We start from the raw sequence: 111,993 nt of genomic DNA, 5'->3' as shown, positions 1-111,993 counted from the left end.
CGTTGATCGACAGCACCTTGTTGCGGTATTCCACGGTGTCGCCCGGCAGCCCGATCACCCGCTTGATGTAGTTCACCTTGGGATTAACCGGATAGTTGAACACCACCACATCGCCCCGTTCTACCTGATGCACCGGGATCAGTACTGTGTTGAGCACGGGAATACGAATGCCATAAGAGAACTTGTTGACGAGGATGAAGTCGCCCACCACTAGGCCGGGCCGCATCGAGCTGCTCGGGATCTGAAACGGCTCGGCCAGGAAGGAGCGGAGGATAAACACCACCAGGATGACCGGGAAGAAGCCGCGTGAGTAATCGACAAAATGGCCCACTTCGCGGCTGGAGGCAGCGCGCCTCTTCGCCAGCACCAGCCGGTCCAACAGCCAGACGGAACCCGTCACCAGCACCAGCACCAACATAACCGCCGTCAGGCTCATGTAGTTGCTGAGCACGCCAAAGGCACCGCCCACCAGCGCCAGGTAGCCCCACTGTACCGACTGTGGCCAGTCCTTGGCGCCGGGCGCCTTGCGGCCGCCGAACACGATCAACATCAGGCCGATGACGGCCACCACGGTAAATACCCAGAAATAGCTGCCGTCCACTTATTTGTCCCCGACTTGCAGGATGGCCAGGAAGGCGGCCTGCGGAATTTCGACGTTACCCACCTGCTTCATGCGCTTCTTGCCCGCCTTCTGCTTTTCCAGCAGCTTCTTCTTGCGGGTGATGTCGCCGCCGTAGCACTTGGCCAGCACGTTCTTGCGCAGCGCCTTGATGGTCTCGCGTGCGATGATGTGGCTACCGATGGCGGCCTGCACCGCAATGTCGAACATCTGCCGCGGGATCAGCTCACGCATCTTGGCGGCCAGTTCGCGGCCGCGGTACTGGGCACTCTGGCGGTGCACGATCAGGCTGAGCGCATCCACCTTCTCGCCGTTGACGAGGATGTCCAGCTTGACGAGGTCCGCAGCCTGGAACTCTTTGAACTCGTAGTCGAGCGAAGCGTAGCCACGGCTGGTGGACTTGAGCTTGTCGAAGAAGTCCATCACCACTTCGTTCATCGGCATGTCGTAGGTCAACATTACCTGCCGGCCCATGTACTGCATGTTGCGCTGCACACCACGCTTCTGGTTGCACAGCGTCATCACCGCACCCACGTAGTCCTGCGGCACGAGAATGTGCGCGGTGATGATCGGCTCACGGATTTCGTCGTACTTGCTCGGATCAGGCAGCTTGGAAGGGTTCTCCACCTCAACCACTTCGCCATCCTTCATCACCAGCTGATACACCACCGTCGGGGCAGTGGTGATGAGGTCCATGTCGAACTCGCGCTCCAGGCGCTCTTGAACGATCTCCAGGTGAAGCAGTCCGAGAAAACCGCAACGGAAGCCGAAACCCAGCGCCTGCGATACCTCCGGTTCGAAACGCAGCGAGGCATCGTTGAGCTGGAGCTTTTCCAGCGCATCGCGCAGCGCATCGTAGTCGTGGCTTTCCACCGGATAGAGACCGGCGAACACCTGCGACTTCACCTCCTTGAAGCCTGGCAGGGCCGCCGCCGCAGGATTAGCCGCCAGGGTGATGGTATCGCCCACCTTGGCCGACTTCAGCTCCTTGATGCCGGCGATCACGAAGCCCACCTCGCCTGCGCTGAGCGCGTCGCGCTGCACCGACTTAGGCGTGAACACACCCACTTGCTCGCACAGATGCTCGGCGCCGGTGGCCATGAAGCGGATCTTGTCCTTGGGACGCAGGCTGCCATCGACGATGCGCACCAGCATCACCACACCCACATAGTTGTCGAACCAGGAGTCGATGATCAGTGCCTTGAGCGGCCCATCGGGGTCACCTTTCGGGGCCGGGATCTTGCTGACCACGGTTTCCAGGATGTCCTCGATGCCGATGCCAGACTTGGCCGAAGCACGCACCGCGTCGACCGCCTCGATACCGATGATGTCCTCGATTTCTTGGCACACCCGTTCGGGCTCGGCCGCCGGCAGGTCGATCTTATTGAGCACCGGCACCACCTCGACCCCTAGGTCGATGGCGGTATAGCAGTTGGCGACGGTCTGGGCTTCCACCCCTTGAGAGGCATCCACTACCAGCAGTGCGCCCTCGCAGGCGGACAGCGAACGCGAGACTTCATAGGAGAAATCCACGTGTCCTGGGGTGTCGATCAGGTTGAGGTTGTAGAGCTGTCCGTCACGGGCTTTGTAGGTCAGCGCGGCCGTCTGGGCCTTGATGGTGATGCCCCGCTCCTTCTCGATATCCATCGAGTCGAGCACCTGTTCGGACATTTCGCGCAGCTCGAGGCCACCACAGTACTGGATGAATCGGTCGGCCAGCGTGGACTTGCCGTGGTCGATGTGGGCAATGATCGAGAAATTACGGATATTTTTCATTGGAATCCGGCAAAAGATAAGGGCACGCTCGCGTGCCCTCGAGAACTCACACTCGCGCGGATTTTAGCCGATTTCGCCAAGATGTGCAGCCAGCCGCCCGGTATCCAGATGCCAGTGGCAGATTTCGGTTTCACCGTCCATCAGCACTGGCACCAGTTCGTTAAAACGGGCCTCCAGCGCCGGGTCGGCGTCCACGTCCACCACGTCAAGGGCAAAACCGTAGCGGGCCTGCCAAGGTGCGAGCGCGGCGAGCATCGCATGACACAGGCTGCAATACTCGCGAAAATACAGGGTCAGCGTCATCTCAGTCCTTGGTCAACGGCAGGAACAGGGTGGCACCGCGGCGGCGCACCTGCAGCGCCAGCGTATCACCCTTCTTGGCGTTTTCTATTGCAGCGCGGAACTGGGCCACACCAGTGAGGGCCTCACCGCCGATGCCTACGATCACGTCTCCGTTGGTCAGGCCGGCCCGGGCAGCCGCCCCGCTGGCCTGGCGCACCAGAAGCCCGTACTTCACACCCAGCTGCGCCAGCTGCTGCGGGTTCAGCTCGTAGAGCACCAGCCCGATCTGGTTGAGCTTCTGAGCGCGTGGGTCTTCCTGCTGCTTGCCGCGATACTGGCGCTCGCTGAGGCGCGGATCCTCGTCCTTCAGTTCCACCGGTACCACCGAGATGCTGCGCTGGGCGCGGTTGCGCCAGATGTCCAGGGCCACCGCCTTGCCCGGTTGGCTGGTGCCGATCAGCCGCGGCAGGTCGGCCGAAGACTCCACCGGCTGTCCGTCCACACGCAGCAGGATGTCGCCTGCCTTGAGTCCGGCCTTGTCCGCTGGCCCACCAGGTTCCACCGCGTTAACCAGGGCGCCAGTGGCGCGCGGCAGCCCGAAGGAGGTGGCCAGTTCCTTGTTCAGCTCCTGGATGGCAACGCCAATCTTGCCGCGGCTGACCCGCCCGCGTGTCTTGAGCTGCTCGGCCACGTTCATCGCCACGTCGATCGGAATGGCGAAGGAGATACCCATGAATCCCCCCGACCGGCTATAGATCTGCGAATTGATGCCGACCACCTCACCCTTCAGGTTGAACAGGGGCCCGCCCGAGTTGCCAGGATTGACGGCAGCGTCGGTCTGGATGAACGGCACAAAGTTCTCGTCAGGCAGCTGACGATTCTTGGCCGACACGATGCCTGATGTGACGGTATTCTCGAAACCGAACGGCGAGCCGATCGCCAGCACCCACTCGCCCACCTTGAGGTCGTTGGCGTTACCCATGCGCACGGTAGGCAGGTTGCCGGCCTCAATCTTGAGCAGGGCCACATCGGTGCGGGCATCCGACCCGATCAGCTTGGCCGGATAATCACGCTTGTCGGTGAGCCGCACGGTGATCTCGTCGGCACGGGCCACCACGTGGGCATTGGTCAGCACGTAACCATCCTTGGAAACGATGAAGCCCGAACCGAGCGAGTTTTCCTGCCGTTCGCGCAGGCGTGGGGGCGAGAAGCGGCGGAAGAATTCGAAGAACGGATCGCCGGCAAACTCTTCAGGCAGGTCCGACACCGCCTCGCGGACGGTGGACTTGGTGCTGATGTTTACGACGGCACGGCCTTCGGCCTCGACGATGCGACTGAAGTCGGGTAGCTCGCGCGCCTGCGCAAGCCTGGGGGCCAGCGGGCCCGAGAGTACGGACGCGGCCAGCAGCGCCGCAGCGATCACTTTCTTGATTGGCATGTTTTCTCCATACGAACGGTGGAAGAAGGAATCCTGCGCTCGATGAAGGGGGCAAGCTCCGCACCCGCCTTCAGATGTTGCGCATGCCAGCGCACCCCCACGAGCGCCAGGAAGGCGCCACCGAGTGCGGCACTCACCGAAACGGCTTCCCCCCAGGGCAGGCCCAGGGCGGCGCCGGCCAGCAGCCCGACAAGTGGGGCCACGTAGAGGCAGGCAACGCTGTGCAGGAAACTGCCTTCGCGGGAGGCAACGATCACGCTGTCGCCGGGCTGCGTGCCGATGGGGTCGCGGACGATGTATTCGAGTGAACCCTGCGAGAACAGCCGGGCCAAGGAGACGGAGCGGCAACCGTGCACCGGATCGCACTGGCCGCAGGGGCTGTGCGGTCGCGGTGTTACCCGGGCCAGGCCAGGCTCCACCGCCACCACACGCGCTTCGGTTTCTATCATGGTCGGGAAATCTTCAGCGAACGCGCCACTGCACTCATGCCCTGCTCGGGCAGGTCACCTACCAGGGTGAACTGCATGTCGCCTTGGTGCCCGCTGGCCGTGCTGATGACACCATGCAGGCTGGAAACGCGAGGCGTGCGGGGGTCGCCCATCATCGGCTCGACAAATAGCGACAGCATCACCAAGCCATCACTGAAGATGAGCTGCCGCACCTGCTTGTCCGCCTGCCCGGGCAGGCTGCGCTTCATCGCCCGCACCAGCCGGAAGCCGGTGGGCAGACCGCTCACCTCGATGTCGGCCGCCGTGCTTTCCGGCACCTGCGTAGCCAGCGTGCGCATCGGGTAACTCAGACGATAGTGAGGCTTGAGCACCGCTCGGTTACGCGGCGCGCCGAATTCAACGTCGGTGAACATGTACTGCTCCACCACATCGCTTTTGGGCGACACCGTCATGATCTTGAGCGGCAGTTGGGTCGCATTCTCCAGGCACAGCCGCACTCCGTAGCGCAGAGTATCGCGCGGTTTGAGCTCGAACCACTGGCAGTCCTTCTGGGCAATGCGGTCACCGGTGAGGCGACGCACCGCGTAGGATTGGGCAATGCCGTCGATCTCGTCCGGCAGTAGCGCAGGAAAGAGCCGCATCGCACTCAACCGCGCCGCGGCCAGGGATTTGGTGTCGGGGGCATAGCCAACGACATCGCCCCCTGTGCGCACGATTTCCCGCGGCGGTCCGTCCAAGGACTCGCGCCGCTCGAGCACACCGTCCCCATCACCGGCCCGGTAGAGCCGGAAGGTTTCCAGAAGACCGCTCATCTGGTGAAGGTAGGTTCCGGACAGGGGCAACTGGCGGGCGCTGGCCACCGACTTCTTCAGCACCCCCCAGTCGTCATCGGCCGCACGGGCGGCCATGGCCGCCGCAAGCAGCATACAACCCGACAAGAAATACACGCGCTTCAACGGGTTACTCCGTTATCTGTAAGACACTGCCATCAGGCTCTGGTCCGCGGCCATTTCCTGGTGGGCCTGGACATACGGATCCACCGGGTCTGCCACAGCCCCGGTCTGCACCTGCACCGGCACGGCCTGGTTGGCTGCCACGAGGTTGGCCGAAGGCGTGGTGAACGATAACTGCTGCCAGGCCACCACTGCTGCCAGGCTGACGCTGGCCGCAATGGCCGCGGCCCCCACGGTGCGCGGACGCACCGGACGCAGCCAGCGCCGCGGTGCCAGCACAGTAGGCTCCTCGGCGAGGCGGGCCGCAACGCCCCGGCGCACGTCCACCTTGAGGTCGGCACTGGCACGCAGCGCGTCTCCGATCAGGTGATAGGTGTTCCAACTGTCGTTGAGCGATTCATCGGAGTGGAGCGCCGTAACGGCCTTTCGGGCTGAGGCGGGTTCGAGTTCGCCATCCATCAGCGCGGATACTGTTTCTTTCATGATTACCACCTCTTGTTTTTGGCCGTATCCAACAAGGGCCGCAGTTCGGCCGCAATCGCTTCACGCGCACGAAAGATCCGCGAGCGCACCGTGCCGATGGGGCAGTTCATGACCGAGGCGATCTCGTCGTAGGAGAGGCCCTCCATCTCCCGCAGGGTGATGGCGGTACGTAACTCTTCGGGCAAGGCCTCGACTGCCGCATTCACGGTGGCCACGATTTCCTTGTTCATCAACTCGGTTTCGGGCGTATTCAGGTCGGGCACCTGCGACGCAAGGTCGTAGTGCTCGCCATCCTCGTCCTCGACTTCGCTGTTGAGCACGGGCCTGCGCCCGCTCGAACTCAGGAAATTCTTGGCTGTATTGATGCCGATCCTGTAAAGCCAGGTATAAAACGCGCTCTCCCCTCGAAAGGAAGGTAGTGCGCGGTACGCCTTCACGAACGCTTCCTGCGTCACGTCCTCGATGTCGGCGCCGTCGCGGATGAAACGTGACAGCAGTCTGGCAAGCCTCCGCTGATACTTGCCAACCAGAAGATCAAATGCTTTCTTCTCACCTCGCTGGGCACGCTCCACCAACTGTTGATCGATATCACGATCACTCATGTCGTTGTAATGCTCCCTGAATCGCCCACGGCTTTGTCTTTGTGTGACTGTATTGTTGAAATCTTGTCGAATCGCTTCCGTGGACACGCACTAGACCGTTGCCCGGAAAATGAGTTCCCACTGTGGCCAAGCGTGAACATTAGCACGAGCGGCCCCGACCATGAATCCCCTGCATCCCGGGCAGCTGGTTTGCGCACAAACCAAGCACTTGCTAGAATGCCGAGTCATTACTCCACCCAATTGTTTTTCAGGAGCCCCAGATGAGCACTCCCGGCCAGCGTTTCCGTCAAGCCGTCGCCCAGGAACACCCCCTGCAGGTGGTGGGCGCCATCAATGCCTATGCCGCCCGGCTGGCCGAACACAGCGGCTTCAAGGCCCTGTACCTGTCTGGAGGCGGGGTAGCTGCGGCCTCGTGCGGCATTCCAGATCTGGGCATCACCACGCTGGAAGACGTGCTGATCGACGCGCGCCGCATCACCGATGTCACCGACCTGCCCCTGCTGGTGGACATCGACACGGGTTGGGGTGGCGCCTTCAACATTGCCCGTGCCATCCGTAGCCTGGAACGTGCAGGGGTGGCCGCGGTGCACATCGAGGATCAGGTTCAGCAGAAGCGCTGCGGCCACCGTCCCAACAAGGCCATTGTCAGCAAGGAAGAGATGGTGGACCGCATCAAGGCCGCCACGGACGCCCGCCGCGACGACAGCTTCGTCATCATGGCACGCACCGATGCGCTGGCAGTCGAAGGGTTGGACGCGGCCATCGACCGTGCGCGTGCCTGCGTCGAAGCGGGCGCGGACATGATTTTCCCCGAGGCGATGACCGACCTTTCGATGTACCGGCAGTTTGCCGAAGCGGTGGGCGTGCCGGTCCTGGCCAACATCACCGAATTCGGCGCCACGCCGCTTTACACTACCGAGGAGCTGGCGGCCCACGGGGTGGGCCTGGTGCTCTATCCGCTGTCGGCCTTCCGTGCGATGAGCAAGGCGGCGCTGGAAGTGTACGGCGCCATCCGGCGTGACGGCACCCAGCAGAATGTGGTGGAGCATATGCAGACACGCATGGATCTCTACGAGCACCTTGGTTATCACGCCTACGAGCAGAAGCTGGATGCCCTGTTCGCCGAAGGCAAGAACAAGTAAGCCCACCGGCCGTGGCCCAAGCGGCCCTTTGGGAACACAGCAGAAGGCTGGCGGCCTTGGCCGTCGCAACCTCATACAAGGAGAAGTGGCATGAGTGAAGTGGTTCTGAGCGGAAAGCCGAAGAAATCGGTGGCACTGTCCGGCGTGGCCGCAGGCAACACTGCCCTGTGCACGGTTGGCCGAAGCGGCAACGACCTCAACTACCGCGGTTACGACATCCTCGACATTGCCGAACAGTGCGAGTTCGAGGAGGTCGCCCACCTGCTGGTGCACGGCAAGCTGCCCAACCGGGCGGAACTGGCCGGCTACAAGCAGAAGCTCAAGTCGCTGCGTGGTCTGCCCGCTTCAGTGAAGGCCGTACTGGAGGCTCTGCCCGCCAACGCCCATCCGATGGACGTAATGCGCACGGGTGTTTCCGCACTGGGCTGCACCCTGCCAGAAAAGGACGACCACAGCCTTGCTGGCGCACGCGAAATTGCCGACCGCCTGATGGCCAGCCTGGGGTCCATGCTGCTTTACTGGTACCACTTCAGCCATAACGGTCGCCGCATCGAGGTGGAAACCGACGACGACTCCATCGGTGGCCATTTCCTGCAACTGCTGCATGGCAAAAAACCACCCGAGCTGTGGGTGCGGGCAATGCACACCTCGCTGATCCTGTACGCCGAGCACGAATTCAACGCCTCTACCTTTACCGGCCGTGTGATTGCCGGCACCGGTTCGGACATGTATTCCGCCATCACCGGTGCCATCGGTGCGCTGCGCGGCCCCAAACACGGCGGTGCCAACGAGGTCGCCTTCGATATCCAAAAGCGCTACGAGACCCCGGATGAGGCAGAAACCGACATCCGGGCCCGGGTGGAGCGCAAGGAAGTGGTGATCGGCTTTGGGCATCCGGTGTACACCGTTTCCGACCCGCGCAACAAGGTCATCAAGGAAGTGGCGCGCCGTCTGTCGGAGAATGCGGGTGACACCAAGATGTTCGACATCGCAGAGCGGCTGGAGACGGTGATGTGGGACCTGAAGAAGATGTTCCCCAACCTCGACTGGTTCAGCGCCGTCAGCTACCACATGATGGGCGTGCCCACCGCGATGTTCACGCCGCTGTTCGTGATCGCCCGCACGAGCGGCTGGAGCGCACACGTGATCGAACAGCGACAGGACGGCAAGATCATCCGGCCTTCGGCCAACTACACCGGCCCCGAAGACCAAGTGTTCGTGCCGCTGGACAAGCGCTGAGGCATAGCAGCAGCGGCCCTATCTGGTGCTGGGGTGGCCGCCCTCGGCCGGTGCCGGCACCAGACCGTCCCAGCAAGGGATAGGCAGGCGCCCTGCACACAAGGGACAAACGCTGATGGCGCAACGAAAGGGCAGCGCCTTTTGCTCCTTCTCACGGACGGGAACCCTGCCACGGGCACGACAGGGGAAGCAGAGCCTCCGGGCGCTCGCGGGGCACGGCATGGTCCGTCAGCCATCGCCGTCCATTGCCCACGTGCCAAGCCATGCCCACTGCCGCCCTACCGACTGGCACGGAGGATGGCAACACTGGCACCAAGCTTCTGAAGAACAGCCTGCCCTCCGGCAGGCAACGGTCGAGAACTCATCATGAATAGTCAATACCGCAAACCGCTTCCCGGCACTGGGCTCGATTACTTCGATGCCCGTGCCGCGGTGGAAGACCTCCAACCCGGGGCTTGGGACACGCTGCCCTACACCGCCCGGGTGCATGCCGAGAACCTGGTCCGGCGCTGCGACCCTGCCATCCTGAGCGAATGCCTGACCCAGATCGTCCAGCGCCGGCGTGATCGCGACTTCCCTTGGTACCCTGCACGCGTGGTCTGCCACGATATCCTTGGTCAGACGGCTCTGGTGGATCTTGCCGGTTTGCGGGATGCCATTGCCGAACGCGGGGGCGATCCGGCCAAGGTCAACCCGGTCGTACCGGTGCAGCTGATCGTGGACCACTCGCTGGCGGTGGAATGCGGCGGCTTCGATCCGCAGGCCTTTGAAAAGAACCGAGCCATCGAGGACCGGCGCAACGAGGATCGCTTCGACTTTATCAACTGGACCAAGAAAGCGTTCAAGAACGTCGACGTGATCCCGCCCGGCAACGGCATCATGCACCAGATCAACCTGGAACGGATGAGTCCGGTCATCCAGTCCGAGCAAGGCGTGGCCTACCCCGACACGTGCGTGGGTACCGACAGCCACACCCCCCATGTGGATGCGCTGGGCGTGATTGCGGTAGGCGTGGGCGGACTGGAAGCCGAAAACGTCATGCTGGGCCGGGCATCGTGGATGCGGCTGCCGGAGATCGTGGGCGTAGAACTGACCGGCCAGCCACAGCCGGGCATCACCGCCACCGATATCGTGCTGGCGCTGACCGAGTTCCTCCGCCGCGCCAAGGTGGTGGGCGCTTATCTCGAATTTCATGGCGAGGGGGCCAGCAAGCTCACGCTGGGCGATCGTGCCACCATCTCCAACATGGCACCGGAATACGGGGCCACTGCCGCATTGTTCGCCATCGACGGTCAGACACTGGACTACTTGCGTCTGACCGGGCGCACCGATGCGCAGGTAAAACTGGTAGAAACCTATGCCAAGACGGCCGGCCTATGGGCGGATGCCCTCCAGGGCGCTGAATACGAGCGCACACTGACGTTCGACCTGTCGCAGGTGGTGCGCAATCTGGCGGGCCCCTCCAAGCCGCACGCACGCGTTGCCACTACGGACCTCGCAGCCCAAGGAATTGCCGGCCCCTGGGAAGAGAAACCCGGGCAGATGCCGGACGGCGCGGTGATCATCGCGGCGATCACCAGCTGCACTAACACTTCCAACCCACGCAATGTGATCGCTGCCGGACTGCTGGCGCGCAACGCCAATCGCCTGGGACTGCTGCGCAAGCCCTGGGTGAAGACCTCGCTGGCGCCCGGATCCAAGGCGGTTAAGCTGTACTTGGAGGAGGCCGGCCTAATGGAAGAACTGGAGCAGTTGGGCTTCGGTGTGGTGGCTTACGCCTGTACCTCGTGCAACGGCATGTCGGGGGCACTGGACCCGGCGATCCAACAGGAAATCGTCGAGCGCGACCTCTATGCGGTGGCCGTGCTTTCGGGCAACCGCAACTTCGACGGTCGCATCCACCCCTATGCCAAGCAAGCCTTCCTGGCCTCCCCGCCTCTGGTGGTGGCCTACGCAATCGCGGGCACCATCCGCTTCGACATCGAGAAAGATGTGCTGGCGGTGGTGGACGGCCGCGAAATCCGCCTGAAGGACCTGTGGCCGTCCGACGAGGAGATCGACGCCACCATCCGCCGCAGTGTTAAACCGGAGCACTTCCGGCAGGTATACGAGCCGATGTTTGCGATCCATACGGAAAGCGGCCCGGCGGTAAGCCCACTGTACGACTGGCGGCCGCTGTCGACCTACATCCGCCGCCCCCCATACTGGGAAGGCGCGCTGGCCGGGGTGCGCACCCTGCAAGGCATGCGACCGCTGGCAGTGCTGGGTGACAACATCACCACCGATCACCTTTCGCCGTCCAATGCCATTCTGCCGGAATCGGCTGCAGGCGAATACCTGACGAAAATGGGTGTACCGGAAGAGGACTTCAACTCCTACGCCACCCACCGGGGCGACCACCTCACCGCCCAGCGCGCCACCTTTGCCAACCCTACGCTCAAGAATGAGATGGTGCGTGGGGAAGACGGCAGCCTGCGTCAGGGCTCGCTGGCCCGTGTGGAGCCAGACGGCAAGGTAATGCGCATGTGGGAGGCGATCGAGACCTACATGGAGCGCCGCCAGCCCCTGATCATCATCGCCGGGGCCGATTACGGGCAGGGCAGCTCGCGGGACTGGGCCGCCAAGGGCGTGCGGCTGGCCGGGGTGGAAGCCATCGTCGCGGAAGGCTTCGAGCGCATCCACCGCACCAACCTGATCGGTATGGGCGTGCTGCCGCTGGAGTTCAAGCCGGGCACCAACCGACTGACGCTGGAGATCGACGGTAGCGAAACCTTTGACGTGGTCGGCGAGCGCAAACCGCGCGCCGACCTGACCCTTGTTATCCATCGCAAGAGCGGCGCCGAGGTGACGGTGCCGGTTACCTGCCGTCTGGACACCGCCGAGGAAGTTTCCATCTACGAGGCCGGCGGTGTGCTGCAGCGCTTTGCCCAGGACTTTCTGGAAGGCGCGCCCACCGCCTGAACCCGGCCTTCGGCCAACCCCCATCGAGCCGGGTTGGCCGAAGCGCACTCGGGCAGGCGAGCCCTGCCAGCCCCATTGACGATCAAGGACTGATACCCATGACATCCCTACCCCAGATCCGCATACCGGCGACGTACATGCGTGGCGGCACCAGCAAGGGAGTGTTCTTCCGTCTGCAGGACCTGCCCGGATCTGCCCGGGTACCCGGGCCGGCGCGCGACGCCTTACTCCTGCGTGTGATCGGCAGCCCCGACCCCTATGGCAAGCAGATCGATGGGATGGGGGGCGCAACCTCCAGCACCAGCAAAACGGTGATCGTGGACCGCAGCCAGCGCCCCGAGCATGACGTGGACTACCTGTTCGGGCAGGTGGCCATCGACCGGCCCTTCGTGGACTGGAGCGGCAACTGCGGCAATCTGTCGGCCGCCGTCGGGGCGTTCGCGATTGCCAACGGCCTGGTGGATCCGGCCCGTGTTCCCGAGAACGGCACCGCCACCGTACGCATCTGGCAGGCGAACATCGGCAAGACCATCGTCGCCCACGTGCCGGTGACCGGCGGACAGGTGCAGGAGACGGGCGACTTCGAACTGGATGGCGTCACCTTTCCTGCGGCAGAGGTCCAGTTGGAGTTCCTGGATCCGGCCGACGAGGGCGATGGGGACAGCGGGGCGATGTTTCCCACCGGCAACCTGGTGGACGATCTGGACGTACCGGGCGTGGGCATGCTGCAGGCTACGCTGATCAATGCCGGCATTCCCACCATCTTCATCAATGCGGCCGATATCGGCTATACCGGCACCGAACTGCAGGACGCCATCAACAACGACACTCGCGCACTGGCCATGTTCGAGGCCATCCGGGCACACGGCGCGGTGCGCATGGGCCTGATCGCCGATCCGGGCGAGGCCGCCAGCCGGCAACACACCCCGAAGGTGGCGTTCGTCGCGCCGCCTGCCGATTACCATGCCTCCAGCGGCAAGCAGGTGCGCGCGGGCGAGATCGACCTTCTAGTGCGGGCCTTGTCCATGGGCAAGCTTCACCACGCGATGATGGGCACTGCCGCGGTCGCCATCGGCACCGCGGCCGCCATTCCGGGCACACTGGTCAACCAGGCCGCCGGTGGCGGCGAACGCCACACGGTACGCTTCGGCCATCCTTCGGGCACGCTGCGCGTAGGCGCCGAAGCCTGCTGCCACAACGGGCAGTGGACGGTGACCAAGGCCATCATGAGCCGCAGCGCACGCATCCTGATGGAAGGCTGGGTCCGCGTGCCGGCGGACGCTTTCTGAAGCCCTCTGCTGCCGCGCTCACCCGCTTCCCAGTCCTGGGCCCGCCGACCGGTGTCGCGGGCCGTTTTTTTGCGCTGGCTGGCGGAAATTTTCCGCCCTTTCCTTGAGCGCGCACTCTTTTTGCCGATACTTGAATAAGCACCCTGAAAGATCGACGCGGCCGCTGCCCTGGTGGGGACCGGCCCGCTGCTCAAGGAGAAATTCATGGCCATCACTCCGATTACTACGCCGGCCACGGCACCGGCCAACCGCACTCAGCCCAGTCGCGACGCGGAAGCCCCGCGCGCGAACGGTGGACGCCCGCCCAGAACGGACACGGTCACCTTGGGCCAGCAACCCGATGAAGCAGTAACCTATACCGATCCGCGCAAGGCGGCCGGCACCCAGCAGCAGCCGGACGTGGCCAGCCTGCTTGCCGAGTCCGACCGCAAGGCCCAGGAGATGATCGACCTGCTGCAGGGATTGATCCAAAAGCAGGGCCTCACCTGGTCCAAGGTGGTCAGCGGGGAGCAGCGGCTCTCTGCCGACGCCGAATCGATCGACGCCGCCCGTCAGGCAATTTCCGAGGATGGCGAGTTTGGTGTCAAGAAGACGGCCGAACGCATCCTGAGCTTTGCCCGGCTGGGCATCGGGGACGATCCGGCCAAGATCGCCACGATGCGCGAGGCAGTGGAGAAAGGGTTCAACGAGGCGAAGGAAATGCTGGGTGGCAACCTGCCGGAGATCAGCCAGAAGACACACGACGCCATCATGGCCGAATTCGACCGCTGGGAAAAAGAAGGCCTGCCTGCCCGGGCCTGAACCCGGTCTGCCAGCTCAGCCGGCGCTGCCCGCCTGCCAGTCGGCGTGAATGCGCTCTACGTCGGCCAGCCATCGTGCCTGCTCGGCAGCGGGCAGCCAGGCGGCCTCGAAACCGTTGCGCACCAGCCGGACGACCTCGTCCGCGCTCAGGTCGAGCGCTGCGCGGCAGGCGAGGAAGTTCTCCTGCAGATAACCGCCAAAATAGGCAGGATCATCCGAATTGACTGTGGCCAGTAGCCCAGCCTGCAGCATCTGCCGCAGCGGATGCATCGCCAACTGAGGACAGACCTTCAGCCGCACGTTCGAGAGCGGACACACCGTCAGCGGTACCCTCGCTTCGGCCAACCGCTGCACCAGCCCTAGGTCCTCCAGACTGCGCACGCCGTGGTCGATGCGCACCACCTGCAACAGGTCGAGCGCCTCCCACACATAGGCGGGTGGCCCCTCTTCGCCGGCATGGGCCACGCAAGGCAGGCCAAGACTGCGACAACGCGCGAACAGCCGCTGAAACTTGGAGGGCGGGTGACCACGCTCGCTGGAGTCCAAGCCAAAGCCATCGATGCCCGCCAGATGGGGCAGCGCCACCTCCAGGGTGGCCAAGCCATCCTCCTCGCTAAGGTGACGCAGAAAGCTCAGTATCAGGCGGCTGCTGATGCCCAGCCGGCTGCGCGCATCGTCGAGTGCCTGCCGGATGCCGCCGAACGCCACATCGAAAGGAATGCCACGCCCGGTATGTGTCTGGGGATCGAAGAAGATCTCGGTGTGGACGATCCCATCCGCCTGTGCCCGCTCAAGATAGGCCCAGGTCAGGTCGTAGAAGTCCTGCCGGGTGCGCAGCACGTCCGCACCGGCGTAATAGAGATCGAGAAAGGACTGGAGGTCGCTGAAGTCATACGCTGCCCGCAGGGCGTCCACATCGGCATATGGCAGGGCCACGCCATTGCGTTTGGCCAAGGCGAACATCAGTTCCGGCTCCAGCGTGCCCTCGATGTGCAGGTGAAGCTCGGTCTTGGGCAAGCGCCGGATCAGCGCGTCAACAGGGTGCAGGCTCATGGCTAGGCTCCAGCCAGATATGAAGGCGGGCGATGATACCGCGCCGGGCCTGGCGAGGGCCAGCCCTGTCCCGCAGTCTTTACAAACAGGCCTGCCTGCGGTAAGGATGCGCCCCTTTGACCGAAGGAGACCACCCCGATGCCCGTGCGTCCTGCCCGCCTTGCTGACCTGAATACCGTTCATGCCTTGGAGTGCGCCGTCTTCGGCGACCCAGTCTATCCCGCTTTCTTCTTCCGGCAGGCCCACGACCTGTGGCCTTCGCTGTTGCTGGTGGCCGAGGACGACACCACCGGCCGGGTGGTGGGCTACATTCTGGGGGCGCCAGGCGAGGAAGACGGTGCGGCGTGGATCCTCTCGCTGGCAGTGGAGGCCGGCCATCGCGGCCGGGGGTGGGCGCAGAGGCTGCTGTGCCGTCTGATGGAGGCGCTGGCCGCCCGGGGCCGCCGCCGCGCGCGGCTCACAGTGCACCCCGATAACGCCGCCCTCCGCCTTTATCAACGCCATGGTTTTCGCACCTTGGCCGAAGAGCCGCACTATTTCCATGAGAACGACCCGCGGCTGGTGCTGGAGCGTATCCTTCAGCCGGATGACTGAGTGTGTCAGGTCGCCAACGTGGTGCGCCAGGCCGCGAGCGCTGCGATCTCTGCGGGCCCGGTTCGGCAGCAGCCGCCGATAAGCCGGGCCCCGGCCTCCAGCCAGCCTTTGGCAGACGCGGCAAAGCCCGCCGCGTCCCGCGAACCGTGCCAGCATTTGGTGGCTGCATCGTAACCCTCCCCCGAATTGGGGTAGAGCAGCAAGGGCTTGTGGTCAGGCACGGCAGCTGCGGCAGCGAGCAGTGACTGTGCATGACGCGGCGCAGTGCAGTTGAAGCCGATTGCCAGCACCTGCGGGCATGGCGAAAGCTCGGCCACGCACGCGTCCAGTGCCGTGTCTTCACTGATGTGCCGATCATCGGTGCAGGAGAAGCTGATCCATGCCTGGGCGTCGGGAAACTCATTTTCCAGCAGCTGCACCAATGCCTGCGCCTCCAGAAGCGAAGGCAAAGTCTCGCAGGCTAGAAGATCCGGCCCGGCAGCCAGCAGCGCGGCCAGCCGCGGACGGTGAAAATCCATCAGAGTTTTCACGTCCAGACCGTAGTGCCCTCGGTACTCCGACCCGTCCGCCAGCATGGCCCCGTAGGGCCCGACCGAAGCGGCCACCAGCGGCCTCAGGCGACTTGCCCGATCAGCTTCGGCCAACCCTGACCAGTAGGCATCGCGTGCCTCGCGCGCCAGTTGCACCGAGCGCTGCATCAGGCCTGTCGCGGCGTCCGCGCCCAACCCGCGCCCGGCAAAGCCCTCATACGTCGCCTGATAACTGGCGGTTGTCACTACATCGGCCCCTGCCGCCAGATAGGCGGCATGCACCGTACGGATCTTTTCGGGTGCCTCCAGCAACACCTTGGCCGACCACAGCGGATCAGCCAGATCACATCCCATAGGCTCCAGTTCGGTGGCAAGCGCACCATCCAAGAGCACGAAGGGCAGCGTCCGCAGATGGGGGGTGAGTGCATGCTCCATGGCAATCCTTCCTTATCCTGTTTCCGTTAGCGTGCACAAACGCGACACCCTGCGCAAGCACGGCCCCATCCACAGCGAATGCACCTGCACTGTTCTCTGGACAGAAAACATGAAAAATGCTTGGAAGCCCGGTATTCCTTTGTCACAATAGCCCGCTCAATGCTGGGGGAATAAGGCCGTTTTCCCTCAAGGCTGACAACAACGAGGAGGCCGGCGGCGTGCCGGGCAACAGCGATGCGGAGATTTGGAGACTGGCCGGTCTGGGTGCGCCTGACCGGGGCCATCTGGTTCTGTCTGGTTCTGGCGTGGGGGGCCCTGATCGCCTGGGAGACGCAGGTCAGCCGCGAGATCGCCATCGATCAGGCGCGCGACCTTGCGCACAGCATGAACGAGATGACATTGGCGGGGCTCACCGGGATGATGATCACCGGCACTGTGGGACAGCGCGATGTCTTCCTCGACCAGATCCGCGAACTGACCGCCGTGCGCGACCTGCGCGTAATCCGGGGCGAGGCGGTCAGCAAGCTCTACGGCCCGGGGGCCGGAGAGAAAGCCAAGCCGCACGATGACATCGAGCGGGCCGTGCTGGCCACCGGCAAGGCCCATATCGAGATCGAGAACACCCCCCAGCTGGGCGAGCACCTGCGTGTGGTGTACCCCACCCTCGCCTCGCGCAACTACCTCGGCAAGAACTGCATCACCTGCCATCAGGTGCCCGAAAATACCCCGCTGGGTGCAGTGAGCATGCGCATCTCGCTGGAAAAGACCAATGCCGCCGTGACCGCCTTCCGGGACAAGAGCATCCTGTTTGCGCTGATCGTGTCGCTTCCATTGATGGCGGTGGTCTACCTTTTCGTGCGCCGCTTCGTCACCCGTCCGCTGCAGGCAATGTCCGACGGACTGGAGGAGCTGGCCAAAGGGGAAGGCGACCTGACGCGCCGGCTGGCGGTAGCGGGACGGGACGAGATCGGCGCCACGGCCGAACGCTTCAATCGCATGCTGGCGACGATTGCCGAACTGGTACGCCGCGTGGGCCAGTCCGCCACCGATGTCACCCGCTCGGCCCGCCGTCTGGCGGACGACGCGGCCCGGGTGGCCGATGGCTCCCAGCAGCAGAAGGCGCAGTCTGGTGCCGCCGCCGGGACGGTGGAGATCCTCGCTGGCCACATCGGCGAGATCGCAGGCAGTGCAGAGGAAGTCTGCCGGAGGGCTGAGGAAAGCCTGGCACGCGCGGAGGAAGGCCAGCGCAGCCTGGGCCACTTGCGCGACCACGTGGCGGAAGTGGAAAAGGCCGTGGAGATCATGGCCGAGGCCGAGAACGACTTCATGAAGTCCACCAGCGAGATCACGGCCATGACCCAGCAGGTGCGCGAGATCGCCGAACAGACCAACCTGCTTGCCCTCAACGCAGCCATTGAGGCGGCCCGCGCCGGTGAGAGCGGTCGGGGGTTCGCGGTCGTGGCCGACGAAGTGCGCAAGCTGGCTGAAAAATCGGCCGTTTCCGCAGCGCAGATCGACAGTGTGACGGCAGGGCTGGGCAACAAGTCCAATGCGGTGCGCGATGCGCTGGAAGCGAGCCTGGAATCGCTGCAGGCCAGCCGTGCCTCGGCAGACCGGGTGGCGGAGGTGCTGCACACGGCGACTTCGTCCGCCCACTCGGTACGCACGGGGCTGGAGCAGATCGTGCAGGTGACGGTGCACCAGCGCGAGGAAAGCGGCACCGTAACGCGCAACATCGAGGAGATCGCCCGTATGGCCGAGGACAACGATGCTGCGATCCGTCAGGTGGTGGAAGCGAGCGAGGCGCTGGAAACCTTGGCCGAAGACCTGCAACAGTCGGTGTCGCGCTTCAAGGTGTGAGCTGCGGCGCACGGACGCGACACGAAAAGCAGACGGGGCTGAATCAGCCCCCTTTCTGCTTCAGGCGGACGATCAGTGTCCGGTATCGGTGGGCAGGACGGTTGTCTGGCGCAGCGCCCGCATGAAACGCGCATGCGCCAGCGATACCTTAGCCTGGGGCATGTCCATCTGGCGTGCCGCATAGTGGCTGGGCATACCGTCGATCTCCATCAGCCACACGGCTTCCCGGGCATGGGTCTCCAGGCCGATGCGATCGGCCACCTGGTTGAAGTAGGCCAGTTTCATGGTGCTCCTCCTTGTCTTTGGGCCGCCTCGGGGATGACGCAGATCAAACCCGGGCTGTTTTTCCAGCATAGACAAAAAAAGCCCTCCTGCACGGCCTAGACGTTAGCCGGCGTTGGTCAGCCACGTTGCCATCGAAAGACCGGCAGCCCGTCCGGTCGCCAGGCAGGCCGTCAGCAGGTAGCCGCCAGTTGGGGCCTCCCAGTCGAGCATTTCTCCTGCCACGAACACGCCAGGCCGGCTCTTGAGCATGAGGCCGGGGGTCAGGCTTTCGAAGGCCACGCCGCCTGCGGTGCTGATGGCCTCGTCGATCGGCCGCGGCGCATGCACTCTTACCGGCAAAGCCTTGATGCCCGCAGCCAGCAACGCGGGATCGTTGAAGACCTCGCGCGGCAGGCATTCGCGCAGCAGGCCGGCCCGTACACCCTTGAGCCCGAGCCGGCTCTGCAGGTGGCTGGCCATCGAACGCGAACCCCGTGGCCGAGCCACCTCCTGCAGCACCCAGTCCGCCTCCCGGGCGGGCAGCAGATCCAGTTCGAAATGCGCTTGGCCCTCACGGGCAATGGCCTCGCGCAGCGGAGCGGAAAAGGCATAGATCAGTCCGCCTTCCAATCCAGTGGCCGTCACCACGCACTCTCCGAGCCGACTGAGCACCTGGCCATCCGGCAAGCGCATGCAAAGACGCACCGACTTGAGTGGCTGCCCGGCGAACCGTTCGGCAAAATGCGCCGTCCAGCCGGCGTCAAAACCACAGTTGGCGGGCGCAAGCGGCACGACTTCTGCCCCGGCTCCCGCAAGCACGGGCACCCATGCGCCATCGGACCCGAGCTTCTTCCAGCTGGCGCCACCAAGGGCCAGCAGGCAGGCGCGCACCGGCACCGTCCGCAGCCCGTCCGGCGTGGAAAACTGCAGGGCACCGTCCGCGTCCCAGCCCAGCCAGCGATGCCGCACATGAAAGCGCACGCCATGCTCCCGCAGGCGCTGCAGCCAGGCACGCAGGAGCGGTGCAGCCTTCATCTCGCGCGGAAACACCTTTCCCGAACTGCCCACGAAGGTCTCGATGCCCAGCCCATGCACCCAGTCACGCAAGGCCAAGGCGTCGAAACGGTCCAGGTAGGGGCGCAGGACCGCGCTGCGACTGCCATAGCGGGCGACGAACTGCGGCCAGGCTTCGGAGTGGGTGATGTTCATGCCGCCCACACCGGCGAGCAGGAACTTGCGGCCGACCGAGGGCATGGCATCGTAGAGATCGACGACATGGCCCGCTTCGGCCAGCATCTCGGCGGCCATCAGGCCGGCAGGGCCACCACCGACGACGGCAACGGCAGGAGGGGAAAGGTGCGACATGGGTGCTTCCCGAAGAGAGGCCCGGTTGGGCAGGAACGGCGCCCCCCATGCGGGCGGGCGCTGCGGATTGTTGCAGAAACCGTCGCGAAACCCAACCTTCCCTCCGGACTGGCTGCGCCGGAACGGCAACGTTGGCCGAAGCAGCCGCTGGCTGTTACACTCACGCCCCCGTCACCAACATTGCGGCAAGTCCTTGTGAAAGCTGAAAGTTTTTCCCGCCTCCCCCTGCCTGCGGCACTGCTCGCCAACCTTGATGGCCTGGGCTACCACACGATGACCCCGATCCAAGCGGCCAGCCTGCCTGCGGTGCTGGAAGGCCGGGACCTGATCGCCCAGGCCAAGACCGGCAGCGGCAAGACCGCAGCCTTCGGGCTGGGGCTGCTGACAGCGCTGAATCCGCGCTGGTTCGCGGTACAAGGCCTGGTGCTATGCCCCACGCGCGAACTGGCTGAACAGGTGGCGCAGGAAATCCGCCGCCTGGCGCGCACCATCGACAACATCAAGGTGGTGACCCTGACCGGCGGCACACCGATGGGGCCGCAAATCGGCTCCTTGGAGCACGGCGCCCACATCGTGGTGGGCACGCCAGGCCGCCTGCAGGACCACCTCTCCCGTGGCACGCTGGATCTTTCAGGGGTACGCACCCTGGTGCTGGACGAGGCCGACCGGATGGTGGACATGGGTTTCGTGGAGGAGATCGTGGGTATTGTGCGCGCCTGTCCGCGTAAGCGGCAGACGCTGCTGTTCTCAGCGACCTATCCGGACAACATCCGTAAGCTGGCCGCGCAGTTCCTGCACAATCCGCTGGAAGTACGGGTGGAGGCGCTGCACGATGGCGGCAAGATCGAGCAGCGCTTCTTCCGCATCCGGGATGAGATCCGCTTCGATACCGTGGCGCGCATCCTGCAGCATCTTCGGCCAACCTCCACGCTGGTGTTCTGCAACACCAAGGCCCGCTGCCGCGATCTGGCGGCGGCACTTTCGGAGCGCGGTTTCTCGGCCCTGGCGCTTTACGGCGACCTGGAGCAGCGCGACCGTGACCAAATCCTGGTGCGCTTCACCCAGCGCAGCGTGAACGTGCTGGTGGCCACTGACGTGGCCGCCCGCGGGCTGGACATCAAGGACCTGGACCTCGTCATCAACGCCGATGTTACGCACGACCCGGAGGTACACATCCACCGCATCGGGCGCACCGGACGCGGCAGTGAGCAGGGCCGGGCCTACACGCTGGTAAGCGAAGGCGACCAGCGCCGGGCGCTGGCGGTGGAAGGCTATCAGGGCAGCCCGCTGGTATGGGCCCCGCTGGAAAGCCTGACGCCGGCAGCGGGCGGTCCCCTCGTGCCGCCGATGGTGACGCTGGAGATTGCCGGCGGCAAGCGCGACAAACTGCGCCCAGGCGACCTGGTGGGCGCACTGACCGGTGAGGCGGGCATCCTCGGCGACAAGGTAGGCAAGATCGCGGTGTTTGAGTCCGCCACCTTCGTGGCGCTGGACCGCAGCATCGCCCGGCAGGCTTTCGAACGGCTTTCGGCCGGTCGCATCAAGGGCAAGAGTTTCAAGATGCGTTTCGTAGGCGAAGAGTAAGCCGGCGATGGAAAGGCTGCTGCCCCTGCTGGCCGAGATTCGGGCGTGCACGCACTGCGCGTCCGTGCTGCCCTTGGGCCCACGCCCGGTGTTGCAGGCGGCCCCCGGGGCGCGTGTGCTGCTGGTGGGGCAGGCACCTGGCACCAAGGTGCATGCCAGCGGCCGCCCGTTCGACGATGCCTCGGGCGAGCGCCTGCGGCGCTGGCTGGGCGTGGATCACGACACCTTCTACCAGCCCGACTGCTTCGCCATCGTGCCCATGGGGTTCTGCTATCCCGGCAAGCGCGGCAGCGGCGATGCTCCGCCCCGTCCGGAATGCGCAGCCTTGTGGCGCACACGCCTGCTGTCTGCACTGCCCGGCATCCGGCTGACGGTACTGATCGGCCAGTATGCCCAGACCTGGCATCTAGGGTCGGCACGCGGTGCCACTCTTACCGATACGGTGCGCAACTGGCGCCGCTACCTACCGGGTACCTTCGTACTGCCGCACCCCAGCCCACGCAACATCCGCTGGTTTTCGGCCAACCCTTGGTTCGAGTCCGAGGTGGTCCCGGCGCTGCAGGCGGCCGTGGCCGATGCCCTCTCCGGACGGCATGTGCGGCAGCCATGAAAAAGGCCAGCCCACAGGCTGGCCCGGCGCCGATGCCCAAGGCAACGGTCAGACAGACAGATAGGACGACTGTTTGAGGCCGCGGCAGAACTCGGCAAAGAAGTGGTTGCGCTCGTCGGCCGTCAGGCTGGCCGCACGCGCCTTCTCCTCGTAGCGGTTGAGGATCTCATCCGGCTGCAGGTGCACGTAGCGCAGCATGTCCTCGATGGTGTCGTGTTCTTCCACCCCCGCGAACTCCAGCTTGCCGCCGTCGCGCACATAAACGTTGGCCGAATCGGTATCGCCGAATAGGTTGTGCATGTCGCCCAGGATTTCTTGGTACGCGCCCACCAGGAACACCGCGATCAGATATTCCTCGCCCGGCGCCACCTCGTGCACCGACATGGTCGACTCGATGCTCTGCTGGTCCACGTAATGCTTGACCTTCCCGTCCGAGTCGCAGGTGAGATCCTGCAGCACCGCGCGACGGGTGGGCTGCTCGGCCAGTCGGTGTACCGGCATGATCGGTAGCACCTGGTCGATGGCCCAGGTATCCGGCAGGCTCTGGAACACCGAGAAGTTGCAGAAATACTTGTCCGCCAGCTTGTCCGTCAGGTCGTCAAAGACCTGTCGCTGCGAGCGCTGGCTGGTGGTGGCCTGCAACTGGCCATGAAGCCGTCGGCACAGGGCGAAGTACAGCTGTTCGCCTACGGCCTTTTCCTGCAGCGTCAGCCGGCCTTCTGCGTACAGGTCGGCGATATCCGTCATGTGGTGGCTGGCGCGGTAGTAGGTTTCCGTCACCATTTCCGCATCCGTCAGCTGCATCAGCTCGAACAGTTTCTGCACCGGGCGGGCCAGTGCGTTGACGTCCTCCACTTCGGGCAGCGTGTCCGGCAGGCGCTCGGTGTCGGTGACGTTCATCACCAGCACTGCATGGTGTGCGGTCATCGCCCGACCCGACTCGGACATGATGCGCGGATGCGGAATGCCGGCCTCGTCGCAGAATTCGGCCAGCATGCCCACGATCACGCTGGCGTACTCGTCCATGTCGTAGTTGATCGAGCTGGCGTTGCGCGAGTGCGTGCCGTCATAGTCCACGCCCAGGCCGCCCCCCACATCCACATGGTCGATCGGCAGCCCCAGCGCACGCAGCTCGCCGAAGTAGCGGATGGCTTCGCGGAAGCCCACGCGATAGTCGGCGATGTTGGCGATCTGCGAGCCCATGTGGAAATGCAGCAGCCGCACGCACTCTGCCATGCCGGCCGCCTCCAGCTTTTCCTTCACCAGGATGAGCTGTGCGGCCGACAGGCCGAACTTGCCTTTTTCGCCCCCGGTGTCGGCCCACTTGCTGGAAGCCAGCGAGGACAGACGCACCCGCACCCCCACCGTGGGCTGTACGCCGAGTCGGCGGGCCTCCTCGATCACGATGTCCACTTCGGACACTTTTTCGATAACGATGAACACGCTGTGGCCCAGCTTCTGGCCGATCAACGCCAGACGGATGAAGTCGCGGTCCTTATAGCCGTTGCACACGATGGTGCCACCACGCGGCGCCAGCGCCAGCACAGCCATCAGCTCCGGCTTGGAACCGGCTTCGAGTCCGATGGATACATCCGGCGTGGCGATGATGCTTTTAACCACTGCCTCCTGCTGGTTGACCTTGATCGGATACAGCGCGGTGTACCGGTTGCCATAGCCGGTCTGGGCGATCGCATTGTCGAAGGCGCTGCACAGGCGGGTGACACGGTCCTGCAGGATGTCGGGGAAGCGAATCAGGAGCGGCAGATCCAGCCCCTTGTCGGCCAGCTGCCCCACCAGTTCGTAAAGGTCGATCTCGTGCGCTTGGCGCGTATTGGGGCGTACCGTAACGCAGCCGTTCTCGCCCACGTCGAAGTAGCCGGCTCCCCAGTGCCGGATGCCATAAAGGCTCCGGCTGTCAGCCACATTCCAGGCCATGTGTGGTGTCCTTCCCTGTTGGATGATGCAAAAGCGTGCTCCTTAGTGCGCGGCTTTCGGGCTGGGCAGCTTTTATGTGGGCCAGGGATGTCGGAGCGGAACCCTCGTCTGCCATGTGGCAAAAACGAGCGCGGATTTTAGCAACATCGCACGTGAACACAAGCAAAATTTTCCCGCGTCCAATTTAATGAACACCCTGAGGAATCAGGGGCTTAGCGCTGGACGGAAGTGGTTGTCGCAAGACAGAAAAACCGGACCGACCACCCCTTCACATCCTCCTGGCCGTCAAGGATATTGAACAGCCCGCCTACCCCCCGCCGCACCATCCGGCATTCCCGAAAAGCTGTACGAATGCGTCGCATGGCAACAAGCTTCTGATTAATAAAAGAAAACGGTCTGTGGTATACTGTTCGGGTCTTCGTAACCCGAGCAATGCCTATGTTTACCCTGCGTCAGTATCCGACCCGCCGTGTTCATGATGTCCACCCTGCAAATGCCGTGCTCACCCCGGCCACGCCCTACCCTTCCAGCCGTGTCAGCGTCTATGCCATGCTGGTCGGCGCCTTCGATTCCAGCCGGGAAGTTGCCCGCGCCAGCCGGCGCCCCGCTCCACCCGATTCCCATTCATTCTGACCGACGCGCTGCTGAACGGCCCGCTCGCCCCTGATGCGACCTGCGCCCTGTCGGCAAGAAAAAAGCCGGCCCCGATGGCCGGCTTTGTCGTGTCCGGACGCCCGGGCGTTACAGATAGTCCCGCAGGCGGTAATAGGCCATGCCGGCCACCAGCGCAGGCGTGCGGAACAACCGACCACCCGGGAAGTTGCGATGCCGGATGCGCCCGAACAGATCAAAGCGCTCTGCCGAGCCGGCGATGGCTTCGGCCACCAGCCGTCCGGCGATGTTGCTGACATTCACCCCGTGTCCTGAAAACCCCTGTACGTAGTACACGTTGGCCGAAAGGCGGCCGAAATCCGGTGCCCGGTTGACAGTGATGTCACAGTAGCCGCCCCAGGCGTACTCCACCCTCACGTCTTCCAGTTGCGGGAAAACACGCAGCATGTCCTGTCGCATGGCATCGGCCAGGTTGGCAGGTTCGCGGCCCGAATAGCTGACTTTGCCACCGAATAGCAGGCGGTGATCCGCCGAGAGTCGGTAATAGTCGAGTACGAAGTTGGTGTCGCACACTGCCATGTTATTGGCGATCAGCGCACGGGCACGTGCCTCGCCCAGGGGCTCGGTGGCGATGACATAGGTGCCGGCAGGCATGATGCGCCGGTCCAGCTCGGGCACCAGCGCGCCGATGTAGGCATTGCATGCCAGCACCAGATGGCTGCAGCGTACGGCGCCGCGCTCGGTGTGGGCCACGGGCATCGTGCCGTGCTCGATCCGCACTACCGGCGTGTTCTCGTGGATGCGCACGCCAGCGGCCTCGGCCGCCCGCGCCAGGCCCAACGTGTAGTTGAGTGGATGCAGGTGACCCGAGAACCGGTCGTACACGCCGCCCACGTAGCGACCGCTGGCCAGGCGCTCGGCGAGCAGCGGCTGCTCCCAGACCTCCAGATGGGGGTAGTCGAACTCCGCTGCGGCACTGTCGACCCAGGCACGCAACGCTTCCATCTGCCGTGGCTTGACCGCCACGCTGGCAAAGCCCCGCGTCCAGTCGCAGGCAATGCCGTAACGGCGCACGCGACTGTCGATCAGCTCTACCGCTTCCACCGACATCTGCCACATTGTCCGGGCCGCCTCCTCCCCCACCAGACGGCGCAGGCTGTCGGTCTCGCAGGCGTAGCCGGCAATCACTTGCCCGCCGTTGCGGCCGGAGGCGCCAAACCCGACACGCGCCGCCTCCAGCACCACCACCGAGTAGCCACGCTCGGCCAGCTCCAGCGCGGCAGAAAGGCCCGCAAGCCCGCCGCCTACCACACACACGTCGGCCTGGCAGGTTTCGGACAATTCGGGTGAAGGCGGTCGGGGATGGGCCGTGGCAGCGTAATACGAGGGGGCGTGATCCTGGCGGGCAATGGCTAGCATGGTGGTCTTCCGTGTCAGAGGGTGAAATCAGGGAAAGGGATTGGTCTTCAAGATGCACATCCAATGAAAGGGCCGGCTTCCCGAGGGAAGCCGGCGGTCAAGGCGGGCCGTACAAGGGGCCCGCCGGGTTCAGGCACTGGCGGAGGAAACCGCCGAACTAGGGGGGCCGGCCTGCGCGTTCTCGTTCTCGCGCATGGCGGCGGCGATCGCCTTCTCGCGGTTGCGCTGGGCGTTGAGCATCAGGTAGTTGGCGGCTACCACCATGATGCCCACGATCAATACGGTGATCGTGGCCAAGGCATTGATCTCGGGATTCAGGCCCAAGCGTACCTTGGAGAAGATCACCTGCGGCAGCGTGGTGGAGCCGGGGCCGGATAGGAAGGCGGTGGTCACCAGGTCATCCAGCGACAGCGTGATCGACAGCAGGAAGCCCGAAGCGATCGCCTGCGAGATCAGCGGCAGGGTGATGACGAAGAAGATCTTGAGTGGGCGAGCGCCCAAGTCCATCGCCGCATCCTCCAGCGTCTTGTCAATCTCGATCAACCGCGAACGCACCACCACTGCCACGTAGGCCATGCACAGGGTGGTGTGCCCAACCCAGATGGTAAAGAAGCCGCGTTCGGAAGGTTGGCCGAAGAGCTGCTGCATCGAGATGAACAGCAACAGCATCGACAGCCCGGTAATCACCTCCGGCATCACCATTGGCGCGGTCATCATCCCGGCAAACAGCGTACTGCCACGGAAGCGCTTGAAGCGTGCCAGCACGAAACCGGCCACCGTCCCCAGCACCACGGCCGCGGTGGCACTGGCCAGTGCGATGCGGATCGACAGTCCCACCGCCGACAGGATCTGCTCGTTGTGGAATAGCGAGACATACCAGCGGGTGGAGAAGCCACCCCATACTGTCACCAGCTTCGAGGCATTGAACGAGTAGACGATCAGGCTGACGATGGGCAGGTACAGGAACAGAAACCCTGCCACCAGCACACCCTTGAGTACGGGCGAAAGCTTGTTGCCGTTATACATTCTTGCCCTCCAGCTCGCGCGTTTCGTACCGGTGGAAGAGCCCGATCGGAACGATCAGCAGCAGCACCATCACCGTGGCCACGGCCGCAGCCATCGGCCAGTTGTTGTTGTCGAAAAATTCGTTCCACAGCACCTTGCCGATCATCAGTGTGTCCGGTCCGCCCACCAGTTCGGGAATCACAAACTCGCCCACCGCAGGGATGAACACCATCATCGAGCCGGCGATGATGCCGTTCTTGGACAGCGGCAGCGTGATGGCGAAGAAGGCCTTCAGCGGCCGGGCACCCAGATCGTTGGCCGCTTCCAGCAGACGGATGTCCATCTTCACCAGATGGGCATAGAGCGGCAGGATCATGAAGGGCAGATAGGCGTACACCATGACCAGATAGAGCGAGAAGGTGTTGTGGAACATCTCCAGCGGCTCGCTGATCAGCCCGACGGACATCAGCAGATGGTTGATGATGCCATTGGGCTTGAGGAGCCCCATCCACGCATACACGCGCAGCAGGAAGGAGGTCCAGAAGGGCAGCATCACCAGCATCAGCAACACATTGCGCCGGGCCGGATCGGTGCGGGCGATCGCATAGGCGATCGGATAGCCGATCAGCAGGCACATCACCGTGGTGAAGAAGGCTACTCTCAGCGACGACAGGTAGGTGTCGGCATACAGTTCGTCACCGAAGATGAACTGGAAGTTGGCCAGGTTGAGCGTGACGTGCAGCAACCCACCGTCCTCGTAGTTCAGCAGGCTGGTGAACGGCGGGATGGCGATATCCTGCTCGGCAAAGCTGATCTTGAGCACGATGAGGAAGGGCACTGCGAAGAAGACCAGCAGCCAGAAGTACGGCACTGCGATTACCGTGGCCCGGCCGGGGCGCAGCCACTTGCGGGCAAAACGCTTGAAGTTCATCGCCGTCTCCTCAGCGTGTCATGACCACCGGCAGGTCGGGCCGCCAGCTGACGTATACCGTCTCGTCCCAGGTGGGCGCTTCCTCACCGGCCTCGTACCAGCGCGAGGACGGCACCATGGACTTGATCACTTTGCCCGAGGGCAAACGCACGTGATAGACGGAGTAGCTGCCAAGATAGGCGATCTCCACCACCGTGCCGCGGGCGCTGTTCACACCGGGTGTGGCCGGCGGCTTGCGGTCCAGCCGCACGTCTTCGGGGCGGATGCTGGTCCATACCTGCATACCCTTGGGGCCGGTGATACCGTGGTCGATCCAGATGCGGCCTTCCAGCTCTGGCACATCGATCTCGACGTGGTCGGGCTCGTCCACCGACACCATGCCGGTGAGCAGGTTGGTCTCGCCGATGAATTCCGCGGTGAAGCGGCAGTTGGGATAGTCGTAGATTTCCCCCGGCGTGCCCACCTGTAGCAGCTGGCCTTCGCTCATGATGCCGATGCGCGTGGCCATGGTCATGGCCTCTTCCTGGTCGTGCGTGACCATGATGCAGGTCACTCCCACCTTTTCCAGGGTGTTCACCAGTTCAAGCTGGGTCTGCTGGCGCAGCTTCTTGTCCAGCGCACCGAGCGGTTCGTCCAGAAGCAGCAGCTTGGGGCGCTTGGCAAGGCTGCGTGCCAAGGCGACGCGCTGTTGCTGGCCACCCGAAAGCTGGTAGGGCTTGCGGTGCGCATACTTGCGCATCTGCACCAGATCCAGCATTTCCGCCACACGGCTTTCGATCTCGCCCTTGGGCAACTTGTCCTGCTTAAGGCCGAAGGCGATGTTCTGCTCCACCGACATGTGCGGGAACAGCGCATAGCTCTGGAACATCATGTTGATTGGCCGGTCGTAGGGGGCCAAGTGAGTGATGTCCTGGCCGTCCAGCACGATGCGGCCGGACGTGGGGCGCTCCATACCCGCCAGCATGCGCAGCAGCGTGGACTTGCCACAGCCAGAGCTGCCAAGAAGGGCAAAGATCTCATGCTGGCGAATGTCCAGGTCGACGTGGTCCACGGCCACGTTGTCGCCGAACTTCTTGAAGATGCCGGAAATCTGCAGATACGGCGTATTGTGTGCCTGCACACCGGTCTGAACCGGTGCGGCGGCAGCCACGGCTTCCATCATGGTGCTACTCCCTCCACACGCCGGCCGCTTGGCCGGCTTTGACAGGAAAAGGGCCCCTACGGGCAGGCTTTAACGAGACAGGCGCCCACGCAAAAAACCCGCGTGGCTAGGCAGGCGGGCAGCTGGGACTGTCGTGTACGAAACGGGGAGGAAAGCCGCAGCCATGCGGCCGGACGCATGGTCATACCCCTCGTGCCGGCGCGGGTGGCGCGCCTTGCGGGGCTGGCTTGCGGACAGCAGGGCTTGATGCATGTGGGCTCCTCAATATTCTCCTTGGCGGCCAGGCCGCCCCCCTTCGGCCAACGTGGGCCGTTTTTTCTTGTTGCGGGGTGTGGGACAAGGACCGGCTCTACGGCCAGTCTCACTGTTTCCTGCGTGCTCGTGCACGTCTGTGAAACCAGCTTATCCCACGTTTAATAAAATTGACAAGCCCGTGAATCGCCGTCTCGCGCATCCGGTATACATTACTCATTGAAAACAGGGCTTCGCTGCGCCGCAGCAGATACACAAAAGCCGGCCAGGCTTGAAACCTGCCGGCTTTTGTGGTGCGTGGCTTGTTTAATACATCGAACGAATCGGTCACGCCCCCCTGTCTGGCGGGCATAGCCCACGCCGCTCGACGAACAGGCTGCTGCCTGGCTGTTTCTTGGCCATCTTCTTGGCCTCCGCCAAGGCGGACGCCACCTCGTGGTGCGAGAGGAACTGCCCGGCACGCGCACGCACCACCCCGATGGACACCGTGGTCAGTGGAAAGAAGGTGACCTCACCGGTACGGCCGACCACCTCGTAGCCACCCAGTGACAGATGCCCTGGCTCGAAAAATACCCGCACCCGGCTGTCGAAAGCCTGCAACACCTGTTCGAGGCGCAGCTGCCAATCCGGGCTTTGCATGAGCAGGATGAAATCATCGCCACCTACATGGCCCACGAAGTCGCGCTCCCCGTCGGCCTGCTCCACCAGCAATTGTCCCAGCAGCCGGATCAGGTCGTCGCCCGCCGAATATCCGTACAGGTCGTTGAAGGGCTTGAAATGGTCCAGATCGGCGTAGGCGATCACGAACGGCACCGAGGCATCCAGCAGCCGGTCGATGGTCTCGTTGATCGGCACGTTGCCCGGCAGGCCGGTCAGCGGGTTGGCATATCGGGCCGCCGAGATCTGCTGCTCGGTGATCTTGCGCATCAGTTCGAAGCCGGTGCCCATACCCAGATAGCGTCCGTGCTCGGTGATGATGAAGCCGTCGATCAGATACCGGCGTTCGGCGGCCACCACCAAGTGGGAAAGTTCGTGTAGCGACAGGTCTGCATTCACGATCAGCGGCTGCTTGTCCATCATGTGCCGGCAGGGCTTCTTGCCGTAAAGCTCACGGTTGAAAGGTTTGGCGAAGCTCTCCAGGATGTGATGGCGCCGCAGCAGACCCACCGGCGTGCCGTCGCCCTCCACCACTGGAATGGCAAAGCGGTCGGGGTCGGCTGCGAACAGACGGTAGGCCGTTTCATTGGAAGTGGTCGGCGCCACGCACTCCACGTCCAGCAGGAGATCGCGTGCACGGGTCTGGACCTGCAGGCCCAGCCGGCCCCGGCCGCCCGGCCACTCCGTCCCCTCGGGCGCATTGGTCAGCTCCATGGGCGGTGTAGCGCTGGGGCGGGCCAGCAGGTAACCCTGCCCGTAGCGCACTCCCAGGCGTTGCAGCATGCGCAGCTCGGCGGCGGTTTCGATGCCCTCTGCCACCAGAAAGGCACCGGACTGGCGGGCGATGTCCACCATGGAGCGGACGAACTGCTCCTTCAGTGGATCATGATGCAAGTTCTGCACGAAGTGCTTGTCCAGCTTGACGAAATCCGGGCGCAGCTCCGACCACAGCCGCAGGTTCGAGAAGCCCTCGCCCAGGTCGTCCAGTGCGATGCGGAACCCGCTGCGGCGGTAATGTGCCGTCGCCTCGCGCAGCGCGGGATAGCTGGCGTTGGGGTGGGTTTCCGTCAGTTCGATGATGATGCGCTCGGACGCCAGGCCGATGCGGTCGAGGAAAGCCAGTGTCTCGCCACCGCGATGGCGCGGCTCCATCAGGCACATCGGATTGATGTTCATGAACAGCCAGCCCGGCAGCCCCAGTTCGGCGAAGCGTTCTGCGGTGATCTGCCGGCAGGCCTGATCCAGCTGTACCGTCAGGCCGCACTGCGCTGCCCGCTCGAAGAGGTTCACCGGCGAGTGCAACGGGGTATTCGAAGGACCCCGGATCAGCCCCTCGAAGCCGATCACCCGGCCGGTCTCCAGATCGGCAATCGGCTGGAAAACCGGCTGAAGCCGCCGGCTGGCGATGATTTCCTCCAGTTCGGAACACCGGGGCGCAAGCGCTCCGTCCAAGGGCAGGCAGACCTCTGTCAGGCTGAACATCGATGCGTGAACCGCTGCAAAATGGGAGAACGCACTGTAGCGCGCAGGTGTGACAAAAAGGTGACACTGCTGCCCCCACAGGCCATCTTTCCCAAGGAAGCTGTCAGCGGTCCTGTCACGCTCTAGAATGAAGGAAAGTCCACCGGAAACAGACATGCCTCATGCCATGCTGGCGGCCCACCGCCTCTACTACGAAGAGACCGGGCGTAAAGACGGCCCGGTGCTGGTGCTGCTCAATGGTCTGACGATGAGCACGGCCGCCTGGAGCCTGATGCTGCCCGCGCTGGAGGCCCGCTACCGGCTGATTCGCCTGGATTTCGTCGGCCAAGGACAGTCGGATAAACCTGAGGCGCCGTTCTACCCACTGGATCGCCAAGCCGCCGACCTCGCCGCCCTGCTGGACTGGCGCGGGATCGGCCGCTGCCACATGGCCGGCCTTTCCTATGGCGGGCTGGTGGCCCAGCATTTCGCCCGCGACTTCGGCCAACGTTTGAAGCGCCTTCTGCTGGCCGCTACCTTTGCCCGGTCCGGCGCAGTGAACGCCGCGCTGGGCACGGCTTGGCAGGCGGTGCAGACAGCCGGGGGCGCGGCACTGCGCCAGCAGGTCAGCCTGCCATGGTTCTTCTCCGACACCTTTCTTACAGAGCAGGCCGTTCGCCTGCCGGAACTGGCCCGTGTGGCTGCAGAGGTGGACTGGCCGGCCTGCCTGCGTCTGATGGAAGGCGCCGGTCGACACGATGCCCGGTCCTGGCTGGGCCAGGTGCGCTGTCCGGTCAGGGTGGTGGTGGGCAGCGCCGACCGGCTGACACCGCCCTACGAGGCGGAAGCACTGGTCACCGCCCTGCCCGATGCGCACCTCGAAATTGTGCCGGGTGCAGGGCATGCCCTGCATCTGGAAGCCCCGGCGGCCCTTGCCCGGGCGATTATCGAACACTGTACCGACTGAACGGCCGCAACCCGCCCACAAAGGAGAAACAATGAACGAAGCGGTGACCCTTTCGATCGATGCCAGAGGGGTGGCAGTCATCGCCCTCAACCGGCCCGAACTGCACAATGCCCTCGACGACCACGCCGTGGCCCTGCTCTGCCGCCACCTGACCCGTCTGGCCGAAGACCGTTCGGTGCGGGTGGTGGTGCTCACCGGCAATGGCATTAGTTTCTCCACGGGTCATGACATCGACTGGATGCGGCGCATGGCCACCAGCACGCCCGAAGCCCTGCAGACGGATGCGCGTCAGGTGGCACAGATGCTGGCGCTGCTCGATACCCTGCCACAACCGACCATTGCACGGGTGCACGGGTCGGCCTTCGGCATGGGAGCGGGCCTTGTCGCGTGCTGCGACGTGGCCATTGGGGTGTCGGATGCCCTCTTCGGATTCTCCGACGTAAAGCTGGGGGTGATTCCGGCGATGGTCGCCCCCTACATCATCCGCGCCATCGGAGAACGGGCGACCCGGCGTTATTTCATTACTGCCGAACGCTTCAATGCGGGCAAGGCCAAGCGCCTTGGCCTGCTGCACCAGGTAGTGGAAAACGACGAGATCGACTATGCGGTAGACCATATGGTGTCCCACCTGCTCATCAACGGACCGCATGCGATGACCGCAGCCAAGCATCTGGTGGCCACTATCGGATCGGCCGGCCTCTCGCCCGGGGTGACCGATCTGACGGTGGACACCATCGTGCGCCTCCGGGGGAGCGACGAGGGACGTGAAGGCATCCTTGCCTTCCTGGAAAAACGCAAACCAGGCTGGGTGGACTAGCCGGCACGGTTGGCCGAAGGCCGGCCGCCTCTTACCGATTCACGCCACAAACGTACGCAAGCCCGGCAGCGCTCTTGGCGCACGCCGGACTTGCTCTAGAATCGGAAGCTTGAGTCCAACCTTGCGGGGCAGCCATGTCGACCACCCACCCTTACGGCGATCTTCTTGCCTTCACCCTCACCTCGCCCGAGGCCATCCCTCCCAGCCTGACGCTGGAAGCCGGTATTGAAGCCACAGGGGTCGCACCCGGGGTCGCTATCCTACGGCCCACCCGTCCGCACCAAGAGGCCTTCATCCTGCTGTCGGCGGGCATCCACGGCAATGAAACCGCACCGGTGGAAGTGCTCAACCGCATCGTGGCCGACCTGTGCGACGGACGGCTGCCGCTGGACGTCACGGTGATGGTGATGTTCGGCAACCCGGCCGCGCTGGTCGCTGGCAGGCGCTATTTGGACTACGACATGAACCGCCTGTTCATGGGACGCCACGCGGGCCAGCTGCAGGCCGTAGAGGCCCGGCGGGCTGCGCAACTGGAAGAGATGGCCCGCGCGTTCTTCACCCAGGCCGACGCGGGCGCACGACGCTGGCACTACGACCTGCACACTGCCATTCGTGGTTCGGTCTTCGAGCAGTTCGGCATCTACCCCTTCCCGGACGGACGTCCGCACGACCGAAGCGAGCTGGCGTGGTTGGCCGAAGCCGGCATCGGCACGGTGCTGCTCCACAGCCAGCCCTCCGCCACGTTCAGCTATTTCACCAGTCACCACTTCGGTGCCCATGCCTTCACGCTGGAGCTGGGCAAGGCCCGCCCCTTCGGGCAGAACGACCTGCCTCGCTTTGCCGGCATCGACCGTGCGCTGCGTCGGCGCCTGGCCGGACTGGGCAGCACAGCCGGCATCCAGCCGCAGCTATACCGCGCCAAGTACGACCTCATCAAGGAAACCGAGGCCTTCACCCTGTACCTTGCGGACGACGTGGAGAACTTTACCCCTCTGCCTGACGGTTACCTGATCGCGGAAGACGTAGGCATGCGCTATGTCGCCCACGGAGGGCAGGAGCGCATCCTCTTTCCCAACCCCAAGGTTGCCTGCGGGCTGCGCGCCGGCATCGTGGTGGAGCCTGCCACGCTCTGACCCCCGGGCATGCCATGAAAAACGGCGTGCCCTTTGGCACGCCGTCTTGCTGGAACAGCCATGATCAGATGTAGTTGAACAGCGACAGCTGCGTCACCTGCTGATACGTTTTCTGCGAGGCGGTCAGCGCTTGCACCGTGATCTGGAAATCGCTAATGGCCGCGGGAATATCCAGATCTTCGAGGTTGCCGATGGAGGTGGCATACTGCACCTTGAGGTCCTCCCCCACCGATTGCAGCGCCTCCGCTTCGGCCATGCGCGAGCCCATGCGTGACTCCACCGTCAACAGCTGCTGCAAGCCGGCATCGAAGCCATCGAGCACGGCCGCCAGGCTGTCCGCATACGACGGATACTTCTTTTCATTTAAGGGGTTGTCGGCCGGATCGGGCACTGCGGGCTTCTTGTCATCGTAGACGCCGATACCCGATAGGATCTCGTCGAAGCGGCGGATCGTCTGTAGCAGCTCGTTGCCGGGCGACATCAGATTAGGGTTCGGCTGCTCCGGCGGGGTGGGCAACGGGCTGGGCAACGCCGCCGCACTGCTGCCGCCAAAGATCACCGCGCCTGGCTCGGTCACCGACATCTCCCGGGACACCGAAACCTGAATATCCTGCTGGCCATAGTTACCCTTGTACTCGATCGAGATCGTGCTGCCGATTTTCAGCTCGAAGGGTAGCGACTGGGTCTGCGTACCACCGAAGAGATAGTCGCCATTGGCGTCGGTCGAGTTGGCGATGCCGACGAGCTCGCGCACCCGCTCGCGGAACTCGTTCTGCAGCGCCTTCTTGTCGGTGTCCTTCAGCGACCCGTTGCCGGCATTCACCGCCAGCGTCTTCATCGCCTGGATCACTTCCGAGCCTTGGTGGAGCAGCGACTCGGACATCGACAGCTTGCTGACCACCGTCTGCGCATTCTCGATCATCTGAGCATTGCGCGACTGCGACTGCATCAGATTGATGATCTGCGACGAGGCCACCGGGTCGTCCGAAGGCCGGTTGACACGCTTGAGGGTGGAGAGCTGCTCCTGCAGCCGCGTCAGGAGGCCCTGTTGCGAGCCCAGGCTGTAGGTGCCAGCAATGTACTGGGTGTTGGAAGAAACACGCATGGTAGTCGTCCCCTATTACCTGCCCAGTTGAAGCAGGTCGGAAAAGATGCTCTGGGCGATCTGGATGACCTTGCTGGAGGCCTGGTAAGCCTGCTGGTAGCGCAGCAAGTTGGCGGCTTCCTCGTCCAGGTTCACCCCGCTGAACGATTCCCGCGCTAGCGTCACCTCCTTCAGCATGGCGGCCTGGGTATCGGCCGAGGTCTTGACCGAGTTGGCTGTAACCCCGATGTAGCTCACCAGCTGGCCGTAAAAGCTCTGGAAGTTGGCACTGGGCGAGGCGTTGTCGGCCGGCACATAATCGTTGCCACCGCTGGGTGTGCCCGCCATGGTATTGGTGCTCTGCAGCTTCACCATCGCCAGCATGTTGGCATTGTCCGACAGCGCCGCGTCCGGACTTGTCTTGCCGGTGCCCCGCACGTCGATGGTGAAGGTCTGGGCATTGGCTGGGGTGCCTTCCAGCTTGAACTCCAACACCAAGGGCGGCGTGGCGCCGGAGGTGACGCGGTAACCACCGGCCATGTCCTTGCTGGGGGTGACGGTGAACCCTGCCGGGCCGGTGAACGTCTGGTTGGCGGCATCGTAGGTAAGCTGGATCGGACCTGCAAAAGGCGCCACTGTCTCGGGCCGGGCGTTGGCCACCTGCCAGACCGAGGAAAAGTAGGCCTTGCTCTGGGTGGGGTCGTCCGGCTGCGACTTGAGCGAGCTGCCGACGGCGATCTTCTCGGGCGCGCTGATGCGCACCGCGAACTCGCTGGCGGCCTGCCGCAGCTGTTTGAGCTGGCGCTCGGGCGATGCATTGTCCAGGTCTACCATCATGCCGCTGGTGGTCAGGCCACCATCCAGATAGACATTCAGGTCTTTGAAGAACTCGTTGCCACCCTGAAGGTTGTCCCCGTCACGGCCCAAGGCATGCTGCCGGTTGACGGTATCGGCAATCGAGATGGCCAGACGGCCCAGATCGGCCTGTGCACGGTTGAGGCTGTCGGCACGGAAGCTCAGCACCGCACCCAGCTGACCGCCGGTGATCAGGTTATTGGGAATCTGGATGATCGAGTCTTGGAAGCTGTAGGCGACGTCCATCTGCTCCGGGTCGTCCGCATTGGGTACAGCCTGCAGCTTGTTGTAGTTGGTGGAGGCCACCAGCGCCTGGCCGTTGCCGATGAACACGTTGTAGGTGCCGTCGGACTGCTGCACCACGCTGGCGTCCACCAGCTTGTTCAGGTCCAGCACCAGCTGGTCCCGCTTGTCCAGCAGGTCGTTCGGCACGCGGATGCTATCGGCGTTCAGGGCCTGGATCTGCTTGTTGAGGTCGGCAATCTGTGCGGCGTTGGCATTGATGTTCTCGACCGTGGAGACCACCTGACCGTTGGCCTGCTGGCGTAGCTCCTCGAAGCGGCTGTTGAGGCTCTGGATACGCCCGGCAAGGCTCTGGGACAGGTTAAGCACCGACTGGCGAGCCGGCAGCGAGGTCGGGTTGGCCGAAAGGGTCTGCAGTCCACGGAAGAACTCCTGCAGCGAGGGGGCCAGGCCGGTGTTCTGATTGGCCACGACGTTGTCGACCTGACTCACCAGCGCCTCTTGAGTGCTGTAATAGCTGTTCTGGGAGGTAGCCACGGACATCTGCCGCTCCAGAAAGCGGTCGTACACCCGCGACACACTGGTGGTATCTACGCCGCGTCCCACGAAGCCGAAGCCTTCCTGAAAGGGAAAGCGCGAGGCCTGGGTATTCTGCTGGCGATGATAGCCCGGTGTGTTGACGTTGCTGATGTTGTGGCTGGTGGTTTCGAGCGAGGCGCGTGCCGCGTTCAGACCGCTCAGACCGATGCCGAAAATGCCCGTGCCCATCTGACTCTCCTTGATTCTTTCTTAATCGGCTCGAATGCCCGGAACTTGAGGGCTTAGACCTGGATGGTGGTCTGCGCCACGCGCGATGCGACGGCGGCCAGCTTCCGGGCATAGCGCGGGTCGGTGGCATAGCCGCCGGTCTGCAGGGCAGAGGCAAAGCCTTTGTAGTTGTCACCCTGGTTGAGGGCAGCACGGTAGCGGGGATTGTCGCCGAGCAGTCGGGCGTAGTCTTCCAAGGCTTCACTGTAGGAAGCGTAGGCACGGAAGGTTTCCACACGTTTCTGGGGGGTACCATTCACGTATTCGGTGGTCATTACCTTGACGGTATCGCCCTGCCAGTTGGCCCCTGCCTTGATGCCGAAGAGATTGTGGCTCTCGGTGCCATCCGCAGCCTTGATGGTGCGACGGCCCCAGCCGGTTTCCAGCGCGGCATGGGCCACGATGGCTTCCGCGGCCACACCCAGCTTCTCTGCCGCGGCCTGGGCATGGGGCAACAGGCTGGCGGCGAACTCGCGTGGCGACGAAGGCAGGCGTGCCGCAGCTTCGGCCCCCTGACGCACCACTGCACCCACGGCCTCGGCCGGTTGGGCGACCCCATACTTCTGAAGGGCCTGCTGCAGGCGTGACGACGCACGCGGGGGCTCCAGCTTCAGAGCGGCGTCTTCGACGTTGGCCGGCTTGTCGGTCTTGTCGACGAAGCGCGTCAGCTGCCGGGTCAGCACATCACCCAGACCGATGCCACGCTGGCTCATCGCCTGTACCAGTTGCTGGTCGTACAGGCTCTTGTAGGTATCCATACCGTTGGAGTCCTGCTCGCCGTCCAGCGAGGTGGTACGCATCGCCTGCATCAGGGAGTTCATGAACAGCCCCTCGAACTGGGAGGCCACCGCCTTGACCGCGCTCTTGGGATCACGGGTGGCCTGGAGGCGCAGGTCGGACATGGCGGTCGGATCGGCGGCCAGCCGGTTGCCGAGAATCTGGGAGCTGTAGCGGGTGTAGGCGTTGTTGATCGACATGATGACCTCCTCGGCGCGCGGTAAAGCAAGAAGCAGGCCAGAAAAAAGGTTGGCCGAAGCCCTGCGCTTCGGCCAACCCGGTGCTGTCACGGCAGCGAGGTTCAGATGATCTGCAAGTCTGCCTTGAGTGCGCCGGCGGCCTTGATCGCCTGCAGGATAGAGACGAGATCCACCGGCGTGGCACCCACCGCGTTAAGTGCGTTGACCACCTGCGCCAGGTTGGCGCTGCGCGGCAACTGCACCACCCGGCTGCGGTCGGCCTTGATGTTGACGTCGGGCGCACCGCCCTGCCCGTTGTTGCCCACACTGACGGAGAGGTTGCCATGCGCCACGGCCACCGGCTCCACCGTGACCGACTGGTTCATCACCACCGAACCAGTGCGGGCATTGACAATGACCACGGGGGAAACATCTGCCGGCTTCACGGCAATATTTTCCAGCCGTGACAGGAAACGCACGCGCTGGTTGCTGTCGAAGGGCGCTCGTACCTCGATGAGGCGGCCGTCCACGGCGCGCGCGGTGTCCGCACCCAGCGTCCGGTTGATCGCCTCGACCACCCGGTTGGCGGTGGTGAAGTCCGCGGTCAGTAGCTCCAGCTGAATGAATTCGCCACTTCCAAGCGCTGTGGGCACCTCGCGTTCGATGGTGGCGCCGCCCGGAATGCGGCCCACGCTCAGGTGGTTGACTTGTGCCGACGTTCCGCCCGACTGGGCTCCCGCACCGCCGACGACCACATTGCCTTGTGCCATGGCATAAATCTGGCCGTCTGCGCCCTTCAGCGGCGCCATCAGCAGCGTGCCACCGCGCAGGCTCTTGGCATCACCGATTGAGGAAACGGTGACGTCCATCGGCTGCCCACGCCGGGCAAAGGGCGGCAGCGACGCGGTCAGCGTGACCGCGGCCACATTCTTGGGGTCGATCTTGGTACCAGGGGGAACCTGCACCCCCAGTTGGTTGAGCATGCTGGACATCGACTGGCCGGTGAAGGGGGACGAGGTAGCCTTGTCGCCACTACCGTCCAGGCCCACTACCAGACCGTATCCGATCAGTTGGTTGGGGCGCACGCCACCGACGGTGGCCAGTTCCTTGATAGGCTGGTCCGCCCAGACTGGCAAGGCTAGGGCCAGCAACATCAGCCCGGTATGCAACAGTTTCATCGCTTGACTCCCGTCAGAAGGGCAGTACCGAGAGGAAGAACTTGGACAGCCAGCCGGGTTCGACGAAGCGGCGCTTGTTGCCTTCACTCTGCTGCTCGATGCGCGCATCGGCCAGCTTGGTGGAGGACACCACATTGCCCGGACGGATGTCCACCGGATTGACCACGCCGGACAGGCGGATGATTTCGGTATCGCTGTTCATGCGCAGCTGCTTCTCGCCGCTGACGAGCAGGTTGCCATTGCCCAGCACCTCGATCACAGTGACGGTGATCGAGCTGTTGAAGGTGGTGGCGCCCGAACTGCTGCCGCTGCCCTCCACCGTATTCTTGCCCTGAGCCCCGAAGGTGGCGCCAGCGAGCTTGCCTTCCACGAAGTTGGAGAAGAAGGGCAGGTTCAGGTTGGCGTTGACCGAACTGCTGAGATTGGTGGTGCGCTCGCCCTTGGCGTTTTGGGAGGTGGAGGTATTGGTGCGCTCCTCAACCTGCACCGTCAGTAGGTCGCCCACCTGTGCCGGCCGGCGGTCCTCGAACAGGGGCCGGTAGCTGCCCGCCTGGAAGATGGAGCCGTTGGCCGGCAGGCTGGACGCAGCCGGCTGGGGCCGCGCGGTCATCGGCTGGTGTACGAGCGGAGGCTGGCTCACGGTACAGGCCGTAAGCAGCAGGCAGGCAAGGCTGCCCAGAAGGACTTTGATCATGACATTACGCCGGCCCCATGGCCGGCCTGGGAGAAGGTTGGCCGAAGCGTATCAGAGCTGCGCCACCCGCTGGAGCATTTCGTCGGCGGTGCGGATCGCGCGCGAGTTCATCTCGAACGAGCGCTGTGCCTGGATCATCTTGACCAGTTCTTCGGTCACGTTGACGTTGGAGCCTTCCAGATAGCCTTGCATGATCGAGCCACGCCCGTCGGTACCGGGGTCGCCGTCCTGCGGCGCGCCTGAAGCGGCGGTTTCCAGATACAGGTTCTCGCCGATGCTTTCCAGCCCCTGCGGGTTGACGAAGGTGGTCATCTGGATGGTACCGGCCGTCTGGGCCGCCGGGTTGCCCGGCAGGAAGAACTGCACCACTCCGCCGCTGGAAATGTTGACGCGGGTAGCAGTGGCCGGAACATTGATTGGCGGATCCAGCAGGTAGCCCTGAGCATTCACCACGTCGCCATTGTCGTTACGGCGAAACTCGCCGTTGCGGGTATAGCCGATCGTGCCATCGGGCCGGGCGACACGGAAGAATCCGTCCCCATTGATGGCCAGGTCGAACGACTGTTCGGTGCGCTCGGGGTTGCCCTGCGAGTGGATGCGGGTGGTCGCCACTGCAGCGGCGCCGGTGCCAACCTGCAGGCCGGTCGGCAAGGTGTTGCCGTTGGTCAGTTGCGAGCCAGGCTGACGCAAGGTCTGGTACATCAGGTCCTCGAACACCGCATGGCCGCGCTTGAAGCCCTTGGTGTTGACGTTGGCGAGGTTGTTGGAGGTGACGTCCAGCTGGAACTGGCTTGCGTCCATGCCGGTTTTGGCAATGTAGAGGGCGCGCATCATGATGGTAATCCTCGATCGGTTTCTTCAGCCCGGCCTTAGCCGTTCATGGAGAGAATCTGCGTCGCGCGCTGCTCGTTCTGGTCAGCGGTCTGCATCAGTTTCATGTTCAGGTCGAACTGCCGCCCGTGCGCGATCATTTGCACCAGACTGTCCACCGCGTTCACGTTGCTGGCCTCCAAGGCCCCGCCCACCAAGCGTACGTTCGGGTCGGCCGGGGCGGCGCCTCCGGCACTCAGGCGGAACAACCCGTCCTCGCCCTTGTACACCTCGCGCGCGCCCGGATTGACCAGTTTGATCTGGCCGGCAATCTGCGGCACACGGTCCTGCCCGGTCTGCGGGGTGGCAATGACGGTGCCGTCCTGGCCGATCTCGATGGCGCTATTGGCAGGCACGGTGATGGGCCCGCCGTCCCCGAGAATGGGCAGCCCGCTACGGGTGCGCATCAGGCCGTTGGCATCCACGACGAAGCCCCCATCACGGGTGTACGCCTCCTGCCCCCCCGGCGCCTGAACGGCAAAGAAGCCGGCGCTGGCCAGCGCAAAGTCGGTGGGGTTGCCGGTCTGCTGCAGACTGCCTTGCGACAGGTCGTGCCCGACGGTGTTGTCCACCACATAGGTTCGGGTGGGTGTGCCTTCGCCCACCACTGGCAAAGCACGAAAGGCGACCTGGTCGGCCTTGTAGCCATTGGTGTTGACGTTGGCGAGGTTGTGCGCCGTCGTCGCCTGTTGCCAGGCCACGTGCTTGGCGCCGGTCATCGCCAGGAAAAGCATGCGGTCCATGTCGCGGCCTCAGCAGTCGTTAACGCAGGTTGATCAGGGTCTGCAGAATCTGATCCTGCGTCTTGATGGTCTGGGCGTTCGCCTGATAGAAGCGCTGCGCCGTAATCATGTTCACCAGTTCGGTGGTGAGGTCGATGTTGGAATCCTCTACCGCGGCGGACTGGATCACGCCCACGGCCCCGGCCCCCGGTGTGTTCACCTGGGCGTCACCCGCTTCGGGCGTGGAGGTCCAGATATTGTCCCCCTGCGGGGCCAGCCCCTGCGGGTTGCGGAAGTTGGTCAGCACGATCTGGCCGACATCCTTCACCTGCCCGTTGGAGAACTTGGCCTGCACCTTGCCTTCCTTGGTGGTGACCAGCCCGGTCAGCACGCCATCGGTGTAGCCGTCGGTAACCAGGTTGTTCACCGCAAAGGCGCTGGCGAACTGGGTGGTGCCATTGACATCCACGGTCAGGGTGTTATCGGGATAGCCATCCAGGTCGGCGTCCGGGCCGATCGCGGCACCGTTTGGGAGGGTGCCGACGTTGATGGCAATGGGCGCCACCGGACCGGCCAGCCGGCCATTGGCGTCGAAGGTCAGCGTGGTGGGCGTGGCCGCCGCCATGGTGTTGCTGTCGAAACGGGTATAGACCTGCCACTCGCCAGGATTGGTGGTCTTGACGTAGTACATCGTCACCAGATGCGAAGTACCCAGGCTGTCGTACACCGTCACCGAAGTGGAGTGGTTGTACGACTTGGGATCCGGCGCGGTGGCAACCGCCCCCGGAAAGGCCACTGTGGGCACGGTGGCGGTGGCGGTGACGTTGGTGGCCAGCTTGATGGCGGTGGTTGCCTTGGCGCCGATGCTGCCGGCATCCACCTGAAGCGGCTTGATCACCCCCGGCGCATCCGGCGTATAGCCGGTGAGCTGATAGCCGTTGTTGACGATAAAGCCCTGATTGTCGAGCTTGAACTGGCCGTTACGGGTGTAGACCAGTTCGTTGGTGCCAGGACGCTGCACGGTGAAAAAACCGTTGCCGAACACTGCCATGTCCAGCGGGTTGCCGGTGTTGGTGATGTTGCCCTGAGTGAACTGCTGTGCCACGGCAGATGTCTTGGTACCGATCCCCGCCTGTGCCGATGAGACACCGTACAGGCTGGCGGCGTAAAGGTCGGCAAACTCGGCGCGCGAACCCTTGAAGCCCACGGTGTTGGCGTTGGCAACGTTGTTGCCGACCACGTCAAGCTGCTTGGAGGCAGCGGCCAGACCACTCAAACCTTGTTGGAAACCCATTGTTCGTATCCTTTAACCGTGAGTCTGTCAGGCCACTTCCGCCACCTGGCCCAGCGCCAGGCGCGAGCCGTCGGCCAGGTTGAGGTAGGTGGCGCCACCGTTGAAGCTCAGACCATTCACCTTCTGGTAATTCATTGCTGCCACGTCGGTCAGCTTGCTGCCGTTACTGGAGGCTTCCACGCGGAAGGTGTACTTGCCATCCGCAAGCTGCTTGTTGTCGAGACTGGTGCCATCCCAGTTGAAGTAGGTGGTACCGGACGCGGCGTTATTGATCACGAAGTTGTCCACCTCGGCGCCTTCGGCATTGAACACGCTGATCTTCACCTGGTCGGCGCTGCTGCCCAGATAGACCGCGCCCTTGGCCTGTCCGTTCTCCAGCTTCAGGCCGCTGCCTTCGGTCAGCACTTGGCGGCCGATCAGGCTGGCCGAAGCCAGCGACATGGCCGCCTGCTGCGACTGCGTGAGCATCTCCATGGCGCTGTTGAGCTTTTCCAGCCCCGAGACCGTACTGATCTGGGCCATCTGCGCCGTCATCTGCGAGTTGTCCATCGGGTTGAGTGGATCCTGCGCCTGCAGCTGCGTGGTCAGGAGCTTGAGAAAGCGGTTCTGGATCGCCTCGGACGAATTGCCGGTGGTGGTGCCGGAAGTGCCGCTACCGCTGGTGCCGTTGATACGGTTGAGGGTGGTGCTGTCGATCGTTGCCATGGTTTACCTCGTGCTTACTGGCCCAGCTGCAGCGTGCGTTGCAGCAGCATCTTGGCGGTGTTCATCATTTCCACGTTGGTCTGGTAGGAGCGCGCCGAGGAAATCATGTCGGCCATTTCTTCCACAGGATTGACGTTGGGCATGTTCACGTAGCCGCGCTCGTCGGCCAGTGGGTGACCAGGGTCGTACTTGAGCTTGGGCGGCGACGTATCCTCGACGATAGACGTCACCCGCACGCCGGCCACCTGGGGCTGGGCGGTACTGACCGGGATGGCGGTAAACACCACGTGGCGGCCGCGATAGGGCTGCGCATTGGAACTGGTGGCGCTCTCGGCGTTGGCGATGTTCGAAGCCACCACGTTCAGCCGCATCGACTGGGCGGTAAGCGCCGAACCGGCAATCGTGAAGACACTGTTGAGCGACATGGTTTACTGGCCTCCGCGGATGGCGTCGTTCAGGCTGCTGATACGCCGGTTGAGAAACGTCAGCGTGGTCTGGTACTGCAGGGCATTCTCGGTAAAGGCGGCCCGTTCCACGTCCATGTCCACCGTGTTGCCGTCGAGGCTGGGCTGCACCTGCGAGCGGTACATCAGCTGCGCCCCAAGCCGGTGGCTGTCGCCCTCGCTCATCGCGATGTGGCGCGGGTCGGTGGTGTCGAGCCCCAGCTTGCGGCTGGCCTCGTCGGCGGACTTGAGGGCTTGCTTGAAGTCGAAGTCCATCGCCTTGTAGTAAGGCGTGTCGGCGTTGGCGACGTTGCTGGCGATCACCTCGGCCCGGTAGGCGCGCAGGTTGAGCGCACGCTGCTGGAAATCGAACTGTTTTGCAATCTTGTCAAGCATGGACGGCCTCCTGTGGCGCCCTATAAAGCACGAACCATGCCAGCTTGATTCTGCCCGGCACGCGGCGTACGAGCAGGATTTGCGCAGCTCTCACGGAACTTGACGGCAAAAGCTGCCGCTCGCGGCGGCAAACAAAAACGCCACCGGCAAGGTGGCGTGGCGGTACAGGGTTGGCCGAAGCCTAGTCGTCCTCACGCAGGGTATAGTCGTGGGTGATGATGGCAGTCTTGGCCAGCATGATCGAGGCGGAGCAGTACTTCTCCGCCGACAGGTGGATGGCCCGCTCGACCGCCTCAGCCTTCAGGCCACGCCCGATCACCACGAAATGAAAATGGATGCGGGTAAAAACCTTGGGGTCGGTGTCGGCGCGCTCCGCCTCAATCTCCACCCAGCAGTCGCGGACGTCCTGGCGCGCCTTGCGCAGGATGGTGATTACGTCGTAGCTGGTGCAACCTGCCGTGCCGAGCAGCACCAGCTCCATCGGCCGCGGCCCCAGGTTGCGACCCCCGCCCTCCGGTGCGCCATCCATCACCACCGCATGTCCGCTCCCCGTTTCACCCAGAAAGCACACGCCGTCCACCCATTTCAGCCTTGCCTGCATCGCGTTCTCCTGTAGATTGACCGGTCCGAGCCTAACACCTGCGATTTGGGCGATCAAAGATTCGCCGGTAAAATGAAAAGACTGACCTGTTATAAATGCGACCGATGCTAGTACTGGGGATTGAAACGTCTTGTGACGAAACGGGGGTGGCGCTGTATGACACCGAAGCGGGCCTTCTGGCCCATCAGCTGCACACCCAGATGGCCATGCACGCCCGATACGGCGGCGTGGTGCCGGAACTGGCCAGCCGCGACCATATCCGGCGGGCGATCCCGCTGATGGAGGCCTGCCTGGCCGAAGCGGGCCGCACGTTGAAAGATCTAGACGCCGTGGCCTATACCCGTGGCCCGGGTCTTGGCGGTGCGCTGCTGGTGGGCGCCAGCGTGGCCAATGCCTTGGCCTTTGGGCTTGGTATCCCGGTGGTGGGCGTGCATCACCTCGAGGGCCATCTGCTCTCGCCGCTGCTGGCTGACCCGAAACCGGACTTTCCCTTCGTGGCCTTGCTGGTGTCGGGCGGGCATACCCAACTGATGGCAGTGCACGGCATCGGCCAGTACGAGATCTTGGGCGAGACCCTGGATGACGCGGCGGGAGAAGCCTTTGACAAGACCGCCAAGCTGCTGGGCCTGCCCTATCCGGGCGGGCCGATGCTGTCGCGTCTGGCGGAGGAAGGCGACCCTCAGCGCTTTACCCTGCCCAGGCCGATGTTGCATGCGGACAGCCTGGACATGAGCTTTTCCGGGCTGAAGACAGCGGTGCTGACCCTGGTCACCCAGACCCAGGCCACCTTGGGCGAAATCGACGAGACCACCCGCAAGGACATCTGCCGCGCCTTTCAGGAAGCCATCGTCGAGGTGTTGGTCACCAAGAGCCTCAAGGCGCTGCGCCAGACCGGCATGAAGCGGCTGGTGGTGGCAGGGGGGGTCGGTGCCAACAAGCAATTACGCGCAGGGCTGGACACCGCCGCTGCGCGCCGGGGGCTGGAAGTGTTCTATCCGCCGCTGTCGCTGTGCACGGACAACGGCGCCATGATCGCCTACGCCGGAGCCATGCGCCTGTCGCAACGCAGCCCGGCCGGCAGCTTCGGCGTGGCTCCCCGCTGGGACCTCACCACCCTGCCCCGCCCCTGAAGCGCTAGTCCCTTCCCGAACCCAGGCGGGCCTGGCCCGCCGCTGCCGCATCCTTACATGATCCAACTCAAGAACCTCTCACTGCGCCGCGGCCTCAAGGAACTGATCGTTTCGGCCAACCTTGTCCTCAATCCCGGCTACAAGGTCGGGGTGGTCGGTGCCAACGGTGCCGGCAAGTCCAGCCTGTTCGCCCTGCTGATGGGGCGTCTCTCCGCCGATGCCGGCGACGTGCTGTTGCCGCCCAACTGGACGATTGCCCACGTTGCACAGGAAACCCCTGCCCTCGACCGCAGCGCGCTTGACTACGTGCTCGACGGCGATGCCGAGCTGCGGCACCTCGAAACCCAGCTCCGTGAGGCGGAGGCCGCCAACGATGGCGCCGCCATCGGGCTCGTCCATGGCGAGCTGGCCCGCATTGACGCCTACTCCGCCCCGGCGCGCGCGGCTACACTGCTTACCGGGCTGGGCTTCTCGCCCGACAGCCACCAGCGGCCGGTGCGCGCCTTCTCCGGCGGCTGGCGCATGCGCCTGAACCTGGCCCAGGCGCTGATGTGCCGCTCCGATCTGCTCTTGCTGGACGAGCCCACCAACCACCTGGACCTGGAGACAGTGCTGTGGCTGGAAGACTGGCTCAAGGCTTATGCCGGCACCCTCCTGATCATTTCACACGACCGCGATTTTCTGGACAGCATCACCAGCCATATCGTGGAAGTGGCACAGCAGTCGCTGACGCTCTACACCGGCAATTACAGCCAGTTCGAGGTACAGCGTGCCGAGCGGCTGGCCCGGCAGCAGGGCGATTACGAAAAGCAGCAGCGGCAGATCGCTCATCTGGAATCCTTCATCACCCGTTTCAAGGCCAAGGCCACCAAGGCCAAGCAGGCGCAAAGCCGGGTAAAGGCGCTGGAACGACTGGAGCGTATCGCCCCTGCGCACGTCAACTCGCCGTTCGATTTCCAGTTTTCCGCGCCCGACAGCCTGCCCAACCCGCTACTGCGGTTGGAAGGGGTGGCCATCGGCTATGCAGAGCACCCCATTCTGGAAGACATCAGCCTATCGGTAGAGGCCGGCAGCCGCATTGGGCTTCTGGGGGTGAACGGTGCCGGCAAATCGACGCTGGTGAAGCTGCTGGCGGCCGAACTCGCTCCGCTGCGAGGCGAGCTGGTAGCCTCGCCCATGCTGCGCATCGGCTACTTCGCGCAGCACACACTGGAGACCCTGCGGCCGGCCGATTCACCGCTCCTGCATCTACAGCGGCTGGCCCCGGATACCCGCGAGCAGACACTGCGCACCTTCCTTGGCGGCTTCAACTTCCGGGGAGATGCGGCCACCGACCCGGTGGGCCCGATGTCGGGCGGGGAGAAAGCCCGGCTGGCCCTCGCCTTGATCGTGTGGCAACGCCCCAACCTGCTGCTCTTGGACGAACCCACCAACCACCTCGACCTGGAGATGCGCCATGCACTGACGCTGGCCCTGCAGGACTTTCCGGGCGCGCTGGTGGTGGTCTCGCACGACCGCGCACTGCTGGAAGCCACCACGGACAGCTTCTGGCTGGTCAGCGGCGGCCGGGTCACCCCTTTCGATGGCGATCTGGAAAGCTACCGGACGTGGCGCCTGGAGCGGTTGGCCGAAGCTTCCCGTCCTTCCTCCGAAGATTCCTCCGGCCTGAGCCGCAAAGAACAGAAACGCCAGGAGGCCGAAGCACGGCAACGACTGTCGCAACAGCGCAAGCCATTGCAGGCTCGTCTGAGTCGGCTGGAAAAGGAGCTGGAAAGCCTGTCAGAAGAAAAAGCCGGGCTCGACAGTTACCTTGCGTCCGAAGCCGCCTATCAGGAAAAGGACCGCACCCTGCTGGCAGAGAAGGTGCGGCGTCAGGGTGAGGTGGCGCGGCGTCTGGAAGAGGTGGAGGAAGCCTGGCTGGAGGTGCACGAAGCCCTCGAAGCGCTTGACACACAGGCGGGCTGATGCCGGGTCGCCCCTTCGTGCGCGGGGCTATCCACAGCGGCTGGGGATAAGCTTGTGGATAAGGAAGGGACAAATCAAAAAACCGTTGTGGCGTGAGCTACTTGGTTGAAATGTCCAAAAAAGAGGCAAAAAAGCCCAGTGCCGACGGTGGTGGCTACAGCGGAAAAAACCGGCCTTGTCAACCATCTTACTGCGCCCTAAGTGCTTGTACCAATGGAACAATAAACTTGACCACCGTCAAGAGCGCCTCGGGAAAAACGCACTTTTCAGTGCATTTGCATAAGGGGCGGCGAGCCGGTTGAAGCGCTGCCGGGCCGGGCAGGCCCACGGATGGCGCCTGCCTCCGCAGCGAGCGTGACCAGGAAACAGTCCACTCCCTCGCGCGCACGCCAAGCGGGCAGCTCGGCCGCCACCTGCAGACGCGCCAGGCGCAAGGCCCCCAGTCCTTCAGCGCCTTGGGCCACCATACGCCGGTAGCGCAGGCTGGCTTCTTCAGCACGCACATCGGGCAGGATCACCACGGCGGGCGGGCAAGCGGCCAGCACCGCCCAGTTCAGCCTGCCCTGAGCGAGATCCAGAAGTCCGTAGCTGACACCAGCCCCATGCAGTCGTGCAAGATCCTCAGCTAGGGCGGGACGTTCGGCCAGCGCCCCTTCCGGCAGCGCCAGGATCAGCTGCACGCCCCCTTCAGCCAGGCGTTCGGCCGCACGCCCCAGAAAATCCTGCGCCGTCGGGCAAGGCCAGGCGGCCGCCCCCGGATCAAGCACGATCATCGGCTCGTCAGTAAGCGCATCGAACAGGCGCAGCAGGCGACCACGTAGCGCACTGTCCCCGAAATCCCACGGCTCGCCCTCTGCCGCGCGCACCATCACGCCGCGCACACCCTCGCCATTGGCGGCCACCATGGCCTTCACCCGCCAGTTGGCCGGGCAGCCTTCCACTACAGTCTGCAGGCGGTGGCTTTCCTCCTCATTGATGGCGGCCGGGGCATTGTGGTGGGGATTGTGAAAGTGCAGACCATTGCGCCCCTGCTTTTTCACCGCATACATCGCCTGATCGGCTGCCTCCATCAGCGCCGCAGCCGTCTGGCCGTCCGCCGGATAGAAGGCAGCGCCCATGCTGGCCGAAAGCCGCACCCGGGCGCTCACCAACTGGTAGGGCGCTGCCAGCGCCCGCAAGAGGTGCTCGCCCACGCTAACGACCTGTTCGCGCTCGCTCGCACCTTCCACCAGCACCACGAATTCGTCACCGGCAAGCCGCATCACCGCGTCCCCATCACGCAGGTTGTGCGCCAGCCGCCATGCGACCAGGCGCAACAGTTCGTCGCCCGCATCATGGCCATGGGTGTCATTGACCGCCTTGAAACCGTCCAGATCGACAAAGATCAGCGCAAAGCGCCGCACCTGTCGGTCGGCACAGCGTTCGGCCAACGCTTCCTCCAGCGCCCGGCGGTTGCCCAGCCCGGTCAGCGGATCGCGCAGCACCAGCTCGTGCAGTTGCCGGGTGCGTGCTTCAAGCGAGGTCTGCTCGTGCTGATGCCGACGATCGAGACGCGAGAGCACGATGGCCGTGAAGAGCACCAGCGCGGTATTGGTGGCGATGGTTAACGCAAGCCAAGTGGCAGGCAGCCCGGTGTGCGGCCCCCCTGCCAAGGGGGCAGGCAGATGGGTATAGCTCAGGCCGATGAAATGGATGGAGACGACGGAAGCCGTCATGAGGAGTGCAGCAATCGGCCTGTGCCAACGCATCAGGGGCGGTCGGTGAAAGGCAAGGGGAAAAGCCACGGCTGCGCACAGGGCGCCCAGTGCCCAGGCCAGCACCTGCCCACCCCACAGAAAGACCGGCGCTCCGGCCAGCGGACGGGTCGTCATCCCGATCAGGTGCATCACTGTCGTGCCGGTGCCCACCAGTACACCGGCGGCGGCCCAGCTGGGCCAACTGCGGATGCGGCTGGCCAGCCACAAGGCCCCCGAGGCGGCAACGATCACCACCGCCAACGAGCCGAGAGTGGGCGCAATGGCATAACCGGCATCGGGCTTCCAACGCATCGCCAGCATTCCCAGGAAATGGACCGACCACAATCCCATGCCGAGCACCGCCGCACTGCCCACAAGCCAGTAACGGGCGTGACGTGGCTGGGCGGTATGGACGCGCGAACCGAGATCGAAGGCAGACCAGGAGGAAAGGATGGCTACGGCCAGCGAAGCGAGCACCAGCCAGTAATTGTAATGAGCATGCATGCACAACCGCCGCAAGAACCGGATTGTGCTGTCTTGCAAGGCGCGTGCCCGGAGGCCTTTGGCGTTGGGGGTGTCCCAAAAAGCACAGCCCGCCGGCAGGTGTGCGAGCGGGCTGTGCGGCTTCGGCCAACCTTGCCTGATGACTCGGCAAGGACATCGGCAAGGCTTACATGGTGTCCAGCACCTCGATGCCCAGCAGGCCCAGACCGGTACGCAGGGTCTTGGCGGTCAAGGCAGCCAGCTGCAGTCGGCTGGCCCGTACCGCGCCCTCACTCTTGAGGATCGGGCACGCCTCATAGAAGCGCGAGAACAACGTGGCCAAGTGGTAAAGGTACTGGCTCAGATAGTGCGGGTAGCAACCGTCAGACACAGCCAGCAGAGTATCCTCGAACTGTGCCAGCGCCACCGCCAGCTGCTTCTCAGCCGGCTCGGTGATCACCACCGGCGCAGCGGCATCGTAGCCTTCCGCCTTGCGGAACACGCTCTGCACCCGAGTATAGGCGTACTGCAGGTACGGGGCGGTGTTGCCTTCGAAGGCAAGCATCGTATCCCAGTTGAAGATGTAGTCGCTCATGCGGTTCTTGGAGAGGTCGGCGTACTTCACGGCGCCAATCCCCACCACGCGCGCGATGTGCTTTTTCTCTTCCTCGCCCAGCTCTGGGTTCTTCTCGCTCACGAGTTGGTAGGCGCGCTCCTCGGCCTCTTCCAAAAGCTCGATCAGCTTCACCGTACCACCAGAACGGGTCTTGAACGGCTTGCCGTCGTCGCCCATCATCACGCCGAAGCCCACGTGCTCCAGCGACATGCCCGCGGGAGCAAAGCCCGCCTTGCGGCAGATGGTGAACATCTGCGCAAAATGCTGGCTCTGGCGTGCGTCGACCACGTAGATCACGCGGTCCAGATGCAGCACCTTGTGCCGATAGCGTACCGCGCCGAGGTCGGTGGTGGTGTACAGGTAGCCACCATCCTTTTTCTGGATGATAACGCCCATCGGCTTGTCTTCCTGAGTGCGGAACTCCTCCAGGAACACCACCTGCGCCCCGTCGTCCTCGGTCAGCAGGCCCGCCTCGCGCAGCTCTTTCACGATCACCGGCAGATCATCGTTATAGGCCGACTCGCCGCGCACATGCTCGCGCTTCAGGCCGACGTTGAGCTTGCGGTACACGGCCTCGCAATGCTTGAGCGAGACATCGACGAACTGTTCCCACAGCTTGAGCACCTCCGGGTCACCGCCCTGCAGACGCACCACATAGTTGCGTGCGGTGTCGGCAAAGGCTTCATCCTCGTCGAAGCGGACCTTGGCATTGCGATAGAAGGTCTCCAGATCGTTGAGGGCCAGGTCCTCGTCGCCGGCATGTCGGGTTTCAACGAGGTAGGCCACCAGCATGCCGAACTGGGTACCCCAGTCGCCCACGTGGTTGGCACGCACCACATCGTGCCCCAGAAACTCCAACACGCGGGCCATGGCATCGCCGATGATGGTGGAGCGCAGGTGCCCCACGTGCATTTCCTTGGCCAGGTTGGGCGAAGAGTACTCGACCATCACCTTCTGACGCTGCACCGGTGCAATGGCCAGGCGCTCGTCCGCCAGCGCGCGGCTGCTGCGCTCGGCGAGGTAGGCCGGGGAGAGATGAATATTGATGAAGCCGGGGCCGGCGATTTCCACCTTGTCGGCGATCCCTTCCAGATCCAGCGCTGCCACGACCTTCTGGGCCAGTTCGCGCGGGTTGGTCTTGAGCGCCTTGGCGGCGGCCATCACGCCGTTGGCCTGGTAATCGCCGAACTCGGGCTTGGAGGCGGGCTGCACGATGGGCTGGGCATCAGGCGCCCCGGCGGCGGCCAATGCCGCCTGTACCCGCTGGTTGATCAGTTGAAGAATCGTCATAGGAACCCCGGAAATGGTACGCGGAAGCGAAACGCATGCGCTTCGCTTCCGAAAATGTCGATGGCTTCGATTGTACGCCCGGGCCGGCAGCAGGGGCAATGCGCGCCAGCCGGGCTTTGAGACGCTATGGGCAGAATCAGGGCAGCGGACGGGTTTCGCCAATGGCCATCAGTGAAAAGTCGGCCACGCTGACTCCGTGCACGTGCCGGGCGGCCGCTAGGTCGGCCATCGGCTGCTCGATCGGCTCGTCGGTGAGAAGAAAGGTGCCCCAGTGCACCCCGATGGCACGGCGTGCGCCCACCTCGCGGAAGATGCGCACGGCCTCGTCGGGATTGACGTGCTGTGCCTTCATGAACCAGCGCGGCGCATACGCCCCCACCGGGATCAGTGCCATATCCACCACACCGATGCGCCGGCCGATGTCGGCAAACAGGCCGGCTGCATAGCCGGTGTCACCGGAGTACCACAGGCTGTGCCGGCTACCGCGTATTGCAAAGCCTGCCCAGAGGGTACGGTTGGTATCACCCCACAGGCTGCGCTTGCTCCAGTGCTGCGCCGGGGTGGCCGTCACCGACAGACCGGCCAGGCTGGTGCGCTCCCACCAATCAATCTCCTGCACGCGCTCGGCCGGCACGCCGGCCTCCACCAGCCAAGCCCGCAAGCCCAGCGGCACCACGAAGGCTGGCGCCCCGCCTGGCTGGCGGACGAGCGCCTTGATGGTGGCGCGGTCCAGATGGTCGTAATGGTTGTGCGAGATCAGCACGCCATCGATGTGGGGCAATTCGGCCGTGGCAAGCGGCAGGGGCACCTGTCGCTCCGGCCCGGCCCAAGAAACGGGCGAGGCCCGCGTTGAGAACACCGGGTCGATGAGGAGTTGGCGGTCATCCAGCCGCAGCAGCATGCTGGCGTGCCCAATCCAGGTGAGCGCATCAGGACCGTGCGGCGCATGGATGGCGGCCAAGTCGGCGCTAACGCGGGGGATGCGTTCGGGATGATGGACGGGAACCGGCCCAGTGTGGCGCTGCCACTGCCAGCGCAGGAAAGCGAAGCGTTCGGGATGCCCGGTGTCGTAGAGATTGCGGTAGCCTTCGGGGCCGTGGTGCGGCCGGCCGGGCAACGGCTGGTAGGGGGCGCCGCAGCCAGCCAGGACAAGCGCTGCGAGTATCGGCGTCAGCCGCCGGTGCGTCGGGGAGGGCATGCACGCTCCTTGCGCGACACGCTTCGGCCAACCGTGCAGGTTGGCCGAAGAAGAAAAAAGAAGAACGCAGGGCTCACTCGTCCGCCAGCAGGCGGGCGATCAGTGCCTTCTGCATGCCCGCCATATCAGGGATCCTCACCTTGACGCCGTTGCCGGGCGCCACGCTGACCGGTACGTCGTCGCGCGTCATCGTCTCCAGCTTGACGATGCGGTTGCCGGAAGGATGGATCACTTCGATGCGGTCGCCCACGGCAAAGCGGTTCTTCACATCGATCAGCGCCCAGCCGTCGGCGCCCACTTCCAGCACTTCGCCCACGTACTGGCTGCGGCGTGCCTGCGAATGCCCGGTCAGGTAGTTCTGATACTCCTGCGTCTGGTGCCGCTCCAGAAAGCCCGGGGTGTAACCACGGTTGGCCAGCCCCTCCAGGTCGGCCAGGAGCCCGTAGTCAAAGGGCCGGCCGGCCACGGCATCGTCGATGGCGCGACGGTAGGTCTGGGCGGTACGCGCCACGTAGTACAGGCTCTTGGTACGGCCTTCGATCTTGAGCGAGTCCACGCCGATCTTCACCAGCTTCTCCACCTGCTCCACGGCCCGCAGGTCCTTGGAGTTCATGATGTAGGTGCCGTGCTCGTCCTCCATGATCGGCATCAGCTCGCCTGGCCGGCTGCCTTCCTCGATCAGATAGGTCTTGTCCGCCAGCGGGTGGCGCGTGGCCCCGCCACAGGCGGCAAAGTTCTGGTTGGCCTCTTCCAGCGCCTGGCCGAAGTCGAACTTGATCACCTGCACGTCACCGGCATCGTCGCCTTGGGTGTCGTGTACCTTGTAGTCCCAGCGGCAGGCATTGGTACAGGTACCCTGGTTGGGGTCGCGGTGGTTGAAGTAGCCCGAAAGCAGGCAACGGCCCGAATAGGCAATGCACAGCGCCCCGTGCACAAACACCTCCAGCTCCATGTCCGGGCATTCCTGGCGGATCTCCGCGATCTCATCCAGGCTCAGCTCACGCGAGAGGATGATGCGCGACACGCCGATCTTCTGCCAGAACTTCACCCCCATGTAGTTGGTGGTGTTGGCCTGTACCGAAAGATGGATGGGCACCTCGGGCCACTTCTCGCGCACCATCATGATCAGGCCGGGGTCGGCCATGATCAGCGCATCCGGCTTCATCGCGATCACCGGCTCCATATCCGCCAAGTAGGTCTTCAGCTTGGCGTTGTGCGGAAGAATGTTGCTGGCCACAAAGAAGAGCTTGCCGCGGGCATGCGCCTCCTCAATGCCCTGGCGCAGCTCCTCCAGCTTGAAATCGTTGTTGCGTGCGCGCAGCGAGTAGCGCGGCTGGCCGGCATACACAGCATCGGCGCCGAAGTCGTAGGCAGCGCGCATCTTTTCGAGGCTGCCGGCGGGCAGGAGAAGTTCGGGTGCTTTCATCGTTGTTCCGTTGGGAGGGGCCGGGCGGGCCGGCGACCCCTCAGTGCAGAAGACAGCCAGTGGGCAGCGGCATCAGGTCGGGTTCCACGAAGCCGCGCCGGGCATCGTCCGCCTCCAGCCGGCTCTCGCTGTAATGGCGACGCACCACCGCACGGGCATCGGCCATTACGTCGGGGTTGGCCGAAAGGAAGGCAGGCCAGTCTTCGGCCAACCCCGGCTCGGCGTCGATGCGGTTGTAGAGGATGGCCAGCAGGGCCATCGTCAGCGTGTGGTGATACTTCTGGGCCTCGCCCTGTGCCATCGCAAAACGCGACAGGGCATGGGCACAGCGAGCAGCGGCTTCGCGGGCCGGATAGCGGCGGCGGTAGGCCCACGCCGCCATCAGGTGGGCAGCGTGGTCGAAGTCGGAGGCAGGCAGTGCCAGCGTTTCCAGCTGACGGACGAATGCCTGAGGATCCATGTTCGCAGTCTCCGGGTACGGCAAAACGAAAAGGCTCCGTCGCAACGGAGCCGGTCAGTTCAATGGTGCGGCGCGATTATCCGCGCGCCTGCCGGGAGCGTCAAGCTGCCCCAACGGCAGGAATGCGACATTAAGCTGCTGTTTTTCAATGCCCTTTCCGGCTCATGGTCTTTTCATCAATGCCGCCAGCGCCAGAAACTGGCCGAACACCCCGGCCACCATCGCCAGCACGCCTGCCACCGCTGGCAGCGGGCGTGCCTCGCCCAGCGAGAAAGCGGCGGACCCAGCCAGAAAGAGCAGTGTGGCCACGATCAGTGTGGTGCGGGCAGCCTTGCGATTGCGGCGCAACCGGTTGAACAGCAGGAACACGTCTGGCTCTCCTCATTCGATGGACGGGGCCGCCGATTATAACCGCCGCCGGCCTCCCGGGAGTTCATGCATAATGGCTGCATGTCCAATGAGGAGAGCGCCATGCTGTTCACATCCAGCCTGCTGGGCGAAGTCGAAGTCGACGAATCCACCATCCTGACCTTCGAGCGCGGCATCCCTGCCTTCGAGGCCTGCACCCGCTTCAAGCTGTTCCACGATGCCGAAAGCCCGTCGCCGCGGGTGCACTGGATGCAGTCACTCGACCACCCGGACGTGCTGTTCAGCGTGGTTTCCCCTTCCGAGCTGGGGCTGCGCTACGAGATCGAGCTGACCGAAGACGAAAGCGCGCTGCTGCGCCTTGAAGACCCTGCCGATCTGGCGGTGTTGCTGATGGTGTACAAGGGCGATGCCCCCGCCAACGACGGTCATCCGCTGCTGGCGCCGCTGCAGGCCAATGTGCGCAATCCGCTGTTGGTCAACCTCAAGACCCGGCACGGCGTGCAGGTCACCGGGTTGGCCTGCGACATCGTATTCCACAACCGCCCCGCCTGACCGAGGGTAGCCAACGAAAAACCGGACGCAAGCGTCCGGTTTTTTCATGGGTCCGCAGCCTTCAGGCACCGTGAGCTGCGGCAGCACGTGCGCGGATCACCTCCAGCGTGTCGCGCACGCACAGCCGGCCGTGGACGTAGACCGGGCGCAGCGCCTCTTGCCAGCCCTCGGTCTGGAGCGCTGCAGCCTCCTCCAGCCGCACGGTCTGCCATGCACCGCCCTTGTGCAGCGTGGTCAGCCGTCCCTTGCGCGAAGCCTTGCCCGGATCGGTCACCGGACTCTTGTAGATGTCGTGCCAGCGCTCTTGGCGGCGAACGGCCGAGCATTTCATCGCAAAGCCCGCGGTATCACGGTTAAGCTGCTGCAGCAGACCCCCGCCCATGCCGAAGGCAATATTGTCGGCCGAAAAGCCATCCGCCTTCAGCCGGGCAAGGATGGCCTCGATGGAAGCCGGGCTGATGCCGTCGCCCTGGATCAGCCGCACAGTGTTGAGTACATGGTAACCCCGGCGGTTGACGGTGGTGCCGAAATGATCCGCCAGCACCCTGCACGCATGACCGACCACCTCGACCGGGTCGCCCGAATCCGGGCGGATCACCAGCGTGGCGCCGCTGGCCTTCACCGCCTCGCGCAGTGGACCACCCCAGAGCGCCAGCGCATGCCATAGGTCGTAGCTGTCCGAAACGCAGGCAAAGATACCCCCGGGTTGGCCGAAGCGTTGCAGCATATGCCGGTAAGCGGCCTCCTCGTTTTCACGCCCCCAGGCCGTCATGGTGGAGTGTTCGGCGGCGGGAATGGAGAATCCGGCCATCGGGGTGTCGTAGTAGTAGCGGGCGGCCAGCAGGGCTTCCACCGTATCCGTGCCCTGGAAGTTCACCAGATGTCCCAGGCCGCCGAGCGCGGCCGACTCGCCGGAGGATACGCCGCGCGCGCCGAAGTCATGCAGCTTGAACGGCAGGCCACTGGCATCGTCGGCAGTCTCGGCCAGATAACGGGCGATCAGCCCGCGAAGATGCCACGAACGGGTGGCCACGGTGACCGGATACCACAGTCGCAGCAGCCAGGTCTCGATGTAGGTCACCAGCCAGTAGAGGTCCGGGTCGGTACACTCCACCGTAACCAGGGCATTGCGCACCGGCACCACGCTGCCCTCGGGCACGGCGCGGATCGTCAGCGGCAGATGACCGGCATGTTCGCGCACGACCTTGCGCCAGCCCGCTTCGTTGAAGGGCTCGCCATGCGCTGTCAGCAGTGCGCCCGCCTCGTCGATCATGGCATTTGTGATCGGGGTGGAAAGGTACTCCCCCAGTAGCGCCTGCAGGCCAAAGAATACCGTGCGGTCGTGCTCCCCACTTCCCCCGCGCGCCTCCACATAGGCGAACAGCCCGTCGGCGTCAGGCGGGTACTGCAGGTAATGCGAAGCCTTGTAGGAATCGATGACGAGGAGCGGATTGCGTAACGACAGCAGGGACATGGCGCTTTTCCTGAAGGCAGCCTGAGATACGCCCGAGCGGGCCCGAACGGCGATGCTACCCCGCCGCGTCCGCTTTGCCCATGCCCTGCCCTTTTCAGGCAGAACAGGACAGGGCTTTCGTCACGGGCGTTTCTCTGCGCCAACGAGGGCGATCATTCGCACAGCCGGTGCCCGATCAGGAGGGCGTGGCTGTCATTTCCCTGGCAGCCACGCCAGTCAGCAGCGGCGGCAGGCCGTGTCGGGCGCGTGCGCGGGCACAGTCGGCGGTCCCGGCCTGCAGGGCCCGGCAGGGCGACGGACGCAAGGGGTAGATGCTGCAGCGGGCGCCCTGCCCCACCTCGCCCTGCAACGCTACACAGCGCGGTGCCGGCGCCCAGGTCCCCCGCATGCAACGCAGGTGGGGATGGAAGCTTTCTGTCAGGGTGTGCGGGACGGTGCCGCCACCATCGTCGGCCTCGGCCCAGTAGAAGGAAACGCGGAAGGCGGCACAGCAGGCGCCGCAGACGAGGCAGGACGATGCATCGGCCTGCCCGGAAACAAACGGAAGATCATGCATGGCTGGTCGGACAGTGTGGACACCGCCGGCACGCCTTTGCCGCCGGCGATAGCGGATTTTCCCGTACGTCCTAGAGCGCTTTCAAGAGGTAGCCCGACAGGATTTCCTTATCCGCGCTCAAGGCCGCCTGCCCGCCACGCGGGCACACTCGCGCCCTCTGACTGCTTTCACCGCTTCTGGAGCCTGCCTAATGGAACTGCCCGTACTCAATACTCCGGCCATCCATCTCTTTGACGCCCGTGGCATTGCCAAGCGGGTGCGCCATGCCGCCATCTTCGGCGCACTGGAGGCGCTGTACGATGGCGAAACGCTACGTTTTGTCAACGACCATGACCCGCTGCCGCTATTGGCGCAGATCCGCGACCGTTACGGCCCGCAGGTCAGTTACGCCTACCAGCGCCGCGACGATCAGGAGATCGTGATCGACTTCACCATCACGCTGCCGGCCGAAGCGGGCGAGCCCGCCCCGGCTGCTGCTCCAGCCACCGGCGGTTGTGGCGGCAACGGCGGTGGCTGCGGCTGCGCTGGGCACTGAGCCTTACCACTTGCAAGGTTGGCCGAAGGCTTCGGCCAACCCTCCCGCCTGTCCCGGCGCTATCGCCGTTGGTCCAGCAACTCTTGTAGGGTATCGGCACGCTCGTGCGTGGTGCGGTACAGGCACTGCGCCACCTCCACCCGACCGAGGGTGCCCCCATCCGGATCGAGGTAGAAGCCGCAGCTGGCATCGCGCCAGCCGATCCACTGCCGTTGCACCGCGCGCAGCGCATGCTGCCGCTTGGCAGGCAGCACAGCCATCAGTTGACGATAAGCCGCATTCAGCCGCGCGTTCTGTCGGGCGTTGGCTTCGCCATAGCATTCCACCATGCCTTGGGTGGTGGTGCCGCGCCCTCCCAAGCACGCTTCCAGCAGCGTATCGTTGACCGGGCTGGCCGCCATGGTCGTGCCTGCCGCCAGCGCCAGCAGCCCTGCCAGGCCTCCCATCTTCCTTGCGTGCATTGCCTTCTCCTCTCCGGGGCGTGCGCCCTGCATGAACTGTTTGCCCAGCCTTCCGCTCGAACCCGCACCTGCCCACTGGAAGACCCGACCATGCTGCCCTTGCTCGTGCCTGCGGCGCTTGTTGCCGCCACCGTCGCCCTGCCTGCCCGGGCCGCCGTCCTGCAAACCCGGCTGTACCGTGTCGAAAGCACTGTAGTGGCCGAAGGCCTCGATCACCCCTGGTCGCTCGCTTTCCTGCCCGACGGCAGCATGCTGGTGACGGAGCGTGCCGGCCGCCTGCGCCGCCTGGATGCCCAGGGCAGGCTGGACCCAGCGCCCATCCGTGGTGTGCCCACGGTCGTGGCCGAAGGCCAGGGCGGACTTTTCGACGTCGTTCTCCATCCCGATTTTGCGCGCAACCGCTTGTTGTACCTTAGCTATGCCGGGGGCAAACGCGGTGCCAGCAGCACCGAAGTGGTCCGTGCGCGGCTGGAAGGCCAAGCTCTGGTAGACAGCCGAGTGATCTTCCGCCAGCAGCCGCGCAGCGCCACCACCCACCACTATGGCGGTCGCCTGGCTTTCGGGCTTGATGGCCGCCTCTATCTGGGCTTGGGCGACCGGGGCCATGATGCGCGCGCCCAGACTCGGGCTGACCATGCGGGCTCGGTGATCCGCCTCAATGCCGACGGCACCCTTCCCCCGGACAATCCTTGGGCAGGCCAGGCCGGCTGGAAGGCAGAAAAATACACCTTGGGCCACCGCAACATTCAGGGGCTGGCCGTCCACCCGGTCAGTGGAGCGCTGTGGGCCCATGAACACGGTCCGCAAGGCGGAGACGAGATCAACCTGATCCGGCCCGGCCGCAACTACGGCTGGCCGGTGATCACTTACGGCCGCACCTATGGAGCGGGCCTGCCGATTGGCGAGGGCACCGCCAAGGCTGGCATGGAGCAGCCCGCACTCAAGTGGGTGCCTTCCATCGCGCCTTCGGGGCTCACGTTCTACCAAGGCACACGCTTTCCCCGCTGGCAAGGCCAAATGCTGGTGGGCGCACTCAAGGATGCCATGGTGGTGCGAGTACGCCTGGAAAACGGCCGGGCTGTAGAGGAGGAACGCCTGTTTCAAGGAGCCTTCGGACGCATCCGTGACGTGCGCACCGGCCCGGACGGTAGCGTCTATCTTTTGACCGACGAGGCTGCCGGACGGCTGATCCGGCTGCAGCCCGCCGGCGCCCCGGGCCATTGAGACAACCTGCCAAGCCCTCCGCAGCCTCAAACAAAAAGGCGCACCCCGCAGGGTGCGCCAGGCGGGTGCCAGGTGATCAGCCCTGCGACAGCAGCCCACCGGCTGTGGCCCCGCCGTTACGCGGCCCGTCCGGAGTCAGCACCACCTTGCGGCAGCTCTCCATCTTGTCGTTGAAGATCTTGTAGCCGCGTGCGGCTTCGGACAGCGGAAGGTGGTGCGAAATGATCACCTCCGGCTCCAGCCGCCCGGCAGCAATATGCTCGAGCAACTCCGGCATGAAATGCTGTACATGGGTCTGCCCCATCTTGAAGGTCAGCCCCTTCTCGAAGGCGTCCCCGAACAGAAAACCGTGGATGAAGCCGGCGTAGACACCCGGTACGCTCACCGTCCCGCCGCGACGGGTGGCAGCGATCGCCTGGCGCAGCGCCTTGCCGCTCGAGCCCTCCAGCTTGATATTGGCCAGCACGGTTTCCACCAGGCTGCCCTTGGCTTCGAAACCAATGGCGTCGATGGACGCATCCACCCCACGGTAATCGGTGGCTTCGATGATGACTTCGGCCGGATCATCCACCTGGTCGAAGTTGATCGGAATCACACCGTAGGTCTGGGCGGCAAAATCCAGCCGGTAGGGATGATGGTCAATCATGAAAATGCGTTCGGCGCCCAGCATGCGGGCGCAGGCAGCAGCCATATAGCCCACCGGGCCAGCACCGAAGATCGCCACGGTGGACCCATGCGTCACGCCGGCGTTGACCACTGCCTGGTAGCCCGTGGGCAGGATGTCGGAGAGGAAGAGCACCTTGTCGTCCGACAGAATATCCGGCACCACCAGCGGACCCACGTTGGCCTTGGGCACACGCACGTACTCCGCCTGGCCACCGTCGTAGCCGCCATAAAAATGGGTGTAGCCGAACATGCCCGCCCCGGAGCGGATCGACTTCTTGTTCATGATCGTGCCGCGCGCTGGGTTGGTGTTCTCGCAGGCGGAGAACAGCTCTTTCTCGCAGAAGAAGCAGTGCCCGCACGAGATAGTGAACGGCACCACCACACGGTCGCCCTTCTTCACGCGCGTCACCGCCGGGCCGACGTCTTCCACGATGCCCATGAACTCGTGACCGAGAATGTCGCCGGCCTCGAGGCCGGGAATCTTGCCCCGGTACATGTGCAGGTCGGACCCGCAGATGGCGGTGGCGGTCACGCGCAGAATGATGTCGTCTGCCTCTTCGAGGATGGGATCGGGGACATTCTCGACCCGAACGTCTAGCGTGCCTTGATAGGTGAGGGCTTTCACTGGCGGCTCCTTTGTAGGTGGACAGGCCGCCCGGCTGGCGACCCTTGCGGCAACACAACCGCAATTTTTATGCCGCACAGCCCTCCCGTCATGGGCACAAGATACTGAATTTTATGAAAAAACCCGTTGCCCTAGTGAGGATGGAGAATAAATCCTCGTTGCATGAAATTCCCTGAGTGAATCAGCGCAGGCATCTTAAGGGACGCTTGCGGCTGGGGCTGCAAGAAGCGTCGGGCACTTTTTTGCCTAGCCGGTGTCTGTAAGCAAAATCTGCCGGTTTTCGTGGAACCCGTAACATTTGCTAACAGTTTCCGTAACACGGCCGGGATGCTTTTACCTAGACTGGCAATACTGCCACCCAACAAAAAGGTCTTTTCATGAAACGGACAGCTTACTCTCTGATTGCCGCCCTGCTCTTGGGCAGCGGGTCGGCCTGGGCTGCCAACCCCGTCACCGAGTCGGCCATTGGCGGCGCCATTGGCGGAGCTGCCGGCGCTGTGGTCGGCCACCAGATCGGCGGCCGTGACGGCGCCATCATTGGCGGAGCACTGGGCGGTGCTGCCGGCGTGGCAGTGGCCACCAGCAACGAACGCCCGGCGGTGCGCAACGAGGCGCCCTCGGCCTACCGCTACGGCCGCTATTACGAGCCGGGCAGCCACAAGCGCGGCAAGGGCCACTACAAGCACTGGAAGCGTGACCATCCGGTCTTCGGCTACAACCCGGGACATGCCCGTCACCGCGACTGAGCCACTTCATCATGATCATGAGAAACGGGGCCTTTTCCAGGCCCCGTTTCTCATAAGTCGCCGGTTTCGGCCAACCCTTCTGCCACGCTCGGATCAGGCCAGGCGATGCGCAGCACCGGCAGTTGGCAGGGTCCCGGCAATTCGGCCATCAGGCGTCCGGTCTCCTGCCCGCCCCAGCGTAGATAGCACTGGCGCGCCTGATGATTGGTCTCGATCACGTACAGGAAGAGCGGCCGTCCGGGCGCCAGCAGCCGGGTGCGTCGCGCCGCCCGCGCCATCAAGGCGCGTCCCAGGCCTAGCCCCTGCCATGCGGGGAGCACATGCAGGTTGTCGAGGTAGATCCCGTTTTCTGGTTCAGCATCGGGAATCAGGCACATGAAGCCTGCCGGAGCCCCATCCACCTCGGCCAGCAGCACTTCGCAGGCGGGGCTGGCATCGGCAGCCAACCGGGCCTGCCAGTGCGCCAGACGCTCGGCATGGACGGTTCTGTCGAGATAGGCATCCGGCAGCAGCCCACGATACGCGCTGCGCCAGCTTTCGGCGTGCAGGGCCGCGATGGTAGCCGCCTCGCCCGCATGGGCGGTGCGAAAGATGCAGGTGCTCATGGTGCCTCCTGGTTGAATGACAAATGGCGATCGCCCTCTACCATGCCGCGTCCGTGGCGGAAAGAAAAGCCGGACTGCGAAGCGAGGCCCGGTTTTGCTATGCTGAGCCACCTGCCCGCCAGAGGCTGACATCACGAGGAGACGATCATGCAGCGCCGCTTTGCCAGTTTCAGCGAGTTCTACCCTTTCTACCTGTCCGAACATGCACATCCGGTCAGCCGGCGGCTGCACTTTGCCGGCAGTACGCTGGTGCTCGCCGCACTGAGCTATGTCTTGCTGACGGGCCAGTGGTCGGCGCTCGCCCTCTTGCCGGTATTCGGCTACGGTTTTGCCTGGGTGGGGCACTTCGTCTTCGAGAAGAACCGGCCCGCAACCTTCCGTCACCCCTTCTACAGCCTGCTGGGGGACTGGGTGATGTATCGCGACATGCTGACCGGTCGGGTGCCTTTCTGAAGGCCCTGTCGGGCAATAGCTCGAAACAATTGAAAAACAAAGAATAATTTGTTAATATCGGCGTATTGCCGTTGCGATGCGCCGCCAGTCCCGGTGGCGCGCTACGTGCTCCCCTTCCTTCAGGAGCACTTTTCCCTCCACGGTTAGCGCCATTTCGAGAGCCTTCCGCCCGGAAGCCGGCTTGCGCCCGCTTCTTGCCCCGTTTGCAAGACCCTCGTGTTGGCTTACACGGCCGGCCTGCCCTTCCGGGTACGTCGGCGTATCGCGTTTACATCAGAAAGGCAGAAAAATGTCCAAATCCGACATGGTTGAACTGGAAGGTGTCGTGACCGAAATGCTTCCCGAGTCGCGTTATCGCGTGAAGCTGGACAACGGCATCGAAATCCTGGCGTATGGTTCGGGCAAGATCCGCATGCACCGCATCCGCGTGCTGCTGGGCGACCGCGTCACCGTGGAAATGTCCCCGTACGACCTGACCAAAGGGCGGATCAATTACCGCCACCCTACCCCCCACGTGGGCGGCCCGCGGCCGAACCCGCGTCGTTGAGGTGTGCAGGGGGACCCCTGCGCGCCTGCCTTTAGGAGGCACATTCATGCAAGTCAAGTTTCTCATGCCCGGTGACCGTATTGTGGACCACCGGATCGACGGCCAGCCCGTTCCCCTGTTTGTCGAAGCGATCCAAGCTGCCGGCCGCCGCTTTCTGGTGACGTTCCGCTCGTCGCATGGCCTGGACAGCGCCATCTATCCGGCCGAAGCCTACATCGCCGCGGTGCGTTGAGCCCGCACAGCGGGGCTTCAGCCAAACACCGCATCGTCAATCGTCACCCGGAAGAACGCGCCCGCCCCCAGGGTGCCGTCCGCTTCCAGCCACCCCACTTCCAGTCGTGACGGCAACCGGATGCCGCCAAAGCGCTCCCAGGCCGTAACCCGGCCTCCGAAGGGATGCCAGCCGAAGGCGCCTCCTTCCGGATTGCCCCATCGCATCATGCTCACCTCGCGCAAGCGCGCTTCCTCATCCAGCACCAGACGCAGCGGCACGATGTCCGCGCCCGCCGGGAGCCTGACCAGAAGCGCTCCCTCCTCCGTTTGCGCCCATTGCACGGCTGGATCTGCCAGCCGCGAGGGCAGCCAGACTGCCTCCGCCGCAGCGCGTCCCGCTGCCGAGCGCGCCACGTCCGGGCCGTCTGCCCGCGCCAGTGGCAACATCCCCAGGAGCCGCCAGTCCAACGCTCCAACCCCATCACTGAAGCTGTCATAGCCCAATACCGGAAAGCCGTAGTAATGGGTACGCGCATGCCAGAACAGTGCGCCTGACATCGTGAGCACCTCTTCGCCCACGAACGGGCACCAGCGCCCCAGGCGAATCTGCCCGTGCATTGCCAGCCGGACTGCGGAAGGCAGCGGCCGGTCCATCCCCAGGCTCGTACACAGGTAGCGTCGGGCAAGCTCCGGCAGTCGGGCTATCCGGCTTTGCAACACCTCTTCGGCCAACGTCGGGCCGGCAGTCGGTCGCGCCTGCCACAAGGCGTCGGCGCGGGCAGCAAGCTGGGCACGGGTCAGCATGGCGTGTCTTTTCCAAAAAGGTCGGGTTTCTGGCAGGACCATGCAGGCCCGAAGCCGTCAGTGCGCACGATGCGGGCCGAGCGCGGCGCCGCAGTGCTTGCAGAAACGCGCATCGGCCGTGTGCCCCCCCTTCAGGCAGCGCGGACAGGCGCGGGCTTGGCCCACCGGCTCCAGCAGTGGTTCGGGCCCGTCTTCCCGGGTGCGGGTGCGGCTGATCTCGGCGGTGACGATGCCGGTGGGCACCGCAATGATGGCGTAGCCGGTGATCATCGCAAGGCTGGCGAGCGCTTGCCCAACCGCTGTCTTGGGCGTGATATCGCCAAAACCGACGGTAGTGAGCGTCACGATCGCCCAGTAGATGCTCACAGGAATGCTGGTATAACCGTTCTCGGGGCCTTCGACCACGTACATCAGCGTACCCAGGATCACGACCAGAGACAGCACCGCCACCAGGAACACGGTGATCTTGCGTCGGCTGGCTACCAGGGCGCGCTTGAGCGCATCGGCCTCGCCCATGTAGCGGGTGAGCTTGAGAATGCGGAACAGCCGAAGTAGCCGCAGGATACGGATGTCCACCAGCACGCGCCCGGCAGGGAATACCAGCCCCAGATAGAGCGGAATGACAGCCAGCAGATCAATGATGCCGAAGAAACTGGTGGCGTAACGCAGCGGCCGGTTCACGCACAGCAGGCGCAGCACGTACTCCACAGTGAAGAGCACCGTCACGACCCAGTCGAACACGTTGAGGCTGGCACCGTAGCGGGCACGGATGCTCTCCACGCTCTCCAGCATCACCGCCGCCACCGAAGTGAGGATGACTACCAGCAGGATCAGGTCGAACACCTTGCCCGCCAGGGTGTCGGATTCGAAGATGATTTCGTAGAGTGTGCGCCGCCAGCCGTACTGGGGCTTCATTGAGGCAGAGGTCATGCAGGGCTCCGGAACGGGAATGTTCCGGAGCTTACCGCAAGGCAGGCCGGCTGTTGAGCCGGCCGGAGTCAGGCGTCGCGTCGCCCGAGATGGGGATGGTAATCGGCCAGTTCGATCGCGTGGAGCGGCACCAGACGGGTACCGTGCCGGTACTTGTAGCCCAGCCACAGAAGCAGAAAGAGCGGAATGCCGATGTAGGTAGCCACCACGGCGTTCCAGTCCACCTTGGCACTGGTGAAGGCAGCATAGTTCTGCCCCAGCATGATCACCATGCACAGCGCGAAGGCGAGCAACGGCCCCAACGGGAACCAGCGTGCCCGGTAGTGCAGGTCATCGAGGGTGTAGCCTTGGTGCAGATAGGCGCGACGGAAGCGGTAATGGCAGATGGCAATGCCCAGCCAGGCGATGAACCCGGTCATGCCCGAGGAGTTGAGCAGCCACAGGTACACCGCATTGTTGTCGGCAAGCGAGGTCAGAAAGCACAGGCCGGCAATCACGGTGGTGGCGTAGAGCGCGTTGCGGGGCACACCGTTGGCCGAAAGCCGCGCAAAGACCGAGGGAGCCATGCCGTTCCGGGCCAGCGTGTACAGCATGCGAGTGGAGGCATACATGCCCGAGTTGCCCGCCGAGAGGATCGCCGACAGGATCACTGCGTTCATCAGGCTGGCGGCAAAGGCCAGCCCGGCCCGCTTGAACACCAGCGTGAACGGGCTGGCGCCGACATCCTCCATACCGTTCTTGAGCAGCGAGGGATCGTTGTACGGCAGGATGAGGCCGATCACCAGGATGGACAGCGCGTAGAACATCAGGATGCGCCAGAAGATCTGGCGCACCGCCCGCGGAATGGTCTCGCCAGGGTTGCTGGACTCGCCGGCGGCCACGCCGATCAGTTCGGTGCCCTGAAAGGAAAAGCCCACGATCATGGCCACGCCGATGAAGGCCGGCAGTCCTCCGACGAACGGTGCCTCACCAGTATGGAACACACCCAACCCGGGATGAAAATCGTGCGCGGCAGGCTCGCTCATGATGCCGAAGATCATCAGCACGCCGGTGACGATGAAGGCGATGATAGTAATCACCTTGAGGATGGAGCACCAGTACTCCGCCTCGCCGAAGCCTTTGACCTGGTGCGCGGCAAGCCTCGGCCTTCAGGCCGGGGAAGGATAGCGCGGACGCCGTAGGCGTCCTTTGGGCGGTCAGTGTGGCGTCTGCTGCTGTTCGATGTACTGGCGGATGATCTCGATGGGTGCACCGCCGCAACTGCCAGCGAAGTAGGACGGCGACCACAGGGCACCGCCCCACAGCTTCTTGCGGATGCTCGGGTAGTTCTTTTTGCGGATCATGCGGCTGGACACGCCCTTCAGGCTGTTCACCAGCGCCGAGACGGCGACCTTGGGCGGGTAGTTCACCAGCAGGTGGACGTGATCGTCCTCACCGTCGAACTCCACCAGTTCCGCCTCGAAGTCGGCGCAGACGCTGGAGAAGATGTTACGCAGGTCGTCGAGGATTTCCTTGGTAAACACTTCGCGCCGGTATTTGGTCACGAAGACCAAATGCACGTGCATCAGAAAGACGCAGTGCCGACCGCGCCGAATATCGTTGTCGTTGCTCATAGGCCAAGCGTATCATTTCGCCCATGCAACGTCTGCAAGCCTTCAAATACGAACTGATGCCGAGCGGCGAACAGCAGCGCCAGATGCGCCGCTTTGCCGGGTCGTGCCGCTTCGTCTTCAACAGGGCGCTGGCGTTGCAGAAGGAACGCTACGAGCGCGGTGAGAAGAAGCTCGGTTACGCCGGCCTGTGCAAGCTGCTCACCGAGTGGCGCAATGGGCCTGAAACGCCGTGGCTGGCCGATGCGCCTGTGCATCCGCTGCAACAAACGCTCAAGGATCTGGAGCGCGCTTACGCCAACTTCTTCGCCAAGCGGGCCGACTTCCCGCGCTTCAAGAAGAAGGGTCAACACGACAGCTTCCGCTATCCCGACCCGAAACAGATCAAGCTCGATCAGGGCAACAGCCGTATCTTCCTGCCAAAGCTCGGCTGGCTGCGTTACCGCAATAGTCGCGAGGTGCTGGGCACAGTCAGAAATGTCACCGTGAGCCAGTCTTGCGGCAGGTGGTTCGTAAGCATCCAGACCGAGCGCGAAGTTGAGCAGCCCGTGCCGCAGGCCACCACAGCAGTGGGCATCGACATGGGCGTGATCCGCTTCGCCACGCTCTCGGACGGCACGTTCTACGTACCGCTCAACAGCTTCAAGCGGCACGAAGACCGCTTGCGCCGTGCGCAGCAGGCGATGAGCCGCAAAACGAAGTTCAGCAACAACTGGAAGAAGGCGAAAGCCCGCGTCCAGAAGATTCACGCCCGTATCGGCAACGCCCGCCGCGACTTCCTGCACAAGGCCACGACCACGATCAGCCAAAACCACGCGATGGTGTGCATCGAGGACTTGCAGGTGCGAAACATGTCCAGGTCGGCGGCAGGCACCACCGAGCAGCCGGGAAAGCACGTTCGGGCCAAGTCCGGCCTGAACAAAGCCATCCTCGACCAAGGCTGGTTCGAGTTCCGCCGACAACTGGACTACAAGCTGGCATGGGCCGGCGGACATCTCATCGTCGTGCCGCCGCAGAACACGTCGCGGACGTGCCCGGCCTGCGGCCATGTGTCGGCGGACAACCGCCAGACGCAGGCCCGGTTTCTGTGCGTCGAATGCGGCTTCGAGGAAAACGCCGATCTGGTCGGCGCGATCAACATTCTCAGGGCGGGACACGCCCGTTGCGCCTGTGAAGTGAGCGGTGCAGTAATGCCGCCAGCAGCAGGAACCCACCGAAGCGACTCATTCCGGCTCGATGCCGGGGTGAGCGCCGTAGGAATCCCCCGACTTTAGGCGGGGGAGGATGTCAACGAAAAATAGTTAAGCGCCAGGATCAGCAACAGGAAAGCGGCACTCCACACCACGCCAGGCACCGCCGGATACCAGTAGTGCATCACGATGGCGGCGGCGGCCAGCTCTACGGCGATGGTGATAGCCCAGTTGTACCAGTAGTTCCAGCCCAGCGCGAAACCGAACGCAGGGTCCACGAAACGGGAACCGTAGACCTGGAAGGAGCCGGAAACCGGCATGTAGGCCGCCATTTCGCCCAAGCTGGTCATCAGAAAGTAGACCATCAGCCCCACCAGGCCATAGGCGAGCAGAGCGCTGCCGGGGCCAGCGGTGGCAACAGTGGCGCCCGAGGCGAGAAACAGGCCAGTGCCGATCGAGCCGCCGATGGCGATCATCGACAGATGCCGCGCTTTGAGCGACCGCCTCAGCCGGGGGGCGTCCGCATCATGTTCAAGATGTTCCATAGTGAGTCCCTGGTTTGATCAATCGGTAGGCGCGCTGCGCGGGCCTCTTGCGAGCCCTGAAGGCGTGCGCAGTCGCGCGAAACCGAAAAGAATGGCAGCACAAACGCCAGAGGGGTAGCCCGGGACATCCCTATATGTCGCTATTTGAACATTAACAGTTCATTTATGTAAAAACGCCCCGGTTTGCCGGAGCGCGTGCAACACAGGAGGGCCGGTACGTCAATAGTCCACCCGGCCCCGCCCGGCCTTGACGGCGCTGCGGCTTGCCTTGTCTTCCAGCCGGCGGCGGCGCGCGGCCCGGCTGGGCTGTGTGGGCTTGCGCAGCTTGGGCACGTGCGCAGCCGCGTCCACCAGCGCCTGCAGGCGGGCCAGTGCATCGGCCCGGTTCTGCTCCTGGGTGCGGTACTGCTGCGCCTTGATGACGACCACGCCCTCACGGGTGATGCGCTGGTCGCCCAAGGCAAGGAGACGGGCCTTCACCTCCGCCGGCAGCGACGAGGCCGCAACGTCAAAGCGCAGGTGAATGGCAGAAGAAACCTTGTTGACGTTCTGCCCACCTGCGCCTTGAGCCCGGATAGCGGACAGTTCCACTTCGTCCTCACGGATGCTGAGCGATACACGGTGCATGACGGCTCCTGTTGTAGTTGTTGTTGCGGTGCCGGTTCTCCGGCAAGCCCAGTGCCGGCCGCACGCGGCCCAGACACATGGGGTAGAATGCGGCCTCTTTCAATTTACGGCGTTCAGCCCCACCATGAAGGAAACTGCGGCCGCCCACCTTGACCGGGCCGCCGCCCGCCCAGTCCCGGCTCAGCCGGGGACTACGATTCCGGCACGGCCCATCTGCCGGCCGCCCGCCCCCGGTCCTGCCGGGTGGCAACGACCTACAGGAACCTTCCATGACCATTACCGTGAACGGCGTCGAGATCACCGACGCGATGATCCAGGCCGAAGAAGCCAACTTCGCCGACGCCCCGAATCCGCGTGAAGCGGCCATCCAGCAGCTGGTGCTGCACCGCCTGCTGCTGCAAAAGGCCGCCGAGGAAGGGATCGACACCAGCAATGAAGGCGAAGCCATCGGCGCCCTGCTGGACCGCTCGCTGGAGTTCACGCCGGTGGATGAAGCCACCTGCCTGGCGTTCTACGAGCAGTACCCGGAACAGTTCTCCCAAGGCGAGAACGCCGTGGCCAGCCACATCCTATTCCCGCTGGGCGCAGGCGACGAATTGTCGGGCATGCTGGCCAAGGCCAAGGCCGAAGGCGTGCTGGCCGAAGTACAGGCCAACCCGGAACGTTTTGCGGATCTGGCGCGCGAGCACTCCACCTGCCCGTCCGGCCGCAACGGTGGCGACCTGGGCCAGTTCGGTCGCGGCCAGATGGTACCGGAGTTCGAACAGGCCGTGTTTTCCACCGAGCCTGGCCAGATCGCGCCGCAACTGGTTCAAACCCAGTTTGGCTACCACATCATTCAGGTGAAGGAGCGTCAGCAAGGCGGCAAGGTAGCCTTCGAGGACATCAAGGACCGTCTGGCCCAGTACCTCAACGACATGGCTGGCCGTCAGGCGATGCACCGCTACCTGAGCGAACTGGTGGCCAATGCCAAAATCGAAGGCTACACCATGCCGATGGCCTGAGCCTTGCTGCATCCATGACAAAGCCGGGCTGATGCCCGGCTTTTTTCATGCCATCCGTAGGTTTCGGCCAACCTTGTGCGGGCTGGCCGCTGCGATCACAGCGTGAACTGGCGCACCACACCGCCCAACGCCGTCGCTTTTTCTTCCAGGCTGGCCACGCCCTGCAGCGACTCCTCGGCAGCGATGCGGTTGCTGTCGGCGGTGCGGCTGACCGACTCCACATTACCGGCCAAGTGCTGGGAAGCGCTGGCCTGCTCGCGCACCGCATCCGAGATGTCGCTCATCCGCTGCACGATGCCCTCGATCTGGGTGATGAAGCCGCGCAGGGTGTCCTGCGCCTCGGCCGCGCGCGACACGCTACCGTCCACATGCTCCACTGCCTCGCGCATGCTGCTGGTGGCATGGGCCGAATCGGCCTGAATGGAGTTGACCATGCCGCCGATCTCCACCGTGGCGTTGGCAGTGCGCTCGGACAGCTTGCGCACTTCGTCCGCCACCACGGCAAAACCACGCCCCTGCTCGCCGGCCCGGGCCGCCTCGATGGCAGCATTCAGCGCCAGCAGGTTGGTCTGATCGGCAATGTCCTTGATAACGGCCACGATCTTGTTGATGGCATTGGCGCGGCTGTCCAGCTCGTCGAGCTTGCCGGCCAGCTCGGTCACTTCCTTCTGCACGTCGTGCATGCCGCCCACGGCCTGTTCGATCAGCTCCACCGTGGCCTGGGTGCGATCCTCGAACGACGACATCAGCTGGCTGGCATCGTTGGACACATCCGATACATGCGCGATGCTGACCGCCATCTCTTCCACGGCGGCAGCGCTTTCGCGCACGTCCTCGGCCTGGGCACGTGAACGTTCGACCACCCCGCCTACCAGGGTGTTCAGATGCTGCGATACTTGCTCCACCGAAGTGGATTCGCGCTGCACCTCCAGCAGACGCTCGCGCAGGGCACCCATGAAGGTATTGAACGACGCCGCGATGCGGCCCACTTCATCGTCGGTGGTGACCGGCAGCGTGCGCGTCAGGTTCCAGTCTCCCCCTGCCAGACGCTGCAGCGCGCCGTTGAGGTCGTTGACCGGGCGTACGATGCGGGCGGCCACGAAAGCAGCAACCAGTTGCGACACCACCAGGAGCAGCACGCCAAAACCCAGCGTCTGCCACAGTACCCGCTGACGCGCGGCATCCACCTGCTCCAGCGAGATGTCAACGCCAATCACGTACACCTGCCCGGTGACGGACTGAAAGGGCACGAACACCGAGCGGAACAGGCCATACTCTCCTTTGTACTCCTCGAAGTGCACCGTACGGTCGCGCAGCGCGGCCGCAAGACCGCTGGGCACTTCCTTGTACTCGGTGAGATACCAGTTCTCGTAATGGCCGGACTTCACCTCCTCCGGGCTGGCCGAGGAGGCGGTGTAGAGCACCTTGCCGTCGCGTGCGATGGTGGAGTACACATACGCCAGGCCGGAATCGTGAACGAAAGCGGTCAGGCGACGGGTGGTGGACAGCTTGTTCGGATCATCCGCCGCCAGCCGGTCATGGAACCCCTCCCCCACCATCCGCTGCGTGGCATGTGCGGCGGTCAGCAGCTTCTGGTCTACACCCTTCATTTCCGACTCCACCACCAGCCGGTACGCCTCGAAGGCGTAGAACGCCACGATCAGCAGACTGACCAGAACGAATGCCGCCGACAGTTTGGCGCGCAGCCCCTATCCTTTTTGTGTTGCCATGTGCTCTTTCCAAGGAAGCGCCCCGCACCCGGTTCTCTCCCGAGAAGCGGGTCCCGTGTCGGGGCGGCAATGCGGTGTGATTATGATAAGGAGAGTGATTATACGCGGCGTTATCACTACGCAAATTGCACATTTACGTCATGTTCTGACGTAAAAACTCAGTCATTTTTAAAATCCTCTCTCAAATCAGCCCGTTCCGCTTACAAGCTGGCAGAAGATTTCAAAGTGCTTAAAAGTGCATCCGTACCGCCCGTAGCGACTGCCCCCAGCAAGCGCCCACGGCAGAGAAACTAAGGCACTGGGTTGAGTGGGTGCAGGAATAAGGCTCAGCCGGAGCAGAATTTTCTCCAGCCCCTACAACGGCTTTTTGCGGGGCATTTCCAGAGAAAAAGGAAACGGCACCCCAAAGGTGCCGTTGGGTCCTTGCGGTTTTGGCTCAGTCCGCTGCTGGAATCTCCAGCCCGCGCGCCACCGCCGGACGGGCGACAAAGGCGCCCAGGACCCGCCGCACTTCGGCAAAGTCATCGAAGCCCACCAGATCTCCAGCCTCGTAGAAGCCCACCAGGTTGCGCACCCAGGGCAGGATGGCGATGTCGGCGATGGTGTAGTCGCGTCCCATGATCCAGTCGCGTCCTTTCAAGCGGCCTTCCAGTACCGACAGCAGACGGCGGGATTCGGCCACGTAGCGGTCGCGCGGGCGTTTGTCCTCGTACGCCTTGCCGGCAAACTTGTGGAAGAAGCCCAGTTGGCCGAACATCGGGCCCACCCCACCCATCTGGAACATTAGCCACTGCAGCGTTTCGTAGCGCGCGGCCGGCTCCTCCGGCAGGAAGCGGCCCGTCTTGTCCGCCAGGTACAGCAGGATGGCACCGGATTCGAACAGCGCCAGCGGGCGGCCACCTGGGCCGTCCGGATCAAGAATGGCGGGGATCTTGTTGTTGGGATTGAGCGAGAGAAACTCCGGGGTCAGCTGGTCGCCGGTATCGAAGCTGACCCGATGGGCCTCATAGGGCAGCCCGGTTTCTTCCAGCATGATGGATACTTTCACCCCGTTGGGAGTGGGCAGCGAGTACAGCTGCAGCCGGTCCGGATGCCGGGCGGGCCACTTGCGGGTGATGGGGAAGGCGGACAAGTCGGTCATCATGGGCTCCGTGCGTGTGGGCAACCCGCGCATTGTGCCGCGAAGCCCTGTCAGAGGGCCATGTGTCGCAGCGCTCCTTACGAACTGCGTCATCCGCCGGCGATTGGCCGGCTTCGGCCAACCTTGCTCAGATCAGCCAGGCCAGCAGTTCCAGCCCCACCCAGTTGGCGGCGATCAATCCCAGGGCGCACAGCAGCACCGTTTCGCCCGCGCGCCGGCGCACGGCGGAGACCATCAGCCAGCCATACGCCAGCGAAGCAGCCATGCATACCGCCATCTCACCCCATGCGCCGGCCGCATATCCGCCCGGCAAACGCCCCAGCCACTCCACCAGCCCCACTGTCAGCAGGTTGAGGGCAGCAAGAAACCCCAGCAGACGGGAGGAAGACGGTATCTTCATGGAAACGATCCTGCAGTCAAAGGTCACAGGGTACGCCGTCGGATCGCGGTGGGCCACCGGTTCTGTCTGGGGGGCGCTGAATGAGGGCTTTAGGAAGAAAGCGCTCCTTTGCAGGAAGAGATTCTTGGGCCAGCCTGGAAACAGCCGCCAGTTAAGAGGGCTGGAGAGAAGATACGCAGCGCTTGGCCCTTGCCGAGCAGCGCCCGACGCCGCCAGGTCTGTCAGGCTGTGTGACGGGCGCTACCGGAACGCACGTGCGTCAATGTCACGCCCTCTCCTACCCCCAAGGCTGGGCCCCGCTCCACTCCCTGCCTGTCTGTCTGGGCCCGGCATTGAACACAACCCACCTCCTCGCCTCTTGTCCCATGCGTCTGCCTTACGAAAAGGGTAGGCACATCCAGTCTCCTGCACCAGCCAGGGGCTTACGCTGTCATACCGGTACACGCAGAAGCCTAGAAATGACGAAGTGCTAATCCTTTGAGCAGCCCTTACAATACGACAGCTTTTAAAGGCAGGAGCCACCTCGGTGGCGCAATGAATTCTCGAAAGGTCAGGCATGAAGAAATACATCGTTTTGGCGGCAATCTTGGCAGGCTTGAGCGCATCGGCCTCTGCCGGCTGCACCTTCCAGTGGTACCACTATGGCGAGCCCGCGGTATTCAACCTCATCAAGAATGAGATTGGTGAGAAGGTGACGGACCTCTACTGTGCCAAATACAACAAGACCAGCGAGATCGTGATCATTACCAATGAATACTCCGACACCGAACGCACCTTGGTTCACGTGATTGCGGGGCTGCGCAAGCGCGGCAGCAACGCCATACCGCAAAGCCGGCGAACGGCCTACCAATTTGAAAATGGCAATTTTGTCCTCGGCAAGGGCTACCAGATGTCTGCCAAGCTGGCCCTGGACATGGTGATGGACGTGATGTCTTCGCTTGATAAGTTTGCACCTTAACGACCGAACCTTTACGAGGCGGCCCTGCCTTCCAATCCAGAGAGGCAGGCAGCGCTTGTCCGTGAGGGGCAAGGTCGGCTGCAATGCGTTCATGCCCAAGGCTGACCGATGGGTGGATGCCTTGCGACACCTCGGCCTGGCACACTCGGCCACTTCTGCCACTTCCAAATAAAAACCCCGCCTTGCGGCGGGGTTTTTCCTTTCCAGGCTCAGCCCAACTTCGCCAGCTGCACCCTGATCTTGTCCAGCTTGTCGTTCAGTTCGGCCAGCTGCGCCTTATCGCGCTCCACCAGATGCGCCGGTGCCTTGTCGATGTAGCCCGGCTTCTCAAGCTTGGCAGTGAGCTTGGCAAGCTCCGCCTCCGCTTTGCCCTGCTCCTTGGTCAAACGGGCGGTTTCGGCAGCCTTGTCCACCTCCACCTTCAGCATCAGGCGCGCATCACCGCTGATGGCTACCGGCGCGTCGTCGGCCGGCAGTGTGGCCACCAACGTACCTTCGGACACGCGCGCCAGCAGCTTGAGGTAAGGCACGAAGTCGGCCACGGAGTCATCGCTGGTCTCGATGAACAGCGGGGCCTTCACTGCAGGGCCGATGCCCATTTCGCCGCGCAGGTTGCGCACAGCGTTGACCATGTCCTTGAATGCGGCCATGCGTGCATTGGCGGCCTCGTCGATCTTCTCCGGGGCGGCCACCGGCCAAGCGGCAAGCATCAGGCTCTCGGTACGCTTGGCATTGGCCAGCGGAGCCACGGTCTGCCACAGTTCTTCGGTGATGAAGGGCATCAGCGGGTGGGTAAGGCGCAGGGCCACCTCCAGCACGCGCACCAGCGTGCGGCGGGTGGCGCGTTGCTGGGCTTCGCTGCCGTTTTGCAGCTGAACCTTGGCCAGCTCCACATACCAGTCGCAGTACTCGTTCCAGATGAACTCGTACACCACCTGGGCCGCGATGTCGAAACGGTAGGTGTCCAGTGCGTGAGTAACGTCGGCCTCGGCCTTCTGCAGCAGGCCGATAATCCACTTGTCTACGAAGCTGTATTCCAGCGGCAGGGTTTCGTCCTGGCCGCAGTCCTTGCCTTCCACGTTCATCATCACGAAACGGGTGGCATTCCACAGCTTGTTGCAGAAGTTGCGGTAGCCCTCGGCGCGCTTGAAGTCGAAGTTGACCGAACGGCCCAGGCTGGCGTAGCTGGCCATGGTGAAGCGCAGGGCGTCGGTGCCGTAAGCGGGAATACCCTCGGGGAAAAGCTTCTCGGTGGCCTTGGCGATGGCGGGCGCCTTTTCGGGACGGCGCAGGCCAGTAGTACGCTTTTCCACCAGCTTCTGCAGGTCGATGCCGTCGATCAGGTCCACCGGATCGATGACGTTACCTTCAGACTTGGACATCTTCTTGCCTTCGTGATCGCGTACGATGCCGTGGATGTACACGTCGCGGAAGGGCACCTTGCCGGTGAAGTGGGTGGTCATCATGATCATGCGCGCCACCCAGAAGAAGATGATCTCGTAGCCGGTGACCAGTACGCTGGAGGGCACAAAGGCCTCCAGCTCGGCGGTCTTGGCCGGCCAGCCCAAGGTGGAGAACGGCACTAGCGCGGAGCTGAACCAAGTATCCAGCACATCGTCGTCGCGGCGCAGCGTCTTGCCCGGCGCACGCGCCTGGGCTTCCTCCAGGCTTCGGCCAACGTAGACGTTGCCGTCCTCGTCGTACCACGCCGGAATCTGGTGGCCCCACCATAACTGCCGGCTAATGCACCAGTCCTGGATGTTGTTCATCCACTGGTTGTAGGTGTTAACCCAGTTTTCAGGGATGAAGCGCACTTGGCCGGACTCTACCGCGTCAATGGCTTTCTGCGCGATAGTTTTGCCGGTGGCGTCACCCTCGCCCACCTTGCTCATGGCCACGAACCACTGGTCGGTCAGGAGCGGCTCGATCACCGAGCCGGTGCGGTCGCCGCGCGGCACCATCAGCTTGTGCGGCTTTGTTTCCAGAAGCAGGCCCTGCGCTTCCAGGTCCTTTAGCATCACCTTGCGTGCCTCGGCGGTGGACAGGCCAGCGTAGGCTGCCGGCAGATCGATTGCGCCCTGCGCGGTGCCATCAAAGCTGAACACTTGTGCCCGCGGCAGAATGGTGGCTTCCAGGCTCATCACGTTGATGAGCTGGGTGTTGTGACGCTTGCCGACCTGGTAGTCGTTGAAGTCGTGGGCCGGGGTGATCTTGACGAAGCCCGTACCGAATGCCTTGTCCACGTACTCGTCGGCAATGACCGGGATGGTGCGTCCGGTCAGCGGCAACTCCAGCTGCTTGCCCACCAGATGGGTGTAGCGCTCGTCGTCGGGGTTGACCGCCACCGCCACGTCGCCCAGCAGGGTTTCCGGTCGGGTGGTGGCCACGGTGACGAACTCGTCGCTGCCTACCACCGGATACTTGATGTGCCACATGAAGCCGTCCTCCTCCTCGGAAACGACCTCGAGGTCGGAGACGGCGGTGCCCAGTTTCGGGTCCCAGTTCACCAAGCGCTTGCCGCGGTAGATCAGGCCCTGCTCATAGAGACGTACGAACACCTCGGTCACGATGCCGGCGCGGGTGTCGTCCATGGTGAAGTACTCGCGCTCCCAGTCCACCGAGCAACCCACGCGACGCATCTGGCTGGTGATGGTGCCGCCGGACTTCTCCTTCCACTCCCACACCTTGCCGATGAAGGCGTCACGCCCCAGGTCGTGCCGGCTGGTGCCCTGCTCGGCCAACTGGCGCTCCACCACGATCTGCGTGGCAATGCCGGCATGGTCAGTGCCTGGCACCCACAGGGTATTCTCGCCCTTCATGCGGTGGTAGCGGGTCAGGCCGTCCATGATCGTCTGGTTGAAGGCGTGCCCCATGTGCAGGGTGCCGGTGACGTTGGGCGGCGGCAACTGGATGCAGAAGGCGGCGCGGGTGGCGTCCATGTTCGGCTTGAAGTAGCCGGCCTGTTCCCAGTGGTCGTACCAGCGGCGTTCGATGTCGCCCGGTTCAAAGCTCTTGGCAAGTTCCATGATGCGTTTTTTGAATGTTCTGGCAGAAAAATGATGCGATTATAGCGCATCGGCCCGCCTTCGCCGCCGCCGTCCTTGCTAACGTTTGGCAGCGCGCGCGTCACGCGTTAAGCTGGCGCCTTTGCTCTAACAAACCGGCCTGCATGCCAGCGCCGCGCCCCTGGATACCGGAACGCACCCATGCCCGTCAGAAAACGTGCCCTCGTCATCGAAGACAGTGCCTCACTGCTGCGCCCCCTGTGCCGCATGGTGGAAGAACAGGGCTTCGAGGCCATCCCCGCCATGTCGCTGGCCGAAGTGCGGCAGGCGCTCGAGGATTATCCGGTGTTTTCGGTGGCAGTGGCCGACTACTGCCTGCCGGATGCAACCCACGGGGAAACGCTGCCGGTACTGTTCGCGCGGCAGATCCCCACCATCGTGCTGACAGCGCTGAACGACCGCCAGACGCGCGAGGACATCCTCAAGATGCCGGTGGTGGACTACATCCCCAAGGACAGCCCCGCCTCGCTGGACTACCTGGCCCGGCTGCTCAAGCGGGTGGACCGCAACCCGGAAATCAAAGTGCTGGTGGTGGACGATTCGCACGCGGCGCAGCAGCTGCTGTGCGACTATCTGGAGCGGCACCTTTACACCACCGTGACCGCCAGCAGCGCCGAGGAGGCCCTGCAGATTCTGCGCCGCGACGGCGACATCCGGCTGGTGCTGGCGGATTACGGCATGCCGGGCATGGACGGCATGCAGTTGACCAGCGCCATCCGGCGCCTCACCGGCCACAACCGGCTGGCGATCGTCGGCATTTCGGTGCAGGAAGACCCGACCATGACCGCGCGCTTCCTCAAAGCGGGGGCGGATGACTACCTGCAAAAACCCTTCAGCTTCGAGGAATTCATCTGCCGCATCACGCGCAACGTAGAGTTCATCGAAAACCTGATGACGCTGGAGCATATCGCCCATGCCGACCCACTGACGGGGCTCTCCAACCGTCGTCACTTCTTCGAGGAAGTGCAGCACATGCGTGGTGCGCTGGGTATCGGCATCCTCGACATCGACCATTTCAAGGTGATCAACGACACCTTCGGCCACGATGTGGGCGACGGTGTCATCTGCCATGTAGCCGACACCTTGCGGCGCTACTTCCCGCATGCGCTGGTAGCGCGCTTCGGGGGCGAGGAGTTCGTGGTGGTGATGCGCCGCGACACCGCGCATCCGCTGGCGCAGCGGCTGGAGGAGCTGCGACAGGACATCGCCGGGCAGACGCTGTTCCATGACAAGGGCGACCTGCGTTACACCGTCAGCGTGGGCATGGCTGCCGGCGTGGACAAGGATGTGCGCGAACTGCTGAAGCTGGCGGACGAGCGGCTCTACAAGGCCAAGCAGACAGGGCGCAACCGCGTCTGCGCCGCCTAGCCCGCCACTGCGCTCACCTCTTCGGCCAACCCTGACAAGGTTGGCCGAAGCGCTTTTAGGAACCGGGCGCCACGCAGCCTGATGACGGGGAACAGCCCGGCCCTGGCTGTCAGGCGGCTGGAGCCGCCAGCGTCCCCAGCCGTTTCACCTGGCTCGCGGCCACGAGGCAGCTGAGCCCGCCCAGCACCAAGACCCAACGGGTGTCCAGCAGCGACAGCACTCCGCCCAGCAGCGATACCACCACGCTTGCGGCACAGAACGCCGTAGAGAGCACGCCCATCACCCCGCCCTGCCCCAATGAGGCAAAACGCTCCGAACACCAAGCGGGCAGAACCGCGTTGTAAAGCGCGATCGGCAGCCCCATCAGCACAATCACTGCCTCGCCCGCCATGCCAGGCAGCAGCGCCAGCGCCAGCGCCAGCATGCCCACTCCCAGAAAAACCGCATGCAGCTGCGCGCCCCGAAGCGGCGGCTGCAGGCGCAAGCGACCGGCCCCCATACTGGCCAGTGTCATCAGCGTGCACATCAGCGCGGTGAGCGTTGCGATGCCCAGGCTGCTACGTCCGGAGAACTCCACCAGCCAGAGCGGATAGAAGTCGTAGAAGGCGTTCAGCCCCAGCGTGAACACCGCCTGCACCACGAACACTTGTCGCAGTGTGGGATGCAGGGCCACCAGCCGGAAACTGTGATGTGTCGCCACCGCCGGCCACAGCGTGCCGGCCACGGCATGCGGCCGGGCAGTTTCGGGCATGAAATACCATACCAGCAGCGCGCAGGCGAGCATGGCCCCGGCCGTCAGCCAGAAGGGCACGGCGGCGCCAAAGCCGAGCGTGAATCCACCCACCATGGGCCCGACCAGCCATCCCAGGGAGAAAGCGGCATTCAGCAGCGCAAAATGGCGCACCCTGTCGGTCGGGGCGGACTGGTCGGCCAGGATGGCGCGCGCCACGGCGGCATTGCTCTCGGTGAGCCCGGTCAAAAAGCGCGCCAGCACGAAGAGCGGATACAGCCGTGCCTCCAGCGCCAGCGCTGTCACGCCATAGCCTGCACAGGTGAACAGCAGCGTCGCCAGCATCACCCGGCGCCGGCCGTAGCGGTCGGACAAGGCACCGGTGAAACTGGTGCCGACCAGGATGCCCAGCGGGTTGACCGCCAGCGCCACCCCAAGCAGCAGTTTGGGCGGCAGGCCCATGAACTGTGTAAAGCCGTCGGGTGCGCCGGCCACGAACAGGGGCGCGAGAATGGGATACGGCAGGGCAATGCCCACTGTACTCAGCAGCGCGACGGCACACACCAGGAACAACGTCATGCGGGGATGTGGAGCAGCCGGTATACCCTGTGGACGCGAAGACGGGTCCATCCGGCTCAGGCCGCCCGCTGCAGCACGGCATCCAGCCAGCGCGTGGGCAGAAGGCGCTTGAGCCACCAGAACACCCGGGTGGGGAGCGTGACCCGGTAGCGTGCCGCCGGGCGCGGCGCCTCCAGTGCGCGCACCACCGCCTGCAATACTGCCTCGGGCGGCAGGGTAAAGGGCGCGGCCTCGCCCTCCTTCTGCAGCCGCTCCAACTGCCGGCGGTAGGCCTCCCGGTGCACGCTGTGCTCCACTGGCACGGCGGCCAGGAACTTCACCAGGGCATTGGGGCGGAAGCGGCTAAGAATCGGACCGGGCTCCACCAGCGACACCCAGATGCCGCTGCCCGCCAGCTCGAGCCGCAAAGTATCGCACAGCCCCTCCATGGCGTACTTGCTCGCGTTGTAGGCACCGCGGTACTTCATCGCGGCAAACCCCAATACCGAGCTGTTGAATATCACCCGGCCCCGTCCTTGGCGCCGCATGACCGGCAGTACCGCCGCCGTCAGCTCCCACGCACCGAAGAGGTTGGTCTCGAACTGGGCGCGCAGCGCATCGCGGGGCAAGTCTTCTGCCGCGCCGGGTTGGCCGAAGCCCGCGTTGTTGAAAAGCGCATCCAGCGTTCCGCCCGTGCGCTCCAGCACCCTGTCCAACGCCATGCGGATCGAGGTGCTGTCGTCCACATCCAGCTGCAGCGCCTCCAGCCCTTCGGCCTCCAGGCGTGCCACATCCTCAGGCTTGCGGCAGCTGGCGAACACGCGCCAGCCCCGCGCCTTCAACCCGTGCGCTACGCAATGGCCGATGCCGCTGGAACAACCCGTGATGAGAATGGTTTTTTCTTTCATACTATTGGGAACCCTTGAAACGGGCTGGCAGTCGTAGCCCGGTTGTCTAAAATGCCCGGCAACGCTTACCCGGTTATCATGAATGCAGGCTGCATCCCGACAGCAGCCCAACCTTACATCTACTCAGGAGTCTCATCACGATGCAGCCGGATGTACCGTCCATCGGTTCACCCTTTTTCTACGGCGTGTTTTTCGTCGCCGTGCTGGCCATGATCGCCGTCGACATGGTCGCCCTCAACCGCAAGGGTGCCCACAAGGTGGGCGTGAAGGAAGCCCTGTCCTGGTCGCTGGTGTGGGTAGGCGTCGCCATCGCCTTCGCCGGCTGGCTGTGGTGGACGCTGGCCGGCGATCCGGCTTTCGGTCCGGTGGTCGCGCGGCAGAAAGTGCTGGAGTTCTTCACCGGCTACGTGATCGAGAAATCGCTGGCGGTGGACAATATCTTCGTCTTCCTGATGATTTTCGCCTATTTCAAGGTGCCGGCCGAATACCAGCGGCGCGTGCTGCTCTACGGCGTATTCGGTGCCATCCTGCTGCGCGCGCTGATGGTGGCCATCGGCGCAGTGCTTGTGGCCAAGTTCTCCTGGGTGCTGTACCTCTTTGGCGCCTTTCTGGTCTTTACCGGCGTGAAGATGCTGATGCCGGAAAAGGACGAGGAAACCGATTTCGGCAGCAATCCGCTGTTACGCTTCGTGCGCAACCATCTGCGCATGACCGACAGTTTCCACGGCGAGCAGTTTTTCGTGGTCCGCGACGGTCTGCGCTACGCCACACCGATGTTCCTGGTGCTGGTGATGATCGAGCTGTCGGACGTAATCTTTGCGGTGGACAGCATTCCGGCGATCTTTGCCGTCACCACCGACCCCTTCATCGTGCTCACGTCCAACATCTTCGCCATCCTGGGTCTGCGGGCGATGTACTTCCTGTTGGCCGACGTGGCCGACCGCTTCCACCTGCTCAAGTACGGACTGGCCCTGGTACTGACCTTCATCGGCGTGAAGATGCTGCTGGTCAAGGTGTTCCACGTACCGGTAACTGTGTCGCTGGCGGTGGTGTTCGCCGTGATCGGCGGCTCGGTGATCGCCTCGCTGGTCTTCCCAAAAAAGGCCTGAGCCCGCAGCGCGACCGGCCCGCGCCGGTCGCGCTGACATCCGCCCTGCAAACCCTTAAAATGGGCGCCGGACGCACCCACCCGTAAGGAACAGGCATGGCCAAACCTGCCAAGACGGCAGCGACTTTCGAAAGCTCGCTTGCCCAGCTCGAAGACATCATCCAGGCAATGGAAAGCGGCGACATGCCGCTGGAAGCCGCGCTCGCCTCCTACAAGCAGGGCATCGAACTTGTGAAGTTCTGCCAAGGCCGCCTGGCCGATGCCGAGCAGCAGCTAAAGATTCTGGAAAACAACGAACTCGTGCCGCTGGACCTGCCCAATGGCCCGTGACGCCTTCGCTAGCTGGATGGCCGGCATCCAGCACACCGTGGAAGCCGCACTGGACACGGCCCTGCCCGATCCTTCCCATGCGCCGCAGAAGCTGCATCACGCCATGCGTTACGTAACGCTGGGTGGGGGCAAACGCGTGCGCCCCCTGCTGGTGTTCGCCGCCGGCGAGCTGGTTTCGGCCAACCCCGAACACTTGGCACGCATCGCCGCCGCCGTGGAAATGGTCCACGTCTACTCACTGGTGCACGACGACATGCCCTGCATGGACGATGACGTCCTGCGTCGCGGCAAGCCCACCTGTCATGTGGAGTATGACGAAGCCACCGCCCTCTTGGTGGGCGATGCGCTGCAGACACTGGCCTTCGACCTGCTGTCGCGCCCGATGGTCGGGCTGGCGCCGGCGCGGCAGCTGGCGCTGGTTTCCCTCCTAGCCAGCGCCGCAGGGCACGCCGGCATGGCAGGCGGCCAGGCCATCGACCTAGCCAGCGTGGGCACTGCCCTGTCGCTGCCCGAGCTGGAATTCATGCATCTGCTCAAGACCGGCGCCCTGATCCGTGCTTCAGTCCTTATGGGTGCCGGGGCCGGTGCGCCGCTCCTGAACACCGAAACCGAGAAGCTGGACCATTTCGCCAAGCGCATCGGCCTTGCCTTCCAGGTGGTGGACGATGTGCTCGACGTGGCGGCGGACACCGCCACGCTCGGAAAAACGGCCGGCAAGGACGCGGCCAACGACAAACCTACCTACGTCAGCCTGATGGGGCTGGCGGAGGCCCGCCGTTTTGCGCGCGAACTGCGCGACGACGCCTTTGCCGCGCTTGACGGCTTCGGCGCCCGGGCGGACCGTCTCAAGGAACTGGCCGACTACATCGTCGCCCGCTCGTTCTGAGGATTCACCAACACAATGACGTCCCTGCTCGACACCATCGACACCCCGGCCGACCTGCGCAGGCTTTCGCGCGCGCAGCTGCCACAGCTCACCCGTGAGCTGCGCAACTTTCTGGTCGAGTCGGTCAGCAAGACCGGCGGCCACTTTGCCTCCAACCTCGGCAGCATCGAGCTGACAGTGGCGCTGCACTACGTATTCAACACGCCGGAAGACCGGCTGGTGTGGGACGTGGGCCACCAGACATATCCGCACAAGATCCTGACGGGTCGTCGCGAGCGCATGCATACCATGCGCCAGAAGGGCGGGCTGGCCGGCTTCCCTAAACGTGAAGAGTCGCTCTACGACACCTTCGGCGTTGGCCACTCGTCCACCAGCATCGGCGCTGCGCTCGGCATGGCCGTTGCCGCCAAGGCACAGGGCATCGACCGCAAGTGCGTGGCCATCATTGGCGACGGCGCCATGACTGCCGGCCAGGCCTTCGAGGCCCTCAACAACGCCGGCGCGATGGATACCGACCTCTTGGTAATCCTCAACGACAACGACATGTCGATCTCGCCCAACGTGGGCGCCCTCAACAACTACCTCGCCAAGCTGATGTCCGGCCGTTTTTACGCGGCGGTGCGCGAGGGCGGCAACCGGGTGCTGGGCATCGCGCCGCCGCTGCGCGAGATCGCCAGCAAGATGGAGGAGCACGTCAAGGGCTTCTTCACGCCGGGTACGCTGTTCGAGGAGTTCGGCTTCAACTACATCGGCCCGATCGACGGCCATGACATCGACGTGCTGGTCGATACGCTGCGTAACATCCGCACCCTGAAGGGTCCGCAGTTTCTGCATGTAGTGACCCGCAAGGGGCAGGGTTACAAGCTGGCCGAGAACGACCCGATCGCCTATCACGGCGTCACCAAGTTCGACCCGGTCAACGGGTTGTCGGGAAGCAAGGGGGGCGGCAAGCCCAGCTACACGCAGATCTTCGGCGACTGGCTGTGCGACATGGCTCGGCTGGACAGGCGGCTGGTGGGCATTACCCCGGCCATGCGGGAAGGCTCGGGGATGGTACGCTTCGAAAAGGAGCATCCGGACCGTTACTTCGACGTCGCCATTGCCGAGCAACACGCGGTGACCTTCGCCGCGGGGCTGGCCTGTGACGGCATGAAGCCGGTGGTGGCGATTTACTCCACCTTTCTGCAGCGCGCCTACGACCAGCTGATTCACGATGTGGCGATCCAGAACCTTCCGGTGGTGTTCGCCATCGACCGCGCAGGGCTCGTGGGTGCCGATGGCCCCACTCATGCAGGCGCCTTTGATCTTTCCTTCCTGCGTTGCATTCCCAACATGACGGTCATGGCCCCCTCGGACGAGAACGAATGTCGGCAGATGCTGTACACCGCCTTCACGCTCGACACGCCCACGGCGGTGCGTTATCCGCGCGGCACCGGTCCTGGTGCCCCCATCCTGGAAGCGATGTCGGCCTTGCCGGTGGGCAAGGGGCATATCCGCCGCCAGGGTGCCGGCCGGGTGGCCATTCTCGCCTTCGGCAGCATGGTCGCCCCTGCGCTGGCGGCGGCTCCGGCCTTCGATGCTACGGTGGCCGACATGCGCTTCGTGAAACCGCTGGATGCCGAGCTGGTGCGCACGCTGGCCTCAAGCCATGACCTGCTCGTCACCGTGGAAGAAAACGTCGTGATGGGTGGGGCAGGCTCGGCCTGCATCGAAGCGTTGGCCGAAGCCGGCCTCCAAGTACCGGTGCTGCAGCTTGGCCTGCCGGACCACTTCGTCGAGCACGGCGACCCGGCCCTGCTGCTAGCCGAATGCGGACTGGACGCGGCCGGCCTGGAGCAGTCCATCCGCAACCGGCTGGGGTGAACACATGGGAACCTTCGACTGGAGCCAGTGGTTTCGACTCGAAGGTACACCTTTTGCCGCCCTGCCCCATTTCATCACCAGCCTGGCCATAGGGCTGCTGATGGGTGTGGAGCGGGAGCGCAAGACGCATCCCCTCGCCGGCATCCGCACCTTCCCTCTCACGGCCATGTTCGGCACGCTGGTCGCCCTGGTCGGACAAGGCATGCAGTCCTCCTGGCCGGTGGCCACCGGGCTGCTGCTCACCGGCCTGCTAGGCTTCCTGCCGCAAGGCAGCGCGGGCAGTGATGTGGCCGAGCCACGCACCACCACCGTCATCGCCCTCGTCATCGCCTTTACGCTCGGCGTGCTCGTCGGGCAGGGCCAGGGGGCCCTGGCAGTGGCGGTGGGCATTATCGCCACCGCCCTCCTCTACCTGAAACCGGAACTCTCCGGGCTCTTCAACCGGCTGGACCGGCGAGACTGGCTATCCATTCTGCAGTTTGCAGCCCTGTCCTTCATCGTGCTGCCGGTGCTGCCCGACCGGACCTTCGGTCCCTATGGTGCGCTGAACCCTTACGAAATGTGGCTGATGGTCGTGCTGATCGTAGGGGTGGGCCTGTCGGGTTACCTGGCCGTGAAGTTCTTAGGCGAGCGCGTGGGCGGGCCGCTGCTCGGCTTTCTGGGCGGGCTGGTCTCGTCCACTGCCACCAGTATGGTGTATGCGCGTGAGGCACGGGCCCATCCCGAAGCGCTGGGCCTGGCAGGCTCGGTGATCATGCTGGCCAACCTGGTGCTCTTTCTGCGATTGATGGTGCTGACGGGGGCGCTGCAGCCGGGGGCCCTGGGCCCGGTGGCCGTGCTGATGCTGCCTGCCCTGCTCCTGGGGCTGATCTGCAGCGGCTGGCGGCTGCGTCAGGCCGAGACGGCCGGCAGCGGGCCGGCCCTCACCTTGAGCAACCCTTCGGAACTCAAGCTTGCGCTCGGCTTCGGTATTCTGTTCGCGGTGGTTACGGTCTCGGCCGCCTGGCTCAACGCCCACTTCGGCCGCGGCGGGCTGTATGTGGTGGCGCTGATTTCCGGACTGAATGATGTGGACGCGATCACCTTGGCCACCTTGCGTCTCTACGGGCAGCACTCGGTCACGCTGGGTACGGTGGCTGCGGCGCTGGCCTTGGCGGTCAGCGCCAACACTCTGCTCAAGTTCGCGCTGATTGCCAGCCTGGGCGGGCGCCAGCTGGCATGGCGCATCCTGCCCACGCTGCTCGGCTCCCTGGCAGGATTGTGGGGCGGGTTTGCAGCATTGGTGCTGCTGAGCAACTGACATTCCCGACAACTTTACTCAGGTATTACGCACGCGTATACTGGGGGTCTTATTCCTGTTAATTGATTGCGAATCGCATGAACCAGACCACCATCCCCGACGTACAGAGCACTCAGGACACCCGCAACCTGCCGATCAACAAGGTGGGCATCAAGTCCATCCGCCATCCAGTCAAGGTGGCGGAACGCGCCGGCGGCGTGCAGCACACCATCGGCCTGTTCAACATGTACGTCCATCTGCCGGCCGAATTCAAGGGCACGCATATGTCCCGCTTCGTGGAGATCCTCAACGCCCAAGAGCGGGAGATGTCGGTGGCACATTTCGAGTCGGTGGTCCGCCAGATGGTGGAGCGTCTCGAGGCGCGCTCGGGCTATGTCGAGATGTCCTTTCCCTACTTCGTCAACAAGACCGCGCCGGTGTCGGGGGTGCAGAGCCTCCTGGATTACGAAGTCACCTACATCGGCGAAATGGTGGAAGGCGAATACCGCTTCACGATGAAGGTGGTGGTACCGGTCACCAGCCTGTGCCCGTGTTCGAAGAAGATCTCGCAGTACGGTGCCCATAACCAGCGCTCGCACGTCACCATCACCGCCAAAACCCGTGACTATGTGTGGATCGAGGAGCTGATCGACATCGCGGAACGCCAAGCCTCCTGCGAGCTCTACGGCCTGCTCAAGCGGCCGGACGAGAAATACGTGACCGAGCGGGCCTACGAAAATCCCAAGTTCGTGGAAGATCTGGTGCGCGACGTGGCGGCAGAGCTGGACGCCGACGGGCGCGTGCAGGCCTACGTGGTAGAGTCGGAAAACTTCGAATCCATCCACAACCACTCGGCCTACGCTCTCATCGAGCGCGATAAGCTGGCGGGCTGATCCGTTTTCAGGATCTCGATCAGGGCGGCTTCTGCCGCCCTTTTTGCTGTGTCCGAAGGGGGCGACCTGAGGGTGCGCGCTAGCGGACAGGGTTGGCCGAAGCACACGCCGGTGCGAGCCCGGCGAACAGCGTATCCAGGCCTTCGAGGATACGGCGAGCGGTTTCGTCCGGTTGCTCCAGCGGAAAAAGATGCGTCCCCGGCTGATGCAGGATGCGCAGACCGAAATGCTTGGCAATGAAGTTCAGGTCGTCGGGCCGCACCACATCGGTCGCGGTACCAGCGATGAACAGCCCCGGCACCTTCAGCTGGCCCCGGTAGCGTGGCAAGTCATGCGGCAGACCCCGATAGATGGCGTACTCCACCTCGGGGCGAAACTTCAGCCGCCGTCCGCCTTCGGCCAGCGGCTCGGTGCCCTGCAGCGCATAGTCGCTAAGGCAGTCCGGATGGAAACGCGCGAACATCGGTTTGCGGGCAAAGTATTCGCGAACCATTTCCACCGATGCCCAGCGATCCCGTCGCTTGAGCGTATTGCCACCGGGCGTGATGCGGTCGATGAAGCCCAAGCGCTTGGCCAGCCAGATCGCCCGCGAGCGGAACGGCCCCATCAGGGGCGAGTCCAGCACCACCAGCGCACGGAACAGCTCCGGACGGCGCAGGGCGGCGTAGGTCATCAGATACCCCCCCAGCGAATGTCCTACTGCCACCACGGGCCGGTCGTAGTGGCGCTCGATGTAATGGATGCTCTCATCCACCAGATGCGGCCAGCAGTCGGTGACCGGATAGGCAGGATCGTGACCGATGGTGTCCAGATAGCCCACGCGGTAGCGTGTGGCCAGGCCTTCCAGCATCCGGCGGTAAACGCTGGCCGGAAAACTGTTGGCATGCGCAAAGTGAATGATATCTTTCATCGTGTCGTGTTCGCCCCTTTGTAGTGCGAGCCATCTTAACCAAAGCCGGGCGGAGCGCCCAGCCGCGGCACCGCTTGCCCGGCTGCGCACGAGGCCCCACAATACCGTTCCATGATGCGTTCGATCCCGACCTTTTCCCTGCTCCGCCTGCGGGCTGTCCTTCTGCTCTGCCTGTCGCTGTTCTGTCTGGTGCTGCCTGCTGCGCATGCGCTGACCCAGGACGACCTTCTCCCTGTGGAGAAAGCCTTTGCGGCGCGTGTGGAGCGCGAAGGCAACCGGCTGCAGCTGACCTTCGACGTCGCGGCCGGCTATTACCTCTACCGCGACCGCACCCATCTGCGCACTGAACCGGCGGGCCTGATCGAAGCGCCGGTGTTCCCCGCCGGCAAGGTCAAGAACGACCCTTTCTTCGGCCAGCAGACGATCTTCACCGGCAGCACCCGTCTGAGCGTTCCGCTCAAGCCGGGCGCTCCGGAGCGTTTCACGCTGTTGGTGGAGCTCCAGGGCTGCGCCGAAGCGGGCATCTGCTACCCCCCCCATACCTATCGCCTGAAGGTGGGCACGCCGGCGGCGGCAGGGTTGGCCGAAGACTGGCTGGCCCCGGCCGCTAGGGACGCGCAGCCAGAGCGCGACCTGAACGCACGGGGCTGGCTCTCCACACTCGCCACCTTCTTCATCGCAGGGCTGGGCATGGCCTTCACCGCCTGCATGTATCCCTTGCTGCCCATCGTCTCCAGCATGATCGCCGGACAGGGCGGACAGCTGACCCGGCGCCGCGGGCTACTGTTGGCCTTTGCCTATGTGCAGGGCCTGGCCCTCACTTACACCGTGGTGGGCGTGATCGCCGGACTGACAGGCTCGCTGCTCACCGTCTGGCTGCAGCAGCCGGCTGTAGTGCTGACGGCCAGCGCACTGATGGTGGTGTTCGCTCTGGGAATGTTCGATCTGGTATCCATCCAGCTCCCTTCCGCGTTGCAGTCACGCCTGGCCGCGTCGTCCAACCGTCTCAGTGGCGGCCGCTTCGTCACCGTTTTTGCCATGGGCATGTTCTCGGCACTGATCATCGGCCCCTGTGTCGCCCCACCGCTGGCACTGGCGCTGGGCTACATCGGCAGCACCGGCGATGCCTGGCTTGGGGGGGCGGCGCTCTATGCCATGGCCTGGGGCCTGGGTTTGCCGCTGCTTCTGATCGGTGCTTTCGGCGGCCACTTCCTGCCACGTGCCGGGGCCTGGATGAAGGCGGTGAAGGCGGCCTTCGGCGTGATCATGCTGGCGCTGGCGCTCTGGCTGGCCTCGCCCTTTTTGCCGGCGCCATGGGTTATGCTCGGCTGGGCTGCGCTGGCACTGGGCACCGCTGTCTTCCTGCGGGCCTTCGAGCATCTGCCCACCAATGCACACGCTGCCCAGCGGCTGGGCAAGGCTCTTGGACTGGCGCTGTTCCTGGTAGGCGCAGCCCAGATTGCCGGCGTACTGGCTGGCGAGACCAGCCCACGCTATCCGCTGCGCTGGCTTGGGGGAGAAAAGGTACGCGCCGAGGCGGCGGCACCAGCCTTCCAGGCCATCGGTTCGGTTGCCGAACTGGATGCCGCCCTTGTGACCGCCCGCGCCTCCGGCCGGCCCGTACTGGTGGATTTCTATGCCGACTGGTGCGTGGCCTGCAAGGAATTGGAAGCCTATACCTTTACCGACCCGGCGGTCGCTGCGGCCATGCGTGGCTTCACCCTGCTGCGCGCCGACGTGACCGCCAACACGGCCGCCCACCAGGCCCTGCTGCGGCGCTTTGGCCTCTTCGGCCCGCCGGGCATCGTGTTGTACGACCGCAGCGGCCAGGAAGCAGGACGCATCATTGGCTTTACCGAAGCCCCGGCTTTCCTCGAAGCGCTGCGCCCAGCGGCTGCCTGATCGCCGCCTGCGCTGTTCGGCCAACCCTGCAGTCATTACCATGCAAACACCTCACTCTCCGGAACGCACCATGATCGAACGGGCACTGCAAGGCCTGAGTGTTATGACCGTCCTGCGCGTCGCGCTCGTCGTCCTGCTGGTACTCGCCTGCCTCGAGATCATCCGGCCCTTCATCGGTGCACTGTTATGGGGGGTGATCATCGCAGTGTCGGTCTGGCCGGCCTTCGTGTGGCTGCGCGCCCGGCTGCAGGGACGCACCGTGCTGGCGGCATCGATGATGGTGGTGGCAATGATGCTCGCAATGGCGGTGCCGCTCGCGCTCATGCTGTTGACGCTGGCCGAGAGCGTGCCCATGATCGCCGATCAGGTCCACCTGCTGTCCGGCATGCCCCTGCCGCCCGCCCCCGACTGGCTGCGGAGCCTGCCCATGGTGGGCAACATGGCGGCCGGTGCCTGGGAAAATGCCCGGGCGGACCTGCCCGGTCTGCTGGAGAAGGCCCGCCCCACCATCAACAAAACGGCACTCTGGGCCCTAGGCAAGGGCGCCGACCTGTCGATCAGCCTGCTGGAGATCGTGCTGGCCATCTGTGTGTCCGGACTGATGCTGGCCCGCGGCGAGGAAGCCCAGCGCCTGGCCATCCGCGTGGCCGACCGGCTGGGCGGTGCCTCCGTGGGCACCTTGCCACAAGTCATCACCAAGATGATTCGGGGGGTGACAGCCGGGGTGATTGGCACGGCACTCGCTCAAACGGTACTGTGCGTCATTGGCCTGCTGATCGCGGGCGTGCCTGGCTCGCTGGTACTGGGCTTTCTGTGCTTCATGATGGCCGTGGCCCAGCTGCCGACGCTGCTGGTGTGGCTGCCAGCAGCCCTGTGGGTGCTCTACACCGGACACACCGGCATGGGCATCTTCCTCTTGCTGTGGGGCTTCCTGCTCGTCAACACCATCGACAACATCCTCAAGCCCATCCTGATCAGCCAGGGCGTCAACCTACCGATGTGGCTGATTCTCCTGGGCGTGATCGGCGGCCTGCTGGCGTGGGGGATGATCGGCCTCTTCATCGGCCCGACGCTGCTGGCTGTTGGCTACACCCTGTTCCGTCTGTGGCTGGACCCGGCGATCGAAAGCCGGATCGTCCTGCCTGCCGATGCAGGCGCCGTGGCTTCCGAAGATCCGCCGGCCCAAGCCTAAAAGCAAAAGCCCCGCTGAAGCGGGGCTTTTATGTGCTGGCACGACACCGGCTTACAGCAGCTCCAGCGCAATCGCCGTCGCCTCGCCGCCCCCGATGCACAGACTGGCCACACCCCGGCGGCCGCCGGTGCGCCGTAGGGCCGCCAGCAGGGTGACGATGATACGGGCACCCGAAGCGCCGATCGGGTGGCCCAGCGCGCACGCGCCGCCGTGGATGTTGACCTTCTCCGCCGGCAGGTCCAGTTCCTTCATCGCAGCCATCGTCACCACTGCGAAGGCTTCGTTAATCTCATAAAGATCCACCTCGGCCGAAGACCAGCCAGTCTTCTCGAACAGCTTGCGCATCGCGCCCACCGGAGCCGTGGTGAACCAGCCAGGTGCCTGGGCGTGGGTGGCATGCCCCACCACCCGTGCCAGCGGCGTCAGGCCACGCTTCTCGGCTTCGCTGGCGCGCATCAGCACCAGCGCGGCCGCCCCGTCCGAGATCGAGCTGGCGTTGGCCGCGGTGACCGTGCCATCCTTGCGAAAGGCCGGACGCAGGGTGGCGATCTTGGCTGCATCGGCCTTCAGCGGCTGCTCGTCGGTTTCCACGATCCGGTCGCCCTTGCGTCCGGCGACCGTCACTGGCTCGATCTCCTCGGCAAACCAGCCTTCACGTACCGCCTGCTGGGCCCGCTCCAGCGAGCGGATCGCATAGGCATCCTGGGCCGCGCGGTCGAAAGCGTACTTGTCGGCGCACTGTTCGGCGAACACCCCCATCAGCGTGCCTTTCTCGTACGCATCCTCCAGCCCGTCCAGGAACATGTGGTCCTTGATCTCGCCGTGCCCCAGCCGGAACCCGCCCCGGGCTTTCTGGATCAGATATGGAGCATTGGTCATGCTCTCCATGCCACCGGCGACCATCACGCTGGCTGACCCGGCCAACAGAGCATCGTGCGCCTGCATGACTGCCTTCATGCCCGAGCCGCACATCTTGTTAAGGGTAGTGGCCCCGGCAGACTGTGGCAGGCCTGCCTTCAGTGCTGCTTGACGGGCCGGAGCTTGGCCCTGCCCCGCCGGCAACACGCAGCCCATCAGCACTTCCTCGACGTTATCCAGCGCGAGCCCGGCACGCTCGACGGCAGCACGGATCGCCACCGCGCCCAGGTCACTGGCGGATAGCGAGGCAAAGTCGCCCTGAAACCCGCCCATGGGGGTACGAGCCATTCCCACGACCACGATTGCGTCCTGTTGCATGCCCGATTCTCCAATGCTCAAAAGTATTACGTTAACGTAAACGTAGCCGCCGGCACAAGCGTCCTTGTACGTGCAGGGGATGAGCAACCCGCCCAATCCTCCGCCATGACCTTCCGGCCTCAATAAGGCTGCAGGCCTCCAGGGAGTACCACCAGAAGAAGCGACAGTAAAAGACAGGATTCGGGCCAGACTTACGCTACCGGTAAGCCTTTCCCGACCCCGCGGACACCGTGACTCTCAGGCCTCTCGCATGAAGTTTATTGGAGCATGGCTGAGCCTGGACACGTTGCCGGAAGGGAAAAGGGAGAAATGGGAAGGGGCCTGTTGGCCCGGCAACGTCAGTCGGCTCGGCCGCAAGGCTATGCCATGAGAAGCGGCCACAGCAGTCATTTTAGGGTAAGTGAGGACAAGAGGAGTAAGCCCTAGAAAGGGACTCGTCTGTGTCCTGCGTTTGGGAGCGATCACTGCGGCAGCGTGGCGGCACGCTTCTCCAGCCACTGCTCACACTGGGTGCGCAACTGTCCAATCTCACGCAGGACGACCTTGATGTCCTCCATCTGCTGCTGCAGCTGGGCCTCCTTTTCAGACAGAAGGCGAATGAATTCCAGCAATTGCGGCTCGTCGTCGTTGGCCGCGTCATACAGGGCAAACAGCTCACGGATTTCCTGCAGGGAAAGGCCGATACGCTTGCCTCGCAACGTCAGCATCAGGCGCACGCGGTCGCGCCGCGAGTAGACCCGGCGCTGGCCGAGCCGGTCTGGCTCCAGCAGGCCCTGGTCTTCGTAGAAACGGATGGTGCGGGTGGTGACGTCGAACTCGCGTGCAAGCTCGGTGATGGTGAATGTTTTCTGATCCGGCTTCATGTCCTGAAGGCCCCTGTATGGATGCTCGCCCATTTTACCTTTTTGCCACATGATCGGCGTGCCTTTTACCAAGGGGGCGGCGTCTACCAATGTTGACGTTAACGTCAACGTTATCTATGTTAGCGCTAAAAACCTATGGGAGAAGACAATGCAGATTCGCACGGTAGGCGTGGTTGGCGCCGGTACGATGGGCAACGGCATCGCGCAGGTGCTGGCCACGCATGGCCTGGAGGTATGGCTGGCCGACGTGAGTGAGACGGTACTCACGCGTGGTCTGGAGGCGATCCGCAACAGCCTGGAGCGGCTGATCCGCAAGGGGACACTGCCGGAGGATGCGCGGGATGCCACCCTAGGACGCATCCACCCTACCACCGTGCTGGCCGCGCTCGCCCCTTGCCAGCTGGTGGTGGAGGCTGCCACTGAAAACGCGGACATCAAGCAGGGCATCTTCAAGGCTCTGGACGATGTACTGCCGGCCGAAGCCATCCTGGCTACCAACACGTCCTCCATTTCGCTGACCCGTATCGCAGCTTGGAGCCGTCGACCGGAACGGGTAATCGGCATGCATTTCATGAACCCCGTGCCGGTCATGCAGCTGGTGGAGGTGATCCGCGCGCTGCAGACCGATGATGCCACTCATGCGGCGGTGACAGGGTTGGCCGAAGCCCTCGGCAAGACGCCGGTGACGGTGCGCGACGGTGCCGGCTTCGTCTCCAACCGGGTGCTGATGCCGATGATCAACGAAGCGGCCTTCGTGCTCTACGAGAACCTGGCCACCGCCGAGGACATCGACACAGTGATGAAGCTGGGCATGAACCATCCCATCGGCCCCCTGGCGCTGGCCGACCTGATCGGCCTGGATACCTGCCTCTCGATCATGGACATCCTTTACACCGAATTCCGCGACAGCAAGTACCGCGCGTGCCCGCTCTTGGTACAGATGGTGCAGGCCGGCCGGCTGGGGCGCAAATCGGGCCAAGGCTTTTATCGTTACTAAGCCCATTGCCGAAGCGGCCGCAAAGAGCCGCCCGGACAGCGCCTGCGGGCGCAGCCTTCCACAAAGGAGACACACCATGCACGTGCCCACCGTGAAGCTGTTGATCGGCGGCGAATTCGTCGAGTCCGCCAGCGAAACCTGGCGCGACGTCATCAACCCGGCTACGCAGGAAGTGCTGGCGCGGGTACCGCTGGCCACTCCGGAGGAGGTCGACGCGGCCGTGGCTGCGGCCAAGCGCGCCTTCCTCAGCTGGAAGAAAACGCCCATCGGCACCCGCGCGCGCATCTTCCTCAAGTACCAGCAGCTGATCCGCGAACACATGCAGGCGCTGGCCGCCCTCCTCACCGCAGAGCAGGGCAAGACCCTGGCCGATGCAGAGGGGGACATCTTCCGCGGGCTGGAGGTAGTGGAGCATGCCGCGGGCATCGGCCACCTGCAGCTGGGCGAATACGCAGAGAACGTGGCCGGTAGCGTGGACACCTATACCGTACTGCAGCCCTTGGGCGTATGCGCCGGAATCACCCCCTTCAATTTTCCAGCGATGATTCCGCTATGGATGTTCCCGATGGCGATCGCCACCGGAAACACCTTTGTCCTCAAGCCTTCGGAGCAGGATCCGATGGTGACCATGCGGCTGGTGGAACTGGCACTGGAGGCCGGCATACCGCCGGGCGTGCTCAATGTGGTGCACGGTGCGGCGGAGGTGGTCGACGCGCTGTGCGACCATCCGGATATCAAGGCGCTGTCATTCGTTGGTTCCACCCGTGTCGGCACGCATGTCTACCAGCGTGCCAGCCTCGCGGGCAAGCGCGTGCAATGCATGATGGGCGCCAAGAACCACGCCATCGTGCTGCCCGACGCCAATCGGGCCCAGACGCTCAGCCAGTTGACGGGTGCCGCCTTCGGCGCTGCCGGCCAGCGCTGCATGGCGCTGTCAGTGGCGATTCTGGTAGGCGAAGCCCGTACGTGGATCCCGGAACTGGTGGACAAGGCGCGAGCCCTGCAGGTGGGCCCCGGCCGGGACAACCCCGACCTGGGACCGCTAATCTCCTGCGCTGCCCGCGAGCGGGTGACCGGGCTGATCGCACAGGGTGTGGCCGAAGGCGCCACCCTGGAGCTGGATGGGCGTACGGTTTCGGTGCCGGGCCATGAACAGGGCAACTTCGTCGGTCCCACCATCTTTTCTGGGGTACGGCCGCAGATGGAGATCTACCGTCAGGAGATCTTCGGCCCTGTGCTGTGCCTGATGGAGGCCGACACACTGGAAGAGGCCATCGCACTCGTCAACGCCAACCCCAACGGCAACGGAACCGCCCTCTTCACCCAGAGCGGGGCTGCGGCGCGGCAGTTCCAGGAAGAGATCGACGTGGGCCAAGTGGGCATCAACGTGCCCATCCCGGTGCCGGTGCCGCTATTTAGCTTCACCGGATCGCGTGCATCCAAGCTCGGCGACCTGGGGCCCTACGGCAAGCAGGTGGTGCTGTTCTACACGCAGACCAAGACCGTGACCAGCCGCTGGTTCGACGACGACGCCGGCAGCGGCCGTGTCAACACCACCATCAGCCTGAAATAAAGAGGAGACCAGGCATGGACTTTCAGCTGACCGAAGATCAGCTGGCCTTTCAGGCCAGCGCCCGCGAATTCGCCCGACGCGAGCTGGCACCCCATGCGGCCGTCTGGGATGCGGAAGAGATCTTTCCGGTGGACGTGATCCGCCGCGCGGGCGAAATGGGCTTTCTCGGACTGTACACACCGGAAGCGCATGGCGGGCTGGGGCTAAGCCGTCAGGATGCGGCGATCGTGTTCGAAGAGCTGGCGGCCGGGTGTACCTCCACCGCGGCCTACCTCACCATCCACAACATGGTCGCCTGGATGATCGCCAGCTTCGGCCAACCTGCGCTGGCGGAAGCATGGGTGCCCCGCATGGTCAGCGGTGCGGTATTGGGCAGCTACTGCCTGACCGAGCCGGGCGCAGGCTCGGACGCTGCCTCGCTCAAGACCCGCGCCGAACGCGAGGAAGACGGCTATCGGCTCAACGGCAGCAAGATGTTCATTTCCGGCGCAGGCAGCACCGACGTATTGGTGGTGATGGCCCGAACCGGAGGGCAGGGCCCCCGGGGCATCTCCGCCTTCGTGGTGCCGGCCGACGCCCCCGGCATCCACTACGGCAAGAAGGAGAAGAAGATGGGCTGGAACAGCCAGCCCACTCGGGGCATCACCTTTGACAACGTGCGCGTGCCGGCCAGCCACCTCCTCGGTGAGGAGGGCATGGGGTTCGCCTACGCCATGAAGGGTCTGGATGGCGGACGCATCAACATCGCCACCTGCGCGGTGGGCACGGCACAGGCCGCGCTCAAGGCGGCCATGCGCTACGTGCAGGAGCGCCAGCAGTTCGGCCAACCCCTGTCGGACTTCCAGACGGTGCAGTTCCGCCTGGCCGACATGCTCACCGAGCTGGTGGCCGCCCGTCAGATGGTGCGCCTGGCCGCCTTCAAGCTGGATGCAGCGAGTGCCGATGCCACGGCTTACTGTGCCATGGCCAAGCGTTTTGCCACCGATCTGTCGTTCAACGTGGTCAACAATGCCCTGCAACTGTTCGGTGGCTATGGCTACCTGAAAGACTTTCCGCTGGAGCGCCACCTGCGCGACGTACGCGTGCACCAGATTCTGGAAGGTACCAACGAAGTGATGCGGATGATCGTGGCCCGGCGGCTGCTGGCCGATGGCGCTGCGGACGCGTTACGCTGACCCCCTTTACCGACGGAGACTGCCCATGAGCCCCTCCCCGCTGCTTGTAGTGGAAAAGCATGGCCATACCGCCCTGCTCACCATCGCCAACCCGCCGGCCAACACCTGGACCCGGGACAGCCTGGCGGCCCTGAAAGACACGGTGGCCGCGCTGGAAGCCGACCCGGAACTCTACGCCCTCGTCCTTACCGGGCAGGGAGACAAATTCTTCTCGGCCGGGGCCGATCTCAAGCTGTTCGCCGATGGCGACAAGCGGGTTGCCACCGAAATGACGATGCTGTTCGGGGAAGCGTTCGAAGCCTTGTCGGCTTTTCGCGGGGTCAGCATCGCGGCCATCAACGGCTATGCCATGGGGGGCGGACTCGAGTGCGCCCTCGCCTGCGACCTGCGTATCGCGGAGGCACAGGCGATCATGGCCTTACCCGAGGCGGCGGTGGGGCTGCTGCCCTGCGCCGGCGGCACACAGCATCTGCCGTGGCTGGTCGGCGAAGGCTGGGCCAAGCGCATGATTCTGTGTGGCGAGCGGGTGGATGCCGCCACGGCGCTGCGCATCGGGCTGGTGGAGGAAGTGGTGTCCCAAGGGGGGGCGCGTGACGCAGCGCTGGCGCTGGCCGACAAGGTGGCCCGGCAGTCACCCTCGTCGGTGAAAGCCTGCAAGACGCTGGTACAGCGTGCGCGCTTGGCTCCGCCGGCGCACAACCTGATTCACGAGCGCGAGCTGTTCATCAAGCTCTTCGATACGGAAGACCAGCAGGAAGGCGTGCAGGCCTTCCTCGCCAAACGCCCTCCCCTCTGGAAAAACCGCTGACGCCGGGCCTCCCGCCTAGCCGAGGATTGCAGCATGAACGACGACACCGTCCTATTCGATGAGCTGCCCACCGCCAGCGGACATCGCATTGGTGTGGCCACGCTCAACAGTGAAAAAACCCTCAATGCCCTGACGCTGCCGATGGTGCGCCGGCTGGATGCGCAACTGGTGGCCTGGGCGCGCGACGACGGCATCGCACTGGTAGTCATGCGTGGTGCGGGCGAGAAGGCCTTCTGTGCCGGCGGTGACGTGCGTGCGGTCCGTCAGGCCCTGCTGGAAGAAGACACCCATCCTGCCGCCTCGGCAGTAGCCTTCTTTGCCGAGGAGTACACACTCGACTACCGGATCCACACCTACCCCAAGCCGCTCGCGATATGGGGCCAGGGCATTGTAATGGGTGGCGGCCTGGGACTGATGGCGGGTGCAAGCCACCGCATCGTCACCCCGACCACACGCATTGCCATGCCGGAAACCACCATCGGCCTCTACCCGGACGTAGGCGGAAGCTGGTTCCTGCAGCGCATGCCGGCCGCGTCCGGGCTGTTCCTCGGTCTGACCGGGGCCCCACTCAATGCTCACGACGCGATGCTGGCCAACCTCGCCGACCATCTGTTGCCCGACGATGCTTGGCCCACGCTTTGCGCCGTCCTGACCCAATCCCGCTGGATGGCGGACGCTTCGGCCAACCGCGCGCGGCTGAGCCAGCTGCTGGACACTTTGGCGCTGCCGGACATTGCTTGGCCCGCCTCGCCGCTGGCAAACAACCTTCAGACGATCCATCGGCTCATGCACCGGGGCAGCCTGATGGCCGTAGCCGAAGCACTGACTGGCAGCACATTCGACGACCCGTGGCTGGCTGCCGCCGCGCGCAGCTTCGTCCACGGCTCACCCAGCTCGGTGGCCGTCACCTGGGCTGCCGCGCACAAGGCGCGCCATCTGTCGCTGGCGGAGGTATTCCGGATGGAGCTGGTGTTGTCGGTCAACTTTTGTGCCCTGCCCGACTTCCGGGAGGGGGTGCGTGCGCTCTTGGTGGACAAAGACCGCACACCCCGCTGGCATCGGGCGCATCTGTCTGAGGTGGACGACGCCTGGGTGGCGCGCCATTTCGCCTCCCCTTGGAGTAAGGATGAGCATCCCTTGAGCGGACTTGGCAAAGGAGAAGCAGCATGAAGCGGATCGCTTTCATCGGACTGGGCAACATGGGCGGACCGATGGCCGCCAACCTGATCAAAAAAGGCTTCGAGCTCTGTGTCTTCGACCTCAGCTCCGAAGCCATGGAGCGCCTTGCCCAGACCGGAGCACACCCTGCCGCCAGTGCCCGCGAGGCCGTGGCCGGCTGTGACGCTGTCGTCAGCATGCTGCCTACGGGGCGTCATGTGGACGCCCTCTACTGTGGCAGTGAAGGCGTGCTGACGGCGCTGACGGCGGGCACGCTGGTGATCGACTGCAGCACCATCGACACGGCCACCGCCCGACGTGTGGCCAGTGAGGCCGCAGCCCTCGGTCTGCCGATGCTGGATGCGCCGGTTTCGGGCGGGACGGGCGGCGCCACGGCCGGCACGCTGACCTTCATCGTCGGTGGCGAGCGTGAAGCGCTCGAGCGCGCCCGGCCGCTGTTCGAGGCGATGGGCAGCAACATCTTCCATGCCGGCGGGCATGGAGCGGGTCAGATGGCGAAAATTTGCAATAACATGCTGCTGGGCATCCTGATGGCCGGTACTGCCGAGGCGCTGGCACTGGGTGTGAAGAACGGGCTGGACCCGGGGGTGCTTTCCGAGATCATGGCACGCAGTTCAGGCCGCAACTGGGCGTTGGAGCTCTACAATCCTTGGCCGGCTGTGATGCCCGGCGTACCAGCCAGCCGGGGCTATCAGGGCGGCTTCATGAGCGCCCTGATGCTCAAGGACCTGGGGTTGGCCGAAGAAGCCGCCAACCTGTGCGAGGCCAACATTCCGATGGGACGGCAGGCCACCGCACTCTACCGCGCACATGTGGATGATGGTCAGGGGCCCCTGGACTTCTCCAGCATTGCCCGCCGCTACGGCGCCCCCTAGGCACCGGCTTGCCCCAGCCCGGGTGCTGCCGGTTCAGTGAGCGTGGTCGTCCATGCCGGGCCGAACGCGCTCGGCGGGCGGCTCCATCGCCCTCTCCAGAAGCAGGCCAAACACATCCGCGTCCAGCGGCTGCTCATCCGCAATGCCCGGGGCCGGGGTTGAAGCGATTTCCCGTAGCTGCACCAGCCAGCCGCCCTGCCTGCGCACCAGCCGGGCGATCGGCAGGTCGCTGCGATCGCGGTATACCTCGATGAAGCGCTCGGAGCCGGGCACCAGCGGCGGCGGCTCCAGTACCAAGCTCATCTTGCCGGTTAACCGCAGCTCCTCTACCTCGTACGGCACGCTGCCTTCCACACCCACCACGTTCTCCACCCGCGCCTCGGGTCGGATGTCCACCTGAACATAGCCTGGCTGTGTCAGCGGCGCCAGCCACTCGACAATGCGGGCATACAGCGCATGCACGTCCTGCGCCCAGGCCGTGGCTGCCTCGCGTGCAGTGGCCTGGGCCTGGGCCACTTCCTGTTCCCGTTGGGCGATGCGGTCTACCAGTTCTTCGATCTTGCTCATGTCCACCTCCTCTTGGTGCCGGGCGCGGCAGCCCCGGCTCTACCCGCTGTACGGCAAGAACGATGCCGGCACAAGACATGAAAAAACCCCGGCGGAAAACCGCCGGGGAAGTACAGGAGAGAACAACAAAGGAGATTCACACCTCGCTGTTGTTCAAGCAAATCGGGTGCCCGGCTAGCGCCGTGGCACGAAGCGCACGTGGTCGCCGGCCTCCACCGCGAGGCGGGCATTGTTGACTACACCGATCGACAGCTTGGGCTGGACCTGCACCAGTTCCACATCGCCCACCAAGGTCTCGGGCACCCCCAGCTCGCGGGTATTGCCCGCCGAGCGGATCATCGTGGCCGGCCGCGGCTTGTACACCAGCAGGCGGTCGCCGACCTCCAGACCATCCAGCCCGCCGGCATTCAGGTACACCCGGCGCTGCTCTACACGGGCCACCCGGGCCGCAAACGGGATGCAGCCAGTGGTTTCGGCCAACCGTGTCACCGCCCGGTCCATGACCGTCGATACTGCGCGCCCGTAATCGCTGTTCCAGAAGGCCTGGGTGCCGAAGGCCAGCGGCCGGGCCGGCATCACTTCGCCCCGGGCAGTTTCGGCCAACCGATCGTTGGCCAGTACTGCCCCAGTAAAGGCATCGTAGATCCACAGCTCGATCTCGAACTGCCGTTCGGACGCCTGATTCTGCACTCCCGTTCCCAGCAGGCCCGCAAACGGCCCCTCGTAGCGGGCACTGGGGTCCACACCGTTGGCCGGGGACCCGAACCATACCGGACGCATCCTGCGCCCGGTCACCGAGGTATCGATCACGCGGCCGGCAACCACGAACTGCGCATCCTCGCGCCGCCCGATCTCACGCACGGTTTCAGCGCCTTCCAGCGGTTCGGCCTGCTGCGGATCGGCCACCAGCGCCAGCGTGGCAGCAGACAGGCCGCTGAAAGCCGGACGCAGCGAGAGCCGCCGGGCCAGTTCGGCCGGCACCCCCGTCCCCAACCCAGGTAAGTCTGGCGCTTGGGCCGAACGCAGCAGATGAAAATAAGTGGCGATCACCCGCCGCTTGAGCGGGCGGGCACTGGCTTCATTGCACACCGGTCCGGGAGCGGGCGTGCGGCCCCGGCTTGCAGCGGTGGCGGACAAGGGCGCGTCGTCCATCTCCACCGTCACCTCGTAGAGGCTATTGCGGACGCCTTCGCGCAACACACGATAGGTGGGCGCCGGCCCCGCATCAGGCTGCAGGCGGCCGCTTTCGCTGCTACCTGCATTGTCCAGCCGTTGGGACGACTGCAGGTGCGCGCCCTTGAACACGGCTGCCTGATACTCGGCATCGCGCAGCGCCATCTCGCGTGCCGCCACCGGGCCGGCGTCCACCGGCGCGGCGCCGGTGACGGTGTAGCGCGCCGCGCCTGCCGGCCCCAGCAGCAAAGCAAACGCCGCCCCGAGGGCGGCGCGTCGCACAAGACGTGACGTGGTCATCGTAGCTACCATCGGACGCCGCTTACTGCGCGACGTAGTAGTGGCTCTGGTAGCGGCTGTTGGCACAGTTGCCGTCGCCGCACTCCAGCCCGATGGCGGGGCTTTCCTGTGCCGCCTGCATCACGCTCCCGGTGCGCTGCAGCGCCATGCGGAACTGCTGGTAGAAGGCTTGGTCCAGCACGATTTCCGCCACGGCTTCGCTGGTGCCGTCCGGCAGCAACGTGGTCGAGACAATGCGCACACCGCGCAAGTAGGCGTCCACATAGGTGCGGAAGCCATCGCTGGTGGCGATCATGTTGGCTACCGAGCTGCTACCGATCAGCTTCATGCCCTGCACCTGTTCGGCGATCGCGCGGAAGGCATCCAGCCGAGCGGCCCGCATCGCCAGCAGCTTGCGCTGGGAGGGGGTCAGGGCATTACTGTACGGCGGCGCCCCGTTGCCGACGACACGGATGGTGATGGGCTGGAAGGGGTTGACCTCCTTCACGATCACCTTGGGGACAGGGGTTTCGATGCCGGGGCCTGCATAGCCTACGCCGGTCATTGCGCCCGGGTCGGCGGGGGCGACCTGGGCATGCCCCTCGGAGGCAGGCTCGCCGCCATGCGGGGCGGCAGCGCCGGGCGCGGCGCAGGCCGCCAGGCTGACCAGCGCGGCGGGGACAAAGAGGCGAAGAAGTCGAATTCGGTTCATGGAAGGTTTCCGCTGGGTTCGATGGGCCGCGTTGGCGAGCCGACTCATCAAGAGTATCGGCCGGACTGGCTGCAACTTTAGCACATCGGCCTTTTCAGCGTGGCCAGAGGCCGGTCTCCTCAAAGAGCAGCCACAGTGCGGTGGCCGCCATCAGCCCACCCATCAGTCCGTTGAACACCCAGAGCGCCTGTGGAGTCGCCAGCCGCCGTCGGAGGCGGTCGCCCGCCAGCGCCCATACGGCGATGCACGGCAGGTTGATGAGTGCGCAGCTGATTCCCAGGACCACGGCAAGGCCCGGATGGCCCGCCCCAGCCTTGGGCATGAACAGCAGCGCCACGTTGATTACCATCACCCAGGCCTTCGGATTGAGCCACTGGAACAGGGCCGCGGCCAGAAACCCCATCGGACGGCCATGCGTTCTGCCTGCGGATGCCGGCTGCCCGGCCCGGGCGATCTGCCACGACAGCCATAGTAGGTAGAGGCAGCCCGCCACCGCCAGCCACAGGCGCACCGGGCCCAGCCCGGCCAACACGTAGGCCAGCAGTGCGGCGGTAAGGGCAACCTGGACCGCATGACCTGCGCTGATGCCCATCACATGCGGCAGGCTGCGCCGGAAACCGAAATTGACCCCCGAGGCGGCCAGCATCAGGTTGTTGGGTCCGGGGGTAATGGACATGATGGCCACATAGGACACCAGCGCAGCATCGAACATGGGGGGCTCCTGCCAATTGAAGGGAGATTTCATGCTAGGGCAGCCCCCGCAGTGGTGACAGACGCAAGAAAGCTGTATTGTTCCGGTTACAGTTTTGCGAAAATGCCGACTGTACCCGGGAATTGTCCCGGCCACTGTCCCCAAAAGCCCAGCATGCTGACTTCGGCCAACCCTCCGCTCTATCACCAGCTTGCCGATGACCTCGCCCAGGCCATCATCGGCGGTACGCTGCAGCCGGGCGCACGCCTGCCGTCGGTGCGCCGCACCGCGCACAGCCGCGCCCTCAGTCTGAACACCGTAGTGGCCGCCTACCGCATGCTGGAAGACCGTGGCCTGATCGAGGCGCGGCCACAGTCCGGCTACTACGTACGTGCCCGCTTGCCGGTGCTGGCGCGCACGGCGCCCATCACCAGTACCCAGGCGGCCCCCGCCGACGGCGCGGTGCTGGATCTGATCGGTACTGTCCTGTCCGCCCAGCAGCAGGCAGGCTTCATCGATCTGGCGCTGGCCTGTCCTAAAGGAGGCGACTTCTACCCGGGTGCCAAGCTGGCCCGGCTGATGGGGCAGGTGCTGCGCCGTCAGCCGCAGATGCTGAGTACCTATGCCCTGCCCCCCGGTTCGGAGCGCCTGCGCACGCAGATCGCCCGGCGCGCCATGGAGCTGGGCATGGCTTTGCGGCCGGACAATATTCTGATCACGCATGGCTGCATGGAGGCGCTGCAGCTGGCCCTGCGTGCGGTCACCCGGCCCGGGGACACGGTTGGGCTGGAGTCGCCCACCTATTTCAACCTGCTGCCGCTTTTGTCCAGTCTGGGCCTCAAAGCGGTGGAAATCCCCACCGACCCACTGACCGGCCTGTCGCTGGATGCGCTGGAACTGCTGCTGAGCGAAAACCGGCTCAATGCTGTCGTGGCGATGCCCAATGTACACAACCCGCTGGGCTGCATCATGCCGCTGGAAAACAAGAAACGGCTGGCACGGCTGGTTACGCACCACCGGGTACCGCTGATCGAGGACGCGCTGTACGCCGAACTGCAGTTCGGCGAAACCCTGGCGCCAGCGGTCAAGGCTTTCGACACCGAGGGCTGGGTAATCGTATGTACCAGCTACACCAAAACCCTGGCACCGGACTTTCGCGTGGGATGGATGGAGGCCGGACGGTTCCGGGAGGCGGTGCGGAAGCTGAAGTTCGCTTCGTCGGTGGCCGAGCCTTTGGTACTGTCCGAAACGCTGGGGCTGTTTCTGGAAACCGGGGGTTATGACCACCACCTGCGCGGACTGAAGCGGCGCTATGCAAGTCACGTTGACCGGGTGCTGGGGCTGATCGACCGCCATTTCCCGCCAGGCACCCATGCCACCCACCCAGCGGGTGGTTTCCTCATCTGGGTAGAGCTGCCCGAGGGGTTCGACACGGTGGCGCTCTTTCATGCCGCCTTGGCCGAAGGCATCAGCGTGATGCCCGGGCCGCTCTATTCACCCGGCGGCCGCTACCCCAACGCCCTGCGTCTGTCCTGCTGCTATCCGATGGATGAGCGCTATACCGGCGCCTTGGCCCGTGTGGGTACACTGGCGTGCCAGCAGGCGATGCAGCGACGCCTTGCCCCCCTTCCGGCCGCCTCGTAGACTGTTTCCATCTTGAACCCCCGCCCGGGACGACCCGGTCGGCGTATCCCGCCGGGGACGGCCCCGCCCGACTTGCATGAACGCTTCCTGGATTGCACTTCTTATTGCCGGCCTGCTGGAAGTGGCCTGGGCGCTGGGGCTCAAGGCCTCGGATGGCTTCACCCGACTCTGGCCCTCGCTCTTCACGCTGATCACGATGGCTGGCAGCTTCCTGCTGTTGGCGTATGCGTTGCGCACCCTGCCGGTAGGGACGGGCTACGCCGTCTGGGTGGGTATCGGCGCCTGCGGTACCGCTCTGCTCGGCATGGTACTGCTCGGTGAGCCGGTCACACCACTGCGCCTGGGCAGCCTAGTGGCCATCGCCGCCGGCATCATCGGTCTCAAGCTGGCGGGCTGAAGCGTTCCAGGCCCGTCCGTTGAAAAGCAGACACCCCGCCGGAAAACCGGCGGGGTGTCTGGGGAACGCTGCAGGGCAGACTCAGGCCGTCAGACGGCGCAATACCTCGTCCCGGCCGATCAAGGCCAGCACGGCATCCACCGACGGCGTCTGCGTGGTGCCGCACACCAACACACGAAGCGGCATGCCAAGCTGCCCCATCTTGATGCCTTCCTCTGCGCAGAACGGCTTGAACAGCCCGTGAATGGCTTCCGTCTCCCACTGTGGCAAAGCAGCCAGCCGCTCGGCAAACCGGGCCATGCGTGCCGGCGCGTCACCGGCAAGATGCTTCTCGACATCGGCCGAATCCGCCGTGCGCTTGCGGTAGAAGTAGTCGCACTCGCGCGCCAGCGCATTTACATCCTGCACCCGCTCGCGCACCAGCGCGATCACGTCCTCCAAACGTGGCCCACCGTCGGTGGCGATGCCAGACTCTGCCAGACGCGGGCGCACCAGTTCGGCCAACCTGCCGAGGTCTGCCGCCTTCAGGTGCAGGCCGTTCAGCCACAGCAGCTTTTCGTGATTGAAGCGGCTGGGCGACGCGCTGACGTTTTCCAGATCGAACCACTCTACGAACTGCTGCATAGAGAAAAACTCGTCGTCCCCGTGCCCCCAGCCCAGGCGGGCGAGGTAATTCAGCAGGGCCTCGGGCAGAATACCCTGGCCGGCATAGTCCACCACGCTCACCGCATCCCGGCGCTTGGACATCTTCTGGCCGTTCTCGTTGAGGATCATGGGCAGGTGTGCGTATACCGGCAGCGGCGCCCCCAGTGCCTTCAGGATATTGATCTGGCGTGGGGTGTTGTTGACGTGGTCGTCCCCACGGATGACATGGGTGATATGCATGTCCCAGTCGTCCACCACCACGCAGAAGTTGTAGGTGGGGCTGCCGTCGGGGCGGGCGATGATCAGGTCGTCCAGCTCCTCGTTGCTGATCTCGATGCGACCCTTGACTGCATCTTCCCACACCACCGAACCACCCACCGGATTGCGAAAGCGCACCACCGGTGCTACACCCTCAGGCACCGGGGGCAGGGTCTTGCCTGCCTCCGGGCGCCACAGGCGGTTGTAACGCGGCTTCTCGCCACGCGCTTCCTGTTCGGCGCGCAGCGCGTCCAGCTCATCCTTGCTCATATAGCAATGATAGGCATGACCGGTATCCAGCAACTGCTGGATGACCGCCTTGTAGCGATCGAAGCGCTGGGTCTGGTAAAACGGGCCTTCGTCATAATCCAGTCCAACCCAGTGCATACCATCCAGAATGGCCTTTACCGACTCCGGCGTGGAGCGCTCAAGGTCAGTGTCTTCGACGCGCAGCACGAAGGTGCCGCCATGCTTGCGGGCGTAGGCCCAGGAAAAGAGAGCAGTGCGCACCCCGCCGATATGCAGGAAACCGGTCGGGCTGGGAGCGAAGCGGGTACGGATCATCGGAAACGGCTCGGTAAGGGTCAAAGCGGGTATTGTACGCTGCCGGAAAAAACCGCGGCAAACCCTGCACGTGTCAAAGGTTGGCCGAACGACAAGGCCCGCCTTGACGGCGGGCCTTGGGTACGGCACAGACGGCTCAGGCGCCGATGGCGCGCGTAGCCATGGGACGGCTGGCAGGGGCCGCTGCAGACGGCCGTGGCTTGCGGGCCGGCGCCATGGAGCCTGTACCCTGCTGGATCGGAGCCGAGATATCCATCGGTACGTCGGGCAGTCCCGGGGAAACCGGCACCGACGGGTTGAGCCAGCGCAATGCAGTCAACTGCCCGTTGATGCGTGCGCCGTCCGAGCGGGTGCAGGTCAGGCATACCGGCTTGCCGCTGCGCTCGCGCAGCGCCAGATCCACCCGCTTGCCGTGCACAGCCACCGCCTTCTCGCGCTGCCAGTTGAGCAGGGTGTCGGCCAGCATCGGATAGGAAGGGTCCTCTCCTTTGTAAGGGTTGCGCAGGGCAGTCAGCCACAGCTCGCCGGCATCGTCCTCGTTGAGCAGCACCGTCTGGTAGGCCACTGTGACCGCCGCACCGTTGTAGACCGTCCCGGCCAGTTCCAAGGCGTCCTCGTTTTTCAGGCGCACGCACCCGTGGCTCCGGAAACCGGGCACACTGCCGGGCGCATTGGTTCCATGGAAGCCCAACCCCAGCCGGGGCTCGCCAAAACGGATGAATACCGGCCCCAGCGGGTTCTGCGGCCCGGGCGGCACCACGGTCTGCACAGGCTTGCCCTGACGGCGCATCTCTTCCTGGATGGACTTGGGTACATGCCACGAAGGGGCCCGATAAACGCCGGTGATCGAAAAATCGCCGGTCGGGGTCTTGGTCAGCATCTTGCCCACGGCCACCGGATAGCTTTTCACCAGCGTGCCATCCTGATAGAGGAACAGCCGCGTCTGCGGCAGGTTCACCACCACATGCAGGCCCTGCGGGCTGATGGGCACGTCAGGCTGTGGTGTGCCTGCCGCCGTCAGCGATGCCCAAGAAATCCCGCACAGCGCCACCAGCGCCCGCCATTTAATCCTGCCGCTCATCTAACATGTTCCATTTAAAAAACCCGGGCAAATTCTAACAGATGCCGGCAGAAAAGCCGTGCCAAAACCCATGCGCCTGCCGCCGCTTTTTGAGAAAATACCGGGCTTTACGTTCAGTCACTCCGGCACACCATGCACTCTGCTCAGAACCAGGCCGTAATCGAATCTCTAGACCACGAAGGGCGAGGGGTTGCCCACGTGGAAGGTAAGACCCTCTTCATAGACGGGGCCCTGCCTTATGAAAAGGTAATATACAGTTCCTACCGCAAAAAACCCACTTACGAGAACGCCGACGCCAGCGTCATCCTGCGCGAGAGCTTCATGCGCACCACGCCGCGCTGCCCGCACTTTGGGGTGTGCGGTGGCTGTACGATGCAGCATGTCGAGTTCACCGCACAGGTGGCCAACAAGCAGCGCGTGCTGGAGGACAACCTGCAGCGCATCGGAAAGGTCAAGGCCGAGCGCATTCTCACGCCGATCGCCGGTGCCCCCTGGGGCTACCGTCATCGCGCCCGCCTCTCTGCACGCTACGTGCCCAAGAAGGGCGGCGTGCTGGTAGGCTTTCACGAGCGCCGTTCGAGCTATATTGCCGAGATGCGCGAATGCCACATCCTGCCCGCCCACATTTCCCAGCTGATCATGCCCCTGCGCTCCCTGATCGAGAAGCTCTCAATCCGTGACCGCATGCCGCAGGTGGAGGTGGCTGTGGGGGCCGAGGTGGACGTGCTCGTCTTCCGCAACATGGATGCGATCACCCCCGGCGACGAGGTCCTGCTGCGGGCTTTCTCGGACGCGCACAGCCAGCCGGGGCGACCGGTGCAGATCTGGCTGCAGCCCAAGGGGCCTGATAGCTGCTATCCCCTTTACCCGCTCGACGCGCCCCGCCTAACCTACCGTCTGGCCGATTTTGCCGTAGAGATGCCCTACTACCCCACCGAATTTACCCAGGTGAACCCGGACATCAACAACGTCATGGTCAGCCGCGCGCTGCGGCTTCTGGATCCCCAGCCGGGTGAGCGCATTGCTGATATGTTCTGCGGTATCGGCAACTTCACCTTGCCCATTGCACGCAGCGGCGCCACCGTGCTCGGCATGGAGGGCAGCCAAGCGCTGGTGAAAAGGGCTATCGAGAATGCCACCCACAACGGCTTGGCCGAGCGCGTCCGATATCGCGAGGCCAACCTTTTCCTCATGACCGAGGAGAGTTTTGCCAGCTTGGGCCGGTTCGACAAGATGCTGATCGACCCGCCGCGTGATGGCGCGGTGGAGCTGGTCAAGGCGCTCAACGATGACAACGCGCCGCCGCGTATCGTCTACGTATCCTGTAATCCGGCCACGCTGGCACGTGATGCGGGCATCCTGGTCCACACCAAGGGCTACACCTTGAAAGCGGCCGGCATCATCAACATGTTCCCGCACACCGCGCATGTGGAGTCCGTGGCGTGGTTCGAGAAGACCGGCCCGGGCAAGACACGCGCAGAGATCGAGGCGATCGAAGCGGCCGAGGCCGCGGAACGGGAAGCAGCCCGGGCAGCCAAGAAAGCCCGCGAGGAAGCGGAAGCGCACGCCAAGGTGGCGGCCGAGGCAGAACGCCAAGCACGCAAGGAAGCCCGTTACCAGCATTACTTGGCAAACAAGGACTACTACGACAAGCGCGCGGCCCTCCAGGCCGCCGAGAACAGCAAGGTCGAAGACGCTTGAATTTCCTAGCCAGCAGGCGGGTGCCGTACGGTGCCCGACCAAGCTTCGGCCAACCTGAAAGGGCCACTTCATGAAATACCGTCCCCTCAGCGATGCGGATTACACCCGGCTGGGCCAGCAGCTGAAACACTTTGAAACCCAAGGTGCCATGTCGCTGGAACGCCTGGACGGGTTCTTCGCGGCACTGGTCGCGGGGCCCGAGCCCCTCAGACCCCAGGAGTGCCTGTCGTTCATTCTCGGAGAGGCTTTCGACGATGAGAAAGCTTTTTCATCGATGAAGGCACTGGAGCAATTTGTGGATCTTCTCTCCCGACACTGGATGGAGATTGCCCAGGCACTGACCGTCGAAGGGAGCTATGCACCTTGGCTGGATTCTGACGGAAGTGGAGAGATGAGTGGTGTTGCGTGGGCGGAGGGGTTCGTGCAGGGCATGACGCTGCTGAACGAGGACTGGGCACTGCTGTTCGAGTCGGAGACGGGGCAGGAACTGCTGTATCCGATCCTACTGCTGGGCCTGGAGAAAGAAGCGGTGACAGAAGGTCTGCAAGGCGCCGAGGCCCCACCGGTACCCCGCCAGGAACTGCTGGGGGCGCTGGGCCCTTCAGTGGAGGGCATCCAGCGCTTTTTCATTGCTGAACGCCGCCGCCTGGAAGCAGAGGCTGGCGAGGATCTGGTCTGATTGGATGAGGTTCGACGTCCCCCCAATCTCAGTAGCATTACGCTTTAGAGTCCAAGGCTAATTTACCTGATTTCTCCGCCAGTAATTTGGCGTAGGCCGCTGGCGTC

General features: G+C 64.2%; 105 protein-coding genes and 1 pseudogene (1 of these 106 only partly in view). 44 read left to right on the top strand and 62 right to left on the bottom strand.

Annotated features, from left to right (window positions below; genetic code table 11):
* The 8 genes from lepB to rpoE form a co-directional block, all read right to left on the bottom strand.
* Positions 1-550, bottom strand: partial view of a signal peptidase I gene (gene lepB / locus EV669_RS11930; protein ID WP_132098813.1) — the 5' portion only. Its footprint begins 371 nt before the window's first position; 550 of the gene's 921 nt are visible here — the first part of the coding sequence; it begins with the start codon at positions 548-550; its stop codon lies beyond the left edge, outside the window.
* A 51-nt stretch (positions 551-601) separates the two neighbouring features.
* Positions 602-2,395 carry a translation elongation factor 4 gene (gene lepA, locus EV669_RS11925; RefSeq protein ID WP_132098797.1) on the bottom strand — a complete coding sequence of 598 codons (1,794 nt, stop codon included), beginning with the start codon at positions 2,393-2,395 and terminating at the stop codon, positions 602-604.
* Between the two features lie 63 nt (positions 2,396-2,458).
* Positions 2,459-2,698 (bottom strand): glutaredoxin family protein, encoded by a 240-nt coding sequence (locus tag EV669_RS11920; protein ID WP_054285302.1) that lies wholly within the window; start codon positions 2,696-2,698, stop codon positions 2,459-2,461.
* A gap of 1 nt (position 2,699) precedes the next feature.
* On the bottom strand, positions 2,700-4,115 hold the full coding sequence (locus EV669_RS11915; RefSeq protein ID WP_132098796.1) for a DegQ family serine endoprotease: 1,416 nt from the start codon (positions 4,113-4,115) through the stop codon (positions 2,700-2,702).
* Positions 4,097-4,564 (bottom strand): SoxR reducing system RseC family protein, encoded by a 468-nt coding sequence (locus EV669_RS11910; RefSeq protein ID WP_132098795.1) that lies wholly within the window; start codon positions 4,562-4,564, stop codon positions 4,097-4,099. Before EV669_RS11910 ends, EV669_RS11915 begins: the two co-directional genes overlap by 19 nt.
* The gene (locus EV669_RS11905) at positions 4,561-5,511 is read right to left on the bottom strand and encodes a MucB/RseB C-terminal domain-containing protein (RefSeq protein WP_245622736.1); all 951 of its coding nucleotides are present in this window, start codon (positions 5,509-5,511) and stop codon (positions 4,561-4,563) included. Before EV669_RS11905 ends, EV669_RS11910 begins: the two co-directional genes overlap by 4 nt.
* Positions 5,512-5,532: 21 nt before the next feature.
* Positions 5,533-6,000: a sigma-E factor negative regulatory protein gene (locus EV669_RS11900; protein WP_054285306.1), complete on the bottom strand. Its 468-nt coding sequence runs from the start codon at positions 5,998-6,000 to the stop codon at positions 5,533-5,535.
* A gap of 2 nt (positions 6,001-6,002) precedes the next feature.
* On the bottom strand, positions 6,003-6,602 hold the full coding sequence (gene rpoE, locus EV669_RS11895) for an RNA polymerase sigma factor RpoE (protein ID WP_054285307.1): 600 nt from the start codon (positions 6,600-6,602) through the stop codon (positions 6,003-6,005).
* 260 nt (positions 6,603-6,862) lie between these two features.
* Here rpoE and prpB point away from each other — a divergent pair, with 260 nt between their 5' ends.
* The 5 genes from prpB (at position 6,863) to EV669_RS11870 (ending at position 14,034) form a co-directional block, all read left to right on the top strand.
* Positions 6,863-7,744, top strand: a complete 882-nt coding sequence (gene prpB / locus EV669_RS11890; RefSeq protein ID WP_055434390.1) for a methylisocitrate lyase — start codon at positions 6,863-6,865, stop codon at positions 7,742-7,744.
* Between the two features lie 90 nt (positions 7,745-7,834).
* Complete coding sequence (prpC, locus tag EV669_RS11885) at positions 7,835-8,983, top strand: bifunctional 2-methylcitrate synthase/citrate synthase (protein WP_055434389.1); 1,149 nt, start codon at positions 7,835-7,837, stop codon at positions 8,981-8,983.
* A 366-nt stretch (positions 8,984-9,349) separates the two neighbouring features.
* Entirely contained in the window at positions 9,350-11,944 is a 2,595-nt protein-coding gene (gene acnD / locus EV669_RS11880; protein WP_207913893.1) for a Fe/S-dependent 2-methylisocitrate dehydratase AcnD, read from the top strand.
* Positions 11,945-12,042: 98 nt separating this feature from the next.
* The gene (gene prpF / locus EV669_RS11875; RefSeq protein ID WP_055434387.1) at positions 12,043-13,233 is read left to right on the top strand and encodes a 2-methylaconitate cis-trans isomerase PrpF; all 1,191 of its coding nucleotides are present in this window, start codon (positions 12,043-12,045) and stop codon (positions 13,231-13,233) included.
* Positions 13,234-13,437: 204 nt separating this feature from the next.
* A complete protein-coding gene (locus EV669_RS11870; protein WP_054285396.1) occupies positions 13,438-14,034 on the top strand; it encodes a hypothetical protein in 597 nt (198 codons plus the stop codon).
* Positions 14,035-14,049: 15 nt separating this feature from the next.
* On the opposite strand, the gene EV669_RS11865 is transcribed toward EV669_RS11870, so the two are convergent.
* Positions 14,050-15,087, bottom strand: a complete 1,038-nt coding sequence (locus EV669_RS11865; RefSeq protein WP_132098793.1) for an adenosine deaminase — start codon at positions 15,085-15,087, stop codon at positions 14,050-14,052.
* 138 nt (positions 15,088-15,225) lie between these two features.
* Here EV669_RS11865 and EV669_RS11860 point away from each other — a divergent pair, with 138 nt between their 5' ends.
* Positions 15,226-15,681 carry a GNAT family N-acetyltransferase gene (locus tag EV669_RS11860; RefSeq protein WP_132098792.1) on the top strand — a complete coding sequence of 152 codons (456 nt, stop codon included), beginning with the start codon at positions 15,226-15,228 and terminating at the stop codon, positions 15,679-15,681.
* A 5-nt stretch (positions 15,682-15,686) separates the two neighbouring features.
* Here EV669_RS11860 and mmuM read toward each other — a convergent pair whose 3' ends face one another.
* Positions 15,687-16,646 carry a homocysteine S-methyltransferase gene (mmuM, locus tag EV669_RS11855; RefSeq protein WP_132098791.1) on the bottom strand — a complete coding sequence of 320 codons (960 nt, stop codon included), beginning with the start codon at positions 16,644-16,646 and terminating at the stop codon, positions 15,687-15,689.
* 234 nt (positions 16,647-16,880) lie between these two features.
* Here mmuM and EV669_RS11850 point away from each other — a divergent pair, with 234 nt between their 5' ends.
* Positions 16,881-18,506: a methyl-accepting chemotaxis protein gene (locus tag EV669_RS11850; protein ID WP_054285315.1), complete on the top strand. Its 1,626-nt coding sequence runs from the start codon at positions 16,881-16,883 to the stop codon at positions 18,504-18,506.
* A 72-nt stretch (positions 18,507-18,578) separates the two neighbouring features.
* On the opposite strand, the gene EV669_RS11845 is transcribed toward EV669_RS11850, so the two are convergent.
* Together EV669_RS11845 and EV669_RS11840 are read right to left on the bottom strand one after the other, a co-directional pair.
* The gene (locus EV669_RS11845) at positions 18,579-18,791 is read right to left on the bottom strand and encodes a hypothetical protein (RefSeq protein WP_132098790.1); all 213 of its coding nucleotides are present in this window, start codon (positions 18,789-18,791) and stop codon (positions 18,579-18,581) included.
* Positions 18,792-18,893: 102 nt separating this feature from the next.
* Complete coding sequence (locus EV669_RS11840) at positions 18,894-20,135, bottom strand: TIGR03862 family flavoprotein (protein ID WP_132098789.1); 1,242 nt, start codon at positions 20,133-20,135, stop codon at positions 18,894-18,896.
* 195 nt (positions 20,136-20,330) lie between these two features.
* Here EV669_RS11840 and dbpA point away from each other — a divergent pair, with 195 nt between their 5' ends.
* Positions 20,331-21,719 (top strand): ATP-dependent RNA helicase DbpA, encoded by a 1,389-nt coding sequence (gene dbpA / locus EV669_RS11835; protein ID WP_318271451.1) that lies wholly within the window; start codon positions 20,331-20,333, stop codon positions 21,717-21,719.
* A 7-nt stretch (positions 21,720-21,726) separates the two neighbouring features.
* On the top strand, positions 21,727-22,329 hold the full coding sequence (locus tag EV669_RS11830) for a uracil-DNA glycosylase family protein (protein ID WP_054285319.1): 603 nt from the start codon (positions 21,727-21,729) through the stop codon (positions 22,327-22,329).
* Between the two features lie 48 nt (positions 22,330-22,377).
* Here the strand turns inward: EV669_RS11830 and speA are convergent, their stop codons facing one another.
* On the bottom strand, positions 22,378-24,264 hold the full coding sequence (gene speA, locus EV669_RS11825) for an arginine decarboxylase (RefSeq protein WP_132098787.1): 1,887 nt from the start codon (positions 24,262-24,264) through the stop codon (positions 22,378-22,380).
* Between the two features lie 438 nt (positions 24,265-24,702).
* Here speA and EV669_RS11820 point away from each other — a divergent pair, with 438 nt between their 5' ends.
* Complete coding sequence (locus tag EV669_RS11820) at positions 24,703-24,897, top strand: hypothetical protein (protein WP_054285321.1); 195 nt, start codon at positions 24,703-24,705, stop codon at positions 24,895-24,897.
* Positions 24,898-25,005: 108 nt separating this feature from the next.
* Here the strand turns inward: EV669_RS11820 and EV669_RS11815 are convergent, their stop codons facing one another.
* The 5 genes from EV669_RS11815 to EV669_RS11795 form a co-directional block, all read right to left on the bottom strand.
* A complete protein-coding gene (locus EV669_RS11815) occupies positions 25,006-26,295 on the bottom strand; it encodes an NAD(P)/FAD-dependent oxidoreductase (RefSeq protein WP_054285322.1) in 1,290 nt (429 codons plus the stop codon).
* Positions 26,296-26,424: 129 nt separating this feature from the next.
* A complete protein-coding gene (locus EV669_RS11810; RefSeq protein WP_054285323.1) occupies positions 26,425-27,321 on the bottom strand; it encodes an ABC transporter permease subunit in 897 nt (298 codons plus the stop codon).
* On the bottom strand, positions 27,314-28,231 hold the full coding sequence (locus EV669_RS11805) for an ABC transporter permease subunit (protein WP_132098786.1): 918 nt from the start codon (positions 28,229-28,231) through the stop codon (positions 27,314-27,316). Before EV669_RS11805 ends, EV669_RS11810 begins: the two co-directional genes overlap by 8 nt.
* 10 nt (positions 28,232-28,241) lie before the next feature.
* On the bottom strand, positions 28,242-29,393 hold the full coding sequence (locus EV669_RS11800; protein WP_054285325.1) for an ABC transporter ATP-binding protein: 1,152 nt from the start codon (positions 29,391-29,393) through the stop codon (positions 28,242-28,244).
* 579 nt (positions 29,394-29,972) lie between these two features.
* Positions 29,973-31,784: a GGDEF domain-containing protein gene (locus EV669_RS11795; protein WP_132098785.1), complete on the bottom strand. Its 1,812-nt coding sequence runs from the start codon at positions 31,782-31,784 to the stop codon at positions 29,973-29,975.
* Between the two features lie 154 nt (positions 31,785-31,938).
* Between EV669_RS11795 and EV669_RS11790 the strand changes: the two genes are divergently transcribed.
* The 3 genes from EV669_RS11790 to astE all read left to right on the top strand — a co-directional run bounded on the left by EV669_RS11790 (position 31,939) and on the right by astE (position 34,680).
* Positions 31,939-32,730, top strand: coding sequence for an alpha/beta fold hydrolase (locus tag EV669_RS11790; RefSeq protein WP_132098784.1), 792 nt, complete (start codon positions 31,939-31,941; stop codon positions 32,728-32,730).
* Positions 32,731-32,761: 31 nt separating this feature from the next.
* On the top strand, positions 32,762-33,547 hold the full coding sequence (locus EV669_RS11785; RefSeq protein WP_054285327.1) for an enoyl-CoA hydratase-related protein: 786 nt from the start codon (positions 32,762-32,764) through the stop codon (positions 33,545-33,547).
* A 134-nt stretch (positions 33,548-33,681) separates the two neighbouring features.
* Positions 33,682-34,680 (top strand): succinylglutamate desuccinylase, encoded by a 999-nt coding sequence (gene astE / locus EV669_RS11780; RefSeq protein WP_132098783.1) that lies wholly within the window; start codon positions 33,682-33,684, stop codon positions 34,678-34,680.
* Positions 34,681-34,744: 64 nt separating this feature from the next.
* On the opposite strand, the gene flgL is transcribed toward astE, so the two are convergent.
* From flgL to EV669_RS11720, 12 genes are all read right to left on the bottom strand, one after another.
* Entirely contained in the window at positions 34,745-35,785 is a 1,041-nt protein-coding gene (flgL, locus tag EV669_RS11775; RefSeq protein ID WP_132098782.1) for a flagellar hook-associated protein FlgL, read from the bottom strand.
* A gap of 15 nt (positions 35,786-35,800) precedes the next feature.
* Positions 35,801-37,630 (bottom strand): flagellar hook-associated protein FlgK, encoded by a 1,830-nt coding sequence (gene flgK / locus EV669_RS11770; protein WP_132098781.1) that lies wholly within the window; start codon positions 37,628-37,630, stop codon positions 35,801-35,803.
* 53 nt (positions 37,631-37,683) lie between these two features.
* Positions 37,684-38,646, bottom strand: coding sequence for a flagellar assembly peptidoglycan hydrolase FlgJ (gene flgJ, locus EV669_RS11765; protein WP_132098780.1), 963 nt, complete (start codon positions 38,644-38,646; stop codon positions 37,684-37,686).
* A gap of 101 nt (positions 38,647-38,747) precedes the next feature.
* Complete coding sequence (locus EV669_RS11760; protein WP_132098779.1) at positions 38,748-39,803, bottom strand: flagellar basal body P-ring protein FlgI; 1,056 nt, start codon at positions 39,801-39,803, stop codon at positions 38,748-38,750.
* 13 nt (positions 39,804-39,816) lie between these two features.
* Complete coding sequence (locus EV669_RS11755; protein WP_318271447.1) at positions 39,817-40,497, bottom strand: flagellar basal body L-ring protein FlgH; 681 nt, start codon at positions 40,495-40,497, stop codon at positions 39,817-39,819.
* Between the two features lie 51 nt (positions 40,498-40,548).
* On the bottom strand, positions 40,549-41,331 hold the full coding sequence (flgG, locus tag EV669_RS11750; protein ID WP_054285333.1) for a flagellar basal-body rod protein FlgG: 783 nt from the start codon (positions 41,329-41,331) through the stop codon (positions 40,549-40,551).
* Between the two features lie 35 nt (positions 41,332-41,366).
* On the bottom strand, positions 41,367-42,110 hold the full coding sequence (gene flgF, locus EV669_RS11745) for a flagellar basal-body rod protein FlgF (RefSeq protein WP_054285334.1): 744 nt from the start codon (positions 42,108-42,110) through the stop codon (positions 41,367-41,369).
* A 19-nt stretch (positions 42,111-42,129) separates the two neighbouring features.
* Complete coding sequence (flgE, locus tag EV669_RS11740; RefSeq protein ID WP_054285335.1) at positions 42,130-43,383, bottom strand: flagellar hook protein FlgE; 1,254 nt, start codon at positions 43,381-43,383, stop codon at positions 42,130-42,132.
* 27 nt (positions 43,384-43,410) lie between these two features.
* Positions 43,411-44,088, bottom strand: coding sequence for a flagellar hook assembly protein FlgD (locus EV669_RS11735; protein ID WP_054285336.1), 678 nt, complete (start codon positions 44,086-44,088; stop codon positions 43,411-43,413).
* Positions 44,089-44,102: 14 nt separating this feature from the next.
* Positions 44,103-44,513, bottom strand: coding sequence for a flagellar basal body rod protein FlgC (flgC, locus tag EV669_RS11730; protein ID WP_054285337.1), 411 nt, complete (start codon positions 44,511-44,513; stop codon positions 44,103-44,105).
* Positions 44,514-44,516: 3 nt separating this feature from the next.
* On the bottom strand, positions 44,517-44,927 hold the full coding sequence (flgB, locus tag EV669_RS11725) for a flagellar basal body rod protein FlgB (RefSeq protein WP_054285338.1): 411 nt from the start codon (positions 44,925-44,927) through the stop codon (positions 44,517-44,519).
* A 181-nt stretch (positions 44,928-45,108) separates the two neighbouring features.
* Positions 45,109-45,528 carry an OsmC family protein gene (locus EV669_RS11720; RefSeq protein ID WP_132098778.1) on the bottom strand — a complete coding sequence of 140 codons (420 nt, stop codon included), beginning with the start codon at positions 45,526-45,528 and terminating at the stop codon, positions 45,109-45,111.
* 104 nt (positions 45,529-45,632) lie between these two features.
* Here EV669_RS11720 and tsaD point away from each other — a divergent pair, with 104 nt between their 5' ends.
* Together tsaD and EV669_RS11710 are read left to right on the top strand one after the other, a co-directional pair.
* Positions 45,633-46,658 (top strand): tRNA (adenosine(37)-N6)-threonylcarbamoyltransferase complex transferase subunit TsaD, encoded by a 1,026-nt coding sequence (gene tsaD, locus EV669_RS11715; protein WP_132098810.1) that lies wholly within the window; start codon positions 45,633-45,635, stop codon positions 46,656-46,658.
* Positions 46,659-46,715: 57 nt separating this feature from the next.
* Entirely contained in the window at positions 46,716-48,623 is a 1,908-nt protein-coding gene (locus EV669_RS11710) for an ATP-binding cassette domain-containing protein (protein ID WP_132098777.1), read from the top strand.
* A 266-nt stretch (positions 48,624-48,889) separates the two neighbouring features.
* Here the strand turns inward: EV669_RS11710 and EV669_RS11705 are convergent, their stop codons facing one another.
* From EV669_RS11705 to EV669_RS11680, 6 genes are all read right to left on the bottom strand, one after another.
* Positions 48,890-50,863 (bottom strand): diguanylate cyclase domain-containing protein, encoded by a 1,974-nt coding sequence (locus EV669_RS11705; protein WP_132098776.1) that lies wholly within the window; start codon positions 50,861-50,863, stop codon positions 48,890-48,892.
* 166 nt (positions 50,864-51,029) lie between these two features.
* Positions 51,030-52,748 (bottom strand): arginine--tRNA ligase, encoded by a 1,719-nt coding sequence (gene argS, locus EV669_RS11700; protein ID WP_054285343.1) that lies wholly within the window; start codon positions 52,746-52,748, stop codon positions 51,030-51,032.
* Positions 52,749-52,884: 136 nt separating this feature from the next.
* Positions 52,885-53,946 (bottom strand): MBL fold metallo-hydrolase, encoded by a 1,062-nt coding sequence (locus EV669_RS11695; protein ID WP_132098775.1) that lies wholly within the window; start codon positions 53,944-53,946, stop codon positions 52,885-52,887.
* Between the two features lie 73 nt (positions 53,947-54,019).
* Positions 54,020-55,372: a prephenate-dependent tRNA uridine(34) hydroxylase TrhP gene (gene trhP, locus EV669_RS11690; protein WP_132098774.1), complete on the bottom strand. Its 1,353-nt coding sequence runs from the start codon at positions 55,370-55,372 to the stop codon at positions 54,020-54,022.
* A 40-nt stretch (positions 55,373-55,412) separates the two neighbouring features.
* On the bottom strand, positions 55,413-55,832 hold the full coding sequence (locus EV669_RS11685) for a hypothetical protein (protein ID WP_054285346.1): 420 nt from the start codon (positions 55,830-55,832) through the stop codon (positions 55,413-55,415).
* 162 nt (positions 55,833-55,994) lie between these two features.
* Entirely contained in the window at positions 55,995-56,201 is a 207-nt protein-coding gene (locus EV669_RS11680) for a hypothetical protein (protein ID WP_054285347.1), read from the bottom strand.
* A gap of 102 nt (positions 56,202-56,303) precedes the next feature.
* Between EV669_RS11680 and fliW the strand changes: the two genes are divergently transcribed.
* Positions 56,304-56,753 carry a flagellar assembly protein FliW gene (gene fliW, locus EV669_RS11675; protein ID WP_054285399.1) on the top strand — a complete coding sequence of 150 codons (450 nt, stop codon included), beginning with the start codon at positions 56,304-56,306 and terminating at the stop codon, positions 56,751-56,753.
* A 61-nt stretch (positions 56,754-56,814) separates the two neighbouring features.
* Here the strand turns inward: fliW and EV669_RS11670 are convergent, their stop codons facing one another.
* Together EV669_RS11670 and EV669_RS11665 are read right to left on the bottom strand one after the other, a co-directional pair.
* On the bottom strand, positions 56,815-58,227 hold the full coding sequence (locus EV669_RS11670) for a nicotinate phosphoribosyltransferase (RefSeq protein WP_132098773.1): 1,413 nt from the start codon (positions 58,225-58,227) through the stop codon (positions 56,815-56,817).
* Between the two features lie 175 nt (positions 58,228-58,402).
* Positions 58,403-58,783 carry a YkgJ family cysteine cluster protein gene (locus tag EV669_RS11665; protein ID WP_054285349.1) on the bottom strand — a complete coding sequence of 127 codons (381 nt, stop codon included), beginning with the start codon at positions 58,781-58,783 and terminating at the stop codon, positions 58,403-58,405.
* 190 nt (positions 58,784-58,973) lie between these two features.
* Here EV669_RS11665 and EV669_RS11660 point away from each other — a divergent pair, with 190 nt between their 5' ends.
* On the top strand, positions 58,974-59,318 hold the full coding sequence (locus EV669_RS11660) for a DUF2249 domain-containing protein (RefSeq protein WP_054285350.1): 345 nt from the start codon (positions 58,974-58,976) through the stop codon (positions 59,316-59,318).
* 59 nt (positions 59,319-59,377) lie between these two features.
* Here EV669_RS11660 and EV669_RS11655 read toward each other — a convergent pair whose 3' ends face one another.
* Positions 59,378-59,779, bottom strand: coding sequence for a lysozyme inhibitor LprI family protein (locus EV669_RS11655; protein ID WP_165922747.1), 402 nt, complete (start codon positions 59,777-59,779; stop codon positions 59,378-59,380).
* 90 nt (positions 59,780-59,869) lie between these two features.
* Between EV669_RS11655 and EV669_RS11650 the strand changes: the two genes are divergently transcribed.
* Positions 59,870-61,003 (top strand): PQQ-dependent sugar dehydrogenase, encoded by a 1,134-nt coding sequence (locus tag EV669_RS11650; RefSeq protein ID WP_318271446.1) that lies wholly within the window; start codon positions 59,870-59,872, stop codon positions 61,001-61,003.
* Between the two features lie 76 nt (positions 61,004-61,079).
* On the opposite strand, the gene EV669_RS11645 is transcribed toward EV669_RS11650, so the two are convergent.
* Positions 61,080-62,294, bottom strand: coding sequence for a zinc-dependent alcohol dehydrogenase (locus EV669_RS11645; RefSeq protein ID WP_054285352.1), 1,215 nt, complete (start codon positions 62,292-62,294; stop codon positions 61,080-61,082).
* Between the two features lie 377 nt (positions 62,295-62,671).
* Between EV669_RS11645 and EV669_RS11640 the strand changes: the two genes are divergently transcribed.
* Positions 62,672-63,040, top strand: coding sequence for a glycine zipper 2TM domain-containing protein (locus tag EV669_RS11640; protein ID WP_132098771.1), 369 nt, complete (start codon positions 62,672-62,674; stop codon positions 63,038-63,040).
* A 50-nt stretch (positions 63,041-63,090) separates the two neighbouring features.
* Here the strand turns inward: EV669_RS11640 and EV669_RS11635 are convergent, their stop codons facing one another.
* On the bottom strand, positions 63,091-63,645 hold the full coding sequence (locus tag EV669_RS11635) for a GNAT family N-acetyltransferase (RefSeq protein WP_132098770.1): 555 nt from the start codon (positions 63,643-63,645) through the stop codon (positions 63,091-63,093).
* A gap of 147 nt (positions 63,646-63,792) precedes the next feature.
* On the opposite strand from EV669_RS11635, the gene EV669_RS11630 reads away from it, so the two are divergent.
* The 3 genes from EV669_RS11630 to EV669_RS11620 all read left to right on the top strand — a co-directional run bounded on the left by EV669_RS11630 (position 63,793) and on the right by EV669_RS11620 (position 64,877).
* Complete coding sequence (locus tag EV669_RS11630; RefSeq protein ID WP_054285354.1) at positions 63,793-64,098, top strand: DUF962 domain-containing protein; 306 nt, start codon at positions 63,793-63,795, stop codon at positions 64,096-64,098.
* Between the two features lie 289 nt (positions 64,099-64,387).
* Entirely contained in the window at positions 64,388-64,645 is a 258-nt protein-coding gene (gene infA, locus EV669_RS11625) for a translation initiation factor IF-1 (protein ID WP_054285355.1), read from the top strand.
* Positions 64,646-64,691: 46 nt separating this feature from the next.
* A complete protein-coding gene (locus EV669_RS11620) occupies positions 64,692-64,877 on the top strand; it encodes a hypothetical protein (RefSeq protein ID WP_054285356.1) in 186 nt (61 codons plus the stop codon).
* A 17-nt stretch (positions 64,878-64,894) separates the two neighbouring features.
* On the opposite strand, the gene EV669_RS11615 is transcribed toward EV669_RS11620, so the two are convergent.
* The 4 genes and pseudogenes from EV669_RS11615 to tnpA form a co-directional block, all read right to left on the bottom strand.
* Positions 64,895-65,662, bottom strand: a complete 768-nt coding sequence (locus EV669_RS11615) for a DUF6544 family protein (RefSeq protein ID WP_132098769.1) — start codon at positions 65,660-65,662, stop codon at positions 64,895-64,897.
* Positions 65,663-65,719: 57 nt separating this feature from the next.
* A complete protein-coding gene (locus tag EV669_RS11610) occupies positions 65,720-66,592 on the bottom strand; it encodes an ion transporter (RefSeq protein WP_132098768.1) in 873 nt (290 codons plus the stop codon).
* Positions 66,593-66,660: 68 nt separating this feature from the next.
* Positions 66,661-67,707 (bottom strand): annotated as a pseudogene (locus EV669_RS11605) (amino acid permease); the annotation flags it as partial.
* Positions 67,708-67,788: 81 nt separating this feature from the next.
* On the bottom strand, positions 67,789-68,205 hold the full coding sequence (gene tnpA / locus EV669_RS11600; RefSeq protein WP_072756638.1) for an IS200/IS605 family transposase: 417 nt from the start codon (positions 68,203-68,205) through the stop codon (positions 67,789-67,791).
* Between the two features lie 23 nt (positions 68,206-68,228).
* Between tnpA and EV669_RS11595 the strand changes: the two genes are divergently transcribed.
* A complete protein-coding gene (locus EV669_RS11595; protein ID WP_132098766.1) occupies positions 68,229-69,476 on the top strand; it encodes an RNA-guided endonuclease InsQ/TnpB family protein in 1,248 nt (415 codons plus the stop codon).
* Here the strand turns inward: EV669_RS11595 and EV669_RS11590 are convergent.
* Both EV669_RS11590 and arfB read right to left on the bottom strand, forming a co-directional pair.
* Positions 69,473-69,937, bottom strand: a complete 465-nt coding sequence (locus tag EV669_RS11590) for an amino acid permease (RefSeq protein ID WP_318271445.1) — start codon at positions 69,935-69,937, stop codon at positions 69,473-69,475. The genes EV669_RS11595 and EV669_RS11590 overlap by 4 nt on opposite strands.
* 219 nt (positions 69,938-70,156) lie before the next feature.
* A complete protein-coding gene (gene arfB, locus EV669_RS11585) occupies positions 70,157-70,564 on the bottom strand; it encodes an alternative ribosome rescue aminoacyl-tRNA hydrolase ArfB (RefSeq protein ID WP_054285360.1) in 408 nt (135 codons plus the stop codon).
* Between the two features lie 269 nt (positions 70,565-70,833).
* Here arfB and EV669_RS11580 point away from each other — a divergent pair, with 269 nt between their 5' ends.
* Complete coding sequence (locus EV669_RS11580; RefSeq protein ID WP_054285361.1) at positions 70,834-71,568, top strand: peptidylprolyl isomerase; 735 nt, start codon at positions 70,834-70,836, stop codon at positions 71,566-71,568.
* A gap of 95 nt (positions 71,569-71,663) precedes the next feature.
* On the opposite strand, the gene EV669_RS11575 is transcribed toward EV669_RS11580, so the two are convergent.
* From EV669_RS11575 to EV669_RS11565, 3 genes are all read right to left on the bottom strand, one after another.
* The gene (locus tag EV669_RS11575) at positions 71,664-73,226 is read right to left on the bottom strand and encodes a methyl-accepting chemotaxis protein (RefSeq protein WP_132098765.1); all 1,563 of its coding nucleotides are present in this window, start codon (positions 73,224-73,226) and stop codon (positions 71,664-71,666) included.
* Positions 73,227-73,734: 508 nt separating this feature from the next.
* Complete coding sequence (locus EV669_RS11570; RefSeq protein WP_055434408.1) at positions 73,735-74,439, bottom strand: glutathione S-transferase N-terminal domain-containing protein; 705 nt, start codon at positions 74,437-74,439, stop codon at positions 73,735-73,737.
* 127 nt (positions 74,440-74,566) lie between these two features.
* Positions 74,567-74,839 carry a hypothetical protein gene (locus EV669_RS11565; protein WP_132098764.1) on the bottom strand — a complete coding sequence of 91 codons (273 nt, stop codon included), beginning with the start codon at positions 74,837-74,839 and terminating at the stop codon, positions 74,567-74,569.
* 556 nt (positions 74,840-75,395) lie between these two features.
* On the opposite strand from EV669_RS11565, the gene EV669_RS11560 reads away from it, so the two are divergent.
* Positions 75,396-75,797 carry a hypothetical protein gene (locus EV669_RS11560; protein WP_054285364.1) on the top strand — a complete coding sequence of 134 codons (402 nt, stop codon included), beginning with the start codon at positions 75,396-75,398 and terminating at the stop codon, positions 75,795-75,797.
* Between the two features lie 209 nt (positions 75,798-76,006).
* Here EV669_RS11560 and EV669_RS11555 read toward each other — a convergent pair whose 3' ends face one another.
* Positions 76,007-78,823: a valine--tRNA ligase gene (locus tag EV669_RS11555; protein ID WP_055434407.1), complete on the bottom strand. Its 2,817-nt coding sequence runs from the start codon at positions 78,821-78,823 to the stop codon at positions 76,007-76,009.
* Between the two features lie 180 nt (positions 78,824-79,003).
* Here EV669_RS11555 and EV669_RS11550 point away from each other — a divergent pair, with 180 nt between their 5' ends.
* A complete protein-coding gene (locus tag EV669_RS11550; RefSeq protein ID WP_132098763.1) occupies positions 79,004-80,230 on the top strand; it encodes a diguanylate cyclase in 1,227 nt (408 codons plus the stop codon).
* A gap of 109 nt (positions 80,231-80,339) precedes the next feature.
* On the opposite strand, the gene EV669_RS11545 is transcribed toward EV669_RS11550, so the two are convergent.
* Both EV669_RS11545 and EV669_RS11540 read right to left on the bottom strand, forming a co-directional pair.
* Positions 80,340-81,539, bottom strand: a complete 1,200-nt coding sequence (locus EV669_RS11545; protein ID WP_132098762.1) for an MFS transporter — start codon at positions 81,537-81,539, stop codon at positions 80,340-80,342.
* Between the two features lie 56 nt (positions 81,540-81,595).
* Positions 81,596-82,426: an SDR family oxidoreductase gene (locus EV669_RS11540; RefSeq protein WP_132098761.1), complete on the bottom strand. Its 831-nt coding sequence runs from the start codon at positions 82,424-82,426 to the stop codon at positions 81,596-81,598.
* Between the two features lie 140 nt (positions 82,427-82,566).
* Between EV669_RS11540 and EV669_RS11535 the strand changes: the two genes are divergently transcribed.
* The 6 genes from EV669_RS11535 to folE2 all read left to right on the top strand — a co-directional run bounded on the left by EV669_RS11535 (position 82,567) and on the right by folE2 (position 88,785).
* The gene (locus tag EV669_RS11535) at positions 82,567-83,535 is read left to right on the top strand and encodes a TerC family protein (protein WP_054285368.1); all 969 of its coding nucleotides are present in this window, start codon (positions 82,567-82,569) and stop codon (positions 83,533-83,535) included.
* A gap of 95 nt (positions 83,536-83,630) precedes the next feature.
* Positions 83,631-83,864 (top strand): exodeoxyribonuclease VII small subunit, encoded by a 234-nt coding sequence (gene xseB / locus EV669_RS11530; protein ID WP_054285369.1) that lies wholly within the window; start codon positions 83,631-83,633, stop codon positions 83,862-83,864.
* The gene (locus tag EV669_RS11525; protein WP_132098760.1) at positions 83,854-84,750 is read left to right on the top strand and encodes a polyprenyl synthetase family protein; all 897 of its coding nucleotides are present in this window, start codon (positions 83,854-83,856) and stop codon (positions 84,748-84,750) included. The genes xseB and EV669_RS11525 overlap by 11 nt, the downstream gene beginning before the upstream one ends.
* A 15-nt stretch (positions 84,751-84,765) precedes the next feature.
* Positions 84,766-86,613, top strand: a complete 1,848-nt coding sequence (gene dxs / locus EV669_RS11520; RefSeq protein WP_054285371.1) for a 1-deoxy-D-xylulose-5-phosphate synthase — start codon at positions 84,766-84,768, stop codon at positions 86,611-86,613.
* 4 nt (positions 86,614-86,617) lie between these two features.
* Positions 86,618-87,913, top strand: a complete 1,296-nt coding sequence (locus EV669_RS11515) for an MgtC/SapB family protein (RefSeq protein ID WP_132098759.1) — start codon at positions 86,618-86,620, stop codon at positions 87,911-87,913.
* A gap of 77 nt (positions 87,914-87,990) precedes the next feature.
* Complete coding sequence (gene folE2, locus EV669_RS11510) at positions 87,991-88,785, top strand: GTP cyclohydrolase FolE2 (RefSeq protein WP_054285373.1); 795 nt, start codon at positions 87,991-87,993, stop codon at positions 88,783-88,785.
* Positions 88,786-88,864: 79 nt separating this feature from the next.
* Here the strand turns inward: folE2 and EV669_RS11505 are convergent, their stop codons facing one another.
* A complete protein-coding gene (locus EV669_RS11505) occupies positions 88,865-89,695 on the bottom strand; it encodes an alpha/beta fold hydrolase (protein ID WP_132098758.1) in 831 nt (276 codons plus the stop codon).
* A gap of 111 nt (positions 89,696-89,806) precedes the next feature.
* Between EV669_RS11505 and dsbD the strand changes: the two genes are divergently transcribed.
* Both dsbD and EV669_RS11495 read left to right on the top strand, forming a co-directional pair.
* Complete coding sequence (gene dsbD, locus EV669_RS11500) at positions 89,807-91,597, top strand: protein-disulfide reductase DsbD (protein WP_318271444.1); 1,791 nt, start codon at positions 89,807-89,809, stop codon at positions 91,595-91,597.
* Positions 91,598-91,637: 40 nt separating this feature from the next.
* A complete protein-coding gene (locus EV669_RS11495; RefSeq protein ID WP_318271443.1) occupies positions 91,638-92,789 on the top strand; it encodes an AI-2E family transporter in 1,152 nt (383 codons plus the stop codon).
* Between the two features lie 51 nt (positions 92,790-92,840).
* On the opposite strand, the gene EV669_RS11490 is transcribed toward EV669_RS11495, so the two are convergent.
* The gene (locus EV669_RS11490) at positions 92,841-94,025 is read right to left on the bottom strand and encodes an acetyl-CoA C-acetyltransferase (RefSeq protein ID WP_132098757.1); all 1,185 of its coding nucleotides are present in this window, start codon (positions 94,023-94,025) and stop codon (positions 92,841-92,843) included.
* A 461-nt stretch (positions 94,026-94,486) separates the two neighbouring features.
* Positions 94,487-94,888 carry a MerR family transcriptional regulator gene (locus EV669_RS11485; protein ID WP_132098756.1) on the bottom strand — a complete coding sequence of 134 codons (402 nt, stop codon included), beginning with the start codon at positions 94,886-94,888 and terminating at the stop codon, positions 94,487-94,489.
* 148 nt (positions 94,889-95,036) lie between these two features.
* Here EV669_RS11485 and EV669_RS11480 point away from each other — a divergent pair, with 148 nt between their 5' ends.
* The 6 genes from EV669_RS11480 to mmsB all read left to right on the top strand — a co-directional run bounded on the left by EV669_RS11480 (position 95,037) and on the right by mmsB (position 101,495).
* Positions 95,037-95,885, top strand: a complete 849-nt coding sequence (locus EV669_RS11480; RefSeq protein WP_132098755.1) for a 3-hydroxybutyryl-CoA dehydrogenase — start codon at positions 95,037-95,039, stop codon at positions 95,883-95,885.
* A gap of 76 nt (positions 95,886-95,961) precedes the next feature.
* Entirely contained in the window at positions 95,962-97,458 is a 1,497-nt protein-coding gene (locus EV669_RS11475) for a CoA-acylating methylmalonate-semialdehyde dehydrogenase (protein ID WP_132098754.1), read from the top strand.
* Between the two features lie 14 nt (positions 97,459-97,472).
* Positions 97,473-98,633, top strand: a complete 1,161-nt coding sequence (locus tag EV669_RS11470) for an acyl-CoA dehydrogenase family protein (protein WP_132098753.1) — start codon at positions 97,473-97,475, stop codon at positions 98,631-98,633.
* A gap of 25 nt (positions 98,634-98,658) precedes the next feature.
* Positions 98,659-99,441 (top strand): enoyl-CoA hydratase, encoded by a 783-nt coding sequence (locus tag EV669_RS11465; protein WP_132098752.1) that lies wholly within the window; start codon positions 98,659-98,661, stop codon positions 99,439-99,441.
* 33 nt (positions 99,442-99,474) lie between these two features.
* Positions 99,475-100,611: an enoyl-CoA hydratase/isomerase family protein gene (locus EV669_RS11460; RefSeq protein WP_132098751.1), complete on the top strand. Its 1,137-nt coding sequence runs from the start codon at positions 99,475-99,477 to the stop codon at positions 100,609-100,611.
* Positions 100,608-101,495 (top strand): 3-hydroxyisobutyrate dehydrogenase, encoded by an 888-nt coding sequence (gene mmsB / locus EV669_RS11455; RefSeq protein WP_132098750.1) that lies wholly within the window; start codon positions 100,608-100,610, stop codon positions 101,493-101,495. Before EV669_RS11460 ends, mmsB begins: the two co-directional genes overlap by 4 nt.
* Before the next feature lie 33 nt (positions 101,496-101,528).
* On the opposite strand, the gene EV669_RS11450 is transcribed toward mmsB, so the two are convergent.
* The 4 genes from EV669_RS11450 to EV669_RS11435 all read right to left on the bottom strand — a co-directional run bounded on the left by EV669_RS11450 (position 101,529) and on the right by EV669_RS11435 (position 104,938).
* On the bottom strand, positions 101,529-102,062 hold the full coding sequence (locus tag EV669_RS11450; RefSeq protein WP_132098749.1) for a hypothetical protein: 534 nt from the start codon (positions 102,060-102,062) through the stop codon (positions 101,529-101,531).
* A gap of 174 nt (positions 102,063-102,236) precedes the next feature.
* A complete protein-coding gene (locus EV669_RS11445; protein ID WP_132098748.1) occupies positions 102,237-103,535 on the bottom strand; it encodes a flagellar assembly protein T N-terminal domain-containing protein in 1,299 nt (432 codons plus the stop codon).
* 22 nt (positions 103,536-103,557) lie between these two features.
* Positions 103,558-104,226 (bottom strand): LPP20 family lipoprotein, encoded by a 669-nt coding sequence (locus EV669_RS11440; protein WP_132098747.1) that lies wholly within the window; start codon positions 104,224-104,226, stop codon positions 103,558-103,560.
* A 94-nt stretch (positions 104,227-104,320) separates the two neighbouring features.
* Positions 104,321-104,938, bottom strand: coding sequence for a LysE family translocator (locus EV669_RS11435; RefSeq protein ID WP_054285387.1), 618 nt, complete (start codon positions 104,936-104,938; stop codon positions 104,321-104,323).
* 153 nt (positions 104,939-105,091) lie between these two features.
* Here EV669_RS11435 and EV669_RS11430 point away from each other — a divergent pair, with 153 nt between their 5' ends.
* Both EV669_RS11430 and sugE read left to right on the top strand, forming a co-directional pair.
* Entirely contained in the window at positions 105,092-106,561 is a 1,470-nt protein-coding gene (locus tag EV669_RS11430) for an aminotransferase-like domain-containing protein (RefSeq protein ID WP_054285388.1), read from the top strand.
* Positions 106,562-106,637: 76 nt separating this feature from the next.
* Positions 106,638-106,958 (top strand): quaternary ammonium compound efflux SMR transporter SugE, encoded by a 321-nt coding sequence (sugE, locus tag EV669_RS11425; protein ID WP_132098746.1) that lies wholly within the window; start codon positions 106,638-106,640, stop codon positions 106,956-106,958.
* Positions 106,959-107,039: 81 nt separating this feature from the next.
* Here the strand turns inward: sugE and gltX are convergent, their stop codons facing one another.
* Both gltX and EV669_RS11415 read right to left on the bottom strand, forming a co-directional pair.
* Positions 107,040-108,425 (bottom strand): glutamate--tRNA ligase, encoded by a 1,386-nt coding sequence (gene gltX / locus EV669_RS11420; RefSeq protein ID WP_132098745.1) that lies wholly within the window; start codon positions 108,423-108,425, stop codon positions 107,040-107,042.
* Between the two features lie 136 nt (positions 108,426-108,561).
* Positions 108,562-109,506, bottom strand: coding sequence for a L,D-transpeptidase (locus EV669_RS11415; RefSeq protein ID WP_132098744.1), 945 nt, complete (start codon positions 109,504-109,506; stop codon positions 108,562-108,564).
* A gap of 132 nt (positions 109,507-109,638) precedes the next feature.
* Here EV669_RS11415 and rlmD point away from each other — a divergent pair, with 132 nt between their 5' ends.
* Both rlmD and EV669_RS11405 read left to right on the top strand, forming a co-directional pair.
* Complete coding sequence (gene rlmD / locus EV669_RS11410) at positions 109,639-111,207, top strand: 23S rRNA (uracil(1939)-C(5))-methyltransferase RlmD (protein WP_132098743.1); 1,569 nt, start codon at positions 109,639-109,641, stop codon at positions 111,205-111,207.
* Between the two features lie 70 nt (positions 111,208-111,277).
* The gene (locus tag EV669_RS11405) at positions 111,278-111,886 is read left to right on the top strand and encodes a UPF0149 family protein (RefSeq protein WP_132098742.1); all 609 of its coding nucleotides are present in this window, start codon (positions 111,278-111,280) and stop codon (positions 111,884-111,886) included.
* Positions 111,887-111,993: the final 107 nt, after the last annotated feature.

Origin of the sequence: Gulbenkiania mobilis, assembly GCA_004346645.1 — a bacterium.
Taxonomy (GTDB): Bacteria; Pseudomonadota; Gammaproteobacteria; order Burkholderiales; family Chromobacteriaceae; genus Gulbenkiania; species Gulbenkiania mobilis.
The sequence above is the reverse complement of the archived record's forward strand: the minus strand, read 5'-3'. Positions and strand labels throughout refer to the sequence as shown.

Excerpts from the sequence above, each read along its gene's own strand:
- EV669_RS11655 (WP_165922747.1), bottom strand. The coding sequence starts at position 59,779 with ATGCACGCAAGGAAGATGGGAGGCCTGGCAGGGCTGCTGGCGCTGGCG.
- EV669_RS11415 (WP_132098744.1), bottom strand. The coding sequence starts at position 109,506 with ATGAGCGGCAGGATTAAATGGCGGGCGCTGGTGGCGCTGTGCGGGATT.
- sugE (WP_132098746.1), top strand. The coding sequence starts at position 106,638 with ATGAACGCTTCCTGGATTGCACTTCTTATTGCCGGCCTGCTGGAAGTG.
- EV669_RS11920 (WP_054285302.1), bottom strand. The coding sequence starts at position 2,698 with ATGACGCTGACCCTGTATTTTCGCGAGTATTGCAGCCTGTGTCATGCG.
- gltX (WP_132098745.1), bottom strand. The coding sequence starts at position 108,425 with ATGATCCGTACCCGCTTCGCTCCCAGCCCGACCGGTTTCCTGCATATC.
- EV669_RS11710 (WP_132098777.1), top strand. The coding sequence starts at position 46,716 with ATGATCCAACTCAAGAACCTCTCACTGCGCCGCGGCCTCAAGGAACTG.
- EV669_RS11815 (WP_054285322.1), bottom strand. The coding sequence starts at position 26,295 with ATGCTAGCCATTGCCCGCCAGGATCACGCCCCCTCGTATTACGCTGCC.
- xseB (WP_054285369.1), top strand. The coding sequence starts at position 83,631 with ATGGCCAAACCTGCCAAGACGGCAGCGACTTTCGAAAGCTCGCTTGCC.
- flgE (WP_054285335.1), bottom strand. The coding sequence starts at position 43,383 with ATGGGTTTCCAACAAGGTTTGAGTGGTCTGGCCGCTGCCTCCAAGCAG.
- EV669_RS11660 (WP_054285350.1), top strand. The coding sequence starts at position 58,974 with ATGGAACTGCCCGTACTCAATACTCCGGCCATCCATCTCTTTGACGCC.
- EV669_RS11610 (WP_132098768.1), bottom strand. The coding sequence starts at position 66,592 with ATGACCTCTGCCTCAATGAAGCCCCAGTACGGCTGGCGGCGCACACTC.
- EV669_RS11785 (WP_054285327.1), top strand. The coding sequence starts at position 32,762 with ATGAACGAAGCGGTGACCCTTTCGATCGATGCCAGAGGGGTGGCAGTC.
- rpoE (WP_054285307.1), bottom strand. The coding sequence starts at position 6,602 with ATGAGTGATCGTGATATCGATCAACAGTTGGTGGAGCGTGCCCAGCGA.
- EV669_RS11820 (WP_054285321.1), top strand. The coding sequence starts at position 24,703 with ATGTTTACCCTGCGTCAGTATCCGACCCGCCGTGTTCATGATGTCCAC.
- EV669_RS11735 (WP_054285336.1), bottom strand. The coding sequence starts at position 44,088 with ATGGCAACGATCGACAGCACCACCCTCAACCGTATCAACGGCACCAGC.
- dxs (WP_054285371.1), top strand. The coding sequence starts at position 84,766 with ATGACGTCCCTGCTCGACACCATCGACACCCCGGCCGACCTGCGCAGG.
- EV669_RS11865 (WP_132098793.1), bottom strand. The coding sequence starts at position 15,087 with ATGAGCCTGCACCCTGTTGACGCGCTGATCCGGCGCTTGCCCAAGACC.
- rlmD (WP_132098743.1), top strand. The coding sequence starts at position 109,639 with ATGCACTCTGCTCAGAACCAGGCCGTAATCGAATCTCTAGACCACGAA.
- EV669_RS11570 (WP_055434408.1), bottom strand. The coding sequence starts at position 74,439 with ATGACCGACTTGTCCGCCTTCCCCATCACCCGCAAGTGGCCCGCCCGG.
- EV669_RS11720 (WP_132098778.1), bottom strand. The coding sequence starts at position 45,528 with ATGCAGGCAAGGCTGAAATGGGTGGACGGCGTGTGCTTTCTGGGTGAA.
- EV669_RS11650 (WP_318271446.1), top strand. The coding sequence starts at position 59,870 with ATGCTGCCCTTGCTCGTGCCTGCGGCGCTTGTTGCCGCCACCGTCGCC.
- argS (WP_054285343.1), bottom strand. The coding sequence starts at position 52,748 with ATGACGATTCTTCAACTGATCAACCAGCGGGTACAGGCGGCATTGGCC.
- flgB (WP_054285338.1), bottom strand. The coding sequence starts at position 44,927 with ATGCTTGACAAGATTGCAAAACAGTTCGATTTCCAGCAGCGTGCGCTC.
- EV669_RS11440 (WP_132098747.1), bottom strand. The coding sequence starts at position 104,226 with ATGAACCGAATTCGACTTCTTCGCCTCTTTGTCCCCGCCGCGCTGGTC.
- EV669_RS11620 (WP_054285356.1), top strand. The coding sequence starts at position 64,692 with ATGCAAGTCAAGTTTCTCATGCCCGGTGACCGTATTGTGGACCACCGG.
- folE2 (WP_054285373.1), top strand. The coding sequence starts at position 87,991 with ATGAACCAGACCACCATCCCCGACGTACAGAGCACTCAGGACACCCGC.
- EV669_RS11580 (WP_054285361.1), top strand. The coding sequence starts at position 70,834 with ATGACCATTACCGTGAACGGCGTCGAGATCACCGACGCGATGATCCAG.
- EV669_RS11590 (WP_318271445.1), bottom strand. The coding sequence starts at position 69,937 with ATGGAACATCTTGAACATGATGCGGACGCCCCCCGGCTGAGGCGGTCG.
- EV669_RS11555 (WP_055434407.1), bottom strand. The coding sequence starts at position 78,823 with ATGGAACTTGCCAAGAGCTTTGAACCGGGCGACATCGAACGCCGCTGG.
- prpF (WP_055434387.1), top strand. The coding sequence starts at position 12,043 with ATGACATCCCTACCCCAGATCCGCATACCGGCGACGTACATGCGTGGC.
- EV669_RS11845 (WP_132098790.1), bottom strand. The coding sequence starts at position 18,791 with ATGAAACTGGCCTACTTCAACCAGGTGGCCGATCGCATCGGCCTGGAG.
- EV669_RS11640 (WP_132098771.1), top strand. The coding sequence starts at position 62,672 with ATGAAACGGACAGCTTACTCTCTGATTGCCGCCCTGCTCTTGGGCAGC.
- EV669_RS11485 (WP_132098756.1), bottom strand. The coding sequence starts at position 94,888 with ATGAAGCCGGATCAGAAAACATTCACCATCACCGAGCTTGCACGCGAG.
- infA (WP_054285355.1), top strand. The coding sequence starts at position 64,388 with ATGTCCAAATCCGACATGGTTGAACTGGAAGGTGTCGTGACCGAAATG.
- EV669_RS11860 (WP_132098792.1), top strand. The coding sequence starts at position 15,226 with ATGCCCGTGCGTCCTGCCCGCCTTGCTGACCTGAATACCGTTCATGCC.
- EV669_RS11470 (WP_132098753.1), top strand. The coding sequence starts at position 97,473 with ATGGACTTTCAGCTGACCGAAGATCAGCTGGCCTTTCAGGCCAGCGCC.
- EV669_RS11685 (WP_054285346.1), bottom strand. The coding sequence starts at position 55,832 with ATGGATCCTCAGGCATTCGTCCGTCAGCTGGAAACGCTGGCACTGCCT.
- EV669_RS11405 (WP_132098742.1), top strand. The coding sequence starts at position 111,278 with ATGAAATACCGTCCCCTCAGCGATGCGGATTACACCCGGCTGGGCCAG.
- EV669_RS11830 (WP_054285319.1), top strand. The coding sequence starts at position 21,727 with ATGGAAAGGCTGCTGCCCCTGCTGGCCGAGATTCGGGCGTGCACGCAC.
- EV669_RS11465 (WP_132098752.1), top strand. The coding sequence starts at position 98,659 with ATGAGCCCCTCCCCGCTGCTTGTAGTGGAAAAGCATGGCCATACCGCC.
- flgG (WP_054285333.1), bottom strand. The coding sequence starts at position 41,331 with ATGATGCGCGCCCTCTACATTGCCAAAACCGGCATGGACGCAAGCCAG.
- EV669_RS11665 (WP_054285349.1), bottom strand. The coding sequence starts at position 58,783 with ATGCATGATCTTCCGTTTGTTTCCGGGCAGGCCGATGCATCGTCCTGC.
- flgC (WP_054285337.1), bottom strand. The coding sequence starts at position 44,513 with ATGTCGCTCAACAGTGTCTTCACGATTGCCGGTTCGGCGCTTACCGCC.
- astE (WP_132098783.1), top strand. The coding sequence starts at position 33,682 with ATGTCGACCACCCACCCTTACGGCGATCTTCTTGCCTTCACCCTCACC.
- EV669_RS11515 (WP_132098759.1), top strand. The coding sequence starts at position 86,618 with ATGGGAACCTTCGACTGGAGCCAGTGGTTTCGACTCGAAGGTACACCT.
- lepA (WP_132098797.1), bottom strand. The coding sequence starts at position 2,395 with ATGAAAAATATCCGTAATTTCTCGATCATTGCCCACATCGACCACGGC.
- EV669_RS11545 (WP_132098762.1), bottom strand. The coding sequence starts at position 81,539 with ATGACGTTGTTCCTGGTGTGTGCCGTCGCGCTGCTGAGTACAGTGGGC.
- trhP (WP_132098774.1), bottom strand. The coding sequence starts at position 55,372 with ATGAAAGCACCCGAACTTCTCCTGCCCGCCGGCAGCCTCGAAAAGATG.
- EV669_RS11790 (WP_132098784.1), top strand. The coding sequence starts at position 31,939 with ATGCCTCATGCCATGCTGGCGGCCCACCGCCTCTACTACGAAGAGACC.
- EV669_RS11480 (WP_132098755.1), top strand. The coding sequence starts at position 95,037 with ATGCAGATTCGCACGGTAGGCGTGGTTGGCGCCGGTACGATGGGCAAC.
- EV669_RS11810 (WP_054285323.1), bottom strand. The coding sequence starts at position 27,321 with ATGTATAACGGCAACAAGCTTTCGCCCGTACTCAAGGGTGTGCTGGTG.
- flgK (WP_132098781.1), bottom strand. The coding sequence starts at position 37,630 with ATGGGCACGGGCATTTTCGGCATCGGTCTGAGCGGTCTGAACGCGGCA.
- EV669_RS11505 (WP_132098758.1), bottom strand. The coding sequence starts at position 89,695 with ATGAAAGATATCATTCACTTTGCGCATGCCAACAGTTTTCCGGCCAGC.
- prpB (WP_055434390.1), top strand. The coding sequence starts at position 6,863 with ATGAGCACTCCCGGCCAGCGTTTCCGTCAAGCCGTCGCCCAGGAACAC.
- EV669_RS11460 (WP_132098751.1), top strand. The coding sequence starts at position 99,475 with ATGAACGACGACACCGTCCTATTCGATGAGCTGCCCACCGCCAGCGGA.
- EV669_RS11760 (WP_132098779.1), bottom strand. The coding sequence starts at position 39,803 with ATGAAACTGTTGCATACCGGGCTGATGTTGCTGGCCCTAGCCTTGCCA.
- fliW (WP_054285399.1), top strand. The coding sequence starts at position 56,304 with ATGCTGTTCACATCCAGCCTGCTGGGCGAAGTCGAAGTCGACGAATCC.
- EV669_RS11430 (WP_054285388.1), top strand. The coding sequence starts at position 105,092 with ATGCTGACTTCGGCCAACCCTCCGCTCTATCACCAGCTTGCCGATGAC.
- EV669_RS11525 (WP_132098760.1), top strand. The coding sequence starts at position 83,854 with ATGGCCCGTGACGCCTTCGCTAGCTGGATGGCCGGCATCCAGCACACC.
- acnD (WP_207913893.1), top strand. The coding sequence starts at position 9,350 with ATGAATAGTCAATACCGCAAACCGCTTCCCGGCACTGGGCTCGATTAC.
- mmuM (WP_132098791.1), bottom strand. The coding sequence starts at position 16,646 with ATGGAGCATGCACTCACCCCCCATCTGCGGACGCTGCCCTTCGTGCTC.
- EV669_RS11540 (WP_132098761.1), bottom strand. The coding sequence starts at position 82,426 with ATGAAAGAAAAAACCATTCTCATCACGGGTTGTTCCAGCGGCATCGGC.
- EV669_RS11755 (WP_318271447.1), bottom strand. The coding sequence starts at position 40,497 with ATGATCAAAGTCCTTCTGGGCAGCCTTGCCTGCCTGCTGCTTACGGCC.
- EV669_RS11560 (WP_054285364.1), top strand. The coding sequence starts at position 75,396 with ATGAAGAAATACATCGTTTTGGCGGCAATCTTGGCAGGCTTGAGCGCA.
- EV669_RS11870 (WP_054285396.1), top strand. The coding sequence starts at position 13,438 with ATGGCCATCACTCCGATTACTACGCCGGCCACGGCACCGGCCAACCGC.
- EV669_RS11805 (WP_132098786.1), bottom strand. The coding sequence starts at position 28,231 with ATGAACTTCAAGCGTTTTGCCCGCAAGTGGCTGCGCCCCGGCCGGGCC.
- EV669_RS11705 (WP_132098776.1), bottom strand. The coding sequence starts at position 50,863 with ATGCATGCTCATTACAATTACTGGCTGGTGCTCGCTTCGCTGGCCGTA.
- EV669_RS11445 (WP_132098748.1), bottom strand. The coding sequence starts at position 103,535 with ATGACCACGTCACGTCTTGTGCGACGCGCCGCCCTCGGGGCGGCGTTT.
- EV669_RS11565 (WP_132098764.1), bottom strand. The coding sequence starts at position 74,839 with ATGAAGATACCGTCTTCCTCCCGTCTGCTGGGGTTTCTTGCTGCCCTC.
- EV669_RS11475 (WP_132098754.1), top strand. The coding sequence starts at position 95,962 with ATGCACGTGCCCACCGTGAAGCTGTTGATCGGCGGCGAATTCGTCGAG.
- prpC (WP_055434389.1), top strand. The coding sequence starts at position 7,835 with ATGAGTGAAGTGGTTCTGAGCGGAAAGCCGAAGAAATCGGTGGCACTG.
- EV669_RS11850 (WP_054285315.1), top strand. The coding sequence starts at position 16,881 with ATGCGGAGATTTGGAGACTGGCCGGTCTGGGTGCGCCTGACCGGGGCC.
- EV669_RS11800 (WP_054285325.1), bottom strand. The coding sequence starts at position 29,393 with ATGATGGAAGCCGTGGCTGCCGCCGCACCGGTTCAGACCGGTGTGCAG.
- EV669_RS11595 (WP_132098766.1), top strand. The coding sequence starts at position 68,229 with ATGCAACGTCTGCAAGCCTTCAAATACGAACTGATGCCGAGCGGCGAA.
- arfB (WP_054285360.1), bottom strand. The coding sequence starts at position 70,564 with ATGCACCGTGTATCGCTCAGCATCCGTGAGGACGAAGTGGAACTGTCC.
- speA (WP_132098787.1), bottom strand. The coding sequence starts at position 24,264 with ATGGCCTGGAATGTGGCTGACAGCCGGAGCCTTTATGGCATCCGGCAC.
- EV669_RS11535 (WP_054285368.1), top strand. The coding sequence starts at position 82,567 with ATGCAGCCGGATGTACCGTCCATCGGTTCACCCTTTTTCTACGGCGTG.
- EV669_RS11910 (WP_132098795.1), bottom strand. The coding sequence starts at position 4,564 with ATGATAGAAACCGAAGCGCGTGTGGTGGCGGTGGAGCCTGGCCTGGCC.
- EV669_RS11795 (WP_132098785.1), bottom strand. The coding sequence starts at position 31,784 with ATGTTCAGCCTGACAGAGGTCTGCCTGCCCTTGGACGGAGCGCTTGCG.
- EV669_RS11670 (WP_132098773.1), bottom strand. The coding sequence starts at position 58,227 with ATGTCCCTGCTGTCGTTACGCAATCCGCTCCTCGTCATCGATTCCTAC.
- EV669_RS11490 (WP_132098757.1), bottom strand. The coding sequence starts at position 94,025 with ATGCAACAGGACGCAATCGTGGTCGTGGGAATGGCTCGTACCCCCATG.
- flgL (WP_132098782.1), bottom strand. The coding sequence starts at position 35,785 with ATGCGTGTTTCTTCCAACACCCAGTACATTGCTGGCACCTACAGCCTG.
- EV669_RS11495 (WP_318271443.1), top strand. The coding sequence starts at position 91,638 with ATGCAAACACCTCACTCTCCGGAACGCACCATGATCGAACGGGCACTG.
- flgF (WP_054285334.1), bottom strand. The coding sequence starts at position 42,110 with ATGGACCGCATGCTTTTCCTGGCGATGACCGGCGCCAAGCACGTGGCC.
- EV669_RS11630 (WP_054285354.1), top strand. The coding sequence starts at position 63,793 with ATGCAGCGCCGCTTTGCCAGTTTCAGCGAGTTCTACCCTTTCTACCTG.
- EV669_RS11695 (WP_132098775.1), bottom strand. The coding sequence starts at position 53,946 with ATGCCCTCCCCGACGCACCGGCGGCTGACGCCGATACTCGCAGCGCTT.
- EV669_RS11635 (WP_132098770.1), bottom strand. The coding sequence starts at position 63,645 with ATGAGCACCTGCATCTTTCGCACCGCCCATGCGGGCGAGGCGGCTACC.
- flgJ (WP_132098780.1), bottom strand. The coding sequence starts at position 38,646 with ATGTCGATCAACAACGCCTACACCCGCTACAGCTCCCAGATTCTCGGC.
- EV669_RS11550 (WP_132098763.1), top strand. The coding sequence starts at position 79,004 with ATGCCCGTCAGAAAACGTGCCCTCGTCATCGAAGACAGTGCCTCACTG.
- EV669_RS11615 (WP_132098769.1), bottom strand. The coding sequence starts at position 65,662 with ATGCTGACCCGTGCCCAGCTTGCTGCCCGCGCCGACGCCTTGTGGCAG.
- EV669_RS11840 (WP_132098789.1), bottom strand. The coding sequence starts at position 20,135 with ATGTCGCACCTTTCCCCTCCTGCCGTTGCCGTCGTCGGTGGTGGCCCT.
- mmsB (WP_132098750.1), top strand. The coding sequence starts at position 100,608 with ATGAAGCGGATCGCTTTCATCGGACTGGGCAACATGGGCGGACCGATG.
- EV669_RS11900 (WP_054285306.1), bottom strand. The coding sequence starts at position 6,000 with ATGAAAGAAACAGTATCCGCGCTGATGGATGGCGAACTCGAACCCGCC.
- tsaD (WP_132098810.1), top strand. The coding sequence starts at position 45,633 with ATGCTAGTACTGGGGATTGAAACGTCTTGTGACGAAACGGGGGTGGCG.
- EV669_RS11450 (WP_132098749.1), bottom strand. The coding sequence starts at position 102,062 with ATGAGCAAGATCGAAGAACTGGTAGACCGCATCGCCCAACGGGAACAG.
- EV669_RS11435 (WP_054285387.1), bottom strand. The coding sequence starts at position 104,938 with ATGTTCGATGCTGCGCTGGTGTCCTATGTGGCCATCATGTCCATTACC.
- EV669_RS11915 (WP_132098796.1), bottom strand. The coding sequence starts at position 4,115 with ATGCCAATCAAGAAAGTGATCGCTGCGGCGCTGCTGGCCGCGTCCGTA.
- dsbD (WP_318271444.1), top strand. The coding sequence starts at position 89,807 with ATGATGCGTTCGATCCCGACCTTTTCCCTGCTCCGCCTGCGGGCTGTC.
- tnpA (WP_072756638.1), bottom strand. The coding sequence starts at position 68,205 with ATGAGCAACGACAACGATATTCGGCGCGGTCGGCACTGCGTCTTTCTG.